We start from the raw sequence: 112,261 nt of genomic DNA, 5'->3' as shown, positions 1-112,261 counted from the left end.
GCCGTTGGTCATTGCGGCAAGCTGGAATGTAGAGCACCGCGTCAAAGAATATATGATCGCCTTCCTGCTGCTGGAAACGCTGATGCTCGGCGTTTTCATGGCGCTGGATCTGGTGCTCTTTTACCTGTTCTTCGAGGCCGGTCTGATTCCGATGTTCCTGATCATCGGCATTTGGGGCGGCAAAGAGAGGATCTACGCGAGCTTCAAGTTCTTCCTCTATACCTTCCTCGGCTCGGTGCTGATGCTGGTGGCGATGGTCGCGATGTTCACCGAAGCGGGCACCACCTGTATTGGTGGCTGCGAGATCAGTTTGCTGACGCATAACTTCGCCTCTGACAACTTCGAGTTGCTGGGCATTCAGATCATCGGCGGCATGCAGACCCTGATGTTCCTCGCCTTCTTTGCCAGCTTCGCGGTCAAGATGCCGATGTGGCCCGTCCACACATGGCTGCCCGATGCCCACGTGCAGGCCCCGACTGCGGGTTCCGTGGTGCTGGCCGCGATCCTGCTCAAAATGGGCGGCTACGGCTTCCTGCGCTTCAGCTTGCCGATGTTCCCGGTTGGGTCAGAGGTGCTAACACCGCTGATCTTGTGGATGTCGGCCATTGCCATCGTCTACACATCGCTGGTCGCTTTGGTGCAGCAGGACATGAAAAAGCTGATCGCCTATTCCTCGGTCGCCCACATGGGTTTTGTGACCATGGGTATCTTTGCGGCGAACCAGCAGGGCGTAGATGGCGCGATCTTCCAGATGATCAGCCACGGCTTTATCTCTGCCGCGCTCTTCCTCTGCGTCGGAGTAATCTACGACCGTATGCACACCCGTGACATTGACGCCTATGGCGGTCTGGTGAACCGGATGCCGGCCTACGCGCTCATCTTCCTGCTGTTCACCATGGCCAATGTCGGCCTGCCGGGCACATCGGGTTTCGTAGGTGAATTCCTGACGCTGATGGGCACTTTCCAGGTGAACACTTGGGTGGCGGCTGTGGCGGCGACGGGTGTGATCCTTTCTGCCGGCTATGCCCTCTGGCTCTACCGTCGCGTGGTGATGGGCGATCTGATCAAGGAAAGCCTGAAAGCGATCACCGACATGACCCCCCGCGAAAAGTGGATTTTTGCTCCGCTGGTGGTGATGACCTTGCTGCTCGGCGTCTATCCGGCGCTGGTGCTGGACATGATCGGGCCGTCGGTTACCGCTCTCGTTGAAAATTACGACATGGCGCTGGAGGCGGCTGACACCGCTGTGCAGACCGCCGATGCCTCGCATTAAGAAGGACTTGGCGCATGATTTCCGCTGATCTGAACATCATCCTGCCCGAGATCGTCCTCGCGGTCTTTGCTCTGCTGGGCCTCTTGGCTGCGGTCTATACCAACAAGGACGGGGCCGCCGGGGTTCTGGTCTGGCTGACCGCAGCGCTGATGGTGCTGCTGGCCGGTTGGGTCGCCATGTCCGGCGACGGGTCCACCAACATCGCCTTCCACGGCATGTTCATCGACGATGGCTTTGCACGTTTTGCCAAGGTCGCGATTTTGCTGTCGGCGGCAGCGGTGCTGGTCATGTCCAAAAGCTATATGTCCCTGCGCGGCTTGCTACGGTTCGAGTATCCGATGCTGGTCGCCCTAGCCGTTGTTGGCATGATGATGATGGTCAGCGCGGGCGACCTGATGGCGCTCTACATGGGCTTGGAACTGCAATCACTGGCACTTTACGTCGTGGCCTCGCTGCGCCGCGACTCGGTGAAATCGACCGAAGCGGGCCTGAAGTATTTCGTGCTGGGCGCGCTGAGCTCTGGCCTGCTGCTCTACGGTGCCTCGCTAGTCTATGGCTACGCCGGGACAACGCTCTTTGCCGGGATTATCACCACGGCACAGACGGGCGGCGCGTCGCTCGGGTTGCTCTTTGGTCTGGTGTTCCTGATCTCTGGTCTTGCCTTTAAGGTTTCTGCCGTGCCGTTCCACATGTGGACGCCGGACGTCTATGAAGGCGCCCCGACGCCCATCGCGGCCTTCTTTGCGACCGCGCCTAAGATGGCGGCAATGGCGCTCTTTGCCCGTGTGATGCATGACGCATTTGGCCAGATTGTCAGCGACTGGAGCCAGATCGTGGCGCTGCTGTCGTTGCTGTCCATGTTCTTGGGCGGTGTGGCTGCGATTGGTCAGACCAACATCAAACGTCTGATGGCCTTCTCCTCGATCGCCCACATGGGCTACGCGCTGATGGGCCTCGCCGCAGGCACAGCCTTTGGCGTGCAGGCGATGCTGGTCTATATGGCGATCTATGTGACGATGAACCTCGGCACCTTCGCCTTTATCCTGCTGATGCAGAAAGACGGCGCGCCGATAACTGACATCACCTCGCTGCACATGTATGTCAAGGCCGCACCGGGCCGGGCGCTGGCGATGCTGGTGTTGCTGTTCAGCCTCGCGGGCGTGCCGCCGATGCTGGGGTTCTTTGGCAAGTTCTACGTCCTGCGCGCCGCGTATGATGCGGGGATGACATGGCTCGCCGTGGCCGGTGTGATCGCCAGTGTGATCGGCGCTTACTACTACCTGCGCATCGTTTTCTACATGTACTTCGGTGAAGAGCGTTCCGAGTCGTTGGACAATCAGAATGGCGGCGTCTTGACCGTAGTGCTGATGGCCTCGGCCCTGATCATGGTCGTCGGCGTGGCCAATATGTTCGGCGTTGAGAGCATGGCGGCTGCGGCTGCGGCGTCACTGGTAAACTGAGCCTTGCCGCGCAGGCGCGTAGCATGAGCGGCTGGCCCGCAGGCTATGATCGGCGCGTCTATGACACGCTCGATTCCACCCTTGCCGAGGCGGCGCGGTTACAGCACGAGCTGACTGCGCCGACCTGGATCCTCGCGCTAGAGCAAACCGCAGCGCGGGGCAGGCGGGGGCGCAATTGGTCTACGCCACGTGGCAATTTTGCGGGTACGTTGATCATGCCGCGCAGGGAAGCCCCCGGCGTTGCCGCCTTGCGGTCTTTTGTAACCTCGCTGGCGCTCTACCGCAGCTTTGTTGCGGTGACGGGGCGTGAGGATGCTTTTGCGTTGAAATGGCCGAATGATGTGTTGCTCAAGGGCGGTAAAGTGGCGGGTATTCTGCTGGAAAGCGTCGGCGATCATCTGGCGATTGGCATCGGCGTGAATCTGGCCCACGCGCCTTCCGCCGGGGCCTTGGAAGAGCGCGCTTTGCCTGCTGTGACGCTGCGTGAAGCAGGTGCGCAGGTCGCGCCCGAAGACTTCCTCGACGTGCTTGCGCAAGAATACGCTGGTCTCGAAGAGCAGTTCACGACCTACGGCTTCGCGCCCATCCGCAGCGCTTGGCTGGCCCATGCGGCGCGCTTGGGCGAGGTGATCACGGCGCGCACAATGCGCGATGAAACAGTCGGTGTTTTTGAGGATGTGGATGCCACGGGCAATCTGATCCTGCGCACGTCGGGCGGCCCGGTGCCGATCACGGCGGCGGATGTGTTTTTCTAGACCTGCAAGAGGGGGAAGCGCCATGCTTCTGGCGATTGACTGCGGCAATACCAATACGGTCTTCTCGATCTGGGACGGGACCGAGTTCATCGCGACATGGCGCACCTCCACTGAATGGCAGCGCACGGCGGATCAATACTACGTCTGGCTTAACACGCTGATGCGGCTACAGAATATTGACGCTGACATCACCGATATGATCATCAGCTCCACCGTACCGCGGGTGGTGTTTAACCTGCGCGTGCTGGCGGACCGTTATTTCCACACCCGCCCGCTGGTGGTTGGGAAACCGGGCTGCGACTTGCCGATCGACGTGCGGGTAGATGCGGGCACGCAGGTGGGGCCGGACCGGCTAGTGAACACGGTTGCGGGCTTTGATCTCTATGGCGGTGATCTGATCGTGGTGGACTTCGGCACCGCCACGACCTTTGACGTCGTGGCCGCAGACGGCGCCTATATCGGCGGGGTGATTGCCCCCGGTGTGAACCTCAGCCTAGAGGCGTTGCACAGCGCCGCCGCGGCCCTGCCGCATGTCGATATCTCCAAACCGCAGCAGGTGATCGGGACCAATACGGTGGCCTGCATGCAATCCGGCGTCTTTTGGGGTTATGTCGGGCTGGTTCGTGAGATATGTGACCGGGTAAAGGCGGAACGTGCCAGACCCATGCGCGTTATTGCCACGGGAGGTCTTGCGCCGCTGTTCCAGCAGGCGGTCGACCTGTTTGACGATTATCAAGATGAACTGACGATGCACGGGCTGACCGTGATCCACGACTACAATAAGGACAAAGCTGAATAATATGAGCAGCGAACGATTTATCTACCTTCCCCTCGGTGGGGCGGGTGAAATTGGCATGAACGCATACGTTTATGGCTACGGCAAACCCGGCAAGGAACGTCTGATCGTCGTCGACATCGGCGTGGCTTTCCCGGACATGGACAGCACGCCCGGCGTGGACCTGATCCTGCCCGACATCACTTGGCTGAAGAAACGCCGCGACCAGATCGAGGCGATCTTCATCACCCACGCGCATGAAGACCACATCGGCGCGATTGCCCATTCCTATGAGGCGCTCAAGGCACCCATCTATGCGCGGGCCTTCACCGCCAATATCGCGCGCCGCAAGATGTCCGAGCATGGCCATCCTGAGGATGCGATCACCACGGTCAGCACATGGCCTGAGCAGATCAAGGCTGGCCCGTTCACTGTGGGTTTCCTGCCAATCTCGCATTCGATCCCTGAATCCTCGGCCATGGTCATCGACACGCCCGACGGGCGCACGATCCACTCCGGTGACTTCAAGATCGACCGCACGCCGGGTGTTGGCGAAGCCTTTGACGATGCGCTTTGGGCCGACGTCTGCAAGGGCGGAGTCAAGGCGCTGATCTGCGACAGTACCAATGTCTTCTCCGCCCATCCGGGCCGCTCGGAAGCCACCGTTGGGCCCGAGATCGAAAAGCTGGTCTCCAGCGCCGAGGGCATGGTCATCGCGACGACCTTCGCCTCCAACGTGGCACGGGTGAAAACCCTGGCCGAGGCAGGCGCGCGTGCGGGCCGCTCAATCGTGCTCTTGGGCCGGGCGATGAACCGCATGGTCGAAGCCTCGATTGAGACTGGCGTGATGAAAGACTTCCCGCCGGTGATCTCGCCCGAGAACGCCCGTGCGATCCCGCGTGAAAACCTGATGTTGCTGGTTACTGGCAGCCAAGGTGAGCGCCGGGCCGCTTCTGCGCAACTGGCGCGGGGCAAGTATCAGGGGATCGAGCTGAAAGAGGGCGATCTGTTCCTCTTTTCATCCAAAACCATTCCGGGCAACGAGCGCGGTGTCATCAGCATCATCAACCAGTTCTCTGAAAAGGGTGTGGATGTGGTCGACGATTCCTCAGGCCTCTACCACGTCTCGGGCCACGCGAACCGCCCCGATCTGGAAACGCTGCATGACATCGTGAAGCCGCAGGTTCTGATCCCCATGCACGGCGAGCACCGTCACCTGCGTGAGCATGTGAAGATCGCGAACGGCAAGGGCATTACAGGTGTTCTGGCTGTCAACGGCATGATGGTCGATCTCTCGGGCAACAAGCCTAAGGTGGTTGAGCATGTCGACACGGGCCGCATGTATCTGGATGGTTCCGTGCAGGTTGGCGCGCTTGACGGGGTTGTGCGGGATCGTATCCGCATGGCGCTGAACGGTCATGCGACTGTGACGATGATCTTGGACGCTGACGATGAGCCTTTCGGCGAGCCGTGGGTTGATCTGATGGGCCTGCCCGAGAAGGGCCGCTCTGACGCGCCGCTGGTGGATGTTCTCGAAGAGGACCTAAGCCAATGGCTGAACCGTCAAAAGCCCGCCACCCTGCGCGATGATGACAAGCTGAACGACGGTCTGAAAAAGGTCGCTCGCCAGTCCGCGCAGAATGAGATCGGCAAGAAGCCGGAAGTCACCGTAGTGGTCAGTCGTCTGAACTGACCTCCGCGTCCCCGCTGCACATATAGACCGCGCCGCCAACCGCGACCACGCTTACCCCCGTGGCCGCAAGGGCGGCGGGGGTCGACAGTGCGGTGGCCAGCGTCGTGCCCGTGGTCGCCAGGTTGGCGCTCAGGGCAGACGCCCCTCCTGTCAGGATGAATGCCCCCGACTTATGCGCCACGGCGCGTAGGTTTTCGGGCTGTGTGACAGTCTCCACGGCAGAGCGTGCGATGCTTTTGCTGATGTCGACAGTCTCTTGCTTGGTGGTGTTCACGCGCTCGCAAAAGGTCTTTTTGCAATAGCCGCGATAGTTGCGCTCGCCGGGGATCAGGAAGTGACCGTCTTCTGCCGTGGCGGTCAGGCAATAGCCGTCGATCTGGTCGAGCGGGACGGTGGTAGCAAGGTAGTCGAACAACACCCCGCTGTTGCAAGCCGGCGGCGTTCCCCAAAGCTTGCTCCACTTGCGCGCAGGCCAGTTCATCAGCCGCTCGCGGGTGCCGACCTCATCAGCGAAGTTCGCGAAATTCTCTGCCTCGACAACCACTTCGGCGCCGTTGACCACGGCTTGGCAGCGCTCGGCGCTGGCCGGGGCGGCGGTAAAGGCCAAGAAGGACAGGGCGAGGGCGATGGGGGCGTACTGCCGCATGGGAAACCTCTTTCAGGGTGTTTCACCTCACATAGCACAGACGAAAAAGCCGCCAATCCCGGTGGGGATCGGCGGCGAATTCATGCCAGCAGTTGCGCCGGGTCAGATACGTTCGCGGAAGCTCAGGCCGATGAAATCAGGCGTGTGATCGCCTAGACCGACCACGCGGTTGTCATTGCCGCCGCGCTTGTCGTTCCGGCCCCGGCCACCGCGGGACTTCTTGTCGTCGCGACCACCACGGTTGGATTTCTGCTCGTCCTGCGCAGGGGCGGCTTCGGTCTTTTCGACTTCAGCAGGCTGCTCTACAGGCTCAGGCTTCGCCTCCTGCTTTGGCTCGGGCTTCGCGGCCTCAACATTTGGCTTATCTTCGGCAGCCTTCTCAGCACGCGGCGTGTCGGACTTGCGGCTGCGCGAACGGGTGCGCTTGGGCTTGTCGTCGCTCTTGGCGGGCGCTTCGGCTTTTGCTTCTTCCTGCGCGGGCGCAGCATCACCCAGCGGGTTGTCAAAGCGCGGAATCGGCTTTTGCACCAGACGCTCGACATCTTCGAGGTTCTTTTCGTCCCGCGGCACGCAGATCATGATCGCCTTGCCATCGCGCCCGGCGCGGCCAGTCCGACCGATGCGGTGAACGTAGTCCTCGGCGTGGCTCGGTACGTCGAAGTTGAACACATGGCTCACGCTCGGCACATCAAGGCCACGCGCGGCAACGTCAGAGGCTATGAGAAAGCGCAATTCGCCTGCGCGGAACCCATCGAGCGTTTTGGTCCGCTGGCTCTGATCCAGATCGCCGTGGATCGGGGCCGCGTCGTAGCCGTATTTTTTTAAGGACTTGGCAACGGTATCCACGTCCATCTTGCGGTTGCAGAAGATGATCGCGTTGGTGCATTTGTCGCCTTCAGCATCGATCAGCATCCGCAGCAGCTTGCGCTTTTCGGTCGCTTCACGGTCCTTGCGCGAGGCTTTGAACATCACCACGCCCTGGGTGATATTCTCGCTCGTGGTCGCCTGACGGGCCACTTCGATGCGCTCAGGGTTGCTGAGGAAGGTGTTGGTGATCCGCTCAATCTCGGGCGCCATGGTGGCCGAGAAGAACAGCGTCTGCCGGGTAAAGGGCGTAAGGCCAAAGATGCGCTCGATGTCAGGGATGAAGCCCATGTCGAGCATCCGGTCAGCTTCGTCCACGACCATGACTTTCACGTCCGACAGGATCAGCTTGCCGCGCTCGAAATGATCAAGCAAGCGGCCCGGTGTGGCAATCAGCACGTCGACGCCTTTGTCGATCAGCTTGTCTTGCTCCTTGAAGCTCACGCCGCCGATCAGCAGCGCTTTGGTCAGCTTGAGATGCTTGGAATAGGTGTCGAAGTTCTCAGCCACCTGTGCGGCAAGCTCACGCGTCGGGCAAAGCACAAGGCTGCGCGGCATCCGGGCGCGGGCGCGGCCACGGGCGAGCAACGAGAGCATGGGCAGCGTGAAGCTGGCGGTCTTGCCGGTGCCGGTCTGGGCAATGCCCAAAACGTCGCGGCCTTCGAGGGCAGGGGGGATGGCGCCAGCCTGAATGGGCGTGGGCGATTCGTAGCCAGCTTCTACAACAGCTTTGAGAACCTTGGCGTTCAAGTTTAGATCGGTAAATTTTGTCATGTGCGTCCGGGTTGAGCGGACACTGACTTGGCCCGCGGCAGCAATACAAGCCGGCCCGAATGGCCCTGAGGGCGGCCTGTGCCGCGGCATGTTCCAAAAGCGCATAGCAACTTGCGGCTGCGCCGTCAAACACTTGGGGATCAGGGCGTTGCGTCGGGGAAGTGGCGGGGCAGGATTGCATCTAGGTTCAGGTCAACGCGGCGCAGAAGTCCGCGGGCGTCGAGCGCGCTGCGCAGGTCAGGCGAGACGGCGCAAACTTCGTCAAAGAAGGCGCGCAAACCAGCCACGCCGCCCTCGGATTCGATCATCGCGAAAAGCTCGTGCATCGACAGCCCGCCCCGGTCGCGCGGACGGTTCGGGGCCAGTTCGGCGCGGTAGGAGCCGTTTTCGTGCCGGTAGCGGTAGGCGGCGAGCCAGTCGTCCCAGCTTTTGGCGTGGAGATGGGCTAGGTCAATGCCGGGCTGCTGTTCCGGCCCGTCGATGATTTTATCGTCGTGAAAGACGTTGTGTATCTGAACGCGGATGCCTTCTAACCCTGTGCGGACAAAGACCTTGCCCGCCAAATGGCTCAAAAACCCGCCTTTGATATAGGGGCCATAGGTCGGATAAATTGCGGCCACGGTGTTTGCACGGTCTGGCCCATTGGGAATGAAGGCTTTGAAATGCGTGTTGTCGCCTGAAAGCGCCTCCATCGGGCGGATGCGGGCGATCTGCTGCTTGGCGGGCAGCGTAGAAAGGATATCGGTCACCGGCTGCTTGGAGACGAGAAACTCGTCCACATCCATATGGATCAACCAGTCGACGTCATTTGCGCGGCGATAGGCATCTGTCGCGTTCTGCGTCTGGCGGACCTGGTGTTTGACAGGGCGCTTGCCCGAGAGCTTTTGCCAATGGGCCGCGTCGCAGGTTGTGACCCGTATTTTGGGATGCGCCTTGAGCGGCGCGTAAGCCTCAGGGTTTTCAGCGTCCAGATAGAGGTAGAGCCGGTGTGCGCCGGCCTCCAGATGGTAGGCCGCGAAGCGCAGGATGTCCTCGGCGGGGGCCAAGATCGTGGCGCTGAGCCCCCATGTCGTGTTTGCTGTCATCACTGCTCCCCGGTTGGGGCACACAATGTCATTGTCTGGTACGAAATCAAGGGCTTCCGCGCGGGCAGGGCGTAGGGGTCAGACCATCATTTCCTTGGTCGCGGTCAGCTTCACGTCCGGGTAATCGCGGTCCACGCGGTCGATGTCCCATTGCAGGCGGGTCAGGTAAACGATGTCGCCGTCGTGATCGAAAGCGATGTGCTGTTTGTTGGCTTCGGTAAACTTATCAACGGCTTGCTTGGCACCGTTCACCCAGCGGGCGGAGGTGAATTGCGAGGGCTCAAAGCGTACAGGCAGCCCGTATTCGAGCTCAATCCGGCTGGCGAGAACCTCAAACTGCAACTGCCCGACGACACCAACGACAAAGCCCGAACCGATCGAGGGCTTGAAAACTTTCGCGGCCCCTTCTTCGGCGAATTGCATTAGTGCTTTCTCAAGGTGCTTTGCTTTCAGCGGATCACCCGCACGGACCGATTGCAGCAGCTCCGGCGCAAAGGAGGGGATGCCGCTCACGCGCAGCGCTTCGCCTTGGGTCAGCGTGTCACCGATGCGGAGTTGCCCGTGGTTGGGAATGCCGATGATGTCACCGGCCCAAGCCTCTTCGGCCAATTCGCGGTCAGAGGCCAAAAACATCACCGGGTTGGAAATGGTCATCGGCTTTTTGGTGCGCACATGGGTCATTTTCATGCCGCGCTCGAAATGCCCCGAGGCGAGGCGGACGAACGCCACACGGTCGCGGTGCTTGGGGTCCATATTGGCCTGAACTTTGAAGACAAAGCCGGAAACCTTTGTTTCTTCGGGCAAAATCTGGCGCGGAGTGGCAGCTTGAATCTGCGGCTCCGGCCCGTATTTGGCGATGCCTTCCATCAGTTCGCGGACGCCAAAGGAGTTGATCGCCGAGCCGAACCAGATCGGCGTCAGCGTGCCTTCGTGCATGGCTTTCATGTCGAGCGGCGGCAGCAGTTCGCGGGCCATTTCCAGATCTTCACGCAACTTTTCAAGCAAGGCGGCGGGGACGTGTTCGGCCAGTTTGGGGTCGTCCAGCCCTTCGATCTTGATGCTGTCGGCGACGCGGTTCCGGTCGGCGCGGTCCATCAGTTCCAGACGGTCGCGCAGCATGTCATAGCAGCCGACAAAATCGCGGCCCACGCCGATGGGCCAGCTTGCGGGCGTCACGTCAATGGCGAGGTTTTCTTGGATTTCGTCAATGATCTCAAAGGTATCGCGGCTTTCGCGGTCCATCTTGTTACAGAAGGTCAAGATCGGCAGGTCGCGCATCCGGCAGACTTCAAAGAGTTTTTGCGTCTGGCTTTCCACGCCCTTTGCGCCGTCGATCACCATTACGGCGGCGTCCACGGCGGTTAGCGTGCGGTAGGTATCCTCGGAAAAATCCGAGTGGCCGGGGGTGTCGACGAGGTTAAAGCGGTAGTTGGTGTCGCCGCTGTGAAAATCGAACGACATGGCCGAGGCGGAAACAGAGATGCCCCGGTCCTTTTCCATCGCCATAAAGTCAGAGCGCGTGCGGCGGGCTTCGCCCTTGGCGCGCACTTGCCCAGCCATCTGAATCGCCCCACCAAACAGCAGGAACTTTTCAGTCAGTGTGGTCTTGCCCGCATCCGGGTGGCTGATGATCGCAAAGGTGCGACGGCGCGCGATCTCGGCGGGCAGGGCGGGGCGGTTTAGGGGCGTATCCAACATGACAGGGCGTATAGACGCGGCAGGGCCAAGCGGCAAGTAGCGGCAGTGTCGTGGAGGCGTGCTGTCAGCGGGTACTGGCCTTACGTAACAGCGCGGCGGCGTCGGGTCGATCAAGCAGCGCTTCGGCCAGATCGAGGCCCGCGTGTGGCAGGTCGGAATGGCCGGGGATAACCTCGCCCATGGCGGCGGACATCTCGGGCGGCAGAACCGAGCGGGTGCGGCTGTCGACGAGCATGGATTCGGCGGCGATGCCTTCGGCGTAGATAATCTGATGCCCGTCAAAGAGAAGTTGGAAATAGTCGACAAAGCCGCCGTCCAGCGTCGTGACACTGTCACCATTGACCAGATGCCGCGCTTTGACGAGGAGTTCTGAGCGACCCGCACCCATTTCGTCACTGCGCTGATAGATGAACAGCCGGTGGTCGGGGCTGACGATCAGGTCGTGTTCGTTGTTCAGCGTACCCGCACGAATTCGGATCGGGGCAAAGTCTCCCACGGCGCGGAGCGTGCTCTGCCCGATCCAGCGGAGCGGCTGCACGCCGTCGTCTCGGGTCAGGATCCGGTCGCCGACGCGCAGGTCTTCGATAGGGCGCATTTCGCCTGTACCAAGCGAGATATGAGTGCCGCGGGTGAAGGAGACACAGGCAACTTGGCCAAACTTCTGTCGTGTGTTCTCGGTGTCGATTCCGACAAGGCGATAGCCGATACGCGGGGTGAGCGCGCCTAGTGGGAGCAGGTAGATGCCCGCTGCGTGCCCGATGCTGTCCACTTCGACCAAGACAAGCGCTTCGTGAATTTGACCATCGGGCGACATCAGCATCAAAGCGCTGTCCAGATGCACATCCGCCCCGGGGGTGCCTCCTTCGGTATCAGCGGCGAGGCGCAGCCGGTTGCCTGTCAGCGTCAGCAAGGACAAGCGCGTAGCTGCGGCGGTCGGCGTTAGCTCATAAGTGTCATCCAGCACCAGTTCAGCCGCAAAGGACAGCGCATCGCCCATATTCGCCCCATCCGTCGCGCAGAACTGCGCGGCGCGGTAGACGGCGATGCTTTGAGCCGGTGCAGGGCGGGACGGGGACATGGCGGGCCTTTGATCTGGGGCGGTGTTCGCCAAGCAAATAAGCTAGGATTGTGACCGGGGTGGGTCAAGCTCTTGGCGTTTTGCTGGCATCGGCGGCAGGGCGTGGTAGGCATAGGCCAACGCATAGGAGGAATCGCGATATGGATCTGGGAATCAAAGGTAAAAAGGCGCTGGTCTGCGCATCGTCCAAGGGGCTTGGGCTGGGCTGTGCCGAGGCTTTGGCGGCGGCTGGCGTGAACCTCGTGATGAACGCCCGCGGCGCTGAAGCGCTTGAGGCCGCAGCCGAGCGTATACGGCAGGAGCACGGCGTCGAAGTGAACACCGTGGCCGCCGATGTCGCCACGGAAGAGGGCCAAGCGCTTGTTATCAAGGCCGCCGAGGGCTGTGACATCCTCGTCAACAACGCCGGCGGCCCGCCCCCCGGCATGTGGCACGATTGGGACCGCGAGGATTTCATTAAGGCGCTTGATGCCAATATGCTCGCTCCTATCGCACTGATCAAAGCGCTGGTGCCGGGTATGATGGAACGCGGTTGGGGCCGTGTGGTCAATATCACCAGCCAGTCGGTGCGCGCACCGATTGCTGTGTTGGGACTGAGCAACTCCGCCCGTACCGGGCTCACCGGCTATGTCGCAGGCACCGCGCGTCAGGTGGCGGGCAAGGGCGTGACGATCAACAACCTGCTGCCGGGCATTCATGCGACAGACCGCGCGGATTCGCTCGATGGCGCGGTGGTCAAAGCCAAGGGCATTACGCTGGACGAGGCCCGCGCCGAGCGTCAGGCGGGCATCCCCGCTGGCCGCTACGGCACACGGCAGGAGTTTGGTGCAACCTGTGCCTTCCTCTGTTCGCAACATGCAGGGTTCATCGTGGGGCAAAACCTGCTGCTGGATGGCGGCGGCACTAATATCACGATGTAGCGGGGGGTGGCCGAGGCTTTCTCCCTGAAGGACCATCTGTTTAACGCAGATACAGTTGGGCGGCTGGCAACTGAATTTGCCGCCGCTCTGCCAACATTCGACCCTGTCCGGTTTCAGGCCGAAGTCATGGCCGGGCTACCAGATCGTGCGCTTATGGAGCGAATGGAGTGGATCGCGGATTGTCTTGAACCACAGTTGGCATCCGATTTCCCCACGCTGGCTGCCCAGTTGGAAGCTGCGATGCCGCCACCGCTTGACCCAACCCGGCGTGACGATGATTTTGGCCATTTCATCCACGCCATGCCGGGCATTCTCGCCGTGCGGCATGGGCTAGAGCATCACCGTGAGCGCGCGCTGGACCTGATCCACGCCGCCACGCAACGCTTTTCCATGGAATTCTACATCCGCCCCTTTCTGAACCGTTGGCCGGAGGAAACACTGGCGCGGCTAACGCGATGGGCGGACGATGAGAATTACCACGTTCGACGTCTGGTGAGCGAAGGCACCAGACCGCGATTGCCCTGGGCGCGGGCAGTCTCGTTGCTCCCTGAGCAGACCCTACCGCTGCTGACCCGGATGCATGCAGACCCGACCCGCTATGTGACGCGCTCGGTAGCCAACCACTTGAACGACATCGCCCGCCGCGATCCTGATCTGGTGATCGCCACCCTGCGCAATTGGGCGGATGAGGGGCGTCAGGGCGCGAGAGAGTTACAATGGATCACACGCCATGCTCTGCGGGTGCTGGTGAAACAGGGTCATAGCGGCGCGCTTAGTTTTTTGGGCTATCGTGATGATCTGCGGATAGAGGCGGATCTGCAGTTGGCGGAGCAGGTGCATATTGGTGATCTGCTCGAAATTGCCTGCGAGTTGCGGGCCGCACAGAGTTTGCCGGTCATGGTCGACTACCGCATTCGCTTTGTGCGCCCCGGTGGGAAGCATGTCGAAAAGGTCTTTAAACTAAAGGCCACAGAGGTCGCGGCGGAGCAACCTTTGCAACTTGCAAAACGCCATCGGCTGAAAGGTGACGCGACGACCTTTCGGCTTTATCCCGGCGCGCACCGGATCAGCCTGCAGGTCAATGGACGGGACGTAGCACAGGCGGATTTCGAACTGTTGCCTGCTCGCTAACGGTCACGTTTCTGCCAGCACAGGTTTCAGCACTGGCCTGCTGCGGGTGCGGCGGCTAACGCTTGAGGACCCGCTGAGAAAGGTCCACGCCCTTGCAAACCACCGTTTTGATTATCCTCTTCGCCGCTGTCATCCTCGCCAGCCTGCTGGTCGCCCCGCGACGCGCTACCGTTGAGGGGTTCTTTGGCGGGACCAATGTCGCTGGCCGCGCGCCGGGGCTTTGGGTGCTGGTGCTGAGCCAAGTCACCACATGGATTTTCGCCCGCAGCCTAATGAACGCGGCGATCTTGGGCTATTTCTACGGCATCGCGGGCACGTTGGCCTATGCGGCCTATTACGGGTCTTTCCTGACGGGTGGTTTTATCGTCGGCCATCTGCGCCGGGGCGGGGCGCGCTCGGTGCAGGACTGGCTGCGCGGGCAGTTCGGGGGCGCGGGGACGGGGGCCTATAACCTCGTCATCGCGCTGCGGCTCTTGTCCGAGGTCTTTGCCAACTTGCTGGTTGTGGCGCTGATTTTTGAGGCGGTCTGGCCCGGGTCCGGCACGCTGGCGGTGCTGGTGGTGGCGACACTCGGCTTTGGCTATTCGGCTTGGGGCGGGCTCTCGGCGGCGCTGCGCACAGATGTGGTGCAGATGCTGGTGTTTCTGGTGGTCTTTGGTCTGGCACTTGGGGCGCTGCTGCTGAGCCCCGGCTTTGAGCTTGGCGCGGTGCTGAGCGCGCCCGGCGTTTCGGGGCCTTACAGTGGTTGGGTGCTGCTGGTCGTGGCGCTCTTGCAGGTGTTTTCCTACCCCGCGCATGACCCGGTGATGATGGACCGTGGATTTCTCGCGGACGAGGCCACGACCCGCGCCTCCTTCCTACACGCGTTTTGGATTTCGACGCTCTGCATCATCGGCTTCGGCTTTTTCGGCATTCAAGGCAGCCTCACCGGGGCCGCCTATGAAGGCGAGTTGATCGGCACATGGGCGCTGATGTTCCCGGGCTGGATTTTTGTGGCGCTGATGCTGTCGCTGCTGGTCTCGGCGCTCTCGACGCTGGACAGCGCACTGGCCTCGGCGGCGCGGCTGATGGTCGAGGAATGGCGCATCGCTCCGCGCAGCCTGCGCGGGGGGCGGCTGGTGATGGCGGGGTTCATGATCTTGGGCGCACTGCTGACGCTTTGGGGCAACGCGACGCTCTTTGACGCCGTGGCGGTCAGCGGCACGGCCTCGATGTTTTTGACCCCGGTGCTGCTGGTCGGGCTGATTGCCGGGCGGCGCGTGGCGGTCTGGAGCTATCTCGTGGCCTTTGGCGCGGCCCTGCTGGGCGCGGCGCTCTATTTCGCGCGCGGTTGGCCCAGCGTGGCGACGCTGCTGCCCGAGGGGCATAAATACGAGCAGCTTTTGGTGATCTGCCTCATGGTCCTCGCCGCCGGTTTCGCGGCGGTGCTTGCGGGGGCGCGGCGGGGCTGATAGCTGGTTTCCGAGCGATTTAATCGGATACCGGCAGCTTTCATGAGTGACCCCACCCCCCGACTGGAAATCAAGAACCTGCGCCGCAGCTATGGCGGGCGGCAGGTGGTCGATGACGTGTCTTTGCAGATCATGCCGGGGCAGGTGACCTGCCTGCTGGGCCCCTCGGGCTGCGGCAAATCCACCACCCTGCGGATGATCGCGGGAGTCGAGATGCAAGACAGCGGCACGATCCATGTCGACGGCAAGCTGATCTGCGACACGGTCTTTCGCGTACCGCCCGAGCGGCGCGAGATTGGCCTGATGTTTCAAGACTTTGCGCTCTTCCCGCATCTCAGCGTGGCTGACAATGTGGGCTTTGGCCTGAAAAAGGGCACCAAGGCCGAAAAGCGGGCGCGCATTGAGGAACTTCTCAAACGCGTGGACCTGCTGCGCTATATCGACGGCTACCCGCATCAACTTTCGGGCGGCGAGCAGCAGCGTGTGGCGCTGGCCCGCGCGCTGGCCCCGCAGCCGCGCATTATGCTGATGGACGAGCCGTTTTCCGGTCTCGACAACCGCCTGCGCGACGGCATCCGGGACGAGACGCTGAGCATCCTGAAAGAAGAAGACACCGCCGTGCTGCTGGTCACCCATGAGCCCGATGAGGCGATGCGCATGGCCGATGAAATTGCGCTGATGCGCGACGGCAAGATCGTCCAGCAAGGTGCGCCTTACAACGTCTATACCCGCCCCGTGGACCGCGCCTCGGTCGCCTTCTTCAGCGATGCCAATGTGCTGGATGCCACGGTGAACGGTGCGCTGGCCGAAACAGTTTTTGGCGAGTTTCTTGCCCCCGGTCTGCCGGATGGGACTAAGGTGAATATCGTGTTCCGCCCCCAGCACCTGCGGATCGACTTTGACCGTGCCGGCAAAGGCCCGCGCCCGACCTCGACCGATGGCACCCCGGCGCGCGCGGTGGTCGAACGGGCGCGTTTTATGGGCAATGAAAGCCTTGTGGAATTTGTGCTCGATCAAGACGGCTCGCGGCTCCGTGCGACCGTGCCCAATGTCTTTCTGCCGCAGCCCGGCGCCGTCATGTGGCTCACCGTGCGCCGCGACCGCTGTTTTGTCTTTCCGGTGAAGCCATGACCCCGTTGATGGTGGAATTTGGCATGGGCTCGTCCCTGCGCCGGGCCGATTATACTGAGGCCGCCAAACGCGCCGTGCAGGATGCGCTCTGGCATAATTCGATCAATCTGGCCGAGCTCTTTGGCTTCGATAAATCCGACATGCGGATCACGCTGGACGTCGGCGTGCAGCGCCCCGATTTGGTCGACGCCGAGGCGCTGCGTGCGGTCTTTCCCTATGGCGAGGTGACGGTCAATCTGCACCACGGCGGCCTTGACGTGCCGCGGCCCGAGGGCGCGGGCAACCCGACGGTCATGGCAAACGTAGCGCTATCGGTCGGCTTTGACATGGAGCGCGCCGATGGCTGAACAACGCATCATGATCGAGATGGGCATGGGCAATGATCTGCACGGCATGGATTATACCAAAGCCTGCGCCCGCGCGATTGAGGACGCCCTGCGCCATTCCTCGCTGCCGCTCTTTGGCGCGCTTGATGTGACGCCGGATCAGATGCGCGTGCAGGTCACCGTGGCGGTACAGGAACCCGAGAAGGTTGATGTCGATGCGCTGGTGGCCAAACTGCCACGGGGCCGGGCCGAGGTGCGTGCGGTGAAGGGCGGGCTGAACGTCCCGACCGGGCAGGATGTGATCGTGGTGGCGCAGGCCAGTGTTGAAGCGTTTTTACCGCCGCAAACGGGCTGGCAGTTGAAGCGCTGAGCCGGGCGGCGCCAGACCGCGGGATGGCGCTCTAGACCTTACAGTTTGGCAGTTTATCGTCGCTGCTCTTAGGCGAATCTCTCAAGCCGCCCGCACAGTAGCAAAAGCGCCAGCCCGTGCGGGCGGTCTGGCGCTGCGCGGCGGCCTGCGGCCTTGATTCCGCGCTAGGGGCGGTAGTCGGCAAGGGTTTTGCCGTCTTCGTCGACAAAGAGTTCTGGCAGCGCTTCGGCGCTTTCAATCTGGTCGAGCGGGTAGGTGGTAAAACCTGCGTCTTCAGACCAGCCCATCAGCAGCCAAAACCGCCCCCAGTTCTCTACTTTCAGCGGACGCACCACCTTTGCCACTTCACCCACAACCCCGATCCGCAGTTTCTGCCGCGCCTGTATCGCGGCGCGCAGCACGGGCAGATGGGCAAAAACCCGCGTCGCTTTGCCCCGCGTCTGAAGCGCCTGCTGCCACGCCGCACCCTCTGCAATCGTCTCGGCAGGCAAAACCGCGTCGAACTTCGCGGCCAAAGTCTCCGCCGCGCCCTGCAAGTCCCGATCCCCCACCTCTGCTGCAACGGCAAGGCCGAGGTTCAGCGCCTCCAACTCGGCGGGGGTCAAGCTCAACGGGGGCAGGGTGATCGCCGGTGTTACGCGATAGCCTTCGCCCCGCGTCCCGGCTACCGGCACCCCCGAGGCAATCAGCTTGTCCATATCGCGGTAGATCGTGCGCACCGACACATCAAACCGCTGGGCCAGATCCTCCGCCCGATGCAACTGCCCGTCCCGCAGAATATCGATCAGCGCGACCAAACGATCTCTATGCCTATTCTCTTTCATGCTCCTGACAAAAACACGTCAGGAGAGATTCTGCACCCGCAAAATCTGCGCATTGCGTCCCCGAGTTCCACGGTCCCAACCGCTTTGCCCCTTCATGCCACCCGGCCATGCCGCTATCACAGACAAAATCGGTGCGCCTGCACGCGCGCCAAACATGATGGGAGAACAGACATGTTGAACAATATCGGACTGCCGGGCCTGCTGCTGATCGCAGTTGTCGTGCTGGTGCTTTTTGGCCGTGGCAAGATTTCTTCGCTGATGGGCGAAGTCGGCAAGGGCATCACCAGCTTCAAAAAGGGCATCAGCGAAGGCGAGGAAGAAACCAAGCACAGCGACGACATCAAACATGTCGACGAAGTACACCACGCTGACCTGCCCGAGCACACCGACCAAGGCACGCATCCGCGCACAGACCTGAAGACCGACAAAGACCGGGTGTAACCGCATGTTCGATCTGGGTTGGACGGAGCTTTTGGTCATCGGCGTGGTGGCCCTGATCGTGGTGGGCCCCAAGGACCTGCCCGTGCTGTTTCGGCGCGTCGGGCAGTTCGTGGGCAAAGCCAAGGGCATGGCGCGCGAATTCAGCCAAGCGATGAACGATGCCGCCGATGAAAGCGGCATGCGCGAGATGTCGTCCTCCTTGAACAAATCGCTCAAGACCGCATCCAACCCGCTTGGCAGTGCCATGGACGAAGTGAAGGACGCGACCAAGTCGCTGACCAACTTCGACCCCAATAGCGAGACCGGGAAACTGGCCGCGCAAAAGGCTGAGGACGTCAAGAAGATCCAAGCCAACACGGCACGTGCGGCAGCAGAGCGCAAACAGCGCGAAGCGGCCGAAGCGATGGCGCAGGCTGACGCTGCTGAGGCTGAATTGACGCCGAAGACCCCGGCGGCCAAACCGGCTGCTGCCAAGAAACCGGCAGCGAAGAAACCGGCTGCCAAAAAGCCTGCGGCCAAGAAACCAGCCACAAAAACCGCTGCGAAGAAACCTGCCGCGAAAAAGCCCGCCACCAAGAAGCCAGCGGCCGCCAAACCCGCCGCGAACAAAGAGTAAGTTAAATGAGCGCTTCCGACGACTTTGACGAGATCGACGACAGCTCGGCCCCGCTGATCGAACATCTGGCCGAGCTGCGCACGCGGCTTATCCACTCGGTCATCGCCTTTATCATCGGCATGGTGATCTGTTTCACCGTCTGGAACCCGATTTTCAACTTTCTGACCGAACCGCTGTGTTCGGCCATGGCCGAACGGGGCCAAGAAGACTGCGGACTGATCCTGATCAAACTGCAAGAAGGCTTCTTTGTCGCGATCTCGATCTCGCTGCTGGGCGGCTTGGTGCTGGGCTTCCCCTTCATCAGCTACCAACTCTGGCGCTTCGTGGCACCGGGGCTCTACAAAAACGAAAAGGGCGCCTTTCTGCCCTTCCTGATCTCTTCGCCAGTGATGTTCTTCCTCGGCGCGGCCTTCGCCTTCTACGTCGTGACCCCGCTGGCCTTTGATTTCTTCCTTGGCTTCCAACAAGCAGGCACGCTGGTGGGCGAGGGGCCAGAGGGCGAAAACGGCATCGCCGCCATTGCTTTCCAAGGCTCCGCGCAAGAATACCTGTCGCTTACGATCAAATTCATCGTGGCCTTTGGCCTCTGCTTCCAACTGCCCGTGCTGCTGACCCTGATGGGCAAGGCTGGGCTGGTCAGTTCCGAAGGTCTCGGCAACGTGCGCAAATACGCTGTCGTCGCCATTTTGGTGCTCGCCGCACTGGTGACGCCCCCGGATGTCATCACCCAAGTCATCCTTTTCGTCGTGGTCTATGGTCTCTACGAAATTTCGATTTTCTTGGTCCGCCGCGTTGAAACCAAGCGGGATGAGAAACTGCGCGCCGAAGGCTACTTCGATGACGAGGATGAGGAAGACCTGCTGTGATCGACGACCCAATGGATCGCATTGCCGCGGCGCTGGAACGTATGTCTCCCGCGCCGCTGGCGGCTCCCGATTTCGATGCGGCCACTGCCTTTGTCTGGCATACCGATCCTGACCGACTGGTGCCGGTGCCACAGGTGGCGCGGGTTGACCTGCCGCTGCTTATCGGCGTCGACCGCGCCCGCGACACGCTCTTGGCGAATACGCGTCAATTCGCTGCCGGACTGCCAGCAAATAATGCCCTCCTCTGGGGCGCGCGCGGGATGGGGAAATCGAGCCTTGTCAAAGCGATACACGCCGATGTGCAAGCATCACATGAAGGTCTGCGGATTGTGGAATTGCAGCGCGAAGACCTGCCGTCAGTCGGGCGCCTGCTCAGCCTCCTGCGCGGCGCATCACAACGATTCATCCTGTTTTGCGACGATCTCAGCTTCGGCCATGACGACGCCCACTACAAATCACTGAAAGCCGTGCTCGATGGCGGCATCGAAGGGCGGCCCGACAATGTGGTGCTCTATGCCACGTCAAATCGCCGCCACCTGATGCCCCGCGACATGATCGAGAATGAGCGCGGCAGTGCCATCAACCCGTCAGAAGCCGTCGAAGAGAAAGTGTCTCTGTCGGACCGTTTCGGCCTCTGGCTCGGCTTCCACCCCTGCGATCAGGACCAGTATCTGGCGATGATCCGCGGCTATTGCGATGCCTTCGGGGTAGAGATTGACGACGAGACCCTGCGCAGCGAGGCGATCGAATGGCAAGCCACCCGCGGCGCACGTTCAGGCCGCGTCGCATGGCAATATTTCGTGGATCTCGCCGGCCGCAAAGGGGTCACCGTCAGCGGCGGCTAAGCCCCCATTCTTTTTGGCTAAAAATACTTCGGGGTCCGGGGCAGCGCCCCGGCGATCTGCCAAGCACTGCCCCGTTCGTTATCAGCCTACTGAATATAAGGCGTCGGATCGACGCTCTCAAACCCGTTGCGCACCTCAAAGTGGACATGCGAATCTGCGCCATCGCGCAGTACAGCGATCTGCTGGCCACGGCTGACGCTATCACCTTTGGCCACCTTCACTCCGGCGACATTAGCATAAACGGTCAGCAGGTTATTGGGATGGCGGACCACGACGATCGGGATGCCTTCCGCGCTTTTGGTAATCGCCGCCACGGTGCCGCCGTCTGCGGCTTTGACGGAAGCGCCGGGCGCGCCCTTGATGTTGATGCCCTCGTTCTTGCCTTTGGCGTATTCACGGATGATCGAGCCTTGGACGGGTGCAATCATCTTAGTGGCCTTTGCCGGTGCCGTGGGCTTGCCGACATCGGCAACAGGCTCTGCAGGTGCGGCGGCGGGGGGCGTCGGTTTCGCGGTATCGTCCTGCGGCAGGGGCTTGGCGGCCGAAGGCGGTGTCGGCGTCGGGGAGCCCGCGCCGGGGGCGGTGGTCACCGGTTCCACCGGCTGCGGCGCGGGTGCGGCGGCGGGGGTGATCTGGCGTGGCGGGGCTTGTTTCTCAACTGGGATCAAGAGGAACTGACCTTCGCGGATCGCGAAATCGGGGCCGAGACCGTTCCATTCGGCCAGCGCCTTGACCGGCACGTTATAGAGCCGCGAGACGGTATAGGCTGTCTCACCGCGCTCGACACGGTGGCGCACAGGCTCTTTAGCCTTGGGCGCTGCGGGCTGTGGTGCAGGCGTGCTGGTGTTGGCAGGGGGCAGGCCCTGCGTCTGGACGCCGGGGGTGGCGGGCACGCGGTCAATAGCGTTCCCAGCAAGCGAGGTGATGTCGACATTGCCGCCAGTGCTACCGGGCGCAGGTTCGGCCACGCGGCGGGGCAGGGCGATGATCTCACCCTGACGCAGGGGCACGCCCAAGTCGATGCCGTTGTAGCGCGCCAGCTCATTGCGGTCTGCGCCCACACGGGCGGCCACGTCTTTGAGCGTGTCACCGCGCTGTGCCACGGCCACCTGATAGTTTGGGTAGGAGATCACACCGCGCGCATCCGGCTTGGGCCGTTCGGCCAGCGGGCCGCGGGCGGCTTCGGCAGTGCTGAACCCGTCGCCGAAGGTGCTGCGCATGTCAAAGTCCAGCGGCTGACCTTCGCAGCCGGCCAGCAGTATCACACTGGTGCCCGCCAAAAGGGTCAGGCGGGTTGGTCGGCTTTTAAACGGGTGGCGCATCTGCAAGTCCTCATCTTCACCCCCATATCTTCCGGGAGTTTGGTCTTTCATATCCTATTAACCGTCCTTGCCCAAGCCTTCCAGCAGGGGGACGAAACGCACGGCGCGCAATTCATCGTATTCGAGACCTTCGGCGGTCTTTCGCACACGGATCAGGTGTTGCACCGTGTCGGACTGGCCAACGGGCAGCACCATGATGCCCCCCACCTTTAGCTGCGCGAGCAGCGGGCCGGGCGGGTCTTCGGCGGCGGCGGTCACGATGATGCGGTCAAAGGGCGCCTGTTCGGCGAGGCCAAAGCTGCCGTCAGCGGTGATCGCGGTGATGTTGGTAAGGTCCATCGCCTCAAACACGCCGCGGGCTTCCTGCACCAAGCGGCGGTGGCGGTCGATGGTATAGACCCGGCGCGCCAGTTTGCTGAGGATTGCAGCCTGATAGCCGGAGCCAGTGCCGATCTCGAGCACCTTGTCGCGAGACGAGACTTGTAGCGCTTGGCTCATTAGCCCCACAACCGAAGGCTGGCTGATCGTCTGTCCGCAGGCGATGGGCAGCGGCATATCCTCATAGGCGCGGCTGGCGAAAAGGCCGCGGATAAACGGCCCCCGGTCCACCGCTTCCATCGCTGTCAGCACCCGCGCATCGGTGACGCCCTTGGAGCGCAGCGCGTAGAGGAACTGCATCTTGCGTTCGGCTTCAGAGATCGGCTCTTCGTTCATCCGTTGATGCCCGCCAATGTGTCCAGCGCCGCATGGTCCGTCAGGTCGCAGCGCATGGGCGTGACTGAGACATAGCCGTCGAGGTTCAGGCAGGCGTCGCTGCCAGGTGCTGTTTGCACACGCTGGTCGCCGCCTTTGATCCACAGAAACCGGCGGCCCGAGGGCGACAGATGCGCTTCGGTCGAAAAGCCGGTGCCGGGGCGACGGCCTTGCGGCGCAAGACGAATGCCGCGCACATCCGCGCCTGCGACGGGCGGGAAGTTCACGTTGTAGAACAGACCGTAGGCCGCGTCTTCCTGCGGGCTGTGCGCAAGAATACGGCGGCAGGTCTCGGCCCCGTGCTGGGCCGCGGCCTCAAAGGGATCGGCCAGATCGCGGTTGGCGGGGCCGTAATATTGCGACAGGGCGATGGCGGGCAGACCCTGCAAAGCCGCTTCCATCGCGCCGCCGAGCGTGCCGGAATAGAGCGCGTTTTCAGCAGCGTTGTTGCCCCGGTTCACGCCCGAGAGCACCAGATCAGGGGGCGCGGCTGTCATCGTGTCGTGGATCGCAGCCAGCACGCAATCGGCTGGGGATCCTTCGGTCGCAAAGACCCGCTCGCCCAGTTGCGAGATCATCATCGGCTTGGTGTAGCTGATGCAATGGCCCACGCCGGACTGCTCAAACGCAGGTGCCACGGTCCAGACCTCGCCATTCGGTCCGGCAAGTTCGTCGGCAATGGCTTTGAGCACGGTCAACCCGGGTGCGTTGATGCCGTCGTCATTTGTGATCAGAATACGCATGAAGGCCCCTTTTTGCCTTGATAGGCGAGGGGCGGACCGGCGGCAAGCGCGGCGCGCCGGTGCCGCCCGGTTCAGGCGGCGGAGTTTTCCGACAGTTGCGCCAATACCGCAGCGGCCTGCGTGGCCGGATCGCTGAGCGCCGCGCGGTCTTCGCCGGGGAAGAAACGGCCTCGGGTGGCGGTGGGCATGGGCTCGGGCGTCACGATATGCACCATTGGGCCGATCTGCGCGGTCTCGGCCTGCCAGGAGGTCGCCAGCGCGATCTGCGCGGCTTTGGTGGCGCCGTAGCTGCCAAAGAATTTGGCCCCGGCGCGAGGATCGTCAAAGAACACCGCTTGACCCTCGGCCCCCAGCAAGGGCGACACGAAGGTGATCAGCCGCGCCGTGGCGGTGATATTGCCCGCGATGGATTTCTCCATATCCTTGGCGTCAATGTGATCGGTCGGGGTCAGGGGGGCGGCGTGAATGGCGCAGTGCAGCCAGAGGGTCAGCCCGCCCCAGCGGTCGTGGATGCCGCGGCAGAGCACAGCCATGGCATCGGCATTGGTCACATCCATCGGCGCCAGCGTGGCGCTGCCGCCTTTGGCTTGGATACGGTCGTCCAATTCCTCCAACGCGCCGGTCGTGCGACCGACGGCGATGATGTGATGGGTGGGGGCCAAAGCCTCGGCCAAGGCGGCCCCAAGGCCGCGCGAGGCGCCGGTGATCAATGCTGTTTTGCTCATGTCCGCGATGTGCACCGCGCGGCGCGGCAGGTCAAGAGGCCGCGGGCGTGCTTAGCCCTTGGGCAGGCGCAGCACTTTGTTGCCGCGACGGCTGGAAAGCACCAGAGCGCCTTCGCCAATGGCTGCGACAACGCCGCCCGCCACTTGGTCGCCCACTTTGACGCGGGAAATCTTGCCACCGCCTTCGCGGATCAACGCGCCGGGGGTCGCTTCGCTGCCGAAGATACCAATCAATGCCGTGCGCGACAGATCGGCCTTTTCAGTTGCCAAATCGGTCACTTTCTTGGGTGTCGGGGTCCCAGGGTTTGCCATGATTTGCCTTTCGCCTGTGATTGCAGTTTCGCGCGGCGTCCCCCGCGCTACAGGCGTCAGCTAACCTCTGCCGCACTGCGGCGAAAGGGGGTGGCATTTGGGTGGGCAGGGTTCTGCCAGAGCGTCGGCGAAGCAACGCCGACAGCGCTAACAGTGACGCTGCGGCCTTTACCAAGCGTTAAATCTGCTCAGCCGACAAAGGCCTTTTCGACCACGAAATGCTGGGGGTCGGAGTTGGCACCCTCGGTCAGGCCAAAGCCTTCGAGAATCTGCATAATATCCTTGTTGAAGCCCAAGCTGCCGCAGACCATGGCGCGGTCGTGGGTGGCATTAATCTGGGGCAGGCCCAAATCTTTGAACACGGTGCCATCCTGCAAGAGATTTGTGATCCGGCCCATCTTGGGGCTCTCTTCGCGGGTGGTCGTCGGATAATAGCGAATCTTTTCGAGGTTCTCGGTGCCAATTAGCTCTTGCATCAATTCGTCTGCCTTCAGCCCTTCGATAAGCTGACGGCCATACTCAAGTTCCGCCACATCGCGGCAGGTATGGGTGACGATGACCTCGTCGAATTTCTCATAGGTCTCCGGCTCGCGCAGCAGGCTGGCGAAGGGGGCAAAGCCGGTGCCGGTGGCGAACATCCACAGCCGGTCGCCAGGCAGCAGCGCGTCATGCACCAGCGTGCCCACGGGTTTCGGGCGCAGGATGATCTGATCGCCGGGTTGGATGTGTTGCAGCTTGGAGGTCAGCGGGCCGTCTTGCACTTTGATCGAGTAGAACTCCAACTCATCGTCCCAAGCGGGCGAGGCGATGGAATAAGCGCGCAGCAGGGGTTTTTGCTTGCCGGTTTCGGGGTGCGGGTCGCCCATCAGGCCGATCATCACGAACTCGCCCGAGCGGAAACGCAAGGATGCCGGGCGGCTCACGCGGAAGGAGAACAGCTGGTCCGTCCAATGGGTGACGCTTGTCACGGTCTGGGCGTCCGGCAATGTCGGGACGGGCTTGGCGGCGGTCTGGTTCACTTTGCTCTGCTCAGTCATCTGGGTTTCCGCAAATCGGTTTGCGGCCTCTACTTATGTCATGGGAAGGGTAAGGGCAATCAATGCGCCCTTTTAGTCAGCCGCGCAGGCGGGCCTGATAGTTATGGGCCTGCCAATCGGCACGGGCTTGCCATTGATTTTCGGGTTGGCGGGCGGCGAGGTCATCGTCGATCTCAACCTCGTCAAATCCTGCCCGCCGCGCCATGGCGTATTGATCGGCCAGCACGTGACCCTTTGCGCGCAGGCGGCCGGTGTAGCCGCGCAGGCGCAGGGTGCGGGCGATAGAAAAGCCGCGCCCGTCCGCGAAGGAGGGGAAGTCGACGCGGATCATCTCCAGCGCGGGGGGGAGGGCCACGGCTTGGGCATCTGCGTCAGAGGCCAAATCAACGGCGCGGCAGTCATTCGCGGCCCCGTCCTTGCAATAGCCGTGGGTCCAATCGTCAGCGGCGAAGCCTGCGTCGGTTACGAGGGTGCTCATGTCTTGTCTCCTGTTCGGACCACTTTGCCGTTCACAAAATGGATGCCGCATTCTTCCTTACTCTGATCGCGCCAGCGCCCGGCGCGGGGGTCTTCGCCCGGTGCCACGGGCGAGGTGCAGGGCGCGCAGCCGATTGAGGGGTAGCCCTTGGCTACCAACGGATGGCGCGGCAGGCGGTTTTCGGTGATGTAATCGGCCACATCCGAGGTTGCCCAATAGGCCAGTGGGTTAACCTTGATCCGCGGCGCGCTGCCGTCTTCGGGGGTCTCGACCTCGAAGAACTTCAGCGCGGCCCGGCTGCCGGATTGAAAGCGTTTGCGCCCGGTGATCCAGCCATCGTGGCCTGCCAGCGCATTTTGCAGCGGGCGGGTTTTGCGCAGGGCGCAGCAGGCGTCGGTGTCATATTGGTGCAGGGTACCGTCGGGGTCTTGAGCCGCGATTTCGGCGCTGCGCAGGGTGGTGACGCGGCGCAGGCCGAGGCGTTCGCTCAGCTCCTGTTGATAGACCAGTGTCTCGGCAAAGAGCATCTCGGTGTCGATGAAGAGCACCGGGATGTCGCGTGAGACCATCGCCGCGAGGTGCAAAAGCGCCACGGATTCTGCGCCGAAGCTGGAGACTAGGGTGAGGGTTTCAATCTCGTCCACGGCGCGGCGGATCACGTCAGTTGCGCCGTGGTGGCGCAACTCTTGGTTCAGGCGGGCCACCTGATCCTCGACCGCGTGCAGCGCCTCGAAGGGCGGTGCAGCGGTATTTGAGAAAGGATGAAGTTTAGGGGTATCAAGCGGCATTGGCTTGGGCTTCTGGATAGAGGACGGCTTTGAAGGGGGCGAGGCCGAGGCGGCGGTAGGTTTGCAGGAAGGTCTCGGTGGGGTCGTTGCGCAGGTCGAGATAGCCCAGAACGAGACGTTCGATGGCGGGGATGATGGCGTCGGCCGAAAAGCCGGGGCCGGTGCGGGTGCCCAGGGTGGCGTCTTCGGTGCCGTCGCCGCCGAGCGTGATTTGGTAGTTTTCCACGCCAGCGCGGTCGAGGCCCAGAATACCGATATGGCCCACATGGTGGTGGCCGCAGGCGTTGATGCAGCCGGAGATTTTGATTTTGAGCGGGCCGACGTCATGCTCCAGTTTCAACTCGTCGAAGCGGGTGGCAATCTCTTGGGCGATGGGGATCGAGCGGGCGGTGGCCAGCGCGCAATAGTCCATGCCGGGGCAGGCGATGATGTCCGAGATCAAGCCGATGTTGGCGGTGGCCAGTTTGGCGGCTTTGAGGGCGGCGTGCAGCTCGGGCAGGTCGCTGCGGTGGACGTGCGGCAGGATCACATTCTGCTCGTGACTGATGCGCAGCTCGTCATGGCCATAGCGCCGGGCGAGGTCTGCCATTACGCGCATTTGGTCGGCTGTGGCGTCGCCGGGCGTGGCGCCATGGGCTTTGAGGCTGATCGAGACGATGGCGTAGCCGGGGGCGCGGTGGTCGGCGAGGTTGGTGTCGGCCCAGGCGCGGAACACGGGGTCGTTCGTGTAGGCGGACTCGTATGCTGCGAGAGGGGCGGTTTTGAACTGGGGGGCGGCGAAATCGGCTTCGATGCGCGCGAGCATTTGCTGGTCGACGCCAGAGAACTGGCTGCGGATCAGCGCGTATTGCGCGTCGACGCGGGCGCGGATGTCTTCGATGCCGTTTTCATGCACGGTGATTTTTAGGCGTGCTTTGTATTTATTGTCGCGGCGGCCAAGGACGTTGTAGACGCTGACGATGGCTTCGAGCGTCGGCAGCAGGTCTTCGGCGGTGACGAAATCATAGAGCACTTTGCCGATCATGGGCGTTCGGCCGAGGCCACCGCCGACGATGACTTCGAAGCCTTGTTGGCCGTCACGCTCCACAATGCGCAACCCGATGTCGTGGGATTTGATCACGGCGCGGTCGGCTTCGGCCCCGGTGACCGCGACCTTGAACTTGCGCGGCAGGAACTGGAACTCGGGGTGGTCGGTGGACCATTGGCGGATCAGCTCGGCCACGGGGCGCGGGTCGGCGACCTCATCTGCGGCGGCGCCGGCGAAGTGGTCGGCGGTGACGTTGCGGATCGTGTTGCCGGAGGTTTGGATTGCGTGGAGCTTTACCTCGGCCAAGGCATCCAACATGTCGGGCACGTCGCGCAGTTCGGGCCAATTGTACTGGATGTTCTGGCGCGTGGTGAAGTGGCCGTAGCCCTTGTCCCACCGCTCGGCGATATAGGCGAGTTGGTCCATCTGAGCGCTGTTCAGCGTGCCGTAGGGGATCGCCACGCGCAGCATATAGGCGTGCAGTTGCAGGTAGAGGCCGTTCATCAGGCGCAGGGGTTTGAACTCATCCTCGGTGAGCGAGCCATCGATGCGGCGCTCGACTTGGGCGCGGAACTGGGCGTTGCGCTCGGCAAGGAATTGGTCGTCGAATTCGGTGTAGCTGTACATCACAGGCTCTCCTGTTTGCCGTGGGCGTAGTTCGACGGGCCTTTGGCGCGGAACTCTTCGCGGAAATGGGTTGGGCGGGGGCCGGTCTCGCTAGGAGTCACATCGGCGAGGTAGACGCCGACCACCAAGTCGGCCTGCGTCAGCGCGTCGATCATGCGCAGGTCGGCGTCGGCTTCATCGGTGAGGACTTCCGCCTCGGCGAGGTTGCGGGTCCAGCCGGTGGCGGTCTGGTAGATGACATCGCCTTCGAGCAAAGCATTGGCGGTGACGACCTTGGGGGTGAAGGGTTTGGGCATATCAGGCCATCTCCTCTAACGGGGTTTGGGTGGCAGCTTGGGCGGCGGCGCGGGGGGCGAGGCCGTAGAAGGTGAGCGCGGGGCCGGTCATTTGCGCGTCGGCTAGATCCTGAGGCAGGGCGCTCAACGTGGTGGAGAGCACCCGTTGATCGGGGCGTGAGGCGTTTTCGATCACGGTGACGGGCGTGTTGCGCTCGGCACCGTGCATAAGCAGGCGGCCTTGGACGAAACGGGCGGATTTCTTGCCCATGTAGATCGCGGCGACCTCATTGGGGCGGGCCAGAGCGGCCCAATCGTGATCGGCAAAGCCCTTCATGTCGTGGCCCGTCAGGAACCGCACTGAGGTGTTGCGGTCGCGTTTGGTGAGGCTTTGGCCGATGCCCGCCACGGCGGCCGAGGCGGCGGTGATGCCGGGCACGATGTGCCAAGTGATGCCATGGGCGTCGACGGCGTCGATTTCCTCGTCGAGGCGGCCAAAGACGGTGGCGTCGCCGGATTTCAGCCGCACCACCTGCGCGCCGCTTTGGGCGTGTTCGACCAGCAGGGCGTTGATGCTGTCTTGGGTCACCGAGGGGCCAAAGCCCTCTTTGCCGACATCGATCATCAGGGCTTCGCGGCGGGCCAGTTCCAAGATCTCGGGGCTGATGAGGCGGTCGTAGATCACCACATCAGCTTCATCCAGCGCGCGGCGAGCCTTGAGCGTCAGCAGTTCTGGATCACCGGGGCCGCCGCCGACAAAGGCGATATGGCCGGGGCGGGCGGAGCGGCTGAGGTGGTCGTTGAGCAGGGTGTCGAGCGCGGGGCGCACCGCTTCGGGGCCTTCTGCAATGGCACGCGGGCCGCTGGTGAAGTAATAGTCGCGCCAGAAGTCGCGACGCGGGCGGCCCATTGGCAGGGCGTCGGCGAGCTTGCGAAAGCCCTTGCCGATGCGCGCGAGGGCGCCAAGGGTGGTTGGCAAGCGTTCTTCGAGATCGGCTTTGATGGCGCGGGCCAGCACCGGGGCGGCGCCTTCGGTGCCGATGGCAATTGTGACCGGGTCGCGGTCGACGATGGCGGGGGTGATGAATTGGCTGTCGTGGAGGTTGTCGACCACATTGACCAGCGCGCCGCAGGCCTTTGCAATGGCGGCGGTGCGGGCGTCTTCTTGGGCGTCTTCGTCGGCGGCGTAAAAAAGCTTGGCGCAGAGCGCGTCGCCTGCGTCCATCGGGCGGCGGTGCAGGGTCAGACGGCCCTCGGCGGCCCAGCTTTCGATCTGAGGGTCGGGCGTGGGCGCAAAGACGATCAGCCGTGCCGAGGTTTTCAGCAGCAGGCGCAGTTTGGCCAATGCCGCTTCGCCGCCGCCCGAGAGAACGATCCGCTGGCCGCGGGTGGCAAGGAAGATGGGGAAATGGTCCATGATGCGCCCTGTTTCTGGTTTGACTTGACCTCATATATAGGAAATATTCCCACTAAATGGCTATATACTGGCGCAGATAAGAACATGCGTTCGCTTATGCCGAAGGTTAAGCATGAACGTCCTGCCGGGGCGAGAAGGAAGAGAATGACTGTCCGAATAGATGAGACCGACCGGAAAATCCTGGCGCAGCTGCAACGCGATGCGAGCCAGTCGCTGGACGATATTGCCCGTGAGGTGGGGTCTTCTAAGACGCCCGTGTGGAATCGCATCCGCAAGCTGCGCGAGGCGGGGGTTATCGGTCAGCAGACCGTGGTGCTGGATTCCGAAGCGCTTGGGTTCGAGGCCTGTTTCTTTGTCTTGATCCGCACGTCAGAGCATGAGGCGGCGTGGCAGGCGGCGTTTTTGAAGGCGCTCAAGGACCGGCCTGAGGTGCAAGAGGCGCATCGATTGGCGGGGGATATCGACTATATTCTGAAAGTGCGGGTGAAAAACGCGCGGGCCTATGATGTGTTCTATCAGGCGCTGATTTCAGAGGTGAAGGTGCATAACGTCACGGCGCTGTTGTCGATGGAAGAGATCAAGTCGACGACGATGTTGCCGATTTGATTGGGCGGGGCGGGCCAACGCGAATGGCCCGCCCCTTGACGGTGTTGCTTTTAAGTATTTTTGGCCAAAAAGAGATTAGGCCGAAGCGAGGGCGGCGACGATTGGCGCGAAATCATCGGCTTTGAGGCTGGCGCCACCGACGAGAGCACCGTCTACATTCTCTACCGCGAATATCTCAGTTGCGTTGCTGGCTTTCACGGAGCCGCCGTAGAGCAGGGGCAGGGCATTGCCGATCTCGGTGCCGAAACGGGTGGTGAGGCGGCTGCGGATGAAATCGTGCACTTCGGTGATCTGCGCGATGCTGGGGACTTTGCCAGTACCAATCGCCCAGATCGGTTCATAGGCGATGACCGTGTTGTCGGCAGTGACGTCGTCGGGCAGGGAGCCGTCGAGTTGAGCGCCGATGATGTCGAGCGTCTCGCCCGCTTCACGCTGTGCGTTGCTTTCGCCGATGCAGATGATGGCGGTGAGGCCCGAGGTCCAAGCAGTGCGGGCTTTGGCCTGTACGTCCGCATCGGTCTCGCAATGGGTGTCGCGGCGCTCGGAATGACCGAGGATGACATGGGTGGCGCCGGTGTCGGCGATCATGGTGGCGGAGATGTCGCCGGTGAATGCGCCCGCCTCTTCGGTGTGACAATCCTGTGCGCCGATCTGGATGGGGCAGCCGTGCACCGCGTCTGTGGCGCGAAAGAGCAGGGGGCTGGGCGGGCAGATCACCACCTGCGGCGGGTTTTCCGGCAGGGCGCGGCTCAATGCATCGAGTTCGCAAAGGGCGGCGGCGGTGCCGTTCATCTTCCAGTTGCCAGCGGCGATTTTGGGGCGCATCGGGTCCGTCCTGATCTGTTTAAGCTCAGGATGAGTTCGCAGCACGGGCGGCTTTCGTCAAGGCCGGGGCGCGATCACTTCGCGCCGAGGCTCTCGTCGAACTTGATGGATTCGCCACAGCCGCAGGCTTCGGTCACATTCGGATTGCGGAACTTGAAACCGGATTCCAGCAGCGTGGTCTCATAGTCGATCTCAGTGCCGAAGAGAAACATCTGCGCCATCGGCGCGATCATGACCCGCGCACCGTCTTGCTCGACCACTTCGTCGTTCGGATCAGTGTCTTCGACATAGTCCATGGTATATTCCATGCCGGCGCAGCCACCCTTCTTGACGCCGATGCGCAGGCCTGCGTGGCCCGCTGACTGCATCAGCTTCGCGATCTGGGCCGCGGCTTTTGGGGTAAGGGTGACGGCTTGCTTGCCGGGGATGCCAAACATGAGAATTCTCCTATGCGGCCAAGATAGGGGGCGTGGCCGGTGATCTCAAGCCGTCTGGAGAATTATCAGAGCAAATTGATCAGGGATTGCGTGGCAAAGGCCACGAGGAGCGCCCAGCCGAAGGAGGCCAGCGTGCCGATGATGACATATTCGCTGATCTCGCGGCTTTGGGAGACCGTGTCGAACCGCAAAATGGATTTCGCTGCGATGAGAAAGCCGATACCGGTCGGCTCGCCCAGCATTACCATCAGATAGATCAGGGCGCGTTCCAAAAGACCGATGATGCGCCCGGCATTGTCGAGCCCGTCCGGCTGTGCCTGCGCCTTATAGGGCTGCATCAAGCCGCCCACCGCCGGGCCACCTGCCAGCGTGGCGGCGATCAGGCCAGTTGTCAGCAAGGCAGACGCTATCAGGTTTTCGGCATGCTCCGCCCAGAGACCTTGGGCAAAGGCGTTCGGCATAAGGTAAGCTGCGAGTGCGATGGTGGCGAGATGGGCCAATTGGTCGGTGAGGTAGGGCCAGAGCCGGTCGCGTTGAGAGGACGGGACCGCATAGGTTTTGAGCGCGTCAATCGCGAGATGCGCGAGAGCCAGCGTTGCCGCGAGAAAGAGGCTTCCGCCCAAAGCCAATCCCGTTAGGGCAAAAACGATGAACGCGTGTAGGAGCAGAACCGCGGGTCTGTGTTTGTTGGTGACCATCCATCGGGTTTGGAGCACAAAGTCTGCAAAGACATGGGCGATGAGGCAGGCAAGGCCGGTGGCGATGAACGTATCCGTCATGGGTATGCCTAGCTTAGAGTAACGACAGGTTAATATGGCTGTAATTGGTGAAAACAGCTTTATGTGGCTGTATGTTTGCTATCGGAAGCCTCATTCAAGTTTCTCTTCGCTTTCGAGCAGCGAGCAAACCTCAAACACCTCGTCCAACCCGGCCGCTGTTACGTGACCTTGCACGCTTTGCTGGGTCAGGCCCAGACTGTCAGCCAGTGCGGCCTGCGCTGGGCGGTCGGGGGCAAGCATGTAATAGGCGACCTCGGCCTGTCGCATGGTCCAGCCGGTGGCGAGGCGGTCGGCTAGGGGGAGGGCGCATTGTAGAGCAAGCGGGGCATTCGGCGCGATCAGACGGCGGTCGCGCGGCATGGCGTCGAGCGCGTGGCCTGAGGCCACCAGCGCTTCGCCGTCGGCATCGGCAAGATCGCTGCCGGTAAGACTGGCGGGGCCGATCCCAATGGCGATGCGGGTGTCGGCGGTCTTGGCGCCGCGGCGAACCGTGGCACGCAGGACCATCGCAGCCCGAAAGGTTAGCGTTGGACGCACCGAAAGCTGCCAACCGTCGCCGCGAAAGCGGGTCAGGCGGGTGGGGGCGTCCTGCCAGGCGGCGATAATTTCGGCGGCTTCAGCCAAACGGTCAAAGGCAGCGGACAACTCACCGCGGGACATCGCGCTCGAATTGACAATGTCGCCAGTGAAAATCGCCCAAGTTTCCATGTCTTGCCCTTTGTTTTTCGTAATGTCGCAGGATGGGTAAATCCTTGCAAGACTGTCGAAACGCAAAGGGCCGCCCGGAGGGGGCGGCCCGATCTGTCGCACAATGAACAGGTAGGGTCAGAGACCCATGCAATTGGCGTAGAAGGTCGTGGTTGCTGGCCAGTCAGAGAAGACACCAACCACACCCGCGTCCTGCGCCAGAACGTCGAGTGCGACGAGGTAATCGCTGTCATCCTTGACCACATCGCCCACGGACTGGAAGTACCAGCCGCCGCCGGAGGCCAGCGGGCCGGAGCGTTCCAGCGTCCAAGCGATCAGTTCAATGCCCGCTTCCTTGGCCGCTTTCGCGTAATCAGACGCGGCCATCGCGCCATCTTTGTTGGTCAGCAGCATGTTCAGCGAAGCGCCGAGGTAGTTCACACCTTGCTCTTTAAGGCTCGCGAAATCTTCGGCCCAAGTCTCGGGGTTTTGCTCGTCAAAGCCGTCTTCCCATTGCACGAGATAGACCGCCTGTTTGCCGAACTCCGGCTCAGCCTTGATCCAATAGAGCACGTCATCCAAGTTGAACGACTGGGCCCAGACATCAGAGGCGGGGACGCCTGCGGCTTTGTACTCATCGACCAGCTTTTGCGCATAGTCTTCCTGCGAGAAACCCTCATGCGGCATCTCGACCGACGGGGATTTCAGCTCGGGCGTGAACTTAGCGCCAAGGGATTTGAACAGCTCAATCGACTCCGCGTGGGTCATCAGATCGGCCTTATCAGTGTAAAGCTGGGTGCGGAATGCTGCGACACCGCCCTGATAGTCTTCAACCGTTGTCGCGGTCTTGTCGGCGCTGTCCATCTTGGGCGTCAGGGTGCGGAACTCTTCGAGCGTCAGATCCGAGGTGCGGCATTCAGCGCTGGCGGGGGTATCACCGGAGGCGCCAGTGAAACCTGTGGTGCATTTCTCAGCAAGATCGGAGACCAGAATATTGGTGGTGGTGTGCAAATCGTTCTGCGCGTGACGGCAGACCAATTCGTGGTCAGAGGTAAACGTCACATCGCATTCCAGAATGCCTGCGCCCATCCGCGCGGCGGCGACGTTGGACTGCACGGTATGTTCGGGAAACATCAGCGGGGCGCCGCGGTGGCCGATGGAGAAGTCGCTTTTCGACGCCTCCTGACCGATGCAGGAGGCCAGCTTGTCCTTCAATTCGCCGTCGGGCAGCTTATCGACCAGATAGGCCGGGCGGGGGCCGTAATCGATGGGCGTGGCAGCGGCGTGGCTTTCAGCAAATGCCAGGCTCGGCGCGAGCGCCAAGGCGGAAAGGGATACAAGTGTGCGCATGATCTAATCCATTCGTGAATGATATTCCGGTGCCTTAATTGCGGCACTCGGTAACGGTTTCACGACAGATAGATTTCAGTCAAATGAAGACTGGGCCGTTAGCGCAATCGGCAAATTGCCGCCGACTGCATCTGGTACACAAGTTACTGATCTTATGCAGTTTTTCTGCGGCGCAGCATCGCAAAAGCAGCAGTCTGGCTTACATGAATCCCAGTTCAAGCCGGGCTTCGTCAGACATCATGTCCATGCCCCAAGGCGGCTCCCAGACCAATGCGACATTGACCTGCTTTACGCCCGGAATCGGCTCGACCGCATCTGCGACCCAGCCCGGCATTTCACCGGCCACGGGGCAGCCCGGCGCGGTGAGCGACATCTTGATGTCGACTTCGTTCTCGTCATTGATGTCGATCGTATAGATCAAGCCAAGTTCATAGATATTCACCGGAATTTCCGGATCATAGACCGAGCGACAAGCCTCGACGACCTGCTCATAAAGCGGGTGATCGGTGGAAGAGGGCGCAATCAGCGGCGTCCCTTCGAGCGGTTGGGTCTGTTCGGTCATCTCTTGCCTCGCATCATTCTCGACGTTTTATATAGGGATTGCGGGCGGGGGCGTAAAGTGGGGGTGGTACGCCCGTTTGGTGGAACGCGCGCGCCCGAAGGCACGCGCGGGTTTTAGGTGCAGCGTGTGGCTTACCGAGGTTCGCTGCGCAGCCCTTTGTAGATCGTGTAGCACATCACCAGCATCAAGATCGCGAAAGGCACGCCCGTCGCCGTGACCCCGGCCTGCAGCGCCGAAAGACCGCCGCCGATCAGGAGTACAATGGCGATGAGCCCCTCGACCACGCACCAGAAGATCCGCTGCGGCACCGGGGCGTCGATCTTGCCGCCGGCGGTGATTGTATCGACCACAAGCGAGCCGGAATCCGAGGAGGTGACGAAGAAGACCAGTGCAAGGAAAATGGCGATGGTCGACGCGGTTTTGGTGAAGGGCAGCTCATTCAACATGCCAAAGAGCGAAAGCTCGGGCGAATAGCTGTCGATCACATTGGCTTTGACCAACGAGCCTTCTGGATCGGTCAGGATTTGCTCGATCGCAATGCCGCCAAAGACGCCCATCCAGATGAAGATGATCAACGAGGGGATCAGCAGGACACAAACGATGAATTCCCTAACCGTGCGGCCCCGCGAGACCCGAGCAATGAACATGCCCACGAACGGCGCCCAAGACACCCACCACGCCCAGTAGAAAGCCGTCCAGCCTTCGCGGTAGGCGTCGTCACTGCGGCCAAAGGGGTTAGAAAGCGGGATGATCTCGGCGGTATAGGCGATCAATCCGGTCCAGAAACCGCTCAATCCCACCAGTGTTGGACCTACGAACAGGACAAAGAGGAAGAACAGCACGGCAATGCCCATGTTGATCTCCGACAGGATCTTGACCCCGCCGTCCAAGCCCCGCCAGACAGAGACCAGCGCCACGGCGGTCACCAGAATGATGATCACCACTTGCGCGGTTGTCGAAATCTCCAACCCAAAGGCAAAGTTGAACCCCGCATTGGCCTGCTGCGCGCCCAGCCCGAGGGAAGTGGCAAGGCCAAAGAGTGTCGCAAAGACCGCCAGAATGTCGATCAGATGCCCCCACCAGCCCCAGACACGCTCGCCCAAGATCGGGTAGAAACAAGAGCGGATCGAGAAGGGCAGGCCTTTGTTGTAGGTGAACAGCGACAGGGCCAGCGCCATGATCGCATAGACCGCCCAGCCGTGCAGACCCCAGTGATAGAAGGTCGCCGCCAGCCCCATGGCCCGTGCGGCTTCGACGTTTTCAGGGATGATCGAGCCATCCTCGGCAATGGGCAGGGGCACGCCCAGGGGGCCGGAGACATTCATATGGTAGACAGGTTCAAGCACGCCAAAGAACAGCAGCCCGATCCCCATGCCCGCGGCAAAGAGCATGGCGAACCAAGCCGGGTAGGAATAGTCCGGCTCAGCATCAGCGCCGCCGAGCCTGACTTTGGACATTGGCATGAAAATCAAAGCGATACAGAAGATGACGAAGATGTTCACGATGATCATGAACAGCCAGTCGAGCTTGGTGGTGGCAAAGTCACGCACCGCTAGGAAGATGGCACCTGCCTCATCTGGAAAGATCAGCGTCAGCAGCACAAAAGCGACGGCTGTGAGGCCCGAGATGACAAACACCGGGTTGTGAATGTCAAAACCGAGCGGGCCGAGATTGCCGTCGATATTGTCTTGGCCGACTTCGAAATCGGTATCGATTTCGCCGTCTTCGGTCGTGGAATCTGTCATATTATCCCCGCATTCTGTTGCACGATGCTGGCGTCGGATGCGCGGCAAGGGCCGCAAAATGCGCCAGTTCTGGGGAATAGATAGATCGCTCGGGGCGCTAGTCCCGAATATTCCGCTGCAATTTTGGGATGTGTTGCGGGCGACGGATCGCGTTCGCAGGGGCCGTTGAAGGAGAGACTTTGACGTCACGCGGCCCCCGCCCAAGAGGGCGGAGGAGAATGTTTAGAAGCTCACTTCAGAGACGGCCGGGCCTAGATTGGACCAACCAGACAGTCCAAGAGTACCGTTACCCGGCCTTGCGGCGACGGGCTGGCTGGGGTTTCACGCGGGCTTCGATCTCGTCATAGACTTTGCCGACAATATCCTTGCCCGTCGCCTTCTCAATCCCTTCGAAGCCTGGCGAAGAATTCACCTCCAGCACCTTTGGCCCCGACTCAGAGCGCAGCAGGTCCACCCCGGCGATCCCAAGACCAAAGGCCCTCGCGGCGCGAACGGCGGTGTCGCGTTCTTCTTTGGAGATGCGCACAATCTTGGCCGAGCCGCCCCGGTGGAGGTTCGACCGGAAATCGCCATCGGCCCCGGTGCGTTTCATGGATGCCACGACCTTGCCCGCCACCACGAGACAGCGAATGTCCTCGCCCGCGGCTTCCTTGACGAAGTCCTGCACGAGGAAGTTGGCCCGCAACCCGCGGAAGGCGTCGATCACACTTTCGGCGGCTTTCTTGGTCTCGGCCAATACAACGCCTTTGCCTTGGGTCGATTCCAGCAGTTTCACGATCAGCGGCGCAGTGCCCACCAGCGCCATGAGGTTGCTGGTGTCCTTAGGTGACGCGGCAAAGGCGGTGGTCGGCATGCCGATCTTCTTGGAGGCCAGCACCTGATGCGCGTGCAGCTTGTCACGGCTGGCGGTGATCCCAGCAGAGCCGTTCACGCAATAGGTGCCGATGGTCTCGAACTGGCGGATGACAGCGGTGCCATAGGGCGTGATCGACGCGCCGATGCGCGGGATCACGGCGTCATAGCGGGGCAAGCGCTTGCCGTCGTAATGCACTTCAGGCGCCAGTTGGTTGATCGCCATATAACAACGCGTGGTGTCGATGACCTCGACCGTGTGGCCGCGTTCTTCGCCGACCTCGACGATTCGGCGGGTGGAGTAATTGTCCTCCCGGCTCAGCACCGCGATCCGCAGCGCGCGCTGTGGCGCGGCGGTCCGCAGGCTGGCGGTATGGTAAACGTCGTAGTTCAGATCGGGCTGCAAGCGCCGCTCGGTGGCCGAGATGTTGATATGCTCGGTCAGCGCCTGACGGCCCAAGAGCATACGGCTGGTCATGCCCGCACGGTTGGTCAGCGTCACGTCGATGGGCCAGCTCTGGCCACCAACCTCAAGCGTGGTGGCAATCACGAAGCGCTGTTCGGACTCGCCATTCGACGAAGTCACCTCGCGCCTGTCGATGATCGGAGCGGAACAGGTGATCGAGATATCCTCGCGCCCCGAAATCGGGTGCACGTTGAACCGCACCTTGGGCTTTGACGCGGGACCAAAGACTTCAATGTCATGGGCGTGCAGCGCCGAGGTGCGCGCGCCGGTGTCGACCTTCGCCTTGATCGCAGGCAGGCCCAGATCGGGCAGGGCGACCCATTCCTCCCAGCCGAATGTCAGTTTTTCCATGGCCTGCTCCTTTTGATTGTCTACGTGCCTACCGCGCGCATGGCGGCGCTACAAGCCGCGCTTACGACGGTTTGCCCATGTCGGCGGGGGCGGGGGGCAGCATGCGCTTGCCCTCGTCCTGTTCCATCTTGGCCGCCGCCGCCAGCAACCCTTCGCGGACGCGGCATTCGATGTCCCAGAAGGTCGCCGCATTGTCGGTCGGCAGTTCAAAACGGACCCTGATGCCAAAGGCATCTTGTTCGAGCACATGCACCTTGGCCTTGTCCATCGGCTTCACATCTTCGGGGTCTTCCTTTGACAGAAGATTAAAGAATTCATGGCGCAGCGCGTTGACGTCGGCGGTTTGCGACAAGGTCAGAATGATGGGGCGCACCATGGCATGATCCTCGATCGACCAGTTTTCAAAGGCGTCGGATACGAAATAGCTGACCGGCACAATCAGCCGTGTCCCGTTCCAGTTGAGCAGTTGCACGAAGGTGAAATGGATTTTCTCAACCGTGCAGAAATGCCCCTCGAAAATGAGCTGGTCGCCGATCCGGGCCGAGCGGTTCAGGGCGATCTGTACCGAGGCGAGGATATTGCCCAGCACCTCGCGCGCAGCAAAGCCGAGGATAATCGTCAGCGCACCGGCAGAGGCCAGGATCGATAGACCCAGTGTATTATCGGCGTTAATCGACACAAGGATCACGCCCGAGGCCACCAGAACGGCGATGACAATGACCCCTTTGCGCGCCGCCGCAATGGTCGTGGCGATGGAGCGCATATGCGCGTTCATCGGGTCGGCCAACTCATAGGCGTTGTTGGGGCTGATCCGGTCAAAAATCTCGTCAAAGGTAAAGACGATGGCCAAGGCCGCCGCGACCACATAGGCGATGAGCAGTATAGGGCTCAGCACCGCGTCGATCAGACCAGAGACCACAAGCACCCGACTGGTGGCTGTGCCAATGATAGCGGCACAAAGGGCAATCGCTGCGGGCCAGCGGAAGGACCGTAGCACAAAGCGCATCCAGCGTCGGTTCGCGGCCTCGCCCAAACGGCGCATCAGGCCAAAGGCAAACCAGCCGGCGATCAGCGCCGCCACCAGCAACACGGGTAGGAAAAGCACTTCCCAAAGATACATGCCCCAGAAGGCCCGGATGCGCATCCACTCCGGGAGAACGGTTTCAATATCGGTAGGCCCGTATTTCGCATGCAGCGGGGGGATGTTGTCGACGCTCTGGCGGGAGAAGACCCAAACCGGCTCGGCATCCTCTCCCGGTTTGACCCGGTTCAGCCGCAGCGGCACATCGTGGCCGCCAAGTTCCAGCCGGTCGATCAGCACCGAACGGCGCACGCGGCCCGTATCGTTGTCCTCGGACGATCCAGAGAGCCAGCCGTCGGGACGGTCGGCCAATTTGCTCCACGGCACCACGACCTTGCGTTCCATCAGCACCGCGAGCTGAAAGGCGCGCTCCGCCCCCAAGGCCGCCTGATTGCCTTGAGGCAGGTCCGACAGGTCCATGATATGGGCGGCGTCGCTGTAGTGGCCGTTCGAGGTCAGATAGATGAAGCTCTCCAGAGCTGCCATCGGTGTGCCACGGTCGAGGGTTTCGGGGGCAGGGGGCAGGCCGGGGTTCAGCTCTGTGGTCTCAAACCATTTCTCCTGCGCTTGCCCTACAGCCGCGCCAAAAAGCAGCCCCAAGGCCAGCACGATCCCCCCCATTAAGCGAGGAAGCAAGAGCGCAGTTGAGCGCGGGAGGGTCGTCAGGCGCAACATGGTCTGCGCAATGTAGTCTGGCATTCCACAGGTCAAGGCTGAGCGGCGTGCCGTGCTTTGGTCTCGCCGCCGTGGCACCTCAGTTCTCGTTAATGTCGCGGGTCACAATGCGCGCACCGCTCGACTGGCGACGAAAGACCAGCCGTAGCCCGATCCAAGCAATCAGCGATAAGATAGCAAAAAGCGCAAGCATGAGGGCGACGTTCATCGGCGCGAAGAGCGCCACGATCACCGCCATCGCCAGCGCACCCAACGCAAAGCCCAAGAAGATCGACCCCGGCAAGAGCAGTTCCACAACGCCAAGAAGCAAAGCTGCGCAAAGCCAGACCCACCAGAGTTCCAACCAACCCGCCATCAGCTTTTGCCCTTTAGCAGTTTGAACGCATCGCCAAATGCCTCAAGCGCCTGCGCGGGCACGACGATCGTCTGAGTGCCCGACCCTTTGCCCATGGCATTGAGCGCATCGACCTGTTTCAGCGCAATCTGATACTGCGCGGCCTCCAGCCCGTTTTCGTTAATCGCCGTAGCGACCACTTGGGTGGCATAGGCTTCGGCATCCGCCAGAATACGCCGCGCCTTGGCGGTTTGCTCTGAGGCGTAAAGCTCGGCTTCAGCGGCCAGTTCCACAGCGCGTTTGCTGCCTTCGGCCTCGGTCACCTGCGCACGGCGGGTACGCTCGGCATTGAGCTGCTGCATCATCGCGGCGCGGGTGGCGGCATCTAGGTTTACGTCGAGAATTTCTGCGCGGGTGACTTCGATCCCCCAACTATCCACCGCATCTTCAACACTGGCCTTTATCGTGGTAATCAACTGGCTGCGGTTGGCCTGCACCTCATCGAGGTCCATCTTGCCAATCTCGGCACGCACGATGCCCGCCACGGTGGTAGAGATCGCGCTGTCGACGTTACGGATGCGGTAGACGGTCTTTTCCGGCTCGGTGATGCGGTAAAAGACCGAGGTGTCGACCTGCACCAGTACGTTGTCGCGGGTGATGGCGTCTTGGCTGGCGGTGGGCAGTTGTCGCTCAAGGATCGAAATTTTATGCGCCACGCTGTCGATGAACGGCACGATCATATTGATCCCCGGCCCGAGCACCGCCCGCAACCGGCCAAAGCGTTCAATCACATGCTGCTCGGACTGGGGGACGATCTTGACGGATTTCAGGATCAGGATCACGACCAGCAGGGCCAGCAAGAGCCATGCGAGGTTGTTCTCCAGCAGGCCGATCAGCATGTCTTCGATGTCCAAGACGGTAATCCTTTGAAAAGTATAAATTTGCGTAATTCTCAGTATTTTAGCTTTATTGCATGTTTCACGCCACTGGTTTATCGCCCCAGTCGCAGCCAGAGAGGGCCAGACTATGACCAGCACCGGATTTACCAAACACGCGCAGGACGGCATGGCACGCAGCGGTGTCATCACGACTCCCCGCGGCGAGATCCGCACGCCCGCCTTTATGCCCGTGGGCACGGCGGCGACGGTCAAAGCGATGATGCCTGAAAGCGTGGCCTCGACGGGCGCGGACATTCTGCTGGGCAACACCTACCACCTGATGCTGCGCCCCACGGCGGAGCGGGTGGCCAAGCTCGGCGGGCTGCACAAGTTTATGAATTGGGACAAGCCGATCCTGACGGACTCAGGCGGCTTTCAGGTGATGAGCCTTGCCGGGCTGCGCAAGCTGACCGAGCGCGGCGTGACGTTTAAAAGCCATATCGACGGCTCCAAGCATGAGATCACGCCCGAACGCTCGATGGAAATTCAGGAGTTGCTGGGCTCCGACATCGTCATGTGTTTCGACGAATGCCCGGCACTCCCCGCCGACCGCGCCCGCATTGCCGAAAGCATGCGCCTGTCGATGCGCTGGGCGAAACGCAGCCGCGAGGCTTTTGGCGACCGTCCGGGGCATATGCTTTTCGGCATCCAGCAGGGCGGGTTGGAGCAGGACTTCCGCCAAGAGAGCGCCGAGGCGCTGCGCGAGATTGGATTTGACGGCTATGCCGTCGGTGGGCTGGCCGTGGGCGAGGGGCAGGAGGCGATGTTCTCTACCCTCGATTTCGCCACCGACATGCTGCCCGAGGACAAGCCGCGCTACCTGATGGGCGTGGGCAAGCCCGACGACATCGTCGGCGCCGTGGCGCGGGGCATCGATGTGATGGACTGCGTGCTGCCCTCCCGCTCGGGCCGGACGGGGCAGGTCTTTACCCGCATGGGCGTGCTCAACATCAAGAACGCGCGCCACATGGACGATCCGCGCCCGCTGGATGAGAATTGCAGTTGCCCGGCCTGCCAGAACTATTCCCGCGCCTATTTGCACCATGTTTTCCGCAGTCAGGAGATCATCTCTTCCATGCTGCTGACATGGCACAACCTGCAATATTATCAGGACATCATGGCAGGCATGCGCGAGGCCATCGCGGCGGGACGCTTCACACAGTGGCAGGCGGATTTCCACGCCGGGCGTGCGCAAGGCGATATCGACCCGCTTTAACCCAGCCTTCTCACGCGAAATTGTGTCAGACGATCCTTGCTGCAACGCGGCAGGGTCTTAGGTGACCTTGTACAGAACAAAGCAAGGAAAGGCCCTGATATGACCGAGAAGCTATTCACCCCCTTCACCGCCGGTGAGATTGAGGCCGATAACCGTCTTGTCATGGCGCCTCTGACGCGCAACCGGGCGGACAATGACACCGGCGAAGTCGCTGATATGCATGTCGATTACTACCGCCAGCGCGCTGGTGCGGGGATCATTATCACCGAGGCCACGCAGATCAGCCCCGAGGGCAAAGGGTACTTCCAGACCCCCGGCATCCATACCGAAGGTCAGGTTGCCGCTTGGCGCAAAGTAACCGATGCGGTGCATGAGGAGGGCGGTAAGATCGTCCTGCAACTATGGCACGTGGGCCGGATCAGTCATACCTCGTTGCAACCCGGCGGCGCACAGCCTGTAGCCCCTTCGGCCATCGCGGCTGGGGTTAAGACCTTCACCACGAACGGTTTTGAGGACACCTCCGAGCCGCGTGCGCTGGAATTGGACGAGATGCCGCGACTGGTCGCTGACTTTGCCCGCGCCGCCGAGATGGCCAAGAAGGCCGGGTTCGACGGGGTAGAGGTGCATGGGGCCAATGGCTATCTGCTAGACCAATTCCTCAAGACCGGCAGCAACCACCGCGACGATGCCTATGGCGGCAGTGTGGAAAACCGCGCCCGTCTGCTGTTTGAAGTCTTGGACGCCGTGACCGAGGTCTGGGGCGGCAACCGGGTAGGGCTGCGCCTCTCGCCGTTCTCTCCCGCGAATGGAATTAACGACGACAAGCCTCAGGAAACGTTTGAGTATATCGTAAAGGGGCTGAACCGCTATAACCTCGCCTATCTGCATCTCGTCGAGGGCGCCACTGGCGGCTCGCGGGCGCTGGAAGAGGGCGAAAGCATCAGAGCGCTGCGCAAGCTCTTTGACGGGCCGTACATGGCCAACAATGGCTATGACCGCGAGATGGCGATTGATGCTGTGGCCAGGGGCGAGGCCGATCTGATTGCTGTGGGCCGTCCCTTCATCGCGAATCCCGATTTGCCGCGCCGTTGGCAGATGAACGGACCGCTTAATGAAGGTGACAGCGACACCTATTATGGCGGTGGCCGCGAGGGTTATACCGACTATCCAGCGCTGGAAAAGACGGCGGCCTAAGCCCCGGATTGACGGGACATGAACAAAGAGCGCGGGGAATGGCATAAAATGGGCCAATCCCGCGCTTGCCTCCCCCTCGCAGGCAAGCGATGATGGGGCGATAAAACCCCGCATGGGGATTGAAACAGGCGGACGGGATGCACACATGTCCTGTCCAGAAAAGGGGATGTCAAAGGCCGCCTATGACAGGGGCCGGGATGTCTTGCTAAGATAAGGAATTGAGCATGTTAGAGCCACTGAACGCATCTTATCCGGTGCTTCCGCTGCGCGACATCGTCGTGTTTCCCCACATGATCGTGCCGCTTTTTGTGGGTCGCGATAAATCCGTCCGCGCGCTGGAAGAGGTCATGGCCGACGACAAGCAGATTCTGCTGTCGAGCCAGATTGACCCCGGTGAGGACGATCCCGACACCTCCGGCATCTTCAAGGCGGGCGTGCTGGCCAATGTGCTGCAACTGCTGAAACTGCCCGATGGCACCGTCAAGGTGTTGGTCGAAGGTCAGGCGCGGGTGCGCATCACCGAATACCTCGACAACGACAACTTCTTCGAGGCCCGCGCCGAGTATCTGACCGAGATGCCGGGTGACGCGGCCACCACGCAGGCGCTCTTGCGCACGGTGGCGGATGAGTTTGAGCGCTATGCCAAGGTCAAGAAAAACGTCCCCGAAGAAGCGCTCGCCGCCGTTGGTGAAAGTGCCGAGCCTGCACGTCTGGCCGACCTCGTGGCAGGCCACCTCGGCATCGAAGTCGAGCAAAAGCAGGACCTGCTAGAGACGCTGAGCATCTCTGAGCGGCTTGAGAAGGTCTACGGGTTGATGCAGGGCGAAATGTCCGTCTTGCAGGTCGAGAAAAAGATCAAAACCCGCGTCAAAAGCCAGATGGAGCGCACGCAGCGCGAATACTACCTGAATGAGCAGATGAAGGCCATTCAGCACGAGCTGGGCGATGGCGAAGACGGCAAGAACGAAGTGGCCGAGCTTGAAGCCCGTGTGGCCGAGACCAAGCTGAGCAAGGAAGCCCGTGAAAAGGCCGATGCCGAGATCAAAAAGCTCAAGAACATGAGCCCGATGTCTGCCGAAGCCACGGTCGTGCGCAACTACCTTGATTGGATGCTGTCGATCCCATGGGGCGTGAAGAGCCGCGTGAAAAAGGATTTGGGCAAGGCGCAAAAGGTGCTCGATGACGACCACTATGGCCTCGAGAAGGTCAAAGAGCGGATTGTCGAATATCTCGCCGTGCAACAGCGCTCGACCAAAATGAAAGGCCCGATCATGTGCCTCGTCGGCCCTCCGGGCGTCGGCAAGACATCCTTGGGCAAATCGGTCGCTAAAGCCACGGGGCGCGAGTTTATCCGCATCTCTCTCGGTGGCGTGCGTGATGAGTCAGAGATCCGCGGCCACCGCCGGACCTACATCGGCTCTATGCCCGGCAAGATCATCCAGGCGCTGAAAAAGGCCAAAACCACGAACCCGCTGATCCTCTTGGACGAGATCGATAAGATGGGGCAGGATTTCCGTGGTGACCCGGCCTCTGCCATGCTCGAAGTGCTTGATCCGGAACAGAACGGCACTTTCGTGGACCACTACTTGGAGGTGGAATACGACCTGTCGAACGTGATGTTCCTGACCACCTCGAACAGCTACAACATGCCCGGGCCGCTATTGGACCGGATGGAGATCATTCCGCTCTCGGGCTACACCGAGGACGAAAAGCGCGAGATCGCCAAGCAGCATCTGGTGGCCAAGCAGGTCAAGAACCACGGCCTGAAGGAGAAGGAGTTCAAGATTGAGGACTCCGCGCTGACCGGCATGATCCGCTACTACACCCGCGAGGCGGGCGTGCGGAACCTTGAGCGTGAGATCGCCAAGGTGGCGCGCAAGTCGCTGACCAAGATCGTCAAGAAAGAGGCCGAGAATGTCACCGTCACCGGCGACAACCTCGAAGACTTCCTTGGCGTGCGGAAACACCGCTTTGGTCTGGCCGAAGAGAAGGATCAGATCGGCGTTGTGACCGGGTTGGCCTATACCTCTGTCGGCGGCGAATTGCTGCAGATCGAAGCTTTGCGCCTGCCGGGTAAGGGCCGGATGAAGACCACGGGTAAGCTCGGCGATGTGATGAAAGAAAGCATCGACGCGGCAAGCTCCTATGTCCGCTCGATCAGCCCACAGATCGGGGTCAAACCGCCGAAGTTCGACACGCTGGACATTCACGTGCACGTTCCCGACGGTGCTACGCCTAAGGACGGCCCCTCGGCCGGTCTGGCGATGGTGACGTCGATTGTGTCGGTGCTGACGCAAATCCCCGTGCGCCGCGACATCGCGATGACGGGCGAGGTGTCCTTGCGCGGCAACGCGATGCCGATTGGCGGTTTGAAAGAGAAACTGCTCGCGGCCCTGCGCGGTGGCATCACCACGGTGCTGATCCCGCAGGAAAACGAGAAGGATCTGCCTGAGATCCCGGACAACGTGAAGGAAGGGCTGACCATCATTCCGGTGAACCACGTCTCCGAAGTGTTGGAGCATGCTTTGGTTAGCACGCCGAAAGCGATTGAATGGGACGAAGCCGCCCAGGAAGCCGCCGAGGCTGCCGCGATCAAAGCCCGCGCTGCCGGTGTGGATGCGACCACCACGCATTAATCCGCTAACTCGCTAGATGAAGAAAACGCGCGCTCGGAAAGGCGCGCGTTTTTGCTTTGGGGCTGGGTGAACAGAGCATTGGCGCGTGCCACAACTTTTGCGCCAAACCCTCTTGCAAGGCCCGCCGCAATTGGCTACTTCGCCCCGCAAGGGTGATTAGCTCAGTGGTAGAGCGCTTCGTTCACATCGAAGATGTCAGGAGTTCAAATCTCTTATCACCCACCATTTTCCCCCGTTCCGTCCCGGTCTGACCTTCTGCAACATAGGGGATTGTCCATTACTGACTGCCCGCTTGACGAACATCGCCGCTGACTGGCACCAAGTCAGACGCAACACGCAGCAGAAAGCCTCCGCATGCCCCAATACCCGCCGCTTTATGTTCTGCGCCACGGTGAAACGGCGTGGAATGCCGAAGGCAGGCTGCAGGGGCATTTCGATTCTCCACTAACAGCAACGGGCCGCGTTCAGGCGAGGGCGCAGAACAGTATTCTACGGAACCGCGACCTTATTGGCTTTGCTGCCCTCAGCAGCCCGCAGAGGCGCGCTCAGGACACGGCGGAACTCGCCTTAGATGGGCTGCTGCCGTACTCCTCCAGCGAAGGGCTTGCCGAGATCGGTGTAGGCGATTGGGCCGGGCGGAGCCGGGCCGAGTTGATGCAGGTCTGCCCAGAGGCGCGCGATACCTATGATCTCTACGAGCACGCCCCGAACGGCGAGGGATTCGCGGCGCTGCATGAGCGCTGCCGCCAGTTCTTGAGTAACCTGACAGGCCCGCATGTGCTAATCACCCACGGCATCACCTCCCGCATGTTGCGGCTGATCCTCTTGGGCCGCGAGTTAGAAGATCTGCGCGGGATGCAGGGCGGGCAGGGGGTCGTGTTCTACCTAAATGAAGGTGTTCAGCACAGACTGAAATTATAGGCTTGAAGCCCGCGCCAAGCTTGGCTAAGAGAGCCGCATCGGGTCGTTAGCTCAGTTGGTAGAGCGCTTCGTTTACACCGAAGATGTCGGGAGTTCGAGCCTCTCACGACCCACCACCTTCCCCCTTGTTTCTCTTTCGTTTAATCGGCTTGCATAGTAGTGGGCCCGTCCGCCCCGCGGCCAGTCTGGAGCGGGAGTTCGAGCCTCTCACGACCCACCATTCCCCCCCCGAGCATTCTATAGTGTTAACCGGTTTCTACGGTGGCGGATCCGGCGCCCACGCGTCAGGCACGCCCGCAAGCCTCGTCCAACCCAATCTCATCCGCCGCCAATTGCGCAAGCAACTCGACATGCACGTCCAGCGCGTCGATCACCTCAAAGCCGGGATTCTGTCCATCGAAGGCAAGGTTCAGGTCTGTCCCCGCTAGAACGATGGCCTCCGCTCCCAAATCTTCGACCATCCGCCGTCCTGCGTCGATAAACATCTGTCGCTGCGCCTCGCTACACCTGCCAGCCACGGCAACTTCCTGATAAGTTTGGCCGATTGTTTCGATCTCATCATCCAACGCCACGGTTTCGGTCTGCGAAAGCTGGCCATAAAGCCGAGTTCGCATCACTACGCGGGTGCCGAGCAAGCCCACACGCTGCACGCCTCGGCTGGCGAAATAGCTGTCGAGCGGGGTGACTGCCGAGATCAGGGGCAGGGGTGAGATGGCAGCTAATTCGTCAAAGCAGTAATGCGCGCCGAGGGAGGTGAGGGCGGCGACCTCGGCTCCGGCAGCTTTTAATTCCGTGACCTGCTGGGCGAAAATCTCCGCCTGCGGGGTGCGGGCGTCGGCGAGGTTGTTTTTGATCAACGTCTGGATGTCGCCATGGGACAGGGTCATGCGCAGCGTCGCTCCGCGGGCCTCTACTGCGGCTGCGAGACGTTGGTAATAGACAAGGCTTGCCGCCACGCCGATGCCGCCAATCAATCCGATATGCATGTGTTCCCCTCCCTCTAGGTCGCGGGCGACTAAACAGGGGCAGGCGGGGCCATTCAAGCGGCATCTCTTACTGCAGAAGTTGGCAGAACGGCCCAAGTCGAAATTTTTCAAATTTCCACCAAACCGCGCTTGACGGCGCAGTGCCCCCGCCATATTACACCCCAACGCTTCGGGGTGACCCGGAACGTGCAGCGGGCGGTTGTAGCTCAGTTGGTTAGAGTACCGGCCTGTCACGCCGGGGGTCGCGGGTTCGAGCCCCGTCAACCGCGCCACTGCTGCTTGAAAAGGGACCTCTTTGAGGTCCCTTTTTGCATTCCGGGGCGCCGGTATTTTCTTTTTCCGAAAGCCGCTTTTTCTGGGTCAAATGCGCTTGACGCCCCCCGCCGCTTGGCCTATTCCGCCCACATCGCGCGGTTGTAGCTCAGCTGGTTAGAGTACCGGCCTGTCACGCCGGGGGTCGCGGGTTCGAGCCCCGTCAACCGCGCCACTTTCCTTTTCTTTTGAAGTACTTCGCACGCCGAGAGGCGCCGCGCTCATCGTGCGTTTGCGCCTGTCGTAGGTGGTGCAGGGTGGGTGACCGGGCAGGCCCGATCACCCCGCGCTTCAGGTCAGCGCATCGAGGATTCGCGCCCAGGAACGGATGCCCTTGTGAAAGCTCTCCATGTCGTATTTTTCGTTGGGGGAGTGGATTTGATCATCGTCCTTGCCGAAGCCGACCAGCATCGGTTCGGTCCCCAGCAGCGTCTGGAAATACCCGGCAATCGGGATCGACCCGCCGCAGCCGATATAGGCCGCGGGCACCTGCCATTCGTCGCTGAGCGCTTGGCGCGCGGGTTCGAACATCGGGTGGCCCGTCTCAACGCCTGACGCCGGACCAGCGCCGTGGCCGGAGAACTCGACAGTGCAATCTTCGGGCATCATCTCGCGTACCATATTGCGGAAGTTTTCGCGGATGGCGAAAGGATCCTGCGTGCCGACAAGGCGGAAGCTAATCTTGGCATGGGCTTGGCTGGGTAGAACGGTCTTGAACCCATCGCCGGTATAGCCGCCCCAGATGCCGTTGACGTCGCAGGTGGGGCGCGACCAGATCATCTCAAGCGGGGTGCGGTCTTGCTCGCCTGCAGGCTGGCTCAGACCCACATCGCCAAGGAAGCTGGCGTGGTCAAAGGCCAGACCCTGCCACTGTGCCTCTAGCTCTTCGGACAGCTCTGGCACGCCGTCGTAGAAGCCGGGCACGGTGATGCGGCCCGTATCGTCATGCAGCGCGGCCACGACTTTGCCGAGCACGCGGATCGGGTTCATCGCGATGCCGCCGAACATACCGGAATGCAGATCTTTGTCGGGTGCGGTGATGGTCAGCTCTTCGCCCAAAAGCCCGCGCAGCATGGTAACGATGGCGGGGGTCTTGGATTCGAAAAGCCCCGTGTCGCAGATCATCGCCACATCGGCTTTCAACTCATCCGCGTTCTCTTTCATGAAGGGGATCAGCGAGGGTGAGCCGCTTTCCTCTTCGCCCTCAAGAAAGAAGGTGATGCGGCAGGGCCAGTCGCCTTTCACCTCTTTCCACGCGCGCAGGGCTTCGATGATGGTCATCAACTGGCCCTTGTCGTCCGCGGCACCCCGACCCCGGATCACGCGGCCCTTGTCGGTGTCCTCGATCGCGGGATCAAAGGGGTCCCGGTCCCAAAGCTCCAGCGGGTCGACGGGCTGCACGTCATAGTGGCCGTAGAACAGCAGATGCGGTTTGCCTTCGCCCACATGGCCCACGACCATGGGGTGGCCGGGGGTGGCGCGTTTTTCGGCCTCAACGCCCATGGATTGCAGATCGGCCACGAGCCAGTCCGCCGCGCGGTCGCAGTCTTCTTTATAGGCCGGATCGGTCGAGATCGACGGGATGCGCAGCAGCTCCAGCAGACGGTCGGTTGCGGCGGGCAGATCGGTGTCGATCCGGGCGAGAACATCGTCGAGTGACATGGCTAGGACTTCCTTGCGCTGTGATTTTGGCGCGAAGGTATCAGGCGGGCAGGGGGTGTCCAGTGGCTGCCTTAGAAGGTGAGCGCGAGACGGCTGCCTTCTGGCGTCAAAGAGGTGTCGAGCTCACCGCTCAACTGCGATGCTGCGGCGGACATAAGCGTTTGGCCAAGGCTGCCGGGGCGCGACAGCCCGCCGCTCTGCGAGCCGATGCCGTCGTCCTGACAGGTCAGGCGATAGGTGCCATCGGTGAGGGAGAGGTCAATCTGGATTTGGCCCGCCGTCTTATCCGGGTAGCCATGTTTGATGGAGTTCGCGGCAAATTCGCTCACCACCAGCCCCATGGCCGAAGCCGCGCCCGCGCTTACCGTTACGGCATCGCTGCGGCAGCTGATGGTCACATGGGCGGGGGCGGTGTCTTGCAGCAGTTGCACGACCTGCGCGAGGAAGGAGGCAGCGTCGACCTCGTCGCGGCCGTCGCTGTGCTGCAATTCGCCGTGCAGGGAGGCCACAGACTGCACCCGACGCTGGATCGCTTCGATCACCTCGCTCGCGTTGTCCTCCTTTAATCCGCGGGCATGGAGGCGGATCATCGCGCCGAGTGTCTGCAGAGAGTTCTTCACACGGTGATCGGCTTCGCTCATCAGTACCGCCTGACGACGCAGGGCAAGGCGCAGGTCGAGCTGCTTCATCACCTGACGCGACAGCACTTCGACCGCGTTGCGTTGTGCCTCCGTGAGCCGGCGCGGCTCGTTGTCGAGGATACAAAGCGTCCCAAGTGGCAAGCCGTTCGGCGCGACCAAGAGGGCACCGGCATAGAAACGCAGACCGTTCTCGTCGGTGCAAAGCGGGTTGTCCGCCATGCGAGGGTCGTTGAGCGTATCCGGGATCTCAACGAAAGGCGCTTCGAGAATGGCGTGCGAGCAAAGCGAAGTTTCCAGCGGCGTTTCGCGCGCATTCAGTCCAACCTCGGCTTTGAACCACTGACGATCCTTGTCGATCAGATTAATGACCGAGATCGGCGCATCACAGATCTGCGCCGCAAGGGCGACGATCTCATCGAAATCCGCCTCGCGCGGGGTATCGAGAATATCGTAATCGTAAAGGGTGCGCAGGCGTTGGGCCTGCTGAGGGTGCGGAGTGGCGCGCAAGGCTTTGTCTTTCCTGAGTAAGCCTCCTCAAAATAGCAATCGCTGCGAACATACAAGCAATCATTGGGAAAACGGTGGGGATCGGCCTATCTGGTTCCCCGGGCCGCGCCCCCTGCGACAGTTCGCCCCTTGCGGCGCGGCGATAAGAGATTGAAGAGAGGGGTAGGAATCTGTAACCATTCCAAAAAGTGAATATGGGTGTCTGGCCCTCTCGCTTGCAGGCCGGCCCGACGGAGGAGCGCAATGGACTACTCGGAAAAACTCGACGCGGCGATTGCGCGCCTGCATGACGAAGGCCGCTACCGGACCTTTATCGACATTGAACGCCGCAACGGTCAGTTCCCTCATGCGGTCTGGACCAAGCCGGACGGCAGCACGCAGGATATCACTGTCTGGTGCGGAAACGACTACCTCGGCATGGGGCAGAACCCTGTCGTGATCGAAGCGATGGAGGAGGCTCTGCGCGCCACCGGCGCTGGCTCGGGCGGTACGCGCAACATCTCCGGCACGACGATCTACCACAAACGGCTTGAGGCTGAGCTGGCCGATCTGCATGGCAAGGAAGCAGCGCTGCTGTTCACTTCCGCCTATATCGCCAATGATGCGACGCTCTCGACGCTGCCAAAGCTGTTCCCCGGTCTGATCATCTATTCCGACGCGTTGAACCATGCGAGCATGATCGAAGGCGTGCGCCGCAACGGCGGGGCCAAGCGCATCTTCCGTCACAACGATGTGGCCCACCTGCGCGAGCTGATGGAAGCCGACGACCCGGCCGCGCCCAAACTGATCGCTTTCGAATCGATCTATTCGATGGACGGCGATTTCGGCCCGATCGAAGAGATATGCGACCTCGCCGACGAGTTCGGCGCGCTGACCTATATCGACGAAGTGCATGCCGTGGGCATGTACGGCCCGCGCGGGGCAGGGGTGGCGGAACGCGACCGTCTGATGCACCGGCTCGACATCATTAATGGCACGCTGGCCAAGGCTTACGGCGTGATGGGTGGCTATATCGCGGCTTCGGCCAAGATGTGCGACGCCATTCGCTCCTATGCGCCGGGCTTTATCTTTACCACCTCTCTGCCGCCAGCGGTGGCCGCGGGCGCGGCTGCATCAGTGGCCTATCTCAAACGTGCGCCAGAATTGCGAGAGAAACACCAGCAGCAAGCTAAGGCTCTGAAGTTGCGCCTGAAAGGTCTCGGCCTTCCGATCATCGATCACGGCAGCCACATCGTGCCAGTGATGGTCGGCAACCCAGTCCATACCAAGCTGCTGTCTGACATGCTGCTTGAAGATCACGGCATCTACGTCCAGCCGATCAACTTTCCGACGGTCCCGCGTGGCACCGAACGGTTGCGCTTTACGCCGTCGCCCGTACATGGGCCTAAGGAGATGGACGCGCTTGTGCGGGGGATGGACTCACTCTGGTCTCATTGTGCGCTGAATCGTGCCGAAGCAGCCGGTTAATACGCTGTTGTTCGTGTTTTCCGTTGTCTTATGCTAGTCTTGACGCAAGAAAAGGCTAAATCCGAATCGTTGGGGCGCATTCGGGCTAAGGCTAAAGGCATAATAGGGACAGGGCATATTGATGATCGGGCGATGGGCCTCCAAATCCGCTGAGGACGAAACCGTTGAACCTAAAGGGTTTGACGCATTCGAATTGCGGCTGGGGGACGTTATGCGTGGTGAACGCGCGACGCTCGGGAAATCCCTGCTCGACGTGCAACGCGAGTTGCGGATTAAAGCCTCCTACATCGCTGCCATTGAAAACTGCGACCCTGATGCCTTTGACACGCCGGGGTTTATCGCAGGCTATGTGCGGTCCTATGCACGTTACCTGAACATGGATCCGGATCAGGCTTTTGCCGCCTTTTGCAAGGAATCCGGCTTTGCCGTGGCGCATGGTATGTCCGCTGAGGCTTCGGTCGTTAAGAAGCCCAGTTTCGAAGACCGCCGTAAATCCCCGAAAGATGATGATCTCTTCGCCCGTCCGAACACACCCTTCGTGCCGGTGGGGGACGGGCTACTTAGCCGGATCGAACCCGGTGCCGTGGGCTCTTCGCTTGTTCTCATTGCGTTGATCTCGGCCATCGGTTTTGGTGGCTGGACCGTGCTGAAAGAAGTGCAGCGCGTGCAGGTTGCTCCGGTGGACCAGACACCGGTTGTCCTTTCCGATCTTGATCCTCTGGACGGCGCTCTTGCGAGCGCGCCGGATGCCGAGGACGATTCCGCTGCACCTCGCAGCATGGAAAGCCCGCGCGCCGACGCGCTGGACCGGCTCTATCGCCCGCAGGCATTGGATGTGCCGGTGTTGGTTGCCCGCGACGCGCCAATCGCTTCCATCGACCCACGCTCGGTAAGCAATTTCCCAACGCCTGACCGCCCCGACCCGGGATCTCAAAATACGATGGTCGCAGAAGAGGATGGCACCATCTCTGACGCCATTAACGATGCGCTGATGCTGGCCAACGCTGACGGCGAACTGCCCAAACCGCAGGTGGTCGAGCCGATAGCGGAAAGCGTGCGTATGGTCGCGGCCTATCCTTCTTGGGTCCGCGTCCGCGCCGCAGATGGGACAGTCATCTTCGAAGGTGTGATGAACAAGGGCGACACCTATGATGTCCCCGTCACAGAAGAGCCGCCAACCCTGCGGACGGGTGAATCCGGTGCGCTTTATTTCGCGATGGCGGACGGCTGCTTTGGCCCCGTCGGCCCGCGCGGTGCCGTGACCTCGAACGTGCCGCTGCACCAACAGGCGCTGGCTGAGCTTTACCAACCCGTCGATCCCGCCGCCGAGCAATCGCTCAGCCGCATGTTTGCCGACCTCGAAGGCTCTATCGAACCGTCGGCGCTGGCCGCCATGCCCTGCAAGAGCTAGCAGGCGCTTCCCGGGCGCGATCCCACTTCCTTGCCATTGCACAAGCGATCCTGCCTGACTAGGTATGGGCCAATGCCCTTGATCCGCGAAAGGTGTCTTTATGTCGCTTCATTCCATCCGCCCTTGGCGCGAGATTCCGCGTCGCAAATCGCGGCAGATCATGGTGGGCAATGTGCCGGTCGGGGGCGACGCGCCGATCACCGTTCAGACCATGACCAATACGCTGACGACTGATGTCGCCGGGACGATCGCGCAGGTCCAAGCGGCTGCCGACGCGGGTGCGGATATCGTCCGGGTATCAGTGCCCGATGAGGCGTCGTCAAAGGCGCTGCGTGAGATTGTGCCAGAGGTTTCCGTGCCGATCGTGGCGGACATCCATTTCCACTACAAACGCGGGATCGAAGCCGCCGAAGCTGGTGCCGCTTGTCTGCGGATCAACCCCGGTAACATTGGGGATGAAAAGCGCGTTCGCGAGGTCATCAAGGCCGCACGAGACCACAACTGTTCGATCCGCATCGGCGTGAACGCAGGCTCACTGGAGCGACACCTGTTAGAGAAATACGGCGAGCCGTGCCCAGATGCGATGGTCGAAAGCGGGCTCGATCATATCAAAATCCTGCAGGACAATGACTTCCACGAATTTAAAATCTCCTGCAAAGCCTCGGACGTTTTTATGGCGGCGGCCGCCTATCAACAGCTGGCCGATGCCACCGATGCGCCTATCCATCTTGGCATTACCGAAGCGGGCGGGCTGATGTCCGGCACGATCAAATCGGCCATCGGTCTGGGCAATTTGTTGTGGAGCGGAATTGGCGATACGATCCGTGTGTCCCTCTCGGCTGATCCGGTCGAAGAGGTCAAAGTCGGCTATGAAATCCTAAAATCGCTCGGGTTGCGCCACCGGGGTGTGAACATCATTTCCTGCCCCTCCTGCGCCCGGCAGGGGTTTGACGTGATCAAAACGGTAGAGGCGCTGGAGAAGCGGCTTGAGCATATCAAAACACCGATGAGTCTTTCAATCATCGGCTGCGTTGTGAACGGGCCGGGGGAAGCGCTGATGACTGACGTCGGGTTCACCGGCGGCGGCGCGGGGTCGGGGATGGTCTATCTTGCTGGTAAGCAGAGCCATAAGCTGGGCAACGAAGGCATGATCGACCACATCGTCGAGCAGGTCGAGGAACGGGCGGCAAAGATCGAAGCCGAGTCTGCAAAAGAGGCGGCAGAATAAGGACTTACAGTCCGTTGCTCATTCAGTGCTTTAGGGGTTGCTCAGGTATTTCTGCAAAACGACCTGCGGCATGTGACCGCGCAGGATCATATTCGGCAGAACATAGAAGGGCGCTTCCCTCAGCCCGAGGTCTTCAGCCCATGCCTTCGCTTCCGGCGAAGCAAGGTCATGCAAGATGAAGTCGATCTCGTAAGTCTTTGCAAGGTCGTCTAATTCTTGCGCTGCATCTGCGCAGCCAGCACAGCCTTCGGCGATGAAAAGCGCAATATCATTCCCCTCTAGCAAGGTCGGAGCAAGCCGGTCCAGTAAGCTGAGGTCATCCGCAATATACTGCTGCATTTCAGAGCGCGCCGGCTGCGGCCCGGCCAACGCCTCGGCGATCACATCGCCATTGGCGAGGATCGCCGCGCGCAACTCAGCCTCGAAAGCCGCACGCTGTGCGGGGGGCATCTCGGCCAACTCACTGGCCGCGGCGGGCGCGGCCAGCGACAGCGTTATGAGAACGCCAAGCGCCCGGATCATCAGCCGCGCTTTTCCTCCACGAGAGCCATCATCTGGTCATAGGGCAGGTAGCCGCGCAGCATTTCGTCCTGCATCACGAAGGTCGGTGTGCCGGTGATCTGCAGCTTCTGCGCCAGCGCGCGGGTCTGGGCGATCTCTTGGGTCACCTCTTCGCTGTCCATCTTGGCCTCAATCGCCTCGGCATCCAGATCAAAGCTTTCGGCCAAGCGGCGCAGGGCGGGCATTGTGATGTCGCCGTTGAAGGCCATCAGCGCGTCGTTCAACTGCTTGTATTCGTCATCGCCGGCGACCTGTTTTGTCGCCACCGCAAAACGCGAGGCCAACATGGATTGCTCGCCCAAGATCGGAAACTCTTTGACGATCATTTTGATATTGCCGTCTGTTTCCAGAAGCTTGGCCACTTCATCATGGGCGCGTTTGCAATAGCCGCAGCGGTAGTCGAGGAATTCGACCAGCGTGATGTCGCCCTCAGGATTGCCGCCCACCCAAGAATAGCCGTCGTTGAAAATTTCATCAGCATGGGCGGTGACAAGGTCAAAATCCGCCTGCATCTGAGCTTCGGCCTGACGGTTCTGCATCTGCTCGACCGCCTGCAGGATCACCTCGGGGTTCTCCATGAGATAGGCACGGACCTCGGCGCGGAACTGGGCGCGCTCGGCGTCGGTCAATTCGGTCAGGTCCATCGCCTGTGCGGGGGCGGTGAGGGCCAGTGCGCTGGCAAAGGCGGGGGCGATCAAACGGGCAAACATGGGCGGACCTTTCGGTGAAACTGCGAAATAGGGGCCGAGGGTTGACGCCCGGCATTAGGCGAGGTGAAAGCACATGGCCAGACTAGGAGCAAGCCCATGCGCAATTCAACCCGATCCTCCGTTGATCCCTTTATCGTGATGGACGTGATGCAGGCCGCCACCGCTGCCGAGGCCGCAGGCCGCCACATCATCCATATGGAGGTTGGCCAGCCCGGCACCGGCGCGCCCAAAGAAGCGGCAGAAGCGTTGACGAAGGCGATGCAGGACGGGCCTTTGGGTTACACCGTGGCACTCGGACTGCCAGCGCTGCGGGCGCGGATCGCGCAGATGTATGGCGAGTGGTATAATGTCGATCTGGACCCGGCGCGGGTGGTCATCACGCCCGGTTCCTCTGGCGGATTCCTGCTCGCCTTCACCGCGCTTTTTGATTCCGGTGACCGCGTCGGCATCGGCGCGCCGGGCTATCCGAGCTACCGCCAAATTCTGCGGGCTTTGGGGATGCAGCCGGTTGACCTGCCGGCTTCTCCGGAAAACCGCTACCAGCCTGTCGCCGCGGATTTTGCTGATGAGAACCTAAAGGGCTTGCTGGTTGCCTCTCCGGCGAACCCCTCGGGCACGATGCTCGACCGTCCGGCGCTGTCCGCTTTGACCGAAGCCTGCGCGGCGAATGACATGTCCTTTATCTCGGACGAGATTTACCACGGCATCGAATACGACAAGAAGGCCGTGACCGCGCTGGAGATCACGGACGACTGCTACGTCATCAACTCATTCTCCAAATATTTCTCGATGACCGGCTGGCGCGTCGGTTGGATGGTAGTGCCCGAAGATCAGGTGCGCGTGGTGGAACGAATTGCGCAGAACATGTTCATCTGCGCCCCCCATGCGAGCCAAATCGCAGCCTTGGCTGCAATGGATTGCGACGACGAGCTGCAAGCCAACCTCGCGGTGTATCGTCGCAACCGCGATTTGGTGGTCGAAGGGTTGAAAGAGGCCGGTTTCACCGACATCGCGCCGCCGGATGGGGCCTTTTACGTCTATGCGGATGTCTCCCGCTTTACCGATGACAGCCGCGCCTTTGCCGCTGAAATCCTTGAAAAAGCAAGCGTTGCCGTCACGCCGGGGCTCGATTTCGATCCGCTGCGCGGCCATAAGACCCTGCGCTTCTCTTACGCGCGCAGCACGGCGGATATGGAAGAAGGCATTGCTCGGCTCAAAGCCTTTATGGCGGCACGCTGAACGCTGGTTTGCCTGCGCGGCAGATGCTAAAAGGGCGAAAACAAGCAGGGCAGGGTGACGAGGAATGCGGGCAGTTCTAAAGGTTCTGGCAGTGGCGTTGGCCTGTGCAGGGCCAGCGGCGATGGCGCAGGAGTTGACCGCGCTGGCGCGGGTCGATCCAGAGGCGAGCGCCGTTAAAGACGGCTGGTTCGGCAAGACCGATCTGACTGTTGCGCTCAGCCAAGGGGTGCCCTTCCGCGTGTTCCTGCTCGACGATCCCGCGCGGTTGATCGTCGATTTCCGCGAGGCGGATTGGAGCAATGTGCATTCAGGTGATCTGCTGGCCAAACCCGGCCGGATTGCGGCTGTGCGCTTTGGCGCCTTCCAGCCCGGTTGGTCCCGGCTTGTCGCTGATCTGGCCGAGCCGATGGTGCCGGACGAGATCGGCATGCCCATCGACGCAGCCAGTGGGCAGGCGCGGTTGGAAATTACGCTGAAGACAGTAGAGGAAGCGGCCTTTGCCAAAGCCGCTGGCGCGCCGGTGGACCCTGATTGGACCGCCGCGCTGACGGCTCCGCCCAAAGCGCCCACCATCGACAAAGACACCTTCACCGTCGTGCTCGACCCCGGCCATGGCGGCATTGATCCCGGCGCCCAGCGGGAAGGACTGGACGAGAAGGACATGATGCTGAACTTCGCCCGTGACTTGCGCGATGCGCTGCGGCGCAAGGGGGTCGATGTGCTGCTCACGCGGGACGAGGATATCTTTGTGGCGCTTGAGCACCGCGTCGCCATTGCGCATCAGGCCGAAGCTGATCTGTTCCTGTCGCTGCATGCGGACAGCCTGTCTCAAGGCGGCGCGAGCGGAGCGACCGTCTACGTGCTGTCGGACGATGCCAGTGACGCAGCGACAGAGCATCTCGCTGCCCGTCATGACCGCTCGGACATTATCGCGGGTGCAGACTTGACCGGGTCGGACGATCAGGTGGCGGGCATTCTGCTTGATCTCGCCCGGCAAGAAACCGAGCCGCGGTCGGAAGCCTTGGCGAAATTCTTGGTCGAGGGCATGGATGGCGCAGGCGGCCCGATGAACAGCCGCCCCCTGCGCCGCGCCGGGTTCTCGGTGCTGAAATCCGCAGACATCCCCTCGGTATTGGTCGAGATCGGCTTTCTCAGTTCCAAGCGCGATTTGACCAACCTGCGCGATCCGGTCTGGCGTGCGGTGATGGTCGGGGCGATGGCGGATGCGATTGTCGCATGGCGCGATAGCGATGCGGCGCTCAAGCCTCTGATACGGCAGTAAAAACACGCTGAAACCGCCGCTGGTCGGTGGGCGGTAATTCGCCCCTTGATACCGCCCATGTGTTTTGACCCCACGCGGCGCATCCTGTATAGGCTTGGAGCAATCCCTAGCCAATGGTGGTCCGCGCGCGTGTTTCGATTTGTTCTGTCTTTTTTCGGCGGTATTTTTACCACCATCACCTTGGGCGTCGGCATGGTGGCTTTGACCATCGGTGCGGTGTTCTGGATGTATGGGCGCGATCTGCCCAGCCACGAGTCGCTCGCCCAATACACCCCGCCGACAATCAGCCGGATTTACTCGGGCCAGGGCCGCTTGATCGATGAATTTGCCAAGGAACGGCGGCTTTTCACCCCGGCAGAGACGATCCCCGATCTGGTGAAACAGGCGTTTATCTCGGCGGAAGATAAAAACTTCTACACCCACGAAGGCTATGACCTGCGCGGCATTGGTGCGGCGGCGGTGGACGCGGTGAAATCGCGCGGTCGCGATGTGCGCGGCGCCTCAACCATTACTCAACAGGTGATGAAGAACTTCTTGCTGTCTGGCGACCGTCGGGCAGAGCGTAAGATCAAGGAAATTATCCTCGCCTCGCGGCTGGAAGAGACGCTGAGCAAAGAGAAAATCCTTGAGCTTTACCTCAACGAGATTTTCCTCGGCCAGAACTCCTATGGTGTGGCTGCGGCGAGCCAGACTTACTTCAACAAGACTTTAAGCGAGCTCGCCCCGCATGAGGCGGCCTTCCTTGCCTCGCTGCCCAAAGCGCCCTCGGACTATCACCCGGTGCGGCGCAAGGAGCGCCTGTTATCACGTCGGAACTTCGTGCTGCAGGAGATGATGGAGAACGGCTATATCTCTGAAGAGGTCTATGAATACGAGGTCGCATTGCCGCTGCGCTCGGTTCAGAACGGCGACTTCGAGAGCTTCAAGGCCGAGCTTCCGCCGCGCGACTACTTCACCGACGAAATCCGCCGCCAGCTGAGCGAAGACTTTGGCGAGGGCGAGTTCTTTACCGGCGGTCTGACCGTGCGCGCGACGATCGACAACGAAATGCAGCCGGTGGCCGCCAATGCGCTACGCCGTCAGTTGGAACAATACGACCGCGGGCAGGGCATCTGGCGCGGGACACGTTTTGAAATCCCGGCGGAACAGTTGGAGACCGAAGAGAAATGGCGCGCTGCACTGGCCGATCTGCGGGTGCCGCGTGACATTGACCTGGAAAACCAGTGGTATCCTGCGGTGGTGCTCGAAGTCGGCAGTTCCGATGCGCGTATCGGCATTGAAGGGGTCGAGGATGACGAAGACGGTCACTGGATCCCGGCCAAGGACGTGCAATGGGCGCGCAAGCGTTTGGACGATGGCAAGCTTGGCCCCAAGGCGAAAGTCGCGGGCGACCTGCTTGACGTGGGCGAGGTGGTGCTGGTCCGCCGGATGACCGCCGATAACGACGGCTCCTTCATCCGCTGGACTCTGCGGCAGGTGCCCGAGGTACAGGGCGGCTTTGTTGCGATGGACGTAGACACGGGCCGCGTGATCGCCATGCAGGGCGGCTTTTCTTATCAGGCCAGCGTTTTTAACCGCGCCACCCAGGCCAAACGTCAGCCCGGCTCCAGCTTCAAACCCTTTGTCTATGCCTCGGCGCTCGACAGTGGCTATAGCCCCGCGACCATCGTTGTGGACGCGCCGATTGAGATCAACACCCCCCAAGGCGTCTGGCGCCCGCAGAACGCGTCGCACAAGTTCTACGGTCCCACGCCATTGCGCACCGGGATTGAGCAATCGCGGAACTTGATGACAATCCGTCTGGCCCAAGAGGTCGGTATGGATGTGGTCGGCAGCTATGCCGAGCGTTTTGGTGTCTATGACGACCTGTCGCCGGTGCTCGCCAATGCGCTCGGCAGCCAAGAGACCACGCTTTATCAAATGGTCTCGGCCTATGCCATGTTTGCCAATGGCGGTGAGCGTGTGCAGCCTACGTTGGTCGACCGGGTGCAGGACCGTTACGGGCGCACTGTCTACCAGCATGACGAGCGCAAATGCTACGATTGCGAACAGATCAGCCTCGCCCCCGGCACGGCGCCCAAGGTCATCTCGAACCGCGAGCGGGTGATGGATCCGGTCACAGCCTACCAGTTGACCTCCATGATGCGCGGCGTGGTCGAGCGGGGCACGGCCCGTAAGGCGATCAACCTGCCGATCCCGATTGCAGGCAAGACCGGCACCACCAATGACGAGAAAGACGCGTGGTTCGTCGGCTTTTCGTCGAACATCGCGGCGGGCTGCTACATCGGCTACGACACACCACGCCCGATGGGCCGGGGGGCCGGGGGCGGCGCGCTCTGCGCACCAGTATTCCAGCGCTTCATGTCTGAGGCGATCCAGAAATACGGTGGCGGTGATTTCAGCGTGCCCGAGCAGTGTCGCTTCATCAAGATTGACCGTTTCTCCGGCGCCCGTTTGAGCGACGGCGCGACAGGTGGCAATGTGGTCTCCGAGTGTTTCCGCGATGGGGAAGAGCCGCTCTTTGGCATCTCCTTTGACGGCGGTTTTGCCATGGGGGCAGACCTGCCGCTGGTCGAAGAACTTGGCGGCTCGTCCTCCTCGCGTCAGGTCACCACCTCGACAGGCAAGAAAGCCACCGTCGGCCCCAAGGCAAGCTTCGGCACGCTGAGCTCGGGCGGTCTTTACTAACCCACCTCAGCGCGGGTTGCGGCGGCGCCCCCACTTGTCGCCACAGGCGCGCTGGTCTATCTCTCGTGCGGCTCCGGTTTTCGGGGCCGCAATACTTATCAAAGGCAGGCAACGATGCGCGCAGAAGCACAGAATACCGCGGACCAGATCAGCAAGTCGCTGGAATTGCTGGCCCAGCGACTGGATGTGGAAACCGCGCCCTACCGGCTGGAAGAATTCAACGCCCGCGTCGAAGACCCGAACCTTTGGGACAACCCGGATGCCGCGCAGAAGCTCATGCGCGAGCGGCAGGCGCTGGTCGATGCCATGGGCGTCTATGACAGCATCAAGCAAGAGCTGGCGGACAACATCGAGCTGATCGAGCTGGGCGAGATGGAAGGGGATGAGGAAGTCATCTCCGACGCCGAGGCCGCGCTTAGAGCGCTGGCCGGAAAGGCCGCCCAGAAAGAGCTTGAGGCGCTGCTGAACGGCGAAGCGGACAGCAACGACACGTTCCTCGAGATCAACTCCGGCGCGGGCGGGACGGAAAGCTGCGATTGGGCCAGCATGTTGGCGCGGATGTATGTCCGTTGGGCTGAAAAGAAGGGCTATAAGGTCGAGCTTCAGGCCGAGAGCGCGGGCGAAGAGGCAGGGATCAAGTCGGCGACCTATAAGATCGCCGGGCACAATGCCTATGGCTGGTTAAAATCCGAAAGCGGCGTGCACCGTTTGGTGCGTATTTCGCCCTTTGACAGCGCGGCCAAGCGCCACACGTCGTTCACCTCGGTCAAGGTCTATCCGGTGGTCGACGACAACATTGAGATCGAAGTGAACCCATCGGATATCCGTATCGACACCTACCGGTCGTCGGGCGCGGGCGGCCAGCACGTGAACACCACCGACTCGGCGGTGCGGATCACGCACCACCCCACCGGGATCGTCGTGACCTCTTCGGAAAAGTCGCAACACCAGAACCGCGATATCGCGATGAAAGCGTTGAAGTCCAGGCTTTATCAGATGGAGTTGGACAAGCGCTCTGCACTGGTTAACGAGGCGCATGAAAACGCAGGCGACGCGGGCTGGGGCAACCAGATCCGGTCTTATGTCTTGCAGCCTTACCAAATGGTGAAAGACCTGCGCACGAATTATGAGACGTCGGACACCAAAGGCGTGCTCGATGGTGATCTTGACGGGTTGATGGGGGCCACGCTCGCGCTGGCGGTGTCGGGCAAGAGCCGGGCCGAAGCGCAGGGGGACTGAGGCGGGCCTGCCGGTCTCTGGCAATAACCGGGGGGCCAGCCCCCCGGACCCCCCGAAGTATTTTTGGCCAAAAAGAGGGGGATGGCGTGGAATTTCTTGAATGGGATGCGGTGGAACTGTCCGAGGCACTGGGGGCGGGCCGGCTCTCGGTGGTTGAAGTGATGCGGGCGACACTCGCCCGGATCGAGGCGGTCAATGGCGCGGTGAATGCCGTGGTCTCTTTGCGCGACGAGGAGGAGCTATTGGCAGAGGCACGCGCCGCGGATGCAGCGCCATGTCGGGGCTGGCTGCATGGCATACCGATGGCAGTTAAGGATTTGGCAAATGCTGAGGGGTTGCCCACCTCGCAAGGGTCGCCGCTATTTGCCGGTCAGATTGCGCAACAGGATGACATTCCGGTCGCCCGTTTGAGGGCAGCGGGTGCGTTGATCATCGGAAAGACCAACACGCCGGAGTTCGGGCTGGGCAGTCATACGTTTAACCCTGTGCATGGGCCGACCTGCAACCCCTACGACTTAACGCAGTCGTCAGGCGGTTCTTCCGGCGGGGCCGCGGCGGCGCTGGCGGCGCGAATGCTTTGTGTGGCCGACGGCTCCGACATGATGGGCTCGCTGCGCAATCCGGCCGGGTGGAACAATGTTTATGGGATGCGCCCGACTTGGGGGACGGTGCCGGGCGATCCCTCGGGCGATCTGTTCATGCATCAACTCTCCACCTTGGGGCCGATGGCGCGCAGTCCACGCGATTTGGCGGCTTTGGGCGATGTCATACGCGGTGCCGATCCGCGTTTGCCACTGAGCCGGGACGGGGCCGGACTGGCCGCTGCGCTGACCGGCGATCTGCCGCGGCAGCGGCTGGGCTGGCTTGGCGATTGGGGCGGCGCCTTTCCCTGTGAGGCCGGTATCCTTGCGCAGAGTGAAGCGGCTTTGCGGCAGATGGCAGACCTCGGCCATGAAGTGACGGAAGTTAGCGCGCCTTTTGATGCAGATGCGATGTGGGAAAGTTGGACCACTCTGCGTTCCTTTGCTGTCGCCGCATCTTTGGGGTCCATCTATGATGACCCGGCGCGGCGGGAATATCTGAAACCGGCGGCACAGTGGGAAGTGGCGCGGGGGCAGGGCTATGGGGCCTCGGACATTCAGCGCGCCAGCAGCATCCGGTCCGATTGGTTCCGCGCGGCCGTGACCGCGTTTGACAGGGTGGATGTGCTGGTTCTGCCGTCAGCGCAAGTCTGGCCCTTTGATGTTCAGCTGGAGCACCCGACAGAGATCGAAGGTCGGGTCATGGACAGCTACCACCGCTGGATGCAGGTCGTTGTGCCAGCCAGTCTGATCGGGCTGCCGGTGGTGAATGTCCCTGCCGGGTTCAGCGAGGATGGTCTGCCCCTCGGACTGCAGTTGATCGGCAAGCGCGGCAGTGACGCGCGGTTATTGCAACTGGCCGAAGACTGGCACCGTGCCACCGGTTGGCCGCAGGCCCAGCCGCCAAAGCTCTGAATTTTCAGGTGAAGGGCACGTCCGGTTGCAGCAGCCGCCGGTGAAAGGGCGAGATGTCTTCGAACTCTGTAAATCCGGCGGCTCGGGCCGCGGGAAGCACAGCACGCGGGTCACGGCCGATGTACTCATAGGTGAGCCTCGTAACCCTTGTGCCCGTACTGCTCTCGGGGGCTGTGCGGGTCACATAGCCAACCCAGAAGTTATTCTCAAACGAGGCGACGCGGGTGAGATAGTTAAACGAACCGGTGAGGGCTTTGCGGCGGGAGACCACGATGGACACCCCGTTTTCCTGCCGCGAGATAAGGCCGCGATACTCTCGTACGGCGGGGTTCGTCGGGAGGCCTTGTAGACGCAGAGATTTGGCGCTCTCGAAACCGCGTAGGAACGTATTGTTCTGGCGACGGCTTACGTGAACGAGGCCGGTTACGAACCTGTCGCCGTCCAGAAAGGAGCGGCGCGCGAAGCGGTAAAAACCACTTGGGAAATCGGTTTCGGGCACATCGCGAATTCCCGTGCCCAGAAAATCGCGTAGGTAGCCGTTGTTAAACGGATCGTGCCCGATCTTGATCTGCTCAACGGGTTCCAGCAGCACACGCGCGTCTACTTCAAAGAAACGACAAATGCGTGCCAGAACGTCAGGGCGGGGAAAGCTCTCGCCGGCAAGGTAGCGGTTGAACTGGGTGCGGTTGATGCCCAAACGGCGGGATAATTCGGAGATCGAGTCGTAGCGCGTAGACAGTTCACGGAGGTTCGCACCGAACATGCTCCGTAACTCAGCCGGGGAACGCGTGGGTGCGACCATCGATTACCTCATACAACTTTGCCGGTAGTTTGGGCCGGTTCGGGCAAATATCCAAGCATCTTCACAGACCTGATGCTTAAGAGCGTCAACTATGATGCTAAACTGTGTCTAACCTCATAGAAATTGTCACAAATTGCAAGCGGACGGTACGGCTTAGCCTGTGTCGCTGTGCGAAATTATGCGGCAAGGTCAATGTATTAAAGCGAACGCGGGGTGTACTATGATTGGTGTAGTTCTGTGGAGCGACAACGACGCAGGCAAGGCTGTATTCTGGTGCGAAGATCAGGGTGACCTAGCCTATTACGAAGAACCGACCTTGGACCATCAAAGGGCCTGCTTTTTTGACACAGGCGATATGGTTCAGTTCGACATCTCAGTTCACCGCCGATTGCGTATCGCCGGTAACCCCCGGGTGTTGCAGGAGAAAGTTGGCGACGCGCTTCCCGAAGCGCTCCGGCGCGAGATGGGGGGCAAGCTCTCTGCCGTAGAGGACGTTCAGGAAGATGCTGCGCCCGAGAGCGCGCAAATCATCCATTTTACGCCCCGTGCAACTGCTCCGCGCTTTCTTTCCTCTATGCGGAAAGCCTGAACGCGCAGGCGCCCGGGGTTTAGGCCCCGCGCGCCAGTGCTGCGACCCCGGTGCGGGCCACTTCTACTAGCCCCAAAGGCCGCATCAGGTCCGCGAAAGCATCGATTTTCTCTGGCGCGCCGGTGATCTCAAAAACGAAGCTTTCCAGCGTGCTGTCGACGACATTGGCGCGGAAAATGTCGGCCAGGCGGAGAGCTTCTACGCGCTGCTCGCCTTTGCCGACCACTTTGAACATCGCCAATTCACGCTCAACGCTCGCACCTTCGACCGTCAAGTCATGCACTTCATGCACCGGGACAATGCGGCCCACCTGTGCTTTGATCTGCTCAATTACCTGAGGCGTGCCGCTGGTCACGATGGTGATGCGCGACAGGTGGCCGGTGTGGTCGACCTCGGCCACGGTCAGACTGTCGATGTTATAGCCCCGTCCTGAGAATAGGCCGATTACCCGTGCTAGGGCGCCGGGTTCGTTCTCGACCAAGACCGCAAGCGTGTGCTTTTCAATCACATCAGAGAAATTGGGTCGTAGGTTATAGGCGGAGTGGGAGGTCGCGCCTTTTTTGATCTTCAATGCTGCCATGTCTTTGTCCTTCTCATCTCTTGCCGGAATTTTTCAAAAATTCCGTTCCGTTTTCTTTGAAAGAAAACGGATCACACCAGCACCGACCCTTTGGAATCGATCACGCCTTGGGTTTCATGATCGCCGGGCAGCAGCATCTCGTTATGCGCCTTGCCCGAGGGGATCATCGGGAAGCAGTTTTCATGCTTCTCGACCAGACAGTCAAAGATCACAGGTCCGTCGTAGTTGATCATCTCCATGATCGCGTCGTCCAGATCATCGGGGTCTGAGCAGATGATGCCTTTAGCGCCGAAGGCTTCGGCCAGTTTCACAAAATCGGGCAAGGCTTCGGACCAGCTTTGCGAATAGCGCTCGCCGTGCAAAAGCTCCTGCCACTGGCGCACCATGCCAAGACGTTCGTTGTTGAGGATGAACTGTTTGACCGGCAGGCCAAATTGCATCGCCGTGCCCATCTCCTGCATGTTCATCAGCCAGGATGCTTCGCCTGCGACGTTGATCACCAGCGCCTCAGGATGCGCCATCTGCACGCCGATAGAGGCTGGGAAGCCGTAGCCCATGGTGCCCAAGCCACCAGAGGTCATCCAACGGTTCGGCTCCTCAAAGCCGAGGTATTGCGCGGCCCACATCTGGTGCTGGCCAACCTCGGTGGTGATGTAGCGGTCATGGCCTTTGGTCAGCGCTTCGAGCCGCGACAGGGCGTATTGCGGTTTGATGATTTTGCCGGACTGGGTGAACTTCAAACAGTCCTTAGCGCGCCATTCTTCGATCTGCTTCCACCATTTGGCAACAGCCTCGCTGTTGGTCTTGCGGCCACGCGATTTCCAGACCTTCAACAGGTCTTCGAGCACATGGGCCACATCGCCGACGATCGGGATGTCGATGCGGATCACCTTGTTGATCGACGAGGGATCAATGTCGATATGCGCTTTGGTGGATTTGGGGCTGAAGCTGTCGATGACGCCAGTGATCCGGTCGTCAAAGCGCGCACCGATGTTGATCATCAGATCGCAGTCATGCATCGCCATATTGGCTTCATAGAGCCCGTGCATCCCCAACATGCCCAGCCATTTCTCGCCCGAGGCCGGGTAGGCGCCGAGGCCCATCAGCGTTGAGGTGATGGGAAAACCCGTCGCATCGACCAACTCGCGCAGCAGCTGGCTCGCCGCCGGGCCGGAGTTGATGACGCCGCCGCCGGTGTAGAAGATCGGACGTTTGGCCGTCTCCATTGCAGCCACCAGTTCGGTGATCTCGGTCATATCGCCCTTTACCTGCGGCTGGTAGCGCGAGGTGGAGGGTTTGGGAGACTCGTATTGACCGGTGGCGAATTGCACGTCCTTGGGAATGTCGATCAGCACCGGGCCGGGACGGCCATGGGTGGCGACATGGAAGGCTTCGTGGAGCACAGGGCCGAGGTTGTCGGTCTCCTTCACCAGCCAGTTGTGTTTGGTGCAGGGGCGGGTGATGCCCACGGTGTCGGCCTCTTGGAAGGCGTCAGAGCCGATCATGAAGGTTGGCACCTGACCTGTCAGCACCACCAGCGGAATCGAGTCGAGCAGCGCATCGGTCAAGCCAGTCACCGCATTTGTGGCCCCGGGGCCCGAAGTCACCAGCACAACGCCCGGCTTGCCGGTCGCGCGGGCATAGCCTTCGGCGGCATGCACGGCGCCTTGTTCGTGGCGCACCAGCACGTGTTTGATCGAGTTTTGCTGAAAGACTTCGTCATAGATCGGTAGCACCGCGCCACCGGGATATCCAAAGACGGTGTCCACACCCTGATCGATCAGGGCTTGGACGATCATTTTCGCTCCGGTCATCTGGCGTTTCATCTTAAGTGCTCCGTAAGGCAGGTTATTGGCGTCTGGCATAAAAAAACCCCCGGTCTGACGGGGGCGCATGGGAAGGATTATGGTCTACCGTTACCGGCCCATGCGCGTGTGTCCTACAATAATGACTAGATCTGTCATGTCTGGGTCCTTTCAGCGTGGCGTGAGATTATGAGCGTGGCCGGGGGGCGTCAACAGGGAAATCGCGAAAAAGATGCGTGAATGGCATCTCGCGATTGCCTTTTGTTGCGAATTATCTTGCTACGGCGATATTTTCAGAAAGATTTTTCCGCTTTGCCGCATTTTTTCAATGGCTAGTGGGGCGAATTTGGCCATGAAGCAGGGTAGATAGCCTAACTGCGCGGGCCAGGGGTCACATCCGGCAGGGTAATATTTGCGACCTGCTCGGCAATCGGGTCGGTGCTGAGGGGATGTTGATCGGGCACAAAATTCTCAGGATCCCGCATCTTCTGCCAAGCGCCGCCCATATAGACCTCAAGCCCCGAGAACTTGGCCTTGTAACCCATTTTCTGGCTGCCCGGCACCCAGTAGCCGAGATAGACGTAAGGCAGACCGGCGGCGCGGGCGATCTCGATATGGTCGAGGATCATGTAGTTGCCCAGACCATGCTGGGGGCGATCCGGGTCGTAGAAGGAATAGACCATGCTAACGCCGTCGCTCAGCACATCCGTCAGGCACACACCGATGAGCGCATTGTCGGCCTCGGGGTCGGTGTATTCGATCACCCGGCTGCGGATCGGCGTCTCTTCAATCATCGCTGCGAATTCAAAGACGTCCATATCCGCCATGCCGCCGTCTGCATGGCGGCTGTCGAGGTAGGTGCGGAACAGGTCGTATTGCTCTTCCGTGGCCCAGGGCGAGGTCGCGCGGCGCTCAATTCCGGCGTTGCGCTTCAGGATGCGCCGCTGGCTCTTTCCAGGACGAAAGGCAGAGACATCGATCCGTGCGGAAAGACACGCGGCACAATCGGTGCAGGAGGGGCGGTAAAGCACGTTCTGCGACCGGCGGAACCCTTGGTTTGACAGGCTGTCATTCAGCCGCGCGGCATTGTCGCCCTGCAGGGCGGTGAACAGCTTCCGCTCCATCCGCCCCTCCAGATAGGGGCAGGGCTGCGGCGCTGTGACATAGAATTGCGGTGTCAAAGGCAGTGTATGTCGCATGGGGTCCCGGGCAGTTGTCGCGGGATGCTATCAATCGCCCTCCATCCCGCCAAGACTAAAGTTGCGTGACTTAACGGCCCAAGCGACAGTTCACCGGCGCAGTGCCAAGCACCATGTCGGTAAGGCTTTGACGACGCGCGGTGCTGCAGATCAAAACGGCGGAAACCAGCTGAATAGGTGTCACCGTCATCGAGAGTGAATAGCCGATCGTATGCAGCAGCGCTGTGGCGAAATCAAAGGGCTGGTCGCGCCGGTCGCGCAGCTCCATTCCCATCAGCCGCATCCCCCATGTCGCCGAGCCGCTGGTCAGCGTGGCAACACGGTAGGCAAAGCCAAGCACCAGCATCATGAAGGGGAAAAAGAACAGCCCGGTGAAGGCGGTAAAGGGCAGGACCACCACGCAGATCAAGAACACAAGGACCACATCTGCGATCCAAGCCAAAAGCCGTTTGAACGGAATGCCCTCGTAGAACTGCGGGTGCAGGTCTGGGTCTGGTGTCATCGGGGCGGTGGTATAGGTCATGTCTCGTCCTGCAAAAGGCTCCCCGGCCAAAAGCCGGGGAGCGGGGAGGGGTTAGGCGCTTGCTGTGCCATCGTCGCGCTTGGCACGTTCGTCCATGAACTGGTCGAACTCGGCCTTGTCCTTGGCTTCACGGAGCCGCTCAAGGAAGGCTTCGAAATTGCTCTGCTCTTCTTCGAGGCGGCGCAGCGTGTCGGCCTTATAGGCGTCAAAGGCGCTGTTGCCGGTGTTGCGCGACATCATCGCGCGGCTCGATTTGCGGGTGCAGGATTTCGAAGAGAACATGCGTTTGCTCCAGATCATATAGAACAGAAGGGCGAGGCCAAGCGGCCAGAAAAAGATGAAGCCGAGTACCATGGCGGCGATCCATGCGCCTTTGCCACGCTCGTCCATCCAGTTCTCAGTACGGGCGAACCAGCCGCGGGCGCCATAGGTCGGGTCGGTGGTCACTGTCGTCATTGTCGTAGCCTTTCGCTCATGAAGGGCCTGTCGCCGGCCCGGGCGTCTTTGGTGATGTGAATGTCTTTCACATTAAATAGATTGGGACGCCGGGGCCGTTTCGCAAGGGGTTATGTGAATGTTTTTTACATTGAGGATGTGGCTGGCGCTCGACTGAAGTGGAGCAGGGTTCATTCAACTATCGACTACGAAACAGTTTGTTTCCTGAAACTTGGCGATTTATTTTTTTTGAGAAGCCTTTTTATGGTAAGTCCAATTGTGACGTAAAGTAGCCCTGGGGAAGGGCAGAAATAGGCGCGACATAGACGTGTTCTAATGAAAGGAACAGAGAATGGCTGCTCATTCAAAAGTCTTTAGCTACGAGGTCGACGGGCTGTCTTACACCGTGACCATATACGAGAAGGACGGCGAATTTCTTGCCGATATCGATGTTTTAGAAGGCTCGATGGACGTCAACGCCGTCTATTTCGGCGATGATGACCAGTCTGGTAAGAGCGCTAGCCTTGACGGTCCGCTTAATATGAACGGTGCCCGCCTAGGTGGCGACAAGGTGCAGTGGGACGATGCTATCGAGCTCAGCCAGCCGGGCCTTGGTCCGGATGCGGACGAGAAAGAAACCTATCTCTCTGCCGGGGATACGCTGACAATGTCGCTCGATATCAGCAGCCTTGACAAAATTGACGTCTTTGGTGTGCGCGCCACCTCGACGACGACTGAGGCTGGTTCCATCAAAGGGGTCTCAGACAACCCTGAAGAGCCCGAAGAACCAGAAGAACCCGAGGAACCGAAAGATCCTGATGAACCGACCTATGATAAGGTCTTCTTCAATGCGATGCCCTCTGGCGACGAGAATACCGCGGTAGACGCCTATATTCTCGCTGAAGAGCAAGAAGACTCAGACTGGTTCATGCCTTCGTTGCCTGAGGGGACAGAGCCAACTTTCGAAAACTTTCTCGACTATTACCTTTCTTTGGATGACCTGAATGGTGATGTAACGGAACTGGAGTCGATTGTTTTCTTCGATATCGACGAGGAGGGCGGTATTACCGAGCTCTTCCGTCTTGATGCGCCGGAAGATGGGTTTGCTGATGTCGATGCGGTAATGCAGGCTTATGACGACGCGTTGGATGAGACTGAGACGTCCGAGGACGAAGCCGCGAGCTTGGTGTCAGCGCTCACCCTCGGCGAAGCTATGGAAATGGGCGCAGAAGCCTATCTTCTGGCCGAGGCGGATGCCGCCGAAGACGACGCCGGAGAAGATATTTTCGATATGGCGTGACAGTTCCTGGTCCTGTCAGGGGCTAAACTATATTACAAGAAAATGCCTCCGCTATAGGTGGGGGCATTTTTTGTCAGCGCTGCAGGTCTTATGCAATAGCCGCAACCCCCATTGACGCCACGCAGATCCGCCCGCAAAGCTGACCCTATGACAGACCCATCCCTCGCCGCGCGGATCACCCGCTCCCCTCGTATCTACCACCAAGAACGCGCCAAGGATGCGGCGGGTTTGGTGCCGGATCTTTCTGCCGAGTTGCGGGACATGATCGCCGCCGCAGCCTCCACCGCGCCCTATCTGATGGCCTTGCTGGAGAAAGAAGCGGATTGGCTGACCGAGGTCGTGGCCAATCCCGAAGCGGCGCTTGAGGCCAACCGCGGGGCCGCAGGCGCGCTTGCGCCTGACCGGCTGGCCGACGGGTTGCGTCAGGGTAAGCGGCGCATGGCCCTGATGACGGCGCTGGCCGACCTGAGCGGCGCTTGGTCGCTGGAAGAGGTCACAGGCGCGCTTACTGATTATGCGGACGCCGCCTGCACGGCGGCACTGCGCGCGGGGCTCGCGGCTCAGATCAAGCGCGGCAAATTGCCCGGCATGACGCTTGACGATCTCGAAGACTGTGGCGGCATGGTCGTTTTCGCCATGGGCAAAATGGGCGCACGAGAACTCAACTATTCCTCGGACATCGACCTGATCTGCCTCTTCGACGAGACCCGTTTCGAACCCGATGACTTCCACGCCGCCCGCAGCGCATTCGTCAAAGCCACCCGCGCCATGAGCGGCACGCTGAGCGATATCACGGCAGAAGGCTATGTGTTCCGCACCGACCTGCGCCTGCGTCCCGATCCGGCGGTTACGCCCGTTTGCATTACGATGGAGGCTGCCGAGCGCTATTACGAAAGCCTTGGCCGCACATGGGAGCGCGCAGCCTATATCAAAGCGCGCCCCGCCGTGGGCGACATCGAGGCAGGCGAGAAATTCCTACAGTCCCTGCGCCCCTTCGTCTGGCGGCGACACCTTGATTTTGCAGCCATTCAAGATGCCCATGACATGCGTCTGGCGATCCGCGAGCACAAGGGTCTGGGCGGACCGATCACCTTGCCGGGCCACGACATGAAGCTGGCCCGGGGCGGCATCCGCGAAATTGAGTTCTTCACCCAGACCCGCCAACTCATCGCCGGGGGGCGCGATCCAGAGTTGCGCGAACGGGGGACGCTGGCCGGGCTGCAAGTGTTGACCGAAAAGAATTGGGTGCCTGCAGATGTGGCCGAAGTGCTCAGCGATCACTACCGCGCCCACCGCACCGTCGAGCACCGTTTGCAGATGGTACAAGACGCCCAGACCCATACGTTGCCTAAAACCGACGCGGATTTCGAACGTTTGGCCTGTATGATGGATATGGATGTCAGCGCGTTGAAAGACGATCTCCACAACCGCTTGCAATCGGTGCATGACCTGATCGAAAGCTTCTTTGCCGCCACCCGCGAAGAGCCCGAGGCCGCGCCTGCTGCTCACCAATTTGACACCTCCGTGCTCGACCGCTGGCCGAGCTATCTTGCGCTGCGCTCCGAGCGGGGGGCGGATATCTTTGGCCGGTTGAAACCGCTGCTGCTGGACCGTTTGGCCCATTCCGCCAAGCCTGATGAGGGGCTTTTGGCCTTTGACGGTTTCTTGGCGGGTCTGCCTGCCGGCGTGCAGCTCTTCTCACTCCTACGCGCCAACCCGCAACTCGGTGACCTGCTGGTCGACATCGTCGCCACATCGCCCGCACTTGCGTCCCACCTCTCTCAGAACGCGGGCGTTTTCGACGCGGTGATCGGTGGGGATTTCTTCTCTGACTGGCCGGGGCAGGACAAGCTGACCGAAATGCTGCATGCGCATTTGGCCCAAGAAGCCGACTATGAGCTGCGTCTTGATGGCACCCGCCGCTGGGCGCGCGAGTGGCACTTTCGCATCGGCGTGCATCTGCTGCGCGGGCTGATTGATGCGGCCACCGCCTCTGTCCAATACGCCGAGCTGGCCCGTGCCGTCCTGCAAGCACTCTGGCCCGTAGTCGTTGACCAATTCGCCAGCCGCCACGGAACGCCGCCGGGGCGCGGGGCGGTGATCCTTGGGATGGGCTCGCTCGGGGCAGGGCGGCTGACACCGACGTCTGACCTCGATATGCTGGTGATCTATGATGCCGATGGGGTCGACAGTTCCGAGGGTCGCAGACCGCTCGCCACGCGCACCTACTACGCACGTCTCACCCAAGCGATGATTACCGCGATGACCGCGCCGATGTCCCAAGGCAAGCTCTACGACATCGACATGCGCTTGCGGCCCTCGGGCAATCAAGGGCCGGTGGCCACCAGCCTCGCAAGTTTCGAGAGCTATCAAAAGGAACAGGCTTGGGTCTGGGAACATCTCGCGCTCACCCGCGCGCAGGTGATCGTCGGGCCGGACGATCTGGCGAACGACGTCGAAGCGGTGCGCCAAGAGGTGCTGGGCCAAGCCGCTCCTCGCGAGAAGGTGCTGAACGAAGTGTCCCGTATGCGTGCCCGCATTGCGGCTGCGCGCAGCCCTGCCGGACCGCTGGATGCCAAGACCGGTGCCGGGCGCTTGCAGGACATTGAACTTTTTGCCCAAGCCGGCGCGCTGATCGGCGGCACCGGCGCGCGAGAGATTGACGCAGGGCTCGCCGCCGCGCGCAATGCCGGCATCATCGACCAAAGCGCAGAGGCGACACTCTCGCACACCTACACACAGGCCTTTACCCTGATCTGCGCCGCGCGACTGCTGACAGCCAAGAAGCTCGACGCCGAGACCATGGGGCAGGCGGGAGCGCAATTCCTCTGCCGGGTTCTGGAAAGTGACAACCTCACCGCGTTGGAGGCCCAGTTGCAAGGGGCCTATGATAGCGCCGCAGAGATCATCACAAACGCCTTGCCAGACGCACCAGAAAAGGAGGCGGAATGACCCAGACCGACCCCGACGACCCGAAGGGCCTGATCCACGAATCCTACCAGATCGACGGCATCGGCCCCGCCGAATGCCGCAGTATCTTTCTGGACTGGGCGCTGAGCCTGCCACTGGAGCATGATAGCGCGCAGGCCCTGCCGCGTCTTCTGACCCGTTATGAAGACACCGACCCCAACCACCCCATGACGCAAGTGCTGCGCGACGGGCAGACCACGCTTACCACCCCGCGCCGCCGCGGCGGCTGGCGCAGCCGTCCGCGCAACTGAGGCGAGGGCGTGCGAAACCTCTTTCCCAAAGCGCCCGAACGCAGTACGAGGGCGCCATGACAACGCCCCAAACCCCCTCCGCCCCGCAGCCCGCCACAGTTCCCGTGGTGCGCCTTTTGCCCAAGGCCAATGCCCGCGCCATCCGTCACGGCTTTCCTTGGGTCTATGCCAATGAACTGGTCACCGACCGCCGCACGCGGGGCCTTGCCCCCGGCACACTGGCGCGGCTTGAGGATGAAAACCGCACGCCCATGGGGCTGGTTGCGGTCAATCCGAACTCCAAAATCATCGCCCGGATGCTTGACCAAGACCCCGAGGCCGAGATCACCCAAGCGTGGTTCGAGACCCGCATCGCCCGCGCGCTGGCCTTGCGCAGCCAGCTTTACGATCAGCCCTACTACCGCCTGATCCATGCCGAGGCCGATGGCCTGCCCGGCGTCATCATTGACCGCTTTGGCGACACCTGTGTAATCCAGCCCAATGCCGCTTGGGCCGACGCCATGCTCGAGACGCTGGTCGCTGCGCTGCAATCGGTGACGGGTGTCGTGAATGTGCAGAAGAACGCCTCTGGCCGGACCCGCAAGCTTGAAGGGCTGGACGATACCTCGGCCACCGTCGCAGGCACCACGCCCGAAGGCCCGCTGCCCGTGCCGATGAATGGAGCCACCTATATGGCCGACCTCACCGGCGGCCAGAAAACCGGCCTGTTTTACGACCAACGCCCCAACCACGCCTTTGCCGCCAATCTCGCGCGCAATGGCGCCCGGGTGCTGGATGTCTTTGCCCATGTCGGTGGCTTCTCCCTCGCGGCTCTCGCCAATGACGCATCCTCGGCGCTGGCCGTCGACGGCTCCGCGCCCGCGCTGGAACTGGCCGAAGCCGGGGCCGCCGCGATGGGCATGCAAGACCGTTTCGCCACCCGCCAAGGCGACGCCTTCGACGTGCTCACCGCCCTGCGCGATGAGGGCGAGACCTTTGACGTGGTAATCTGCGACCCGCCCGCCTTTGCCCCCTCGCGCCAAGCGGTCGAAGCTGGCCTGCGCGCCTATGAACGTGTCGCGCGTCTTTCGGCCCAACTGGTGGCCGAAAACGGCATTCTGGGCCTCTGCTCCTGCTCGCATGCTGCCGACCTGAACCAGTTCCGCACCGCTTCGGTACGCGGCATTGGCCGGGCCGGTCGCCGCGCTATGCTGCTGCACACCGGCTTTGCCGGGGCGGACCACCCGCAGCTGCCGCAGCTTGCGGAAAGCGGCTATCTCAAGTCGCTGTTCTTCCGCCTGTAATGCAGACCCGCCCCCGCGTGCTGATCGACACCTGCGTGCTTTACCCCACGGTGATGCGCGAGATGGTGCTCGGCGTGGCCGCGGGCGGCGCGTTTGAGCCGATTTGGTCGGCGCGTATACTGGAGGAATGGGCCCGCGCGGCGATCAAACTTGGCCCCGCGGGCGAAGCCCAAGCGCGGGCCGAGATCGCGCTTTTGCGCGGCAACTGGCCGGGGGCGGAACGCGATGCCGTCCCCGGCTTGCAAGCGCGGCTCTGGCTGCCGGATGCGGATGACATCCATGTGCTGGCCGTAGCCGTGGCCAGCAGCGCCGATATGATCCTGACGCTGAATGCCAAAGACTTCCCGCGCCAGATCCTCGCCGAAGAGGGGCTAAGCCGCGCCGATCCGGACAGCTATCTGCACGGCATCTGGCAAGCGACGCCGGAACTGGTCGCCCCCGTGGCTGACGCGGTCTTGCAAGAAGCGCGACGGCTGTCGGGCGAGGACTGGCAGATGCGCGCCTTGCTTAAAAAGGCCCGTCTGCCGCGTCTGGCTAAGGCTCTTGGCTAACCCTTAACCGTCCCACCGCAACTGCATCTGGCGCAGCTTGTCGATCCGCTCTTCGGTCTTGGGGTGGCTCAGCAGCCAAGCCGGCGGACGGTTGCCGCCCGATTGGCTTAGCGCGTCGAGCTTCTCGAACAGTGAAATCTGCGGACCAATGCCAATCCCAGCCTTAGTGAGCAAAGCGGCGGCATAGGCGTCGGCCTCATATTCATCATTGCGCGACAGCCGCGCGGCGAGCAGGCTGGTCAGACCGCTCGCGATCCAGACCCCAATGCCCGGAATGAGCCGCCCCAGTACCATCGCCAGCGCGGTGCGCAAAGCGTTCTGGCCCGAAAAATCAATCATGCGGCGGCGGGAATGGCCAAGGGCGACATGGCCCAACTCATGCGCGATCACACTGGCCAATTCTTCAGCCGTAACAGCGCCTTGGCGGAACTTGTTATAGAAACCCCGGGTGATGAAAATCCGCCCATCGGGGGCCGCCAGCCCGTTGACCGGCTCGATCTCATAGAGATGCACCTTGACGCGTGGCAGGTCGAGCGCTTTGGCCATGCGGTTGCTGATCTCGTTTAACTTTGGATCAACCAAGGGAGTCGACTTCGCATCCAGCTCCCGCGCCGTGCGCCACGCCGAAAAACGGTACATGGCCAGCGCGTAAAGGATGGCGAGGAGGATGGGGAGGAGTCGGAGCATGCCCTCAATATGGGGAGCGCCGGGGCCGGGGGCAAGCGGACAGTACCTGCGCCCCGGTGGTATTTTCAGCGATCAGACCAGTTTGGCGTCCATCGTGATCTCGGCTGTCAGCAGCTTGGAAATCGGGCAGTTTTCCTTGGCGGTCTTGGCGGCCTTGTCGAAGTCTTCCTGAGATGCGCCGGGGATTTTGGCCTCGACGGTCAGATGCACCTTCGGCACATGAAAACCACCGTCTTTCTGCTCCAGATGCACCTCGGCCTTGGTTTCGATGCTGTCGGGCGTCAGGTCGCTTTCGCCGAGGATCATCGACAGGGCCATGGAAAAGCAGGACGCGTGTGCCGCACCGATCAGCTCTTCGGGGTTGGTGCCGTCTTTGCCCTCAAAGCGCGTGTTGAAGCCGTAGGGCTGGTCGGACAGCACGCCGCTTTCGGTCGAGACATGGCCATTGCCTTCTTTGAGCGAGCCGGTCCATTTTGCGCTGCCGGATTTGGTGATCGGGGACATGGTACTTCCTTCCACTGTGCTTGCGTTCGCCTCCTGAGGTGGCGCGGCGCAGCAGCGTGTCAAGGAAGCAGCCTAGCGGGTCATCGCCTTGATGCCGCGGCTCAGCCCTTCGAGCGTCATCGGCACCATCGCCTCGGGGCCAAAGATGTCTTGGATCATCGCGATTGACTGGGTGTAGCCCCATTGCCGCTCGGGCACCGGGTTGATCCAGAGGTTGCTCGGCCATTGATCCCGCGCGCGGGTCAGCCAAGTGGCGCCGCTCTCGGGATTCCAATGCTCATTCGCGCCGCCGGGATAGGCGATCTCGTAAGGCGACATGGAGGCGTCACCAACGAAAATGCATTTGTAATCAGAGCCATAGCTGCGCAGCACCTCATGGGTGGGGATCTGCGCGTCCCAGCGGCGGCGGTTGTCGCGCCAGACGCCTTCGTAAAGGCAGTTGTGGAAGTAGAAATGCTCCAGATGTTTGAACTCGCCCCGCGCGGCGCTGAAGAGCTCCTCCACCACTTTAATATGCGGGTCCATCGAGCCACCGATGTCCAAAAACAGCAGCACCTTCACCGCGTTGCGCCGCTCAGGCCGCGTCTTCACGTCGAGATAGCCATGCTCCGCCGTGGCGCGGATGGTGCCGTTCAGGTCCAACTCCTCCGCCGCGCCATCACGCGCCCAGCGGCGGAGACGTTTCAGCGCCAGTTTGATGTTGCGGGTGCCGATCTCCACGTTGTCGTCGAGATTGCGAAACTCGCGCTTGTCCCAAACCTTGACCGCACGCTGGTGGCGGCTTTCCTTTTGCCCGATGCGCACGCCTTCGGGGTTGTAACCATAAGCGCCAAAAGGCGAGGTGCCCGCCGTGCCGACCCATTTGGAGCCGCCCTGATGCCGCTCCTTTTGTTCCTCAAGCCGCTTTTTCAGCGTCTCCATCAGCTTGTCGAACCCGCCTGCGGCTTCGATCTCGGCCTTTTCCTCTTCGCTCAGATGTTTTTCGGCCATCTTGCGCAGCCAGTCTTCGGGGACGTCCACGGCCTCGAGCACATCATCCAGACTGATGTTCTCTAGCCCTTTGAACGAGGCCGCAAAGGCGCGGTCGAACTTGTCGATGTTGCGTTCGTCTTTGACCATGGCGACGCGGGCGAGGTAGTAAAACGCCTCCACGTCATAGGTCGCAAGGCCCGCCTTCATGCCCTCCAGAAACGCCAGAAACTCGCGCAGCGAGACTGGCACTCCGTGGCGGCGCAATTGGTCAAAGAACGGCAGAAACATCAGACGCTCAGCATACGGTCCAGAATGACCGTCGCGATCATGCCGACGACGAGAAAGGCCATGCCGTAGCCAGTGGCATATTGCGCGATGTCCTTGCGGTTGCCGCCGCGTTTGCGGGCGGTAAACCCGCCGATCACCGCGCCGAGCAGTGCCAATCCGATTGCAATCATAGTCTCTTACCCGCCCAAATTATCGGCCGATCCACGATGGGGGTTGAGCGACGCAATCTCGCGCAGCTTGGCCCGCACGGCCCAGTCAGGGCCAAAGCCGTATCGCGCCCAGCCGATGCTGTCCAGCCTGACCCGGCGCGCCTCAGTGTCGCGGCCTTCGATCTGTAGGGCTTCGGCTTTCAGGAGCAGAAGGGTGGCGAGAAGGGCGGCGTTTTCGCTACGTTCCGCGATGGCGAGATGCGGCTCGATCACTGTTAGAGCCGCAGCACCATCACCGCGTGTCACCGCATAGCCCGCGCGCTGCGTGGCGACATAAGCGCGGTGCAGATCAGTGCCGGGGGTGCGGCGGTAATAGTCCTCGGCGGCACTATAGTGGCCCTGCGCGGCGGCGGGGTCGGTCATCTGCACCACGCGGCCCATGGCGTAATGCGAAAAGGCGCGGCGGTTGTCCTGCCAACCCTGCGCTTGAGCAATACGCAGCGCGTCCTGCGCGGCGGCCATGCGCGCCGTTCGGCTCACGTCGCGGCCCAAGGCGGCTTGGATTGCCCGGCTCCAGACCTGTGGCGTGGCGCGGGTGGGGTGTGGGGCCACCGTACCGCCAGCAGGATTAAGCCGCGCCAGAACGGCGGGCAGGGCGGCGGCGGCCTGGTCGCGGGTCATGCCTGAGCGCAGCGCCGGATCGTAATAGGCCCGCAGGATCAGCATGTCAAAACCGGTGAGTACCGTATGCACATTGTCGTCGTTGAACACCGAATCCGGCAGGCGGTAGAGATCGTTCAACGGGCCGAGCGCTTGGGCCAGTTCCTCATGCAGGCAGTCGCGGGTCTCCTGCGGGCTGACATCATTGGGCAGAAAGATCGCCAGACGGCGGCGCTCGGTCAGCCGGGTCCAATCGGTCTCGGGCGAACGGCGGGCGCGGCGGTATTCGGCAAGGGTGCTGACATTCGGCACGACAAAACAGGCGGCCTGCGGCAGCAGTTTGCGGATCTGGTTTCGGCTGATGGCCTGCACGGTGATATTGGCACTCTCTCCCGTGACCTGCCGCACCTCGATCCCCGCCTCATTGCGCAGACGCGCCAGGAGGCGGGCAAGGTCAGGGGCCAAGGTCGCAGGCGGTTTGCCCGCGACGCGCAGGGTGATCGGTCTTTCAAAGCGCGTGAGCACCGGCAGGGTGCGGCCGCTTTCCATGCGAAAGGCAAGGTCGAGGAAATCCTGCGCCAGTACCGCATTCGACAGCCGCGGCGTGGCCGGGCGGGCAGTGCTAAACTGCTTCATCGGGGGCAGGGTGCTGTCTGCGATCACAGCGCGGCTGGCCACCTCGGAATGGGAGGCCGGCACGCAGGCGTTCAGCAGCATCATCAGCGGCAGAACGAGCCGCGCCTTCACGCCGCGCCTCATGCGCTTGCCCGTGCCGTGGACACAGGTGATTTGCCGAAAAATGCGCGTGCTGCTGCCGCTTGTGGTTCTTGCATTTGCCTGCCCCATCGATCGCGTTACGGGTCTTGTTGCCCGTCATTGAGATCAGACTAGGCAGGCAAAAAGCCAAAAGCGAGGCAATTCCCCCGCATTTGACGCAAAGTCGTTTTGGTGTTGCGATGCTACCGCTGGCGACGGGCCATGAAGGCAAGCCGTTCAAACAGATGCACGTCCTGCTCGTTCTTCAGCAGCGCACCATGCAGCTTGGGCAGGGCGCTGGCGCCATCCTTGGCCAGATCCTCGGCGTCCATATCCTCGGCCAAGAGCAGCTTCAGCCAATCAAGCACTTCAGAGGTCGAGGGTTTCTTCTTCAGCCCCTGCTGGTCGCGGATCTCGTAGAACTGCGTCAGCGCCGTGGTCAGCAACTGCTGCTTGATGCCCGGATGATGGACTTCGACGATCTGCTTGAGCGTCTCCATTTCAGGGAACTGGATGTAGTGGAAGAAACAGCGGCGCAGGAAAGCGTCGGGCAGTTCTTTTTCGTTGTTTGAGGTGATGATGACGATGGGCCGCTGGCGCGCGCGGATCGTCTCGCCGGTCTCGTAGACAAAGAATTCCATCTTATCGAGTTCCTGCAGCAGGTCATTGGGGAACTCGATGTCGGCCTTGTCGATCTCGTCGATCAGCAGCACGACTTTCTCGTCGGCCTCAAAAGCCTGCCACAGCTTGCCCTTGCGGATGTAATTCTTCACATCATGCACCCGCTCGTCGCCCAACTGGCTGTCGCGCAGGCGGTTCACGGCGTCATATTCATAGAGACCCTGCTGCGCGCGGGTGGTGGATTTGATGTTCCACTCGATCATCCGCAGTCCCAAGGCGTCGCTGACCTGCCGCGCCAGTTCGGTCTTGCCGGTGCCCGGCTCACCCTTAACGAGCAGGGGCCGTTCCAGCGTAACCGCAGCGTTAACAGCGATTTTCAGGTCGTCGGTGGCCACGTAATCTTTGGTGCCTTGGAATTTCATCGTTTTTTCAACCTCGTGTGACGGGCGCTTGATCTTCGGCCTTTAACCAAAAATCAAAGGGATTGTGTAGTGACAATTGAAACCCGCTAAGATAGATGCTGCCGCAGGGGACGATGTCGGGAGACAGGCCTTTTTAATGTCTGAGTTGAAAAACGCCGGGGAAAAACAAATGAAGCAGGAAATCTTCCTGCCGGACGACTATCGTCCGGCCGAGGACGAGCCATTCATGAATGATCGTCAGCTTGAGTACTTTCGTCGCAAGCTGTTGAACTGGAAAGCGGAGCTGTTGGCAGGCAGCCGTGACACCATCGAAGCATTGCAGGATGGCACACGGAACATTCCGGATGTAACCGACCGCGCGTCGGAGGAAACGGACCGTGCGCTGGAACTGCGCACCCGGGACCGCGCCCGCAAGCTGGTTGGCAAGATCGACGCCGCGCTGCGCCGGATTGATGAAGGCGAGTTCGGCTACTGCATGAAGACTGGCGATCCGATCTCGCTCAAGCGGCTCGATGCACGGCCCATCGCCACCATGACGCTGGAGGCGCAAGAGCGTCACGAGCGGCGCGAGAAGGTCCATCGGGACGACTGAAATGTCTGACAAGATCAAACGCCGGGGCCTTTGCTCCGGCGTTCTTCTATGCGCTGTTGCTGCCCGGGGAACCGGGTGAGCCGGGCCGACGCGCCGCGCACCGGTGTATCCAACGCCATCGTCGTCGGTGGCGGCATCGGCGGTCTGGCCTGCGCCACGGCCCTCGCGCGGCAAGGCGTGGCGGTAACGCTGCTGGAACAGGCCCCCGACTTTTCTGAGATTGGTGCAGGCTTGCAGATCAGCCCCAATGGCCTCGCCGTGCTGCGCGGCTTGGGGCTTGAGGGCGGGCTGAAAGCACGCGGCGCCGTGCGCGGACAGACGGTGCGGCTTTGCGACTATGCCAAAGGCGCCCAAGTCGCCCGGCTGGACCTGACCCGGCTGCCCGAGGCGCAGCGCTATTACTTCGTCCACCGCGCCGATCTGATTGATCTGCTGCGCGGGGCCGCCCAACAAGCCAATGTCAGTTTCGAGACCAGCGCCCAAGCCGCCAGCCTGCACCCCGGTGCTTTGCCACAGGTGCAGATGGCCAGCGGCGGGCGGCGGCGGGCGGAACTGGTTGTTTCGGCGGATGGCATCCATTCGGTCGGGCGGGTGATGTTGAACGGCGCGGACAAAGCCGCCTTCTCTGGCCAAGTCGCGTGGCGCGCGCTGATCCCCAATGACATCAACCACGGCCCAGAGGCGCGGGTGACGATGGGGCCGGGGCGGCATCTCGTCAGCTATCCGCTACGCGAAGGGGGGCTGATCAATCTGGTCGCGGTCGAAGAGCGCAGCGACTGGGCCGCCGAAGGCTGGCACCACGTCGACAACCCTGCCAACCTGCGCCGGGCCTTCGCAGGCTTTGGCGGCGAGGCGGCGCAGATGATCGAAGCGGTGGAGCAGGTCACCCTCTGGGGTCTGCATCATCACCCGGTTGCCGCTAATTGGCGCGGCGAAGGCGTGGCCTTGCTTGGCGATGCCGCGCACCCGACGCTGCCGTTTCTGGCCCAAGGCGCGAATATGGCGCTGGAGGATGCTTGGGTCTTGGCGGACTGCCTGCGTCGCCACCCGCGTGACGCAGCCCTCGCGGCCTATCAAGCCAAACGGATCAACCGGGCGCGGCGGATTGTCAAAACCTCGGAAGGCAACGCCGCACGCTATCACATGGCGCCCGGCCCGCTGCGGCTGGCCGCGCATACCGGACTGCGCATCGCGTCAAAATTGGCGCCAAGCGTGATGCTCGGCGCCTATGATTGGCTTTATAGCCACGACGTGACCAAAGGCTAGGCTTAGCCTGCGCGTTGCAGCATCCCAAAAAGATCACGCGGATCATCGGGGTCGGCCAGCAGGTCGAGCGGCTGGAACAGCCCGGTCTCGGCAATCTGGTCGCGCACATAGCGCAGGGCCGAGAAATCCTCGATTGCAAAGCCTACCGAGTCGAACAGCGTGATCTGCTCCGCGCTGCGGCGGCCTTCGGCCTGACCCGTTAGGACCTGCCAAATCTCCGTCACCGCGTGATCCGCATCCAACTGCTGAATCTCGCCCTCAATCCGCGTCTGTTCGGGGAATTCGACAAAGATATCAGAGCGGTGCAGGATCGCCGGGGCCAGCTCCGTCTTGCCCGGACAGTCGCCGCCAATCGCATTGATATGCACGCCGGAGCCAACCATATTGTCGGTCAAGATCGTGGCATATTGCTTGTCCGCGGTGCAGGTGGTGATGATCTGCGCGCCCATGATCGCGTCTTCGGCGGTGTCACATTCCACCACTTTGATGCCGTGCCCCGCCAGATTGCGCGCGCATTTCGCGGTCGCCGCGCGGTCGATGTCGTAAAGCCGCACCTCATCCACGCCGCAGATCGCCTTCATCGCAAGGCTCTGGAATTCGGACTGCGCGCCATTGCCGATCATCGCCATGACATGCGCGCCTTTGGGCGCCAGAAGCCGCGCCACCACCGCCGAGGTCGCCGCCGTGCGCAAGGCGGTCAGGATCGTCATCTCTGTCAGCAGCACCGGGTAGCCGTTGTTCACATTCGCCAGCAGGCCAAAGGCGGTCACGGTCTGAAAGCCGTCCTTGGTGTTGTCGGGGTGGCCGTTGACGTATTTGAAGCCATACACATCGCCGTCCGAGGTGGGCATCAATTCGATCACGCCCTTTTCGGAATGGCTCGCCACGCGGGGCGTCTTGTCGAACAGCTCCCAGCGTTTAAAATCGGCCTCGATATACTCCGCCAGCCCGCGCAGCATGTCTTCCACACCGATATGGTGGATCAGCTTCATCATCTGGTCGACAGAGACAAAAGGCACCAGCGCCTTGTCGGAAGGGTTCAGATTGGTCATGTCAGGTCTCTCTCTCAATAGGCTCGGGTGGGGCGGTCGAACACGCGGCGGCCAAAGGCCGAGGCGGTGAGGTCCACCATCAATTGCGCGGTGCGGCCACGCTCGTCGAGGAAGGGGTTCAGCTCGACCAGATCAAGCGAGGTCATCAACCCGCTGTCGTGCAGCATCTCCATCACCAAATGGCCTTCGCGTACCGTCGCACCGCCCGGTACGGTGGTGCCCACGGCAGGGGCGACCGAGGGGTCGAGGAAATCAACGTCAAGCGAGACATGCAGCATCCCGCCAGCGGCGGCGACCTTATCAAGGAAGCGCTGCAATGGCTTGGCGATGCCGCTCTCATCAATCTCACGCATGTCGACATAGGTCACGGTGGTTTCCTGCAAGGCGGCACGCTCAAGCGCATCAACCGAGCGCAAACCGATCATGGCGATATTGTCATGGGGCAGGGGCGTGCCGACTTCCGGAAAACCGTCAAACCCTTCGCGCCCGGTAACATAGCCCAGCGGTGTGCCATGCAAGTTGCCGGTATCGCTGGTCTGAGGCGTGTGGAAATCGGTATGGGCATCAAGCCAGAGGACAAAAAGCGGGCGCTCGGCCTTATCGGCATGACGCATTGCACCTAGCACGGTGCCAAGCGCCAGCGCGTGATCACCGCCCATGAAGATCGGCAGACCGTCGTCCATGGCTGCATCAGCGGCGGCGGCGAGGCTCTCGGTCCAAGCAATCGTCTCTTCCAACGCGTGCAGCTTTTCATGCTCCTGCGCGTGATAGGGGGCGGGGGCGACATTGCCGCGGTCTACAACCGTATGCCCCAGATCGCGCAGCGCCCGCTCCAGCCCGGCGGTGCGGTAGGCATCCGGCCCCATCAAGCAGCCGCGGCGGCGCTTGCCACTGTCGAGCGGGACGCCAAGCAAGATGCAGTTCTGTTCATGTGACATCGGGAACTCCTCTGGTGTTTCAAACCAGATAGAGTACTTTTTGGCGTATCAACAAGCTGTCAAACTGCTCACTTCGGGTGAGTTTTTGCCGTTCCGAAAGCCTAGCTGTCCAATTTGTCAGTTCACCCGTCGGGCAGCCATCACCCAAAGCACAACGAGCACCGCAGAGAAGACCGCGTTCCATCCCGCCATCGACAGGCCCAGCAATTGCCAGACGACTTCATCACACATCACCAGCCCCACTGGGCCGTCCGTCGACAAGAGCGCACCGCCGTCAAGGCTGCCCATGTCCAAGCCGCCCCCGGTGCAAGAGCTTGGCCCCGGCCACCAGCCCCATTCGACGCCTGCGTGATAGGCCCCGATCCCGGCTGTCACTGCCGCCGCCGCTGCGCCAAACCACGCCAGAACGCGCGGACCGCCAACCAGCAGAACGGCCCCGATCAGCACCGCCGCCGCATGGGGCCAGCGCTGCCAGAGGCACATTTTGCAAGGCGCGTAGCCACCCAAATGCTGAAACCCAAAGGCCCCGAGCAACAACGCGGCAGAGCCGAGGGTTGCCAATGTAATCAATGTCTTGCGTGTCATAGAACCTTCACCACCATAAAGCCGCCGATCAGCAGCGCCACCGCTACGGTAAACATCAAGCCCAAGCGCCGTTCAATGAAATCCCGGATCGGTGCGCCGAACTGCCACAGCAGCCCCGCCACGATGAAAAACCGCAAACCGCGCGCAAGGATCGAGGTCATGACAAAGGTCGCCAGCGGCATCCCCGTCCACCCCGACATGATCGTGATGACCTTATAGGGGAAGGGGGTCACGCCCGCGACCAGCACAGCCCAGAAGCCCATATCGTTGAACCGGGTCGAAAATTCCGCCATCGCGTCAGCTTTGCCAAGGCTGGCAAGGATCGGCTGGCCGATGCCTTCAAAGGCCAATGCGCCAATCGCATAGCCCAACAGCCCGCCCAGAACCGAGGCCAGCAACGCCACCCCGGCAATCAACCACGCCCGCCGGGGTTGGGCGATAATCATGGGAATCATCAAAATGTCAGGGGGAATCGGGAAAAAAGAGCTTTCCACGAAAGCCACAACAGCCAGCGCCCAAAGCGCATGGCGGTGTTGGGCCAAGTCCAGGGTCCAGTCATATAGGCGGCGGATCATCGGCAAAGCTCCGGGCTGTTTTACCTGCATCACCACGTGCAGAGGGCAAGGTCAAGCCAAGCGGGGCGCTTTGCAGAAAATCCCCTTGCCCGTCTCGGCGAGGCAGGCTAAATCACCCCCAGTGCCCAAGTGGCGGAATGGTAGACGCAGGGGATTCAAAATCCCCCGCCGCGAGGCGTGCCGGTTCGAGTCCGGCCTTGGGTACCACCTTGTTTGTGCAAGGTTTTCTGCGAAAGTTTCGATAATGATATGACACGATTTCGGGCTGACTCCCACACGGGACTCCCACATCATCACATTGATCGCCGCATCTGCGCCGTGCGCGACATCTCCTTACGACGTGCTTCCTTGCGGTAATTTGCTACCATTTCAAGGCTCTGACCGGTAACAGATTGGATCTTAGCATCAGAGCATCCGGCTTCAGCCAACTCCACGCATGCGCGCTTTCGTAATCCATAAGCGCTGTAGTTCCTTGCATTATCGTCATGTAATTCAGCCAGTTTGTCGAGGGTTTCGCGCCAAGTTCTAAATTCTTTCTCGACTGCACTATACGACAACGGACTTGTGTCGGACTTCGGCAAAACGTGCCGTGAACCTGCCTCCAAGCTATCGATAAGCGATCTCAGATTTTCTGAGCATCGCAATCGCCGCCGACGGTCTCTGACCTGTACCACGAATAAGCCCACCAGCAATCCTAACGACTTCGGGAGCATCATCCAGTGCATCCAGCATCCAGCCGGGCCAGGCTCGAAATTCTTTCTGCGCACCATACTTTTCCATACGTGCTGCTGGGTTGTCACCGAACGGCCAATCCAGCTGATCCTTCGCAAAATTCCATAAAATGGATACCGACTGCAGCATCCAATCTGCTGCGCGCGGTGTTTCGGACATCGCGATATGTTTCTTTCTCATTGCTTGGCGGGTCGTCGCCGACATCGATTTGTCTGCATTCTTGTCGAGTATTTTTTCGAATTCGCGATTGTAGGACCTTTTCGTACCCGGCGAGAGCCTCTTTTGGATCTTTGCATCTGACCGCCACTCCTTGATGCAGTTAGCCCATGTGTGCTCTGGAGCCTTGAGTTCGCATCGATGCCGACCAGCCTCCGCCGCCCAATATTCATCATCAAGTTTCCTGGCGTCGCCACACCAATTGAGCTTGATTGCTCGCTCTTTCTGTCGTTGGAAGACCGATGCCGCGTCTTTTTCCAGCTTACCCAAGAGGGGCCATCCAACTCAATTTGCTGGATTTTAGCTTCGCCCCCAAACTGACGTTCCTATCAGTGTGGACGATTACGACTCGCCTGAGCAGTCTTTTGGCGCGTTGGCCAAGTCGACTGGATATAGGCCAGGATGTCCCAAATTGCATCATCCGAGATCACCTCCCCGAAGGCCGGCATCCCGCTATTGAAATCCTCTACGCCCCGGGTTGCCAGTGCTGCCTTGCCCCCAAGTTTGGTATAGTCGAACAGCAACGTGTTATCATGATGCCAGGTATGGCCAGTTGCATCGTGCGGCGGTGCAGGCAGCACACCGTTCTCATCGGGCGTTCGCCAGTCGGGCTGTCCTTCGAGGTCTGCGCCGTGACAAGCGGCGCAGTTCTCGTCGTAGAGCGAACGTCCCGCTTCGAGATCGCGACCGTCGAGTTCGTGATCTGCCTGCGCGGCAGACGTGACGGCACAGAAAAGCAAAACAAGCCGTTTCATGCAACTTCTACCCATGTGCGCATCCCTCCAATGGCGTGGCTCAACATATGACAATGGATCAACCAGCGTCCCGGATTGTCGAAGACGCAGAGAACATCGCGGCTTTCCCCCGCAGCGACCAAGGTTGTATCGCGCAGATCGCCGAGGCTGCCGTCAGGGGCCAGTTCATAGAAGTGGTGCCCATGCAAATGAATGCCATGCGGAAAGGCGGTATCATTGGCGAAGGTCAGCCGCACCGTCTCGCCCCGTTCGAATTTGCCGAAGGGATCGGTGGGCAAATCGGAGACATCATTGAAGGACCAAATATTGGCACCCCCGTGGCGCCCGCCCATCGCGCCGCCCATCATCGTCAGGGTCAGGTGCTGCGAAGGCGCCTCTGGCCTTGGCAGGTCGGGTGCCGCAAGCGGTGAAATGGTGGTAGGCGCTCGCGCCGTGTTGGTGCCGGATACCGCCAGATCGGCAAGGCGGTAGGCGCCCTGTCGGGACATCATGTCAAAGCCTACCGGGCCCGTGATGTCGACGATCAAATCGGCACGTTGCGCGGGCGCGAGAACGAGGTCACCCAGCGGGCGCGGCTGGGCCAGAGCCATGCCGTCGAGCGCTACGACCGACCCGGTCATGCCCTCCAGCGCGAGGGGAAAGATACGGTTGGTGGCTGCGTTGATAAGGCGAAAGCGGACCCGGTCGCCTGTCTTGACCGTGTCTTTCGACAGAAAAGCGCGGGCAAAGTTGCCCATATAGCCAGCATGGGCAACGCTGTGCATGTCGGTGTATTCGTCGACAAGGCTGCCGTCTTTGTTCATGCGCCAGTCCGACAGCAGCACGGTGATGTCGTGATCCACATCGGGCGGGGTGTCGTCTTCGATAATCAGCGGCCCCATTAGGCCCCGCGCCACCTGTTCCTGCGAAATGTAGTGCGAATGGTACCAATATGTGCCTGCGTCGGGTGGCACAAAGCGATAGGTCTTGCTGTCGCCGGGGTTAATAAGCTCTTGCGTCAGCACCGGCACACCGTCCATCCGGTTTTCCAGACGAATGCCGTGCCAATGAACGGCCGTGCCCTCTTGTAGAGCATTCTCGACCTCAATTGATGCCTGCGCGCCTCGCTTGAGCCTGATCTCGGGGCCGGGCATCGAGCCGTTGAACCCCAGCATCGCGGTGGCACCTTCCCCTTCGGGCAGGATTTGTTGCGTGACGTTTTGGGCCTTCAGCTTCAGGGGCGTTCGACCGGCGAAGCCCGGGCGCGGCAGGACCGTCGCGGCTGAGACGCTGGCGAGGAATTGTCTTCTGTTCATGTTAGGCCTTATCGGAAACGATTGCGGTTAATGCGGTGACGGGGGCAGGGCGCACCGGTGTTTGGGGCATGTAGGTATTGACTGAAGGGGCTGTTTCCAACTGACGAGGACGGGCCAGAAGCGGACCGCTATTGCTCACTCCTTCGGATAGGAGAATAGGTCGAACCACTTTAATCATTCCTTCTTCGACAAGGGGGCATTTCCCCCCATGACTTGCAGCACGAAACTTCCCGAGGCGGTAATCATGAGAAAACCGTGAAAAGCCTCGATGCCGGTGATGAAGCGCAGGTGTCCCACGGGGTTCAAGTCACCGCGCCCCAGGGTGGTGAAATTGACCAGCGAGAAATAGTAGTAGTCCATCAAGGTAATCGGCTTGTCTGCCGGATCTGAGGCCGTCAGCGCGCCAATTTGCAAACCTTGGACCGCCCAGAGAAAGAAAAGCGTATAAATGAACGCTTCGATGACATGCGCGATCGTAATCGCTCCCACCGCAAGGCCCAGATTCTGGCCATGCGCCTCGACACTTCGTCGGGCAATCGTATCGGAAACTCCCTTTAGGACGAAATAATGGATTGTCGTGCAGATGGCCACGACCAGAATTGAGAGAAGCATCGCTTGGATCATGAAGGCGCTACCTTTCTTGGTAGGGGAGGGGCAGGGACGTATTAGGCGACTGCAGCCAATTTCGCGCTCTCTGTGGTCGCGGTCTGCTGAGCGTCGTCAGGCAACAAGGCTTCATTCATTAAATCCTCTATGAAGGTGCTGAGCAACTGGCTGCGCCCGGTCACCCCGGCCTTGCGATAGATGGCATTTGTCTGGGCCTTGATCGTGCCATCCGAGGTACCCCGCAGCGCGGCAATATCGTGTGTGCTCAGCCCTTTAATGAGAAAAAGCGCGACATCCCGCTCTGCGGGCGTCAGACGCCATTCGGTGAAATGCTGTGACATCACCAATGAGAACTCCGAGGTGCATCTGCGCATCTTCTCTTCGGCAAGCCGCGCCCGTTGCAGGCTTGTTCGAAGGGCGATCCAGCCAAGGGCCACACCGAGGTTCAAGCCGACGGCCAAGATCGTTTGCTGATACTCATGGCTCTGCCAAATCAGAAACTCAGGTTCCATTCCCATCGCGTCCAGCAAGAAGCAGATGGTAAAGAAGATCGCCACAATGGCCTGGAGTGCCGCGATGGCCCAAAGGGCGATGGTTCCACGCGTTTTCATAGCTCGAAGTGCCTTGTAATTGTGGTGGAAAATGCGGGGCCGGTCCGTTCAACCGGCCCCGCAACCGGCGCTTACTTCATTGCGGTGACGGTCAGCTTGCCTTTGACGCGGTCGGCCACAAATTCGATGTCTTGGCCTTCCTTCATCTTAGCAATCAGCGCTTCATCAGCTTTGAACACCATGGTCATCGACGGCATGTCGAGGTTTTCCAATGGGCCGTGGATAATGGTGACTTTCTTGCCCTTGGCATCGACCTTTTTGATCTTGCCGGTAGAATAGACAACCGGCGCCTCGGGTGCGTCATCAGACTGAGCGACGGTGATCGGCCCATGCATGCCGGATTCGTAGTGGCCGGGGATCAGGCAGGCAAATTCGAATGTCCCAGCGTTTGCGAAGGTCCAGATCACCTCGCCCTTTTCGCCGGTGTCGAGGCGAACCGAATTCGGATCGTCATGACGCATGGCCATCTCGGCCATCGCTTCTTTGTGTTTGGCGTTGCCTTCCATCGTGTCGATCACGAACTCATGCTCGATTTCGCCCGCATTTGTGACATTGAACTGGATCGTCTCGCCTTGCTTGAAATCGAAGGCTTCGGGTTCAAAGATCATTTCCCCATCGTCGGTTTCGCGCATGGTGACTTCGATGGTGCGATCCACATCGGCAGGCTTGCCCGGCATGCCGACCATCATTTCCATGTCCATTTTCATGCCACTATCGCTGTCGTCGTGCCCACCATCATGGGCGCCTGCCGCAAAAGCAGGGGCGGCAAGAAGGATCGAAGCGGCGGTTGAGAGTAGAAGTTTTTTCACGGTGTTTTCCTGTATGTTTGCTTGAAGGATCGTGGTCCGAGGGCCGGTCAGCCCTTGGAGGTGGGTTTGGGCGTAATTTGGGTTTTCGGGCTGTGGTTCTGCGCAAAGTCTGGCAGTTCGCCCGTCCATTCATACGCCTCGGTGCCCGGGGGGTTTTCGTACCAGCCGGGATCTTCGTAATCGTCCGCGTCGATGCCTTGGCGCACCTTCACGACCGAAAACATGCCGCCCATTTCCAGCGGGCCATGCGGCCCCCAACCGGCCATCATCGGCACGGTGTTGTTGGGCAGCGGCATCGACATTTCGCCCATATCCGCCATGCCGGCCGTGCCCATGGGCATGAACTCCGGTTGCTCGCGGCGGATCTGTCGCGTCATGTTTGTAGAATTGGTTCCTATCAGCGTCGGCACGTCATGGCCCATCGCGTTCATCGTGTGATGCGACTTGTGGCAATGGATCGCCCAATCGCCCAGATGGTCGGCGGTGAACTCATAGGCGCGCATGGCCCCCACGGGAATGTCGATGGACACCTCTGGCCATTGCGCCGCCTCCGGCACCCAGCCGCCATCGGTGCAGGTGACCTTGAAGTCATAGCCATGCATGTGGATGGGGTGGTTCGTCATCGTGAGGTTGCCGACGCGCACGCGCACCTTGTCCCCCTGATTGACCACGAGCGGGTCGATGTCAGGGAAGATGCGGCTGTTCCATGTCCACAGGTTGAAATCCGTCATCGTCATGATGCGCGGAATGTAAGTGCCCGGATCGATGTCGAACGCATTCAGCATGATCAGGAAGTCCCGGTCGACGCGCATGAACTCCGGGTCCTTGGGATGCACCACGAACATCCCCATCATGCCCATTGCCATCTGCACCATCTCATCGCCATGCGGATGATACATGAAAGTGCCGGATTTGGTCAGATCGAACTCATAGACGAATGTCTTGCCCGGCGGGATGCCGGGGTGGCTGAGCCCGCCGACGCCGTCCATGCCCGAGGGCAGGATCAACCCGTGCCAATGCACCGTCGTGTGTTCGGGCAGGCGGTTGGTGACATAGATGCGCACGCGGTCGCCTTCGACCGCCTCGATGGTCGGACCAGTGGACTGGCCGTTATAGCCCCAGAGCCGCGCGACCATCCCATCGGCCAGTTCGCGCTCCACCGGTTCGGCAACAAGGTGGAATTCCTTCACGCCGTTGTTCATCCGGTGCGGCAGGGTCCAGCCGTTGAGTGTGACCACGGGGTTGTAATCCGGCCCAGAGGTGGGACGGGTCGGGGCTTGGGTCAACGCGCTGTCCATGACGGCGGCTTCGGGCAGGCCCATGTTCATGGTCTGGCCCCATGCTTTGGAGGACACGAGCGTTGCTCCCGCAGCACCGGCCCCCAGCAGTTGACGTCTGTTGATCATCTGGTTGCTTCCTTGTCTCAATGTCCCGCACCGCCGCCGGCGACGATTTGTGTCTCTCCACCGGCGCCACCGCCGCCGCTGCCACCGCCGTAAATCGCGGCGGTCAGACCAGCCGAGGCCAGCCAGAACTCGCGCTTGGCGTTGGCTGCCTCAAGCTGGCTGCCGATCTTCTCGCGGGCGTCGTTCAGCAGGTCGAAGGTGCTTGTGATCATGCCGTTGTTGCTAAGCAGTGCTTCCTCATCGATGGTGCGGCGCAGGGGGAGCACCACGTCCGAATAATGCCGTGCGATTTGGTGGCTTGATCGGTAGGCCGTGGCTGCCGCGCGGGCTTCGGAGCGGACGTTCACCGCGCGTTCAGCCAGCACATTGGCCGCTTGGAGATAGCTCAGCTCAGCCTTGCGCAGCCGCGCTTTGCCGCTGTCGAAGATCGGGATTGCGAACTCGAATTCGATCTGAGGTGAGATGCTGGTCTCGACTTCCCCGTCCTCTTCCTCGCGCTCGATCTCGGCGCCAGCGATGACTTCGAGGTCCGTCAGGGTGCGGGTGGCATCGGTCAGACCATAGGCTTTGGCTGTGGCTTCCAATCCGAGGCGGGCAACTTCTAGATCAACGCGATTGGCCAGTGCCAGTCGTTCAATGCCTCTGTGGCTGCTGACCGTATTGGGCACGCGGGGCAGGGCGTCAGGCACGTAATAGGCCACGTCCTGCCCCCAAAGGCCCATAAGCCGGGTCAGTTGTTCCTTGGCCAATTGCGCATCCAGCCGCGCTTGTGCCAATTGTCCGGCCATCTCGGCATTGAACGCCTGCTCTCGCGCCTGCGCGGCTTTGTTGAGCGCGCCGGTCTTGCCCAATTGCTGCGCCAATTCCGCCGCCGCATCCGTGGTGACTGAGGCGCGTTTAAGGTAGCTGACCGTTTCAAAGGCCGCGACGGCGTTGATCCATGCCTCACGGGTTTCATTGGCCAGCGCCAGCGTGTCGCTCACCGCCTGCATCTGCGCATGCTGGAACTCCGCTTCGGCAGCGGCGATGCGCTGTTTGCGGGTGCGGGCGTCCAGCAGGTTCACGGCGATCATGCTTTCCAAGGCACGGTACAGCCCGACCTCGGGCGCGCCGATGCCCAACAGACCGATCGAGACGACGGGGTTCTCTGGCGTGGACTGCTGCCATGCTTCTGCCGCCGACAGACCGATCTGCGCGTAGGAGGCCTGAAGCCCCTTGTTGTTCAACAGCGCGACCTGCACCGCGGTTTCGGCGTTAATTGTCTTGCCTTGCACCATGGCGCGGACCTGTTTGGAGGCGGCGACGGTCTCGGCCTGTGACTGCGCCCAGACAGTGCGTTTGCCGATGGCCTTGGAGGTGCGCGCCTCCACGGTGGCAAAGCCAGCATCGCGGGCCGAGAAGCTTACCGGCATCACCGGGGCCGTGCAGGCGCCCAAGATCAAAGGCGTGATGACGGAGGCGGTTTTCAATTTCCAGCGCATCAGTGGTTCATCCCCTGCATCGGAGCCTGCTCGGCGTTCAGCCGTCGCCAGTCGAGCGGCTCGACGACACCGCGGCGTCGGTAACCTGCGAAGGGCTGCTCTTCGGCGGTTGCAGCGCTGCTACGCGCTCTGTTGTCGGCGGCGGTCATTGCGGCGACCTCGGGTAGGGGTGTGGGCTGCTGCACATAGGCGGCGGTAACGTCGGGAAGGGGCGGGAGCGTCGTGGCGCAAGCCCCAAGGGTCAGGGACAACGCCCCGACAAACAGTGTTGGTTTCATAAGTATTTGACCTGAGAAAAGGTGATCTTGCCCGCGGCTCAAAGCGCGGACGGGAATGCCGTCAGAGGACGGTGATCAACTCAGGCTCGAGGGGGGCGCAGTTGCCCGCGCGGATCTGCGGATACCAGGAACTTCGAGATCGGCGAATAGCGGGTCGTTTGTGCTGAGGTTACGCTACTATCCGAATGGGCGCAAAGCGCAGCCGTAAGACAGATGCCCCCACAACATGGATCACTTTCATAATCGCTGGCATCGTCGCCTTGCATGGGAAATGCGGACGTCGCATCAGGCAGATCTTTAATGGCCATACCGGCCGAATGGTGTGCAGAATGATGCGATGCCTGCCCATCCAGATGCATCCCGCTGTCAGCATGTACCGAGGACGGTGGAAGCAATAGCAAACCACTGATCATGACCGCTCCGAGAAGGAAACGGACAAGGTTTGATATGATGGCCAAGCGACGCATGTGTCGATGAGTGTCGCAAGCCGCGCGCCCTGTCAACGCGTCCAGCGCTGGAAGCTTGGCAAATAGTTGCGAGCTGTATTGAGGCTTACGTGAAACTCCTGAACGGATGAGGGCGGTCCAACTGTGGCTTGTTCGGCGTGGGAAATTTCGACGCGAACTCCTATTTCGTGGGACTACAGGCTGGTCCACTAAGATCTACCTGCGCGGCGCTACCCCTTCTTTTAGTCTGTGCCGTCATCCTTTTTAGTCTAACTGGTCAAGCTGTACTGTCGAAAATTTCGATAGGTTCCATCCGACAATCGCGAGTTTTAATCGCCTAAGGCGACTGTAAGTTGCCTCTGGATAACAAACGACAGGAGGGCAGCCGGTTTCCTGCGTTTGGACCGAAAGCGGTGGCTGCATCACAAACACAATGGAACCGTAAATGAACAACCTTCGTTACTTTGAAGATTTTGCCGTCGGCGATACCTTCGAAACTGTGACCCAAACGATCTCACACGAAGAAGCCGTAAGCTTCGCGAAAGCCTATGATCCGCAGGACTTCCATACTGACGACATCAAAGCACTGGAACATCCCGTCTTTAAGGGGTTGAGCCTCAGCGGTCTACTGACCATGAGCATCACGCACCGCCTTATTGTGACACAGGGGCTGAATATGGCGTGGGGGTTGGTCGGCAAGGGTATTGATCAACTCCGCTGGTTCCATCCGGTTCGGCCCGGCGACACGTTACGGGTTCGCGGCCGCATTCTGGACGTAGCCGCCAACCCGTCAAAGGGTGTGGGGACACAGGAAGTCTTGATCGAAACGATTAACCAGCTTGGACAGGTCGTACTGTCTTTCGCCGTTACGATTGTCGTCCCCTCCCGGTCTCGGGCGTTGTCCGGCAGGACGGCTGCATAAAGGCTGACCGAAGTGTAATTTGCAGTTAGGCGTTCACGATTCATCGCTTTATAATTCACCTATGTAGGCTGCCTGACGGAAGTCATGACCCAGCCCCAGTGCTGGCAGACACAGACGCCCTGAAGACGTGCGATTTTCATGTCGACACGTGCCTATAGCCCATGTCAATTCGCGTGGTTGTGACAGGAAGCGGGGCAGCTATGAATATCGAGCGATTATCGTTGGACCGACTGCGTGTTTTCTCAGTAGTCGCACGAACGGGTACTTTTTCAGCTGGTGCGGTGGAGCTTGGCCGTGCTCAGTCTGCGGTGAGTTACGCGATCTCGGAACTCGAAAGCCAGCTTGGCATCGAATTATTCGACCGATCGGCAAAAAGGCCCAAATTGACGGTCGCTGGTGATACTGTCTTGAGAGATGCTATCGCAATTCTTGAAAGAGCGGACTCACTCCTCGCGCGGGCCCGCGCGATTTCGCAGGGGCTCGAAAATGTCGTTGGCCTCAGTGTAGACCCGGTTTTCCCAACACATGTGTTGGTTGAAATTTTGCATGATTTCGAGGCCGCCTTTCCCACGGTGGCGGTGTTGCTCAGCAATGATGCTCTGAGCATGCCGGTTGAGCTCGTGTTGAAAGGCGACTGTGCCATCGGCATCACGTGTACCTATCCCCATGTACCAGCGGGGCTTACAGGCTTTAGCCTGCCACCCGTCACGCTCGTTCCGGTAGTTGCAGCAACACACGAGATGGCGCAAACACTCGCGCCTGTGGATGATGCAGACCTACGAGATCATCGGCAAATAGTGGTCATTGACCGAGGACCCCTTACCACAGGGGTCGACTTTGGCGTAGTCTCGTCTCGTATCTGGCGCGTGTCCGAAATGGGAGCAAAGCTTACACTCATCCGCAATGGGTTTGGCTGGGGGTTCCTCCCGGAAGCCATCGCCCGGCAAGAAGTTGATGCAGGTAGGTTGGTAATCCTGAACTTGGTGAGCCATCCCGACACAGGAGATGCGATGCCGGTAAATTGCGTGGTGCGGGCTGATGCTCCACTCGGGCCTGCGACGCAATGGCTGCTGGATCGATTGCGCGCGGTACGTTTTTACTGAGTAAACTAACGGTTTTGGCTTGCCACGTTAGAAGGCACACTTTTAATGCGGCAGCTGCTTTGAGAGCTATCGATCGAATAATCTAATCGTTTCGATCAGAATTTCCCGGCTGTGAGAACCAAGTCCCATCTGTGAGAAGGCGTGCAATCAAACACCTATTCTCACAGGAGAGAAACATGACTTCTAAGCTTGTTGAATATACATCGCGCGCAGCTCTTGGCGCGCTTTTCGTCTGGAGTGGTATTGGGAAGATTATCGCTTACAGCGATGTCGAGGGCTACATCGCTTCATTCGGATTGCCGTTTTCTCACGTGGTTCTGGTGGGTGCCATCATCGTCGAAGTTGTGGCAGGTACGGCCCTGATGATCGGATACTGGACTGAGGTAAGTGCTAAAGTCCTTGGGACATTCACTGTCTTAGCAGCCCTTATATTCCATACCCAGTTCAGTGACCCCGATCAGGTTATTCATTTCCTGAAGAACATCGCGATTGCCGGCGGTCTACTGCATTTGGCTTATCACACGAGTGCTACGACGGGCATTAAGAAGCTTAAAAGAAGGACGGTAGCTTTCGGTGGCTGACGCAATAGTCATGACGTGCTGCGGCCCTGAGCCTTTATTGAGCTCCGCGCTGGTATAGGTATGAGCAATGCAAATCGAGGTCCGTAGATGAAGACCCTGTCTGTGCAGGCAAGCGATTATTCATTAGGGCAGCTTTGCGACATCCTGAATGCCGCATACGGGGGCTACGTGATGCCGGTGGCATTCGAGCCCGCGGCGTTGATGCAGCGCATTCAAGCTGAGCACATAGACCTTACGCAGAGCTCAGTCTTTACCACCATGCAAGGCGAACCCGCTGCGGTGTCCATAATTTCGCGACGCGGGTCCACCAGCAGAGTGTCGGCATTAGGCGTTTTGCCTCAATTTCGGGGCGCGGGTTTGGGCGCTACTGCAATCGAATGGTGTCTTGCTCAAGCCCGTGCACGGAACGACCGACATCAAGTTCTTGAGGTGATCGACGGGAATAGTGCGGCAATGGCAACCTATTTGCGCGCAGGGTTCCGAACAACTCGTCGACTTGTTGGCTATACCCACGAAGCTTCAGGCGGCGGTGAGCAACTTCAGATGTGTTCTAACCTCGAAGCCATGGCGGTGCTTGTAAGTGCCTATGCAAAAACTACGACTTGGCAAGCATCGCCGCTTTGCTTTAGTGCCGCGCGCCCACCACTGAAGGCTTATTGCAATGACAGCAGAACGGCGGTGGCAATAATTGATGCGGGGGCACCGATCGTCAAATTACTCGCTTTTGCGGTTTTGCCATCTGTCGCGAGGCGCGGTGTAGGGAGCTGTTTCATGAAGTCGTTGTTGGGTGCCTTCCCACAAAGAAACTGGAGAGTCCCGGAATATTTTGCCGCTGATGACGGCGAAGCGTTCTTGAAAAAGACGGGGTGGGTTTTGTCCAGCATCAAGCAACTTGAAATGGTGCATACGCTTAGATGAGCAGTGATATGACGCAAGCGACAGAGACCTCAGACTCATCTTTGACCTCGCGTCTTGCACCTACACGCTTCCTTCGCGCTCAATGACCAATACCCTCGCCGGTCCTATTGGGTGGGCAACATGCTCATCGCCGTCTTCCGCATGAAAAATCTCGCCAGCTCCCAGCTTGTAGATTATGACTTCACTGCCTTTGCGCGCATGCATATCTACAATACCGTCGAGCACTACAAATACTTCAGGCCCGTCGTTTACGTGCCATTTGTAAGCCCTATCGGTCCAATGCATCCGAATAGTTGTTCGCCCATCGATCCGGTCGATAGGCATGGCTTCCCAAGCTCGGGCGGCTTGAAAGTCCTTCGGTGAAATTTTTCGCATTTGCCCTCCAAATTTGCTAAAAATACAATGCATGAAACAGTAGCTTTCCGCATCTTGCGGTTCGTCGGGAATGGGCTGCCAATCGTCGGATGTTGAGATGGAACTTGATCGAACCAACAAACGCATCGCTGCGATCTTAGAGCGCGACGCCCGGATAAGCGTGACTGAGATCGGGAAGCAAATCGGTTTGTCTCGGCCGGCAGTGCAGGCTCGCATTGTCGCCATGGAAGAGGCAGGAATAATTCGGGGCTATCATGCGGTAATTCGGAAGCAGGTCGGACTCGTACGAGCATTGATGTTCGTGGAAATATCACGACGCCCTTGCGACAAAGCACTTCAGTGGCTTTTAAGCCTCGAAGGAGTAACATCTCTCGTTTCACTGGCGGGTGAGGTAGACGCGGTCCTTTCCGTCACGGTGCCGAGCGCCGAGGATTTGTCGGTGCTTAACGATCGGGTTGGGGCATCGCCTTTTATTTCAGAGGCAAGAAGCCATGTTATTTTACGGGAATACGCCAAAGCATAACGCAGCAGGTAGAGACAATTTGCACAGTTGTGGCAGCGCATACCAGTAATCTGATAATGCTTGCCATTCGAGCAATGTCATAGCCGGTGTTTCGGCTTCGCTTCGGGCGATAGACAAGGCATTCGATTCCGCAAGAGCGATGACTTGACGATTGAAGTGTGGGTCTCTGCACGCTCATGAAGAGGAAGCAGAATGTCATCTAATTCCGCAACATCAACCAAAGCCAGACGCGCTATAAAACAGTCTTCGCCGGTGACACGATCGCAAGAGGTAAACCGAGGCTCATCTCGTATCATTCGCTCAACATTGTGTAGCTGCTTTGAGCGTGGCTTGATCCGTACGATTGCTTCAAGCGTATAGCCAAGGGCCTTTGTATTCACGCGAAGGGTGAAGCCTTCAATGACCTCATCCGTCTGTAAGCGGCGCAAGCGCTCGCTGACAGCTGGCCCGGAAAGGCCAACAGTCTTTCCGATCTCCGATAGGCTCATCCTACCGTCAGTTTCGAGAACTGAGATAATTCTTCGATCTATGGCATCTATGGGTTTGCTCATTGTGGCACCTTACAGCGATTTGCTTACGTTGTTAATGCAAGAGGGTGGTTTTGCTTACGATACCGCGGGGACGAGATGGCCTGCGCAAAGTATGTTTGCGCCGTAATCAATTGGAGCGTTCACCATGGAAATTCATCGAATTGCAGCCTTCAGCGTAGGGGGGGCAGGCGGCAACCCCGCCGGGGTCGTGCTATTAGAGGCCCCCGCCCCTGAAGTGGAAATGCAGAAGGTCGCTGCAGAGGTCGGGTATTCGGAAACGGCCTTTGCCTTGCCCATTGCAGGGGAGGATAGAAGATGGCGTGTACGCTATTTTTCTCCCGAGGCTGAAGTCCCCTTTTGCGGCCACGCAACGATTGCGCTCGGCGCCGTTCTCGGTCAGCAGAAAGGTACCGGGACCTATACGCTGGACCTCAACAACGCCTCAATCACGGTCGAGGCAAAGGCTTCAGAGGAAGGCATGGCTGCGACGCTCGCCTCACCAGCCACAAAAAGCCGCGCAATCGCGGATGGTGAAGCCACAGACGCTCTTGCGTTGTTTGGCCTTTCCCAAGGTGATTTGGACCCGCGCCTTCCGCCCGCTCATATCCATGCCGGAGCCGACCACCTTGTGTTTGCCCTCCACGACCGTGCTCGCCTGGCTGAGATGTCCTACGATCTTGATAAAGGGCGGGCCATGATGCGGCAGCACGGGCTCGTAACGATCATGCTGGTTCATATCGAGACCGATCAGGTTTTCGCAGTCCGCAACGCATTCGCCTCTGGGGGCGTTCTGGAAGACCCAGCGACTGGGGCTGCAGCAGCGGCCTTTGCTGGTTATCTCCGCGATCAGGAGTGGCCACACGGTGGGAGTTTCACGATCCGGCAAGGTGAGGATATGGGCGCGCTGTCAATCATTGAGGTTCGATTGAGTGACAAGCCGGGCTCTCCGGTGCACATCTCGGGCAACGCCCGCACGATATAGAAACAATCGGTGAGGCAAGTCAGGTTGTTCCCTGGTGCACCTTCCCCTCTTCAAGGATGGCGCGCGGTGATCCCGCGCGCCAGATCGTTTCGAGGATTAAGCTGGGTTGTAGCCAGCATCCATCACAGCATCGCGTAGAGCTTGGTCGCTCACGGTCGTCTTAACTGTCACGCGTCTGGCCGCGACATCGGCAGTCACAGTCGCCTCGGGGTCGAGTTCCTTGATCGCAGCAGTGACGCTCCGGGCACAACCGCCACAGGTCATGCCGGGTAAGTTCAACGTCTTCATGGTTACTATCCTTTTTAGTTTTCTATCGCGGCAACATCGCCGTTTCTGTCAGATGGAGTTTGCCAGCAGGACAAGGTCAAGAGAGCGTCTGCAAAAATTCCACGCCGCTATTTTTAGTGTTGACCCTAACAACGTTGGAAGCCCGCAAGCTGAGTCGCATAGCAACCCTCTTAGGAGTTATCGACATGAAGGACGCGGCATTTCTGGAGCCGTTCTCCAGCACGGAAAGCATCCCCATCACAGGCATGACCTGCGCATCCTGCGTATTGCGCGTTGAACGCGCGATTGCGCAGGTGCCGGGCGTCGTCGAGGCATCAGTCAACCTCGCGACCGAGCGCGCCGAAGTGATCTACGAAACCGTTGGTCAACGCTCGGCAGTCGTCGCGGCCATTCGCCGTAGTGGCTATGAAATCGGATCAACCACACTCGAACTGGGCATCGAAGGCATGACTTGCGCGTCTTGCGTGCTTCGGGTGGAGCGCGCTATCGCCGCCGTTCCCGAAGTTCTTTCGGCAAGCGTAAATTTGGCGACAGAAAGGGCCACGATTACCGTTTCGGATACATCGCCCAGCCAGACCGCGGCGATTGAGATGGCCATCACCAAAGCCGGCTATGCGCCGAAGTCAGCCACGATCACATCCGCCTCGCGCGACGCTGATAAAGAACAAGAGTTAAGAAAGCTCAAACGGGATCTGGCCGTTTCTTCAGCACTTACGCTGCCAGTGTTCATCGCGGAAATGGGCGGCCATTTGGTTCCCCCATTCCACCATTGGCTCATGATGTCATTCGGGCAGACAACACTCTATCTGGCCTATTTCCTGCTGGCAACGGTGGTTCAATTTGGACCCGGCCTGCGCTTCTATGCCAAGGGCATCCCGGCACTGCTGCGCATGGCGCCAGACATGAATGCATTGGTGGTGCTTGGGTCCAGCGCCGCTTGGGGGTTCTCGGTCGTTGCCACCTTTGCGCCGGGGCTTCTGCCTGCAGGCACGGACAACGTCTACTTCGAAGCCTCCGCGGTCATCATTACTCTCATCTTGTTGGGTCGGTATCTTGAAGCGAAAGCAAAAGGCCGGACCAGTCAGGCCATCGCCCGTCTGACAGGACTACAGGCAAAATCTGCAAGGGTTGAGCGGGAAGGGGCCTTTGTCGACGTGGCACTGGAAGACGTGCGCCCGGGGGACATTGTTCAGGTTCGCCCAGGCGACCGCATTCCTGTTGATGGTACGGTGCAAAGCGGCAGTTCATTCGTTGACGAAGCTATGATCTCTGGCGAGCCCATTCCGGTCAGCAAAGACCTGGGCGACCCGGTGATTGGCGGCACGATTAACCAGACGGGCAGCTTCACCTACCGCGCCGAAAAGGTCGGTGGGGATACCATGCTGGCGCAGATTATTCGCATGGTTGAATCCGCGCAGGGTGCCAAGCTGCCTATTCAAGCTTTGGTAGACCGGGTGACGGCTTGGTTTGTCCCTGCCGTCATGGCTGGAGCAGCACTAACATTTGGGATCTGGTTCTTTTGGGGCCCGGAGCCTGCGGTGACCTTTGCGCTGGTGAATGCGGTTGCCGTGCTTATTATCGCTTGCCCATGTGCGATGGGTCTCGCCACGCCAACCTCGATTATGGTCGGCACCGGTCGCTCGGCTGAATTGGGTGTGCTGTTTCGCAAGGGCGAAGCACTTCAGAGCCTCGCCGGAATTGACGTCGTCGCACTCGACAAGACCGGCACATTGACTGAGGGCCGCCCGGCATTGACCGAATTCATCACAAACAAAGGCTTCGATCGAGAGGCGGTATTGCGACTGATCGCGGCGGCGGAAGGCGGGTCAGAACACCCGGTTGCGCGTGCGATTATCGAAGCTGCGGAGGCCCACGGTGTGGCATTGCCACAAGCTACCAGTTTTGACGCTCAAGCTGGCTTTGGCATCACCGCTGAGGTCGACGGCCATACCGTAAACGTGGGCGCTGATCGCTTCATGATCTCACTGGGCATTGACGTAGAGACCTTCGCACAAGCAGCGAGAGATCTGGCGAAGCAGGCCGCGTCACCACTCTACGCAGCCATTGATGGGCAACTTGCTGCTCTGCTTGCCGTTACAGACCCGGTGAAGCTTTCCACGCCCGCCGCGATTGCAGGGCTGCAGGCGCTTGGTTTGAAGGTTGCGATGATCACCGGCGACAACCGTGACACAGCCGATGCGATTGCGGCCAAGCTTGGTATCGATGACGTAGTGGCCGAGGTGCTGCCCGGCGGCAAAGTCGAAGCTGTACAAAAGCTTCGCGAGGGAAATCGCAAAGTTGCCTTTGTCGGAGACGGCATCAATGACGCTCCAGCCTTGGCAGAGGCCGACGTCGGTATCGCTATCGGTACAGGAACGGATGTGGCGATAGAAAGCGCAGACGTGGTGTTGATGGGGGGTGACCTAAACGGCGTGCAAACCGCCCTTGGGATGAGCCGAGCCACCATGCGCAACATCAAGCAAAACCTGTTCTGGGCCTTTGCCTATAACGCCGCCCTCATCCCGGTGGCGGCTGGCGCCCTCTATCCTGTCAGCGGCACCTTGCTTTCGCCGATGCTGGCCGCAGGCGCTATGGCCTTGTCGAGTGTCTTTGTCTTGACCAACGCCCTGCGGCTTAGGCGGTTCGCCCCGACGATAAAGCCCGACGACATGGCCTTTACCGTCTGGGGGACAAACCCCTTAGTTGGCCCAGCCTACCGCTCAGACTTCCGCCCAAAATCTCCATACTGAAGGATGGAAAATGCATCGCATCATGATCTACACTAGGCCGACATGCCCCGACAGCCTTCGCTTGAGAGGATGATTGAACGCAATGGCGCTACGCTTTGTCGAGCATGATCTGACGCTACCAGCCATCTCTGATGAGGCGCAGCGCCGTACCGGATCGCGGGTGGGCCCCATCACGGTTATCGAAGGCGAGGTAATTCTAGGTGCCGCAGCAGATCAAATACGGCAGATAAGACCGCTGGTCGGTCTGATGAAAGCAGCCTGATCCTGCCGATCACAAATAATCCGGGCGCGCGGGAATCGCTCCTGTAGTGCCCGGATTTGCAGTATGATTAACGACGACCGAAAGGAGCATGGTCATGAACATCGGCGAAGCAGCTAAGGTGAGCGGCATCTCAGCAAAAATGATCCGCTACTATGAAGATACCGGCCTGATCCGGCCTGCATTGCGAACCTACTCGGGGTATCGCGTATATTCGGAGAAAGAGGTTCAGACCCTCAAATTTATTCGCCGCGCTCGAGATCTGGGGTTCACGGTCAAACAAATCGTAAACCTGCTCCAGCTCTGGCAAGATCACGACAGGGCCAGCGCAAGTGTCAAGACGATCGCGTTAGACCATGTTCGAGAGTTGCAGCAAAAGCGGCAGGAGCTTGAAGAAATGATAAACACCCTCGAACATTTGGCCATGAACTGTCACGGCGACGATCGGCCCGACTGCCCGATCCTGCAAACGCTCGGAACCTCTGCTTTCCAAGAGCCTATACCAATCAAGCATACCACAGTCCTTGGACGCGGTTTTGGGGCAAATCGCTGAGCGTTTTTTTTGTTAGTCACTCGATACTTACAGCGAACCGATCGCGAAACTTGCAAGCGGCTTCTGTCATCATGGAGTTTTTTGTTCGATGAGCATCAAGGTTGAAGTCCTTGCACTATACGTTGGGTACAGCCTTAGGCGTACTCTGTTTCCAACGGTTTACCCGTGAGACGTCGAGTCGGCTGCCGGAGTTGTGCTTAGTTGCAGCGAAAGCCCTGCCTAACAGACCAACCGCGTTATCGTGCGGCTACCTTGAGGTCGGAAAAGCCGGAAGCGGTAGCGTTCAAGAAGGGCGGACTGCGGACATTCGCAGCGGTCGCAAGAAAGCCGACGGCAGCACCACAAGCAGACGATCGCCAGACGCATTTAAGCTCTCCGATCATGGCCTCCGCTTGCTGGCCGGAAGTTAGCCCTGCGCGCGCTCAGATCCGCACAGTTTGGCAGTTTTCTGAACCCTTGCGCTCTTAGAACATGGAGCCGATATCCGACGCCCCCGTGGGATAGGCTGCCGGCATCGTCTTTACCTGGTCAACCGTAAGCCCAAGTTTGATCGCCAGAGAGAAGATGTTGATGAGTTCCGCGTAGTCCGGACCAAACATATGCGCGCCTAAGATTTTACCATTCTCGTCAGAGATGATCTTTGCACCTGCATGGGTCTCTCCCAGTCGTTTCTGAGAGAACCAGTCGGATGTATCTGTAAATGATACCTCCACATCGCCAGCCTCACGCGCTTCTTCCTCCAACATGCCGACCCGCGCGAGTTCTGGAATGGTGAACGCCACGCTGGGCACGCCGGTATAGTCAGGTGCAGTTTTTTTGTTCTTCAACATGTTGGACACGGCAATCTTGCCTTCGAAAACAGCTACCGGGGTCAAAGGTTTCCCCGGGGAGGCCGCGGCATCACCAGCGGCATATACGCGAGGGTTGGATGTGGACTGTAGCCATGCTTCGACTTTGACGCCGCCATGCTCAGTCTCAATGCCCGCAGCGCTTAGATCTAAGCACTCGACGGCAGGCACCCGCCCCGCGCCATGGACAACAAGGTCGGCCTCTTCGACATGTGATTTGCCATCGACATTGTAGGTGAAGCGCTCCACGTCACCAGCAGAGTCAATTCGGTCGGGCGCGGCATTGGCGATGATCTCAATCCCGACCGCGCGGCTACGCTCCAGCAGCATACCGACAAGGTCTGGGTCGAACATCTTCAGCTGCTGCTTGCCATGATCAAGGATCGTGACCTTGGCACCTGCTCGGGCGGCAATATGGGCAAACTCGAAAGAGATGTATCCACCACCCACGAATACGATGCGTTCGGGCAGGTTCGGCAGGTTCAGAAACTCGGTGCTGTCGATGAGCCGATCGGCACCGGGAATGTCCAGAGGTCGCGGTTTGGCGCCTGTTGCGATCAAGGCTTGCTTGAAGGTGAATTCCCCATAGCCTTCGATCTCAATCCGATCCTCTGCGGTGAAACGCGCCGATCCGTGCAGCGTTTTCACGCCAGCTTTCTTCAACCCGTCTTCCATGTTCTCCGGCACCGGATCGGTGAAGCTTTCTTTGTGTTTCATGAGCGCTGGCCAGTCGATCCGCGTGTCACCTGCAACGCCCTTGCCCTTGAGCAAACGAGCTGCGTCGATCACCTCAGCCCCGGCCCTCAGCATTTTCTTCGGGTCGCAGCCCCGGAGCGCACAGGTGCCACCGTAGGGCAGTTCGTCCACAATGGCGGCGGACCATCCAGCCCCGACTGCTTTTTTCGCGGCATTGATCCCGGCCATGCCGGCGCCGATGACGATCAGATCAAGTGTTTCGGTCATGAAGTGTCCTTGTAGTCGAGAGTTCGGAAGGCGTTTGTTTCAAGTTCAACGATATCGGCCGAGTATTCGTTCACTGAGCCACCAGATCCCGGTCGCGCCGACGCCGATCGTGAGCCCAAGCCAGCGCCAACCGTCGCTGCCCAGTGGCAGCGCGCCTGCACCATAAGCCAGCACCGGCAGCGTCATGGCCAGTAAGAACGGCCCGGTGTAGCGGCAATGCACCCGGCCACAGCGCCGGGCATTGCGCAGGCAGGCGACGCCCATCCAAGCAAGGGCGATGACCCAGATTGCGGTTTTGGGGCCGTCGGCGAGCGGGACCGCCAGAAGCATCGCGCCGATGGGAAGGCCCCACGCGAGCAGGCTGCCAAGCCGGGTGTTTAGCCAATCGTGGGTGGAGGGATCTGCCATGTCTTTACCCCGCGCAACAAGACAGGGCGGCAACGTCCTTCTCGAAAGTCTGGGCCGCCAGTTTCAAACCCTCGACGGTGGTCAGATAAGGCATGATCGTGTCGCCAAGCTCTTCGTAGGTCAGCCCGGCCTTCAGTGCCATCGCTGCGGTCTGGATGCTGTCGGCACCCTCCGGTGCGAGGATCTGTGCGCCGAGCAGCCGTTTGCTTCCCGCTTCGGCCACCAGCTTGATGAGGCCACGCGTATCGCGGGCCGCCAAGGCCCGCGGGACGGCATCCAGCGGCAGAACGGAGGTCAGCACCTCATGGCCCGCGGAATGGGCCTGCGCTTCGCTGAGCCCAACGCCTGCCACTTGCGGATCGGAAAAGACGACCCAAGGCATGGTGGCATTGTCATAGCTGCGGGTCTCACCCGCTACCGCATTGCGCGCCGCGATCTTAGCGCCATAGGCAGCCATATAGACAAACTGGTCACGGCCCGTGACATCGCCCGCCGCCCAGATATTTTGATTGCCGGTGCGCATCTGAGGATCGGTCTCAATGCCGCCCCGCGCATCGACCGCAACTCCAGCAGCCGCGAGGTTCAGCCCGTCACTGTTTGGCACACGGCCGGTTGCGCACACGAGCCGTTCCGATGTCAGTGCTTGGCCATCCGAGAGATGCAGCGTGATTTGGTTGTCACCGCTCGAAATGCGATCATAGCCATTAGCGCGCACCACACGGATGCCCTCATCACCCAAGTAACCTGCCAGCGCCTCTGACACTTCCGGTTCTGCCTCGGGCAAGACACCTCGGCGGCTGACCAGCGTCACGGCAACGCCAGCCCGCGCAAAAAGCTGCGCCAGTTCCACGCCGATATAGCCTGCTCCGAGGACGATCATGGAAGCAGGCAGAGCAGTCAATTCCAGTGCTGTTGTGCTATCGAGGGCGTCGGCGTCCTCAATCCCCGGGATTGCAGGCACATGTGGGCGGGAGCCGGTGGCAATGATGACCTTTGCTGCCGGGAAGAGGCTGCCATCGACCGTCAACTTGCCATCATCATCGAATGTCGCGCGGCCTTCGACGTAATCGACATTCTCATGCCGGGGTAGAACATCCGCATATTTCGCCGCACGCAATTCTTCGACCAGCGCTTGCTTTTGCGCGACAGTCGCCGCCCAGTCGGTCACGCGTGCCTCAGCCTCTATCCCATCAAACCGAGCCGCAGCGCGCGCATGATGCAGACTCTCAACCGCGCGGATCAATGCCTTGGACGGCACGCAGCCCACGTTGACACAGGTGCCGCCAATGGTGCCCGCGCCGATGAGAGCCACCCGCGCGCCGGTTTCAGCCGCAGTGATGGCGGCAGAAAAGCCTGCGGAACCGGCGCCGATCACGGCAAGGTCATAGGATTTCCTCTGGGGAGATTTAGTGTCTTTCATGATGATCTCTCTGAATCGCGGCGCTTCCAAAGCGCGTAAATTGTGATGCCGATGAAGATGGCGAGCGCCGGCAACAGCACGTAATCAAGCCAGCCCAGCAGAGCCGACAGCCCAACAGCGCCGAACAGGATCACGAGCACTGGCGTGAAACAGCAAAGGGCGACGATGACCGTGCCAATGAGCCCGAACTTGAGCAAGCCACTCTGGGTGTCGGACCCCTCCACGCCGCTCACGATCCGCTCTCTGCATCCAAGGCAGCGCGATAGCCGACGGCCGTCACAGCGGCGACAATGGACTGCGGGTCTGTCAGCGCATCATCGTAGCGCAGAACATAGAGGCCATTTTCTGCCTCACCTGCGATAAACTCCTGCACTTCGACGCTGTCCACGCGCTTCATGGCAGTGGCGACGATATAGCTGCAAGAGGGACAAGTGAGCCCCTCAACGGCAATGCGGGTGGTCGCTTCTGCGGCCAGTGTTGCGCTGGCAGAGAGGATAAGCGCAGCGGTGGAGATGAGCAGTTTCATAGGAGACCTCATGGTCAGAATGTCAAAAGAAAGGGCGAGACTATTGGAAAGGCGAGCGCCAGAAGCACGACAATCAAAGCGCCCCGGAGCAACCCACGCATCAGCCCGCGGTCGACCGGGCGCGCACAGGTGCCATCCGCGCAAGCATCCGTCGGCACCGGGCGATAGGCTTTCCAAAACCCATAGGCGAGCGCGAGCGTTGCAAGGCTGAAGGTCACCCATTTATAGGCATAAAGCGCGGTAAGTTGACCGATAAAGACCCCGGTGACGCCAAAGCTGACCAATACCAACGGCAGAATGCAGCAAGATGTCATGGCCAATGCTCCGAACACACCGGCGCCGGTGGCCAGCCAGCCGGAACGATCCTCATGCTCGGTCGGGGTCGCAGGAGTGTGATCTGTCATCGCGGTGCTCATGGTTGCCTTCATCATGACAGGCAAGATAGGGTCTGTAGCAACTACAGGAGCAAGGAGAAACTTCATGCCAAGCGATCACGGAGTTGCGAGCGCCCTAAAGCGCTCCGATCTTGCGAAGTTGACCGGCTGCAACCTTGAGACAATCCGATATTACGAAGGTGTCGGCCTGATGCCCGACCCACCGCGCAGTCCCGCCGGGCACCGCCGTTACGGAACTGCGCATGTGGAAAGGCTGAGCTTTATCATGCGAGCGCGAGAACTGGGTTTTACCATGGAAGAAATCCGAGGACTGCTCAGCATGGTCGATCGCGGCAGTCATACCTGCGGCGAAGTCGAGAAACGTGGGCGAGACCACCTAAATGTCGTGCGGGCCAAGATAAGGGATCTGCAAAACATTGAGGCAATCTTGGCAGATACGATTGCGAAGTGCAGCGGTTCTGATGCACCGGAATGCCCGCTTCTCAATGTGCTGTCAGATGGAGCTGTGGCCAAGGCAGATTGACCCGCACTGGACGAGACCTGAAGGAAGGGTGTTTTCAGCGTTTGAAAGTGCAGCAAACTTTGGAAGATTGCCCAGAACGGTCTCCAGAGAATCAGAACGTTGGCCACCCGCGGAGGAATGTCGGCCTTCCGCATGCCGTTACGCAGCAAATCTCGAAGTCCCGGACGGCAATAATGGGCCGTTTGTGTTTCTTGATACAAGGAGTGAGAATTCAAAACCCCCGCCGCGAGGCGTGCCGGTACGAGTGCGGCCTTGGGTACCACTTGTGTAATGCTGACCGCGTAAGAAAAAACCGCCGATCTCTGATCGGCGCTTTTTCGAGTAACGAATGCCTTTTTCGTATCATGCGATTATCAATACACCGTCCTTAAAAAACCGGTGTTTGACTGCTGCAAGTCCCATGCTGACGCCTTCCACGCGCGAAGCTACGATTGCGCCTTCCGCCAAGGGTAACGCGGGAAAGCACAGCTTCCAAACCCCCTCCTTCTGCTTAATCAGATAACCACGTCAGCGAACATCCGCTGATCGCCTTCTTTGCGCTGCAAATTTGCCGCTCTGAGCTTTCGCTGCCACCGAAATGCCATGTTTAAGGGACAAGATTATATTGCCCACAATAGATACCTCTAGGTGAAGAATTCACGTTCAGATGGAGGCCGGCGCCGTTTCCCAAGGCGCTATGGAAAAAGGAAACGCAGAATGTGTCAACGGCGGAGTAAAACCCGACCAAAGGGCGGCGCAAAAGTAGGCCACTTTGGGGTTGGGCGTGAAGGGTGCATAGAGTGCTGGCGGCCAGT

At 60.5% G+C, this 112,261-nt stretch carries 112 protein-coding genes and 5 tRNA genes (1 of these 117 cut by a window edge); 50 read left to right on the top strand and 67 right to left on the bottom strand.

Annotated features, from left to right (window positions below):
- The 5 genes in view from BLS57_RS03825 to BLS57_RS03805 are tightly spaced (at most 23 nt apart) and all read left to right on the top strand, a layout consistent with a single transcriptional unit that may run on beyond the window.
- Positions 1-1,273, top strand: partial view of an NADH-quinone oxidoreductase subunit M gene (locus BLS57_RS03825; RefSeq protein ID WP_093739387.1) — the 3' portion only. 290 nt of this gene lie to the left of the window's left edge; 1,273 of the gene's 1,563 nt are visible here — the last part of the coding sequence; its start codon lies off the left edge, out of view; its stop codon occupies positions 1,271-1,273.
- Positions 1,274-1,287: 14 nt separating this feature from the next.
- On the top strand, positions 1,288-2,733 hold the full coding sequence (nuoN, locus tag BLS57_RS03820) for an NADH-quinone oxidoreductase subunit NuoN (protein ID WP_093739385.1): 1,446 nt from the start codon (positions 1,288-1,290) through the stop codon (positions 2,731-2,733).
- A 23-nt stretch (positions 2,734-2,756) separates the two neighbouring features.
- Positions 2,757-3,488 (top strand): biotin--[acetyl-CoA-carboxylase] ligase, encoded by a 732-nt coding sequence (locus BLS57_RS03815; protein ID WP_093739383.1) that lies wholly within the window; start codon positions 2,757-2,759, stop codon positions 3,486-3,488.
- Between the two features lie 22 nt (positions 3,489-3,510).
- Entirely contained in the window at positions 3,511-4,287 is a 777-nt protein-coding gene (locus tag BLS57_RS03810; protein WP_093739381.1) for a type III pantothenate kinase, read from the top strand.
- A gap of 1 nt (position 4,288) precedes the next feature.
- Entirely contained in the window at positions 4,289-5,956 is a 1,668-nt protein-coding gene (locus tag BLS57_RS03805) for a ribonuclease J (RefSeq protein ID WP_093739379.1), read from the top strand.
- Here the strand turns inward: BLS57_RS03805 and BLS57_RS03800 are convergent.
- The 5 genes from BLS57_RS03800 to BLS57_RS03780 all read right to left on the bottom strand — a co-directional run bounded on the left by BLS57_RS03800 (position 5,940) and on the right by BLS57_RS03780 (position 12,101).
- Positions 5,940-6,602: a hypothetical protein gene (locus BLS57_RS03800; protein WP_093739377.1), complete on the bottom strand. Its 663-nt coding sequence runs from the start codon at positions 6,600-6,602 to the stop codon at positions 5,940-5,942. The genes BLS57_RS03805 and BLS57_RS03800 overlap by 17 nt on opposite strands.
- A gap of 102 nt (positions 6,603-6,704) precedes the next feature.
- Positions 6,705-8,240: a DEAD/DEAH box helicase gene (locus BLS57_RS03795; RefSeq protein WP_093739375.1), complete on the bottom strand. Its 1,536-nt coding sequence runs from the start codon at positions 8,238-8,240 to the stop codon at positions 6,705-6,707.
- A gap of 140 nt (positions 8,241-8,380) precedes the next feature.
- Complete coding sequence (locus BLS57_RS03790; RefSeq protein ID WP_093739373.1) at positions 8,381-9,325, bottom strand: glycosyltransferase family 2 protein; 945 nt, start codon at positions 9,323-9,325, stop codon at positions 8,381-8,383.
- A 78-nt stretch (positions 9,326-9,403) separates the two neighbouring features.
- Positions 9,404-11,023, bottom strand: coding sequence for a peptide chain release factor 3 (locus tag BLS57_RS03785; protein ID WP_093739371.1), 1,620 nt, complete (start codon positions 11,021-11,023; stop codon positions 9,404-9,406).
- A gap of 64 nt (positions 11,024-11,087) precedes the next feature.
- On the bottom strand, positions 11,088-12,101 hold the full coding sequence (locus BLS57_RS03780; protein WP_093739369.1) for a Hint domain-containing protein: 1,014 nt from the start codon (positions 12,099-12,101) through the stop codon (positions 11,088-11,090).
- Positions 12,102-12,241: 140 nt separating this feature from the next.
- Between BLS57_RS03780 and BLS57_RS03775 the strand changes: the two genes are divergently transcribed.
- The 6 genes from BLS57_RS03775 to BLS57_RS03750 all read left to right on the top strand — a co-directional run bounded on the left by BLS57_RS03775 (position 12,242) and on the right by BLS57_RS03750 (position 17,430).
- Entirely contained in the window at positions 12,242-13,021 is a 780-nt protein-coding gene (locus BLS57_RS03775; RefSeq protein WP_093739367.1) for an SDR family oxidoreductase, read from the top strand.
- Between the two features lie 6 nt (positions 13,022-13,027).
- A complete protein-coding gene (locus tag BLS57_RS03770) occupies positions 13,028-14,152 on the top strand; it encodes a hypothetical protein (RefSeq protein ID WP_093739365.1) in 1,125 nt (374 codons plus the stop codon).
- Between the two features lie 92 nt (positions 14,153-14,244).
- Entirely contained in the window at positions 14,245-15,603 is a 1,359-nt protein-coding gene (locus BLS57_RS03765) for an SLC5/6 family protein (protein WP_093739363.1), read from the top strand.
- A 42-nt stretch (positions 15,604-15,645) separates the two neighbouring features.
- Positions 15,646-16,734, top strand: a complete 1,089-nt coding sequence (locus BLS57_RS03760) for an ABC transporter ATP-binding protein (RefSeq protein WP_093739361.1) — start codon at positions 15,646-15,648, stop codon at positions 16,732-16,734.
- Positions 16,731-17,081 carry a Lin0512 family protein gene (locus BLS57_RS03755; protein ID WP_093739359.1) on the top strand — a complete coding sequence of 117 codons (351 nt, stop codon included), beginning with the start codon at positions 16,731-16,733 and terminating at the stop codon, positions 17,079-17,081. Before BLS57_RS03760 ends, BLS57_RS03755 begins: the two co-directional genes overlap by 4 nt.
- Positions 17,074-17,430, top strand: coding sequence for a Lin0512 family protein (locus BLS57_RS03750; RefSeq protein ID WP_093739357.1), 357 nt, complete (start codon positions 17,074-17,076; stop codon positions 17,428-17,430). The genes BLS57_RS03755 and BLS57_RS03750 overlap by 8 nt, the downstream gene beginning before the upstream one ends.
- A 164-nt stretch (positions 17,431-17,594) precedes the next feature.
- On the opposite strand, the gene BLS57_RS03745 is transcribed toward BLS57_RS03750, so the two are convergent.
- Positions 17,595-18,254 (bottom strand): helix-turn-helix transcriptional regulator, encoded by a 660-nt coding sequence (locus BLS57_RS03745; RefSeq protein ID WP_093739355.1) that lies wholly within the window; start codon positions 18,252-18,254, stop codon positions 17,595-17,597.
- Between the two features lie 171 nt (positions 18,255-18,425).
- On the opposite strand from BLS57_RS03745, the gene BLS57_RS03740 reads away from it, so the two are divergent.
- From BLS57_RS03740 to BLS57_RS03725, 4 genes are read left to right on the top strand one after another with little or no spacing between them, the layout of a single operon-like run.
- Positions 18,426-18,695 carry a twin-arginine translocase TatA/TatE family subunit gene (locus BLS57_RS03740; protein ID WP_093739353.1) on the top strand — a complete coding sequence of 90 codons (270 nt, stop codon included), beginning with the start codon at positions 18,426-18,428 and terminating at the stop codon, positions 18,693-18,695.
- A 4-nt stretch (positions 18,696-18,699) separates the two neighbouring features.
- Positions 18,700-19,311 carry a Sec-independent protein translocase protein TatB gene (tatB, locus tag BLS57_RS03735; RefSeq protein WP_093739351.1) on the top strand — a complete coding sequence of 204 codons (612 nt, stop codon included), beginning with the start codon at positions 18,700-18,702 and terminating at the stop codon, positions 19,309-19,311.
- Between the two features lie 5 nt (positions 19,312-19,316).
- On the top strand, positions 19,317-20,177 hold the full coding sequence (gene tatC / locus BLS57_RS03730; RefSeq protein WP_093739349.1) for a twin-arginine translocase subunit TatC: 861 nt from the start codon (positions 19,317-19,319) through the stop codon (positions 20,175-20,177).
- Positions 20,174-21,022 (top strand): ATP-binding protein, encoded by an 849-nt coding sequence (locus BLS57_RS03725; RefSeq protein WP_093739347.1) that lies wholly within the window; start codon positions 20,174-20,176, stop codon positions 21,020-21,022. The genes tatC and BLS57_RS03725 overlap by 4 nt, the downstream gene beginning before the upstream one ends.
- Before the next feature lie 86 nt (positions 21,023-21,108).
- On the opposite strand, the gene BLS57_RS03720 is transcribed toward BLS57_RS03725, so the two are convergent.
- From BLS57_RS03720 to cysG, 11 genes are all read right to left on the bottom strand, one after another.
- Positions 21,109-22,344 (bottom strand): M23 family metallopeptidase, encoded by a 1,236-nt coding sequence (locus tag BLS57_RS03720; protein WP_093740288.1) that lies wholly within the window; start codon positions 22,342-22,344, stop codon positions 21,109-21,111.
- A 57-nt stretch (positions 22,345-22,401) separates the two neighbouring features.
- The gene (locus BLS57_RS03715; RefSeq protein ID WP_093739345.1) at positions 22,402-23,058 is read right to left on the bottom strand and encodes a protein-L-isoaspartate(D-aspartate) O-methyltransferase; all 657 of its coding nucleotides are present in this window, start codon (positions 23,056-23,058) and stop codon (positions 22,402-22,404) included.
- Positions 23,055-23,840, bottom strand: coding sequence for a 5'/3'-nucleotidase SurE (gene surE / locus BLS57_RS03710; RefSeq protein WP_093739343.1), 786 nt, complete (start codon positions 23,838-23,840; stop codon positions 23,055-23,057). The genes BLS57_RS03715 and surE overlap by 4 nt, the downstream gene beginning before the upstream one ends.
- 71 nt (positions 23,841-23,911) lie before the next feature.
- Positions 23,912-24,565: an SDR family NAD(P)-dependent oxidoreductase gene (locus BLS57_RS03705; RefSeq protein WP_093740286.1), complete on the bottom strand. Its 654-nt coding sequence runs from the start codon at positions 24,563-24,565 to the stop codon at positions 23,912-23,914.
- A gap of 51 nt (positions 24,566-24,616) precedes the next feature.
- Entirely contained in the window at positions 24,617-24,877 is a 261-nt protein-coding gene (locus tag BLS57_RS03700) for a pilus assembly protein PilZ (protein WP_093739341.1), read from the bottom strand.
- Positions 24,878-25,065: 188 nt separating this feature from the next.
- Positions 25,066-25,914 carry a ferredoxin--NADP reductase gene (locus tag BLS57_RS03695; protein ID WP_093739339.1) on the bottom strand — a complete coding sequence of 283 codons (849 nt, stop codon included), beginning with the start codon at positions 25,912-25,914 and terminating at the stop codon, positions 25,066-25,068.
- A 76-nt stretch (positions 25,915-25,990) separates the two neighbouring features.
- Complete coding sequence (locus tag BLS57_RS03690; RefSeq protein WP_093739337.1) at positions 25,991-26,392, bottom strand: DUF934 domain-containing protein; 402 nt, start codon at positions 26,390-26,392, stop codon at positions 25,991-25,993.
- Positions 26,389-27,180 carry a phosphoadenylyl-sulfate reductase gene (locus tag BLS57_RS03685; RefSeq protein ID WP_093739335.1) on the bottom strand — a complete coding sequence of 264 codons (792 nt, stop codon included), beginning with the start codon at positions 27,178-27,180 and terminating at the stop codon, positions 26,389-26,391. The genes BLS57_RS03690 and BLS57_RS03685 overlap by 4 nt, the downstream gene beginning before the upstream one ends.
- Complete coding sequence (locus tag BLS57_RS03680) at positions 27,170-28,834, bottom strand: nitrite/sulfite reductase (RefSeq protein WP_093739333.1); 1,665 nt, start codon at positions 28,832-28,834, stop codon at positions 27,170-27,172. The genes BLS57_RS03685 and BLS57_RS03680 overlap by 11 nt, the downstream gene beginning before the upstream one ends.
- Entirely contained in the window at positions 28,834-29,130 is a 297-nt protein-coding gene (locus tag BLS57_RS03675) for a DUF2849 domain-containing protein (protein ID WP_093739331.1), read from the bottom strand. Before BLS57_RS03675 ends, BLS57_RS03680 begins: the two co-directional genes overlap by 1 nt.
- Position 29,131: 1 nt before the next feature.
- Positions 29,132-30,526, bottom strand: a complete 1,395-nt coding sequence (cysG, locus tag BLS57_RS03670) for a siroheme synthase CysG (RefSeq protein WP_093739329.1) — start codon at positions 30,524-30,526, stop codon at positions 29,132-29,134.
- Positions 30,527-30,670: 144 nt separating this feature from the next.
- On the opposite strand from cysG, the gene BLS57_RS03665 reads away from it, so the two are divergent.
- Positions 30,671-31,132 (top strand): Lrp/AsnC family transcriptional regulator, encoded by a 462-nt coding sequence (locus BLS57_RS03665; protein WP_093739327.1) that lies wholly within the window; start codon positions 30,671-30,673, stop codon positions 31,130-31,132.
- Positions 31,133-31,207: 75 nt separating this feature from the next.
- Here BLS57_RS03665 and tpiA read toward each other — a convergent pair whose 3' ends face one another.
- From tpiA to BLS57_RS03610, 11 genes are all read right to left on the bottom strand, one after another.
- Complete coding sequence (tpiA, locus tag BLS57_RS03660) at positions 31,208-31,957, bottom strand: triose-phosphate isomerase (RefSeq protein ID WP_093739325.1); 750 nt, start codon at positions 31,955-31,957, stop codon at positions 31,208-31,210.
- Between the two features lie 74 nt (positions 31,958-32,031).
- Positions 32,032-32,394 (bottom strand): HesB/IscA family protein, encoded by a 363-nt coding sequence (locus BLS57_RS03655; RefSeq protein WP_093739323.1) that lies wholly within the window; start codon positions 32,392-32,394, stop codon positions 32,032-32,034.
- Between the two features lie 65 nt (positions 32,395-32,459).
- Positions 32,460-33,173: a DUF3307 domain-containing protein gene (locus BLS57_RS03650; RefSeq protein ID WP_093739321.1), complete on the bottom strand. Its 714-nt coding sequence runs from the start codon at positions 33,171-33,173 to the stop codon at positions 32,460-32,462.
- 90 nt (positions 33,174-33,263) lie between these two features.
- Entirely contained in the window at positions 33,264-33,881 is a 618-nt protein-coding gene (locus tag BLS57_RS03645; protein WP_093739319.1) for a hypothetical protein, read from the bottom strand.
- Positions 33,882-33,998: 117 nt separating this feature from the next.
- Positions 33,999-35,210, bottom strand: a complete 1,212-nt coding sequence (locus BLS57_RS03640; protein ID WP_093739317.1) for a glycerophosphodiester phosphodiesterase family protein — start codon at positions 35,208-35,210, stop codon at positions 33,999-34,001.
- A 199-nt stretch (positions 35,211-35,409) separates the two neighbouring features.
- Positions 35,410-35,772 carry an SUF system Fe-S cluster assembly protein gene (locus BLS57_RS03635; protein WP_093739315.1) on the bottom strand — a complete coding sequence of 121 codons (363 nt, stop codon included), beginning with the start codon at positions 35,770-35,772 and terminating at the stop codon, positions 35,410-35,412.
- Positions 35,773-35,903: 131 nt separating this feature from the next.
- Positions 35,904-37,517, bottom strand: a complete 1,614-nt coding sequence (locus BLS57_RS03630) for a BCCT family transporter (protein WP_093739313.1) — start codon at positions 37,515-37,517, stop codon at positions 35,904-35,906.
- Between the two features lie 286 nt (positions 37,518-37,803).
- A complete protein-coding gene (rimK, locus tag BLS57_RS03625) occupies positions 37,804-39,186 on the bottom strand; it encodes a 30S ribosomal protein S6--L-glutamate ligase (RefSeq protein ID WP_093739311.1) in 1,383 nt (460 codons plus the stop codon).
- A gap of 61 nt (positions 39,187-39,247) precedes the next feature.
- Positions 39,248-40,966, bottom strand: a complete 1,719-nt coding sequence (locus BLS57_RS03620; protein ID WP_093739309.1) for a mechanosensitive ion channel family protein — start codon at positions 40,964-40,966, stop codon at positions 39,248-39,250.
- A 55-nt stretch (positions 40,967-41,021) separates the two neighbouring features.
- Entirely contained in the window at positions 41,022-41,297 is a 276-nt protein-coding gene (locus tag BLS57_RS03615) for an NfeD family protein (RefSeq protein WP_093739307.1), read from the bottom strand.
- Positions 41,297-42,175: an SPFH domain-containing protein gene (locus BLS57_RS03610; protein ID WP_093740284.1), complete on the bottom strand. Its 879-nt coding sequence runs from the start codon at positions 42,173-42,175 to the stop codon at positions 41,297-41,299. The genes BLS57_RS03615 and BLS57_RS03610 overlap by 1 nt, the downstream gene beginning before the upstream one ends.
- Before the next feature lie 127 nt (positions 42,176-42,302).
- Between BLS57_RS03610 and tgt the strand changes: the two genes are divergently transcribed.
- From tgt to BLS57_RS03580, 6 genes are all read left to right on the top strand, one after another.
- On the top strand, positions 42,303-43,430 hold the full coding sequence (gene tgt, locus BLS57_RS03605; protein WP_093739305.1) for a tRNA guanosine(34) transglycosylase Tgt: 1,128 nt from the start codon (positions 42,303-42,305) through the stop codon (positions 43,428-43,430).
- 99 nt (positions 43,431-43,529) lie between these two features.
- Positions 43,530-44,624 (top strand): alkene reductase, encoded by a 1,095-nt coding sequence (locus BLS57_RS03600; RefSeq protein WP_093739303.1) that lies wholly within the window; start codon positions 43,530-43,532, stop codon positions 44,622-44,624.
- A gap of 224 nt (positions 44,625-44,848) precedes the next feature.
- Positions 44,849-47,260 carry an endopeptidase La gene (gene lon, locus BLS57_RS03595; protein WP_093739301.1) on the top strand — a complete coding sequence of 804 codons (2,412 nt, stop codon included), beginning with the start codon at positions 44,849-44,851 and terminating at the stop codon, positions 47,258-47,260.
- 150 nt (positions 47,261-47,410) lie between these two features.
- Positions 47,411-47,485 (top strand) — tRNA-Val (locus tag BLS57_RS03590).
- Between the two features lie 129 nt (positions 47,486-47,614).
- Positions 47,615-48,181, top strand: coding sequence for a histidine phosphatase family protein (locus tag BLS57_RS03585; RefSeq protein WP_093739299.1), 567 nt, complete (start codon positions 47,615-47,617; stop codon positions 48,179-48,181).
- Positions 48,182-48,221: 40 nt separating this feature from the next.
- Positions 48,222-48,297 (top strand) — tRNA-Val (locus BLS57_RS03580).
- A gap of 168 nt (positions 48,298-48,465) precedes the next feature.
- Here BLS57_RS03580 and BLS57_RS03575 read toward each other — a convergent pair.
- On the bottom strand, positions 48,466-49,167 hold the full coding sequence (locus tag BLS57_RS03575) for an aspartate/glutamate racemase family protein (RefSeq protein WP_167356365.1): 702 nt from the start codon (positions 49,165-49,167) through the stop codon (positions 48,466-48,468).
- 195 nt (positions 49,168-49,362) lie between these two features.
- Between BLS57_RS03575 and BLS57_RS03570 the strand changes: the two genes are divergently transcribed.
- Together BLS57_RS03570 and BLS57_RS03565 are read left to right on the top strand one after the other, a co-directional pair.
- Positions 49,363-49,439: transfer RNA gene (locus BLS57_RS03570), tRNA-Asp, on the top strand.
- A 138-nt stretch (positions 49,440-49,577) separates the two neighbouring features.
- Positions 49,578-49,654: transfer RNA gene (locus BLS57_RS03565), tRNA-Asp, on the top strand.
- A 116-nt stretch (positions 49,655-49,770) separates the two neighbouring features.
- On the opposite strand, the gene BLS57_RS03560 is transcribed toward BLS57_RS03565, so the two are convergent.
- Both BLS57_RS03560 and BLS57_RS03555 read right to left on the bottom strand, forming a co-directional pair.
- Positions 49,771-51,141 carry a M20/M25/M40 family metallo-hydrolase gene (locus BLS57_RS03560; RefSeq protein WP_093739295.1) on the bottom strand — a complete coding sequence of 457 codons (1,371 nt, stop codon included), beginning with the start codon at positions 51,139-51,141 and terminating at the stop codon, positions 49,771-49,773.
- 71 nt (positions 51,142-51,212) lie between these two features.
- Positions 51,213-52,289 (bottom strand): sensor histidine kinase, encoded by a 1,077-nt coding sequence (locus tag BLS57_RS03555; protein WP_093739293.1) that lies wholly within the window; start codon positions 52,287-52,289, stop codon positions 51,213-51,215.
- Positions 52,290-52,532: 243 nt separating this feature from the next.
- On the opposite strand from BLS57_RS03555, the gene hemA reads away from it, so the two are divergent.
- The 3 genes from hemA to ispG all read left to right on the top strand — a co-directional run bounded on the left by hemA (position 52,533) and on the right by ispG (position 56,395).
- Complete coding sequence (gene hemA, locus BLS57_RS03550; RefSeq protein WP_093739291.1) at positions 52,533-53,756, top strand: 5-aminolevulinate synthase; 1,224 nt, start codon at positions 52,533-52,535, stop codon at positions 53,754-53,756.
- Positions 53,757-53,877: 121 nt separating this feature from the next.
- Entirely contained in the window at positions 53,878-55,167 is a 1,290-nt protein-coding gene (locus tag BLS57_RS03545; RefSeq protein WP_093739289.1) for a helix-turn-helix domain-containing protein, read from the top strand.
- Positions 55,168-55,267: 100 nt separating this feature from the next.
- Positions 55,268-56,395 carry a flavodoxin-dependent (E)-4-hydroxy-3-methylbut-2-enyl-diphosphate synthase gene (ispG, locus tag BLS57_RS03540; RefSeq protein WP_093739287.1) on the top strand — a complete coding sequence of 376 codons (1,128 nt, stop codon included), beginning with the start codon at positions 55,268-55,270 and terminating at the stop codon, positions 56,393-56,395.
- Between the two features lie 30 nt (positions 56,396-56,425).
- Here ispG and BLS57_RS03535 read toward each other — a convergent pair whose 3' ends face one another.
- On the bottom strand, positions 56,426-56,917 hold the full coding sequence (locus tag BLS57_RS03535; protein WP_093739285.1) for a hypothetical protein: 492 nt from the start codon (positions 56,915-56,917) through the stop codon (positions 56,426-56,428).
- Positions 56,917-57,666: a DsbA family protein gene (locus BLS57_RS03530; RefSeq protein ID WP_093739283.1), complete on the bottom strand. Its 750-nt coding sequence runs from the start codon at positions 57,664-57,666 to the stop codon at positions 56,917-56,919. The genes BLS57_RS03535 and BLS57_RS03530 overlap by 1 nt, the downstream gene beginning before the upstream one ends.
- A gap of 96 nt (positions 57,667-57,762) precedes the next feature.
- Between BLS57_RS03530 and BLS57_RS03525 the strand changes: the two genes are divergently transcribed.
- The 5 genes from BLS57_RS03525 (at position 57,763) to BLS57_RS03505 (ending at position 65,610) form a co-directional block, all read left to right on the top strand.
- The gene (locus BLS57_RS03525; protein ID WP_093739281.1) at positions 57,763-58,905 is read left to right on the top strand and encodes a pyridoxal phosphate-dependent aminotransferase; all 1,143 of its coding nucleotides are present in this window, start codon (positions 57,763-57,765) and stop codon (positions 58,903-58,905) included.
- A gap of 64 nt (positions 58,906-58,969) precedes the next feature.
- Positions 58,970-60,187, top strand: coding sequence for an N-acetylmuramoyl-L-alanine amidase (locus tag BLS57_RS03520; protein WP_093739279.1), 1,218 nt, complete (start codon positions 58,970-58,972; stop codon positions 60,185-60,187).
- A gap of 129 nt (positions 60,188-60,316) precedes the next feature.
- Positions 60,317-62,875, top strand: a complete 2,559-nt coding sequence (locus tag BLS57_RS03515) for a penicillin-binding protein 1A (protein WP_093739277.1) — start codon at positions 60,317-60,319, stop codon at positions 62,873-62,875.
- A gap of 114 nt (positions 62,876-62,989) precedes the next feature.
- Positions 62,990-64,114 carry a peptide chain release factor 2 gene (gene prfB, locus BLS57_RS03510; protein WP_093739275.1) on the top strand — a complete coding sequence of 375 codons (1,125 nt, stop codon included), beginning with the start codon at positions 62,990-62,992 and terminating at the stop codon, positions 64,112-64,114.
- An 86-nt stretch (positions 64,115-64,200) separates the two neighbouring features.
- Complete coding sequence (locus BLS57_RS03505) at positions 64,201-65,610, top strand: amidase (RefSeq protein WP_093739273.1); 1,410 nt, start codon at positions 64,201-64,203, stop codon at positions 65,608-65,610.
- 4 nt (positions 65,611-65,614) lie between these two features.
- Here the strand turns inward: BLS57_RS03505 and BLS57_RS03500 are convergent, their stop codons facing one another.
- The gene (locus BLS57_RS03500) at positions 65,615-66,373 is read right to left on the bottom strand and encodes a helix-turn-helix domain-containing protein (protein WP_093739271.1); all 759 of its coding nucleotides are present in this window, start codon (positions 66,371-66,373) and stop codon (positions 65,615-65,617) included.
- Positions 66,374-66,632: 259 nt separating this feature from the next.
- Between BLS57_RS03500 and BLS57_RS03495 the strand changes: the two genes are divergently transcribed.
- Positions 66,633-67,001, top strand: coding sequence for a hypothetical protein (locus tag BLS57_RS03495; RefSeq protein ID WP_093739269.1), 369 nt, complete (start codon positions 66,633-66,635; stop codon positions 66,999-67,001).
- A 19-nt stretch (positions 67,002-67,020) separates the two neighbouring features.
- Here BLS57_RS03495 and ilvN read toward each other — a convergent pair whose 3' ends face one another.
- The 5 genes from ilvN to BLS57_RS03470 all read right to left on the bottom strand — a co-directional run bounded on the left by ilvN (position 67,021) and on the right by BLS57_RS03470 (position 71,564).
- Entirely contained in the window at positions 67,021-67,581 is a 561-nt protein-coding gene (gene ilvN, locus BLS57_RS03490; RefSeq protein ID WP_093739267.1) for an acetolactate synthase small subunit, read from the bottom strand.
- Positions 67,582-67,652: 71 nt separating this feature from the next.
- Positions 67,653-69,407 carry an acetolactate synthase 3 large subunit gene (locus BLS57_RS03485; protein ID WP_093739265.1) on the bottom strand — a complete coding sequence of 585 codons (1,755 nt, stop codon included), beginning with the start codon at positions 69,405-69,407 and terminating at the stop codon, positions 67,653-67,655.
- Positions 69,408-69,757: 350 nt separating this feature from the next.
- Positions 69,758-70,585 carry an arginyltransferase gene (locus BLS57_RS03480; protein ID WP_093739263.1) on the bottom strand — a complete coding sequence of 276 codons (828 nt, stop codon included), beginning with the start codon at positions 70,583-70,585 and terminating at the stop codon, positions 69,758-69,760.
- 70 nt (positions 70,586-70,655) lie between these two features.
- Entirely contained in the window at positions 70,656-71,108 is a 453-nt protein-coding gene (locus BLS57_RS03475) for an RDD family protein (RefSeq protein WP_093739261.1), read from the bottom strand.
- A 51-nt stretch (positions 71,109-71,159) separates the two neighbouring features.
- Entirely contained in the window at positions 71,160-71,564 is a 405-nt protein-coding gene (locus BLS57_RS03470) for a DUF2852 domain-containing protein (protein WP_093739259.1), read from the bottom strand.
- Between the two features lie 331 nt (positions 71,565-71,895).
- Here BLS57_RS03470 and BLS57_RS03465 point away from each other — a divergent pair, with 331 nt between their 5' ends.
- The 5 genes from BLS57_RS03465 (at position 71,896) to BLS57_RS03445 (ending at position 77,898) form a co-directional block, all read left to right on the top strand.
- Positions 71,896-72,843, top strand: coding sequence for a hypothetical protein (locus BLS57_RS03465; RefSeq protein WP_093739257.1), 948 nt, complete (start codon positions 71,896-71,898; stop codon positions 72,841-72,843).
- A 147-nt stretch (positions 72,844-72,990) separates the two neighbouring features.
- A complete protein-coding gene (locus BLS57_RS03460; protein ID WP_093739255.1) occupies positions 72,991-75,795 on the top strand; it encodes a [protein-PII] uridylyltransferase family protein in 2,805 nt (934 codons plus the stop codon).
- The gene (locus BLS57_RS03455; RefSeq protein WP_093739253.1) at positions 75,792-76,064 is read left to right on the top strand and encodes a hypothetical protein; all 273 of its coding nucleotides are present in this window, start codon (positions 75,792-75,794) and stop codon (positions 76,062-76,064) included. Before BLS57_RS03460 ends, BLS57_RS03455 begins: the two co-directional genes overlap by 4 nt.
- A 56-nt stretch (positions 76,065-76,120) precedes the next feature.
- Complete coding sequence (locus tag BLS57_RS03450; RefSeq protein WP_093739251.1) at positions 76,121-77,347, top strand: RSP_2647 family RNA methyltransferase; 1,227 nt, start codon at positions 76,121-76,123, stop codon at positions 77,345-77,347.
- Positions 77,347-77,898 carry an RSP_2648 family PIN domain-containing protein gene (locus tag BLS57_RS03445; RefSeq protein ID WP_093739249.1) on the top strand — a complete coding sequence of 184 codons (552 nt, stop codon included), beginning with the start codon at positions 77,347-77,349 and terminating at the stop codon, positions 77,896-77,898. The genes BLS57_RS03450 and BLS57_RS03445 overlap by 1 nt, the downstream gene beginning before the upstream one ends.
- A 3-nt stretch (positions 77,899-77,901) precedes the next feature.
- Here BLS57_RS03445 and BLS57_RS03440 read toward each other — a convergent pair whose 3' ends face one another.
- The 6 genes from BLS57_RS03440 to BLS57_RS03415 all read right to left on the bottom strand — a co-directional run bounded on the left by BLS57_RS03440 (position 77,902) and on the right by BLS57_RS03415 (position 82,957).
- Entirely contained in the window at positions 77,902-78,585 is a 684-nt protein-coding gene (locus tag BLS57_RS03440; RefSeq protein ID WP_093739247.1) for a M48 family metalloprotease, read from the bottom strand.
- A 72-nt stretch (positions 78,586-78,657) separates the two neighbouring features.
- Positions 78,658-79,089: an OsmC family protein gene (locus BLS57_RS03435; RefSeq protein ID WP_093739245.1), complete on the bottom strand. Its 432-nt coding sequence runs from the start codon at positions 79,087-79,089 to the stop codon at positions 78,658-78,660.
- 72 nt (positions 79,090-79,161) lie between these two features.
- Complete coding sequence (locus BLS57_RS03430) at positions 79,162-80,349, bottom strand: vWA domain-containing protein (protein WP_093739243.1); 1,188 nt, start codon at positions 80,347-80,349, stop codon at positions 79,162-79,164.
- Positions 80,349-80,519: an apolipoprotein acyltransferase gene (locus BLS57_RS03425; protein WP_093739241.1), complete on the bottom strand. Its 171-nt coding sequence runs from the start codon at positions 80,517-80,519 to the stop codon at positions 80,349-80,351. The genes BLS57_RS03430 and BLS57_RS03425 overlap by 1 nt, the downstream gene beginning before the upstream one ends.
- Before the next feature lie 6 nt (positions 80,520-80,525).
- A complete protein-coding gene (locus tag BLS57_RS03420) occupies positions 80,526-81,917 on the bottom strand; it encodes a DUF2927 domain-containing protein (RefSeq protein ID WP_093740282.1) in 1,392 nt (463 codons plus the stop codon).
- A gap of 200 nt (positions 81,918-82,117) precedes the next feature.
- Complete coding sequence (locus BLS57_RS03415; RefSeq protein ID WP_093739239.1) at positions 82,118-82,957, bottom strand: AAA family ATPase; 840 nt, start codon at positions 82,955-82,957, stop codon at positions 82,118-82,120.
- Between the two features lie 169 nt (positions 82,958-83,126).
- Between BLS57_RS03415 and dksA the strand changes: the two genes are divergently transcribed.
- On the top strand, positions 83,127-83,549 hold the full coding sequence (gene dksA, locus BLS57_RS03410) for an RNA polymerase-binding protein DksA (RefSeq protein WP_093740280.1): 423 nt from the start codon (positions 83,127-83,129) through the stop codon (positions 83,547-83,549).
- Between the two features lie 75 nt (positions 83,550-83,624).
- Positions 83,625-84,815: an FAD-dependent monooxygenase gene (locus BLS57_RS03405; RefSeq protein WP_244153589.1), complete on the top strand. Its 1,191-nt coding sequence runs from the start codon at positions 83,625-83,627 to the stop codon at positions 84,813-84,815.
- Between the two features lie 2 nt (positions 84,816-84,817).
- Here the strand turns inward: BLS57_RS03405 and BLS57_RS03400 are convergent, their stop codons facing one another.
- The 4 genes from BLS57_RS03400 to BLS57_RS03385 form a co-directional block, all read right to left on the bottom strand.
- Entirely contained in the window at positions 84,818-85,867 is a 1,050-nt protein-coding gene (locus BLS57_RS03400; protein WP_093739235.1) for an ornithine cyclodeaminase, read from the bottom strand.
- 14 nt (positions 85,868-85,881) lie between these two features.
- A complete protein-coding gene (gene rocF / locus BLS57_RS03395; RefSeq protein WP_093739233.1) occupies positions 85,882-86,805 on the bottom strand; it encodes an arginase in 924 nt (307 codons plus the stop codon).
- Between the two features lie 117 nt (positions 86,806-86,922).
- The gene (locus BLS57_RS03390; protein ID WP_093739231.1) at positions 86,923-87,390 is read right to left on the bottom strand and encodes a disulfide bond formation protein B; all 468 of its coding nucleotides are present in this window, start codon (positions 87,388-87,390) and stop codon (positions 86,923-86,925) included.
- Positions 87,387-87,965, bottom strand: a complete 579-nt coding sequence (locus tag BLS57_RS03385; RefSeq protein ID WP_093739229.1) for a YqaA family protein — start codon at positions 87,963-87,965, stop codon at positions 87,387-87,389. Before BLS57_RS03385 ends, BLS57_RS03390 begins: the two co-directional genes overlap by 4 nt.
- A gap of 123 nt (positions 87,966-88,088) precedes the next feature.
- Here BLS57_RS03385 and BLS57_RS03380 point away from each other — a divergent pair.
- A tRNA-Leu gene (locus BLS57_RS03380) sits at positions 88,089-88,172 on the top strand.
- A gap of 399 nt (positions 88,173-88,571) precedes the next feature.
- Here BLS57_RS03380 and BLS57_RS19695 read toward each other — a convergent pair.
- The 9 genes from BLS57_RS19695 to BLS57_RS03335 form a co-directional block, all read right to left on the bottom strand.
- Positions 88,572-89,183: a porin family protein gene (locus tag BLS57_RS19695; RefSeq protein WP_093739227.1), complete on the bottom strand. Its 612-nt coding sequence runs from the start codon at positions 89,181-89,183 to the stop codon at positions 88,572-88,574.
- A 59-nt stretch (positions 89,184-89,242) separates the two neighbouring features.
- On the bottom strand, positions 89,243-89,668 hold the full coding sequence (locus BLS57_RS03370; RefSeq protein WP_093739225.1) for a c-type cytochrome: 426 nt from the start codon (positions 89,666-89,668) through the stop codon (positions 89,243-89,245).
- Positions 89,665-90,963, bottom strand: coding sequence for a multicopper oxidase family protein (locus BLS57_RS03365; RefSeq protein WP_093739223.1), 1,299 nt, complete (start codon positions 90,961-90,963; stop codon positions 89,665-89,667). The genes BLS57_RS03370 and BLS57_RS03365 overlap by 4 nt, the downstream gene beginning before the upstream one ends.
- Positions 90,964-91,137: 174 nt before the next feature.
- Positions 91,138-91,587: an ion channel gene (locus BLS57_RS03360; RefSeq protein ID WP_093739221.1), complete on the bottom strand. Its 450-nt coding sequence runs from the start codon at positions 91,585-91,587 to the stop codon at positions 91,138-91,140.
- Between the two features lie 41 nt (positions 91,588-91,628).
- A complete protein-coding gene (locus BLS57_RS03355) occupies positions 91,629-92,180 on the bottom strand; it encodes a helix-turn-helix transcriptional regulator (RefSeq protein WP_093739219.1) in 552 nt (183 codons plus the stop codon).
- A 71-nt stretch (positions 92,181-92,251) separates the two neighbouring features.
- Entirely contained in the window at positions 92,252-92,989 is a 738-nt protein-coding gene (locus BLS57_RS03350; protein ID WP_093739217.1) for a copper-binding protein, read from the bottom strand.
- 47 nt (positions 92,990-93,036) lie between these two features.
- Positions 93,037-94,395: a multicopper oxidase family protein gene (locus BLS57_RS03345; protein ID WP_139186607.1), complete on the bottom strand. Its 1,359-nt coding sequence runs from the start codon at positions 94,393-94,395 to the stop codon at positions 93,037-93,039.
- 17 nt (positions 94,396-94,412) lie between these two features.
- The gene (locus BLS57_RS03340) at positions 94,413-95,876 is read right to left on the bottom strand and encodes a TolC family protein (RefSeq protein ID WP_093739215.1); all 1,464 of its coding nucleotides are present in this window, start codon (positions 95,874-95,876) and stop codon (positions 94,413-94,415) included.
- The gene (locus tag BLS57_RS03335) at positions 95,876-96,154 is read right to left on the bottom strand and encodes a hypothetical protein (protein WP_093739213.1); all 279 of its coding nucleotides are present in this window, start codon (positions 96,152-96,154) and stop codon (positions 95,876-95,878) included. The genes BLS57_RS03340 and BLS57_RS03335 overlap by 1 nt, the downstream gene beginning before the upstream one ends.
- A gap of 891 nt (positions 96,155-97,045) precedes the next feature.
- Here BLS57_RS03335 and BLS57_RS03330 point away from each other — a divergent pair.
- From BLS57_RS03330 to BLS57_RS03315, 4 genes are all read left to right on the top strand, one after another.
- The gene (locus tag BLS57_RS03330; protein ID WP_093739211.1) at positions 97,046-97,522 is read left to right on the top strand and encodes a MaoC/PaaZ C-terminal domain-containing protein; all 477 of its coding nucleotides are present in this window, start codon (positions 97,046-97,048) and stop codon (positions 97,520-97,522) included.
- Between the two features lie 200 nt (positions 97,523-97,722).
- Entirely contained in the window at positions 97,723-98,625 is a 903-nt protein-coding gene (locus BLS57_RS03325; RefSeq protein ID WP_167356363.1) for a LysR family transcriptional regulator, read from the top strand.
- 176 nt (positions 98,626-98,801) lie between these two features.
- On the top strand, positions 98,802-99,206 hold the full coding sequence (locus BLS57_RS03320; protein ID WP_093739207.1) for a DoxX family protein: 405 nt from the start codon (positions 98,802-98,804) through the stop codon (positions 99,204-99,206).
- Positions 99,207-99,293: 87 nt separating this feature from the next.
- A complete protein-coding gene (locus tag BLS57_RS03315; RefSeq protein WP_093739205.1) occupies positions 99,294-100,124 on the top strand; it encodes a GNAT family N-acetyltransferase in 831 nt (276 codons plus the stop codon).
- A gap of 60 nt (positions 100,125-100,184) precedes the next feature.
- Here the strand turns inward: BLS57_RS03315 and BLS57_RS03310 are convergent, their stop codons facing one another.
- A complete protein-coding gene (locus BLS57_RS03310) occupies positions 100,185-100,499 on the bottom strand; it encodes a cupin domain-containing protein (protein WP_093740277.1) in 315 nt (104 codons plus the stop codon).
- 97 nt (positions 100,500-100,596) lie between these two features.
- Between BLS57_RS03310 and BLS57_RS03305 the strand changes: the two genes are divergently transcribed.
- Positions 100,597-101,022, top strand: a complete 426-nt coding sequence (locus tag BLS57_RS03305) for an Lrp/AsnC family transcriptional regulator (protein ID WP_093740275.1) — start codon at positions 100,597-100,599, stop codon at positions 101,020-101,022.
- 77 nt (positions 101,023-101,099) lie between these two features.
- Here BLS57_RS03305 and BLS57_RS03300 read toward each other — a convergent pair whose 3' ends face one another.
- Positions 101,100-101,573: an Lrp/AsnC family transcriptional regulator gene (locus BLS57_RS03300; RefSeq protein WP_093739203.1), complete on the bottom strand. Its 474-nt coding sequence runs from the start codon at positions 101,571-101,573 to the stop codon at positions 101,100-101,102.
- A 124-nt stretch (positions 101,574-101,697) separates the two neighbouring features.
- Between BLS57_RS03300 and BLS57_RS03295 the strand changes: the two genes are divergently transcribed.
- Entirely contained in the window at positions 101,698-102,534 is an 837-nt protein-coding gene (locus BLS57_RS03295) for a PhzF family phenazine biosynthesis protein (RefSeq protein WP_093739201.1), read from the top strand.
- A gap of 96 nt (positions 102,535-102,630) precedes the next feature.
- Here the strand turns inward: BLS57_RS03295 and BLS57_RS03290 are convergent, their stop codons facing one another.
- Entirely contained in the window at positions 102,631-102,822 is a 192-nt protein-coding gene (locus BLS57_RS03290; RefSeq protein WP_093739199.1) for a heavy-metal-associated domain-containing protein, read from the bottom strand.
- 185 nt (positions 102,823-103,007) lie between these two features.
- Here BLS57_RS03290 and BLS57_RS03285 point away from each other — a divergent pair, with 185 nt between their 5' ends.
- On the top strand, positions 103,008-105,572 hold the full coding sequence (locus BLS57_RS03285; RefSeq protein WP_093739197.1) for a heavy metal translocating P-type ATPase: 2,565 nt from the start codon (positions 103,008-103,010) through the stop codon (positions 105,570-105,572).
- A gap of 356 nt (positions 105,573-105,928) precedes the next feature.
- Positions 105,929-106,384 carry a Cu(I)-responsive transcriptional regulator gene (cueR, locus tag BLS57_RS03275; protein ID WP_093739193.1) on the top strand — a complete coding sequence of 152 codons (456 nt, stop codon included), beginning with the start codon at positions 105,929-105,931 and terminating at the stop codon, positions 106,382-106,384.
- A 464-nt stretch (positions 106,385-106,848) separates the two neighbouring features.
- Here cueR and BLS57_RS03270 read toward each other — a convergent pair whose 3' ends face one another.
- From BLS57_RS03270 to BLS57_RS03245, 6 genes are read right to left on the bottom strand one after another with little or no spacing between them, the layout of a single operon-like run.
- Positions 106,849-108,195 (bottom strand): dihydrolipoyl dehydrogenase family protein, encoded by a 1,347-nt coding sequence (locus BLS57_RS03270; protein WP_093739191.1) that lies wholly within the window; start codon positions 108,193-108,195, stop codon positions 106,849-106,851.
- 45 nt (positions 108,196-108,240) lie between these two features.
- Positions 108,241-108,603 carry a hypothetical protein gene (locus BLS57_RS03265; RefSeq protein ID WP_093739189.1) on the bottom strand — a complete coding sequence of 121 codons (363 nt, stop codon included), beginning with the start codon at positions 108,601-108,603 and terminating at the stop codon, positions 108,241-108,243.
- A 4-nt stretch (positions 108,604-108,607) separates the two neighbouring features.
- A complete protein-coding gene (merA, locus tag BLS57_RS03260; protein WP_093739187.1) occupies positions 108,608-110,023 on the bottom strand; it encodes a mercury(II) reductase in 1,416 nt (471 codons plus the stop codon).
- On the bottom strand, positions 110,020-110,256 hold the full coding sequence (gene merF / locus BLS57_RS03255; protein WP_242406962.1) for a mercury resistance system transport protein MerF: 237 nt from the start codon (positions 110,254-110,256) through the stop codon (positions 110,020-110,022). Before merF ends, merA begins: the two co-directional genes overlap by 4 nt.
- Positions 110,253-110,549: a heavy-metal-associated domain-containing protein gene (locus BLS57_RS03250; protein WP_093739183.1), complete on the bottom strand. Its 297-nt coding sequence runs from the start codon at positions 110,547-110,549 to the stop codon at positions 110,253-110,255. Before BLS57_RS03250 ends, merF begins: the two co-directional genes overlap by 4 nt.
- A 14-nt stretch (positions 110,550-110,563) precedes the next feature.
- Positions 110,564-110,953, bottom strand: a complete 390-nt coding sequence (locus tag BLS57_RS03245; protein WP_093740273.1) for a mercuric transporter MerT family protein — start codon at positions 110,951-110,953, stop codon at positions 110,564-110,566.
- Positions 110,954-111,029: 76 nt separating this feature from the next.
- On the opposite strand from BLS57_RS03245, the gene BLS57_RS03240 reads away from it, so the two are divergent.
- Complete coding sequence (locus BLS57_RS03240; RefSeq protein ID WP_093739181.1) at positions 111,030-111,467, top strand: MerR family transcriptional regulator; 438 nt, start codon at positions 111,030-111,032, stop codon at positions 111,465-111,467.
- The last annotated feature ends 794 nt before the right edge of the window (positions 111,468-112,261 follow it).

The organism is Sulfitobacter delicatus (assembly GCF_900102535.1).
GTDB lineage: Bacteria > Pseudomonadota > Alphaproteobacteria > Rhodobacterales > Rhodobacteraceae > Sulfitobacter > Sulfitobacter delicatus.
Note: the sequence above shows the minus strand (reverse complement) of the source record. Positions and strands in the feature narration are given on the sequence as shown.

Coding starts and splice junctions, on each gene's coding strand:
- nuoN (WP_093739385.1), top strand. CDS start 1,288: ATGATTTCCGCTGATCTGAACATCATCCTGCCCGAGATCGTCCTCGCG.
- BLS57_RS03815 (WP_093739383.1), top strand. CDS start 2,757: ATGAGCGGCTGGCCCGCAGGCTATGATCGGCGCGTCTATGACACGCTC.
- BLS57_RS03810 (WP_093739381.1), top strand. CDS start 3,511: ATGCTTCTGGCGATTGACTGCGGCAATACCAATACGGTCTTCTCGATC.
- BLS57_RS03805 (WP_093739379.1), top strand. CDS start 4,289: ATGAGCAGCGAACGATTTATCTACCTTCCCCTCGGTGGGGCGGGTGAA.
- BLS57_RS03800 (WP_093739377.1), bottom strand. CDS start 6,602: ATGCGGCAGTACGCCCCCATCGCCCTCGCCCTGTCCTTCTTGGCCTTT.
- BLS57_RS03795 (WP_093739375.1), bottom strand. CDS start 8,240: ATGACAAAATTTACCGATCTAAACTTGAACGCCAAGGTTCTCAAAGCT.
- BLS57_RS03790 (WP_093739373.1), bottom strand. CDS start 9,325: ATGACAGCAAACACGACATGGGGGCTCAGCGCCACGATCTTGGCCCCC.
- BLS57_RS03785 (WP_093739371.1), bottom strand. CDS start 11,023: ATGTTGGATACGCCCCTAAACCGCCCCGCCCTGCCCGCCGAGATCGCG.
- BLS57_RS03780 (WP_093739369.1), bottom strand. CDS start 12,101: ATGTCCCCGTCCCGCCCTGCACCGGCTCAAAGCATCGCCGTCTACCGC.
- BLS57_RS03775 (WP_093739367.1), top strand. CDS start 12,242: ATGGATCTGGGAATCAAAGGTAAAAAGGCGCTGGTCTGCGCATCGTCC.
- BLS57_RS03760 (WP_093739361.1), top strand. CDS start 15,646: ATGAGTGACCCCACCCCCCGACTGGAAATCAAGAACCTGCGCCGCAGC.
- BLS57_RS03755 (WP_093739359.1), top strand. CDS start 16,731: ATGACCCCGTTGATGGTGGAATTTGGCATGGGCTCGTCCCTGCGCCGG.
- BLS57_RS03750 (WP_093739357.1), top strand. CDS start 17,074: ATGGCTGAACAACGCATCATGATCGAGATGGGCATGGGCAATGATCTG.
- BLS57_RS03745 (WP_093739355.1), bottom strand. CDS start 18,254: ATGAAAGAGAATAGGCATAGAGATCGTTTGGTCGCGCTGATCGATATT.
- BLS57_RS03740 (WP_093739353.1), top strand. CDS start 18,426: ATGTTGAACAATATCGGACTGCCGGGCCTGCTGCTGATCGCAGTTGTC.
- tatB (WP_093739351.1), top strand. CDS start 18,700: ATGTTCGATCTGGGTTGGACGGAGCTTTTGGTCATCGGCGTGGTGGCC.
- tatC (WP_093739349.1), top strand. CDS start 19,317: ATGAGCGCTTCCGACGACTTTGACGAGATCGACGACAGCTCGGCCCCG.
- BLS57_RS03720 (WP_093740288.1), bottom strand. CDS start 22,344: ATGCGCCACCCGTTTAAAAGCCGACCAACCCGCCTGACCCTTTTGGCG.
- BLS57_RS03715 (WP_093739345.1), bottom strand. CDS start 23,058: ATGAACGAAGAGCCGATCTCTGAAGCCGAACGCAAGATGCAGTTCCTC.
- surE (WP_093739343.1), bottom strand. CDS start 23,840: ATGCGTATTCTGATCACAAATGACGACGGCATCAACGCACCCGGGTTG.
- BLS57_RS03705 (WP_093740286.1), bottom strand. CDS start 24,565: ATGAGCAAAACAGCATTGATCACCGGCGCCTCGCGCGGCCTTGGGGCC.
- BLS57_RS03700 (WP_093739341.1), bottom strand. CDS start 24,877: ATGGCAAACCCTGGGACCCCGACACCCAAGAAAGTGACCGATTTGGCA.
- BLS57_RS03695 (WP_093739339.1), bottom strand. CDS start 25,914: ATGACTGAGCAGAGCAAAGTGAACCAGACCGCCGCCAAGCCCGTCCCG.
- BLS57_RS03690 (WP_093739337.1), bottom strand. CDS start 26,392: ATGAGCACCCTCGTAACCGACGCAGGCTTCGCCGCTGACGATTGGACC.
- BLS57_RS03685 (WP_093739335.1), bottom strand. CDS start 27,180: ATGCCGCTTGATACCCCTAAACTTCATCCTTTCTCAAATACCGCTGCA.
- BLS57_RS03680 (WP_093739333.1), bottom strand. CDS start 28,834: ATGTACAGCTACACCGAATTCGACGACCAATTCCTTGCCGAGCGCAAC.
- BLS57_RS03675 (WP_093739331.1), bottom strand. CDS start 29,130: ATGCCCAAACCCTTCACCCCCAAGGTCGTCACCGCCAATGCTTTGCTC.
- cysG (WP_093739329.1), bottom strand. CDS start 30,526: ATGGACCATTTCCCCATCTTCCTTGCCACCCGCGGCCAGCGGATCGTT.
- BLS57_RS03665 (WP_093739327.1), top strand. CDS start 30,671: ATGACTGTCCGAATAGATGAGACCGACCGGAAAATCCTGGCGCAGCTG.
- tpiA (WP_093739325.1), bottom strand. CDS start 31,957: ATGCGCCCCAAAATCGCCGCTGGCAACTGGAAGATGAACGGCACCGCC.
- BLS57_RS03655 (WP_093739323.1), bottom strand. CDS start 32,394: ATGTTTGGCATCCCCGGCAAGCAAGCCGTCACCCTTACCCCAAAAGCC.
- BLS57_RS03650 (WP_093739321.1), bottom strand. CDS start 33,173: ATGACGGATACGTTCATCGCCACCGGCCTTGCCTGCCTCATCGCCCAT.
- BLS57_RS03645 (WP_093739319.1), bottom strand. CDS start 33,881: ATGGAAACTTGGGCGATTTTCACTGGCGACATTGTCAATTCGAGCGCG.
- BLS57_RS03640 (WP_093739317.1), bottom strand. CDS start 35,210: ATGCGCACACTTGTATCCCTTTCCGCCTTGGCGCTCGCGCCGAGCCTG.
- BLS57_RS03635 (WP_093739315.1), bottom strand. CDS start 35,772: ATGACCGAACAGACCCAACCGCTCGAAGGGACGCCGCTGATTGCGCCC.
- BLS57_RS03630 (WP_093739313.1), bottom strand. CDS start 37,517: ATGACAGATTCCACGACCGAAGACGGCGAAATCGATACCGATTTCGAA.
- rimK (WP_093739311.1), bottom strand. CDS start 39,186: ATGGAAAAACTGACATTCGGCTGGGAGGAATGGGTCGCCCTGCCCGAT.
- BLS57_RS03620 (WP_093739309.1), bottom strand. CDS start 40,966: ATGCCAGACTACATTGCGCAGACCATGTTGCGCCTGACGACCCTCCCG.
- BLS57_RS03615 (WP_093739307.1), bottom strand. CDS start 41,297: ATGGCGGGTTGGTTGGAACTCTGGTGGGTCTGGCTTTGCGCAGCTTTG.
- BLS57_RS03610 (WP_093740284.1), bottom strand. CDS start 42,175: ATGCTGATCGGCCTGCTGGAGAACAACCTCGCATGGCTCTTGCTGGCC.
- tgt (WP_093739305.1), top strand. CDS start 42,303: ATGACCAGCACCGGATTTACCAAACACGCGCAGGACGGCATGGCACGC.
- BLS57_RS03600 (WP_093739303.1), top strand. CDS start 43,530: ATGACCGAGAAGCTATTCACCCCCTTCACCGCCGGTGAGATTGAGGCC.
- lon (WP_093739301.1), top strand. CDS start 44,849: ATGTTAGAGCCACTGAACGCATCTTATCCGGTGCTTCCGCTGCGCGAC.
- BLS57_RS03585 (WP_093739299.1), top strand. CDS start 47,615: ATGCCCCAATACCCGCCGCTTTATGTTCTGCGCCACGGTGAAACGGCG.
- BLS57_RS03575 (WP_167356365.1), bottom strand. CDS start 49,167: ATGCATATCGGATTGATTGGCGGCATCGGCGTGGCGGCAAGCCTTGTC.
- BLS57_RS03560 (WP_093739295.1), bottom strand. CDS start 51,141: ATGTCACTCGACGATGTTCTCGCCCGGATCGACACCGATCTGCCCGCC.
- hemA (WP_093739291.1), top strand. CDS start 52,533: ATGGACTACTCGGAAAAACTCGACGCGGCGATTGCGCGCCTGCATGAC.
- BLS57_RS03545 (WP_093739289.1), top strand. CDS start 53,878: ATGATCGGGCGATGGGCCTCCAAATCCGCTGAGGACGAAACCGTTGAA.
- ispG (WP_093739287.1), top strand. CDS start 55,268: ATGTCGCTTCATTCCATCCGCCCTTGGCGCGAGATTCCGCGTCGCAAA.
- BLS57_RS03535 (WP_093739285.1), bottom strand. CDS start 56,917: ATGATCCGGGCGCTTGGCGTTCTCATAACGCTGTCGCTGGCCGCGCCC.
- BLS57_RS03530 (WP_093739283.1), bottom strand. CDS start 57,666: ATGTTTGCCCGTTTGATCGCCCCCGCCTTTGCCAGCGCACTGGCCCTC.
- BLS57_RS03525 (WP_093739281.1), top strand. CDS start 57,763: ATGCGCAATTCAACCCGATCCTCCGTTGATCCCTTTATCGTGATGGAC.
- BLS57_RS03520 (WP_093739279.1), top strand. CDS start 58,970: ATGCGGGCAGTTCTAAAGGTTCTGGCAGTGGCGTTGGCCTGTGCAGGG.
- prfB (WP_093739275.1), top strand. CDS start 62,990: ATGCGCGCAGAAGCACAGAATACCGCGGACCAGATCAGCAAGTCGCTG.
- BLS57_RS03500 (WP_093739271.1), bottom strand. CDS start 66,373: ATGTTCGGTGCGAACCTCCGTGAACTGTCTACGCGCTACGACTCGATC.
- BLS57_RS03495 (WP_093739269.1), top strand. CDS start 66,633: ATGATTGGTGTAGTTCTGTGGAGCGACAACGACGCAGGCAAGGCTGTA.
- ilvN (WP_093739267.1), bottom strand. CDS start 67,581: ATGGCAGCATTGAAGATCAAAAAAGGCGCGACCTCCCACTCCGCCTAT.
- BLS57_RS03485 (WP_093739265.1), bottom strand. CDS start 69,407: ATGAAACGCCAGATGACCGGAGCGAAAATGATCGTCCAAGCCCTGATC.
- BLS57_RS03480 (WP_093739263.1), bottom strand. CDS start 70,585: ATGCGACATACACTGCCTTTGACACCGCAATTCTATGTCACAGCGCCG.
- BLS57_RS03475 (WP_093739261.1), bottom strand. CDS start 71,108: ATGACCTATACCACCGCCCCGATGACACCAGACCCAGACCTGCACCCG.
- BLS57_RS03470 (WP_093739259.1), bottom strand. CDS start 71,564: ATGACGACAGTGACCACCGACCCGACCTATGGCGCCCGCGGCTGGTTC.
- BLS57_RS03465 (WP_093739257.1), top strand. CDS start 71,896: ATGGCTGCTCATTCAAAAGTCTTTAGCTACGAGGTCGACGGGCTGTCT.
- BLS57_RS03460 (WP_093739255.1), top strand. CDS start 72,991: ATGACAGACCCATCCCTCGCCGCGCGGATCACCCGCTCCCCTCGTATC.
- BLS57_RS03455 (WP_093739253.1), top strand. CDS start 75,792: ATGACCCAGACCGACCCCGACGACCCGAAGGGCCTGATCCACGAATCC.
- BLS57_RS03450 (WP_093739251.1), top strand. CDS start 76,121: ATGACAACGCCCCAAACCCCCTCCGCCCCGCAGCCCGCCACAGTTCCC.
- BLS57_RS03445 (WP_093739249.1), top strand. CDS start 77,347: ATGCAGACCCGCCCCCGCGTGCTGATCGACACCTGCGTGCTTTACCCC.
- BLS57_RS03440 (WP_093739247.1), bottom strand. CDS start 78,585: ATGCTCCGACTCCTCCCCATCCTCCTCGCCATCCTTTACGCGCTGGCC.
- BLS57_RS03435 (WP_093739245.1), bottom strand. CDS start 79,089: ATGTCCCCGATCACCAAATCCGGCAGCGCAAAATGGACCGGCTCGCTC.
- BLS57_RS03430 (WP_093739243.1), bottom strand. CDS start 80,349: ATGTTTCTGCCGTTCTTTGACCAATTGCGCCGCCACGGAGTGCCAGTC.
- BLS57_RS03425 (WP_093739241.1), bottom strand. CDS start 80,519: ATGATTGCAATCGGATTGGCACTGCTCGGCGCGGTGATCGGCGGGTTT.
- BLS57_RS03420 (WP_093740282.1), bottom strand. CDS start 81,917: ATGAGGCGCGGCGTGAAGGCGCGGCTCGTTCTGCCGCTGATGATGCTG.
- BLS57_RS03415 (WP_093739239.1), bottom strand. CDS start 82,957: ATGAAATTCCAAGGCACCAAAGATTACGTGGCCACCGACGACCTGAAA.
- dksA (WP_093740280.1), top strand. CDS start 83,127: ATGAAGCAGGAAATCTTCCTGCCGGACGACTATCGTCCGGCCGAGGAC.
- BLS57_RS03400 (WP_093739235.1), bottom strand. CDS start 85,867: ATGACCAATCTGAACCCTTCCGACAAGGCGCTGGTGCCTTTTGTCTCT.
- rocF (WP_093739233.1), bottom strand. CDS start 86,805: ATGTCACATGAACAGAACTGCATCTTGCTTGGCGTCCCGCTCGACAGT.
- BLS57_RS03390 (WP_093739231.1), bottom strand. CDS start 87,390: ATGACACGCAAGACATTGATTACATTGGCAACCCTCGGCTCTGCCGCG.
- BLS57_RS03385 (WP_093739229.1), bottom strand. CDS start 87,965: ATGATCCGCCGCCTATATGACTGGACCCTGGACTTGGCCCAACACCGC.
- BLS57_RS03370 (WP_093739225.1), bottom strand. CDS start 89,668: ATGAAACGGCTTGTTTTGCTTTTCTGTGCCGTCACGTCTGCCGCGCAG.
- BLS57_RS03365 (WP_093739223.1), bottom strand. CDS start 90,963: ATGAACAGAAGACAATTCCTCGCCAGCGTCTCAGCCGCGACGGTCCTG.
- BLS57_RS03360 (WP_093739221.1), bottom strand. CDS start 91,587: ATGATCCAAGCGATGCTTCTCTCAATTCTGGTCGTGGCCATCTGCACG.
- BLS57_RS03355 (WP_093739219.1), bottom strand. CDS start 92,180: ATGAAAACGCGTGGAACCATCGCCCTTTGGGCCATCGCGGCACTCCAG.
- BLS57_RS03345 (WP_139186607.1), bottom strand. CDS start 94,395: ATGATCAACAGACGTCAACTGCTGGGGGCCGGTGCTGCGGGAGCAACG.
- BLS57_RS03340 (WP_093739215.1), bottom strand. CDS start 95,876: ATGCGCTGGAAATTGAAAACCGCCTCCGTCATCACGCCTTTGATCTTG.
- BLS57_RS03335 (WP_093739213.1), bottom strand. CDS start 96,154: ATGAAACCAACACTGTTTGTCGGGGCGTTGTCCCTGACCCTTGGGGCT.
- BLS57_RS03330 (WP_093739211.1), top strand. CDS start 97,046: ATGAACAACCTTCGTTACTTTGAAGATTTTGCCGTCGGCGATACCTTC.
- BLS57_RS03325 (WP_167356363.1), top strand. CDS start 97,723: ATGAATATCGAGCGATTATCGTTGGACCGACTGCGTGTTTTCTCAGTA.
- BLS57_RS03320 (WP_093739207.1), top strand. CDS start 98,802: ATGACTTCTAAGCTTGTTGAATATACATCGCGCGCAGCTCTTGGCGCG.
- BLS57_RS03315 (WP_093739205.1), top strand. CDS start 99,294: ATGAAGACCCTGTCTGTGCAGGCAAGCGATTATTCATTAGGGCAGCTT.
- BLS57_RS03310 (WP_093740277.1), bottom strand. CDS start 100,499: ATGCGAAAAATTTCACCGAAGGACTTTCAAGCCGCCCGAGCTTGGGAA.
- BLS57_RS03305 (WP_093740275.1), top strand. CDS start 100,597: ATGGAACTTGATCGAACCAACAAACGCATCGCTGCGATCTTAGAGCGC.
- BLS57_RS03300 (WP_093739203.1), bottom strand. CDS start 101,573: ATGAGCAAACCCATAGATGCCATAGATCGAAGAATTATCTCAGTTCTC.
- BLS57_RS03295 (WP_093739201.1), top strand. CDS start 101,698: ATGGAAATTCATCGAATTGCAGCCTTCAGCGTAGGGGGGGCAGGCGGC.
- BLS57_RS03290 (WP_093739199.1), bottom strand. CDS start 102,822: ATGAAGACGTTGAACTTACCCGGCATGACCTGTGGCGGTTGTGCCCGG.
- BLS57_RS03285 (WP_093739197.1), top strand. CDS start 103,008: ATGAAGGACGCGGCATTTCTGGAGCCGTTCTCCAGCACGGAAAGCATC.
- cueR (WP_093739193.1), top strand. CDS start 105,929: ATGAACATCGGCGAAGCAGCTAAGGTGAGCGGCATCTCAGCAAAAATG.
- BLS57_RS03270 (WP_093739191.1), bottom strand. CDS start 108,195: ATGACCGAAACACTTGATCTGATCGTCATCGGCGCCGGCATGGCCGGG.
- BLS57_RS03265 (WP_093739189.1), bottom strand. CDS start 108,603: ATGGCAGATCCCTCCACCCACGATTGGCTAAACACCCGGCTTGGCAGC.
- merA (WP_093739187.1), bottom strand. CDS start 110,023: ATGAAAGACACTAAATCTCCCCAGAGGAAATCCTATGACCTTGCCGTG.
- BLS57_RS03250 (WP_093739183.1), bottom strand. CDS start 110,549: ATGAAACTGCTCATCTCCACCGCTGCGCTTATCCTCTCTGCCAGCGCA.
- BLS57_RS03245 (WP_093740273.1), bottom strand. CDS start 110,953: ATGACAGATCACACTCCTGCGACCCCGACCGAGCATGAGGATCGTTCC.
- BLS57_RS03240 (WP_093739181.1), top strand. CDS start 111,030: ATGCCAAGCGATCACGGAGTTGCGAGCGCCCTAAAGCGCTCCGATCTT.